Genomic DNA, 111,600 nt, shown 5'->3' with positions numbered 1-111,600 from the left:
CTTCAACTCGGCCGTCGGCCAGCAATCGACGCGCAGCCCGTTCTCGGCTTCGAAGGCGCCGATGCTGCGGCGTGTCTTGAAGCCGGGCAGGCCATCGGCACCGCCGACATCGCGCCCCATCGCCTGCAGCCGTTGCTGCATGCGCGCCACGTCGCCGCGCGATACGCCATCCACCTTCACCCAGCCGCCACGGAAGGCGCCGCCGCCCTGCATCCTGTCTGCGACATGCCCGATGAACAGCGCGTAGAGATCGGAGTTGTTGTACTGCTTGATGACGTAAAAGTTCGGCGTTGCGATGAAGGCCGGCCCCATGCGCCCGGCCGGCATCAACAGGTGGCCGGTGGCGGACGTTTCATGCGGGGGGAAGGGGCGGCCGGAAACGCGCGTCACGCCGGCCGAGATGAAATCGCGGATCGGGCGTCCCTGATCCGGCCCTTCCAGCGTGCAGGAAACGGCGTCGGGCACATTCGCCTCGAAACCCCAGTCGCGGCCCGCGACCCAGCCGGATTGCTGCAGGTAATGGGCGATCGAGGCGAGGGTGTCGGGCACCGAATTCCAGATATCGCGGCGCCCGTCGCCGTCGAAATCCACCGCCAGCGCGCGGAACTTGGTGGGCATGAACTGCGGCTGTCCAAGGGCGCCGGCCCAGGACGACTTCATGTCCCTGACCGAAAGGTCGCCATCCTGCACGATCTGCAGTGCGGCGATCAGCTCGGCGCGGAACATGTCCTTGCGCCGGGCCAGATAGGCCTTCGTTGCCAGCACCTCGAAGGCATCATGCGGGATGCTGGCGGAGCCGAAGCCGGATTCGCGCCCCCAGATGGCCACCACGATGGGCCCCGGTACGCCATAGCGCTGCTCGATACGCTTCAGCGTCGCGGCATGCTGCTGCAGCAGGCTGCGGCCGCGCGCGGCGACGGATGCGACGTTGCTTTCCTTGAAGTAGGCGGCCGGGCTTTGGAACTCGGCCTGGTGCTGCTTTTCGGCAACCTCGCCCGACTGGCCCGGAAGGACGAGGTCGGGCAGCTTCAGATTGGGCTTCACGCCGCCGAGCGCCGCGTCGAACGTGCCGCGCGATACGCCCTTGGCCCGTGCCTCCGGCCAGATCTGCTGCTCCAGAAAGGTGCGGAAGCCCGCCTCCGTCGTTTGTGCGGAAGCAGGCGATGTCAGGATGGCGAACAGCGTGACGATCAGGATGGCGATGCGGGAAATCATGGTCGTCCACCTTTCGGATCAGCTTCGCAGAAGCTCGTTGATGGATGTCTTGGAGCGGGTCTTCTCGTCCACGCGCTTGACGATCACCGCGCAGTACAGGCTCGGCCCCGGCTCGTTGCCGATGGGTTTGCCCGGCATGGTGCCGGCGACGACCACGGAATAGGGCGGCACCTCTCCGTAGAAGACCTCGCCCGTGGCGCGGTCGACGATCTTGGTGGACTGTCCGATATAGACGCCCATGCCGAGGACGGCGCCTTCGCGCACGATGCAGCCCTCGACCACCTCGGACCGCGCACCGATGAAGCAGTTGTCTTCGATGATGGTGGGCCCGGCCTGCAACGGCTCCAGCACGCCGCCGATGCCGACGCCGCCCGAAAGGTGGACATGGGCGCCGATCTGCGCGCACGAGCCGACGGTGGCCCAGGTATCCACCATGGTGCCTTCGCCGACATAGGCGCCGAGATTGACGAAGGACGGCATCAGCACAACGTTTTTCGCCACGTGGGCCGATCGGCGCACGATGGCTCCGGGCACGGCGCGGAAGCCGGCGCCGCGGAACTCTTCCGCACCCCAGCCATCGAACTTGGAGGGCACCTTGTCCCACCAGTTCGCCTGTCCCGGACCGCCGGGGATGACGGACATGTCATTGAGACGGAATGACAGGAGGACGGCCTTCTTCAACCACTGGTTGACCACCCATGTGCCGTCGGCGCCGCGCTCGGCCACGCGCCGCTCGCCGCAGTCCAGAAGGGCCAACGCGGCGTCGACCGCATCGCGCACCTGCCCCTGCGTCGTGGCGTCGATACCGTCGCGTGCCTCGAAAGCGGCATCGATGGTCTTTTCCAGTGCGGCGTGATCCGTCATCGCTTTGCGGCATCCCCTGTTTGAAAGCTCATCGACCTCCTAGTAGAAGGCCCTCCTATGGTCAATCGAGTGCATGGATGTGAGGAAGGCTCAGGTATGACGGAACGGCGCAAAGAGGATGGCAAGACCTGGGACCCGTTTCCGGCCTCGGCAGCGGACGACAGCGAGGCCGTCGAGCGGACGCCCGATACGCCGCAGACCCGGTCGCCCACCTACCGGCTCGCCTATGCCGACGACGATTTCCTCACCTCCGAGCCGTTGCGCAGCGTGCGTTTGCAGCTCGAAATGCTGAAGCCGGAAATGGCGCTGCTGGAGGCCGGCATCCTCTCGACGGTGGTCCTGTTCGGCGGGGCGCGCATACCGGAGCCGGGAACGCCGGCATGGGCGGCGCGCACTCCGGCGCAGAAGGAGCGGCTGGAGGCCAATTCCCGCTATTACGAAGTCGCGCGCCGTTTCGCCGCGCTGGCGTCGACGCATTCGGCCAATTCGTCGGGCGGCAAGGAATTCGTCATCGTCACCGGCGGCGGTCCCGGCGTGATGGAAGCCGGCAACCGGGGGGCGGCCGATGTCGGCGCGGTATCGATCGCGCTCAACATCACGCTTCCGCACGAGCAGGCGCCGAACCTGTTCGTGACGCCGGAGCTGTGCTTCAACTTTCACTATTTCGCGATCCGCAAGATGCACTTCCTGTTGCGTGCGCGGGCAATGGCGATCTTTCCCGGCGGCTTCGGAACGCTCGACGAGCTGATGGAAGCGCTGACGCTGATCCAGACAGGGCGCATGGAGCGGATGCCCGTCATCCTGTTCGGAAAGGCGTTCTGGGACGGGCTGATCGATTTCGGCTTCCTGGCGCAGGAAGGCACGATCGCTCCGGAAGACGTCGACCTGATCTCCTATGCGGAGACCGCGGAAGAGGGGTGGGAGATCATCCGCGCCTTCTACGACCTGCCGTAAAGCGGGAACCTCGGGCTACAGCCCTCCGTTACACCGACAGGCGGCATGATCCATGCCGCCGCGACACACACACACGGAACAGTCACGGCTTGTCGCCGTGCGGAGCTGGAGCGATGGGCGAGTTCGATACCGACAACGACATGATGGCCGAGCAACAGGCACGCGACACGGACGGCCATTCGCGGCAACCGGGCGACGCCGCGCGGGACATCGATGCGCGTAGCGAACAGGACCGCCGGGCCGCCCATACGGCCGCCATGCGGGAGGGCCGCCCCGACGATGCCGTGCTGGAGGACAATCGTGCGCATCTTGGCTCGTCCGAGCCGGTGACGAAGCGGCGGTCCAAGATCATCCCGCCGCTGGCAGGACGCGGGCGCTCACTTCTCGGAGATTGATGCGGCGTCGATACGCTGCAGAAACAGCTTCAGGTCGTCGGTGACGAAGTCTATATGAGCGCCGTCGCGGCCCTCATGCTCCCAGATGTCGCCGAGTGTCGCCTCGAAATTGCGCGGCACCACCAATACGGTCTTCATGCCGAGCGCCTTGGGCACTTCCAGGTTGCGCGACAGATCCTCGAACATCACCGCATTGGCCGTGTCGATGCGATGCAGCCCCATGAACTTGTCGTAGGTCTCGGCAGCCGGCTTGGGTATCAGGCCGGCGGCGACGATGTCGAAGATATCCTCGAAGGCGTCGAGTATGCCGAGCTGGTGCGCAGTGCGCTCCGCATGGCCCCTGTCGCCATTGGTGAAGATGAACTTGCGCCCGGGAAGGGCGCGAATGAACGCGCCCAGCTCCGGATCGGGGTCCAGCCACGAATAGTCGATATCGTGGACGTAGTTCAGAAACGCATCCGCTTCTATTCCGTGCTCGACCATCAGCCCGCGAAGAGTTGTGCCGTGGCTGCGGTAGAAATCCTTCTGCAATACACGCGCTTCGTCGCGCGGCAGTTGCAGCAGGTCGGAGACGAAGGACGTCATCCGCTGGTCGATCTGTGAAAACAGGTCGACATGCCGGGGGTAGAGCGTGTTGTCGAGATCGAAGACCCAGTCGCGCACGCCCCTGAAATCGTCCGGGCAGGCGTCCCGCGTGCGGGAGACAGTATCGTTTCCGGACATGATCGGGCCTCGCGCCGTAAGCATTGAAGCCGCACCCTCGGTGGAGGGCGCGGCAGTCCTTTTGTCTCAGCCCGATGCGATCATGGCCTTGGGCTTGGCCGGGATGGCGAACAGCGCCAGCGCCGTCAGGAAACCGGCGATGGACAGATAGTAGCCCACCGACGCAATACCGTAGGACGTTGCCAGAGACGTTGCGATATAGGGTGCCAGCGACGCCCCGACGATGCCGCCGAGATTGAAGGTCATCGACGAGCCGGTGTAGCGCACCGCCGTGGGGAACAACTCGGCAAGCGCCGTGCCGAGCGGACCGTAGGTCATGCCCATCAACGCAAAGCCGATCACCGAGAAGGCGATGACGCCCGCCAGCGAACCGCCGCCGAACAGCGCCGGCATGAAGAAGCCGAAGACGCAGATGGCAAGCGCCGTACCCAGCAGCACGTTGCGCCGCCCGAAACGATCGGCCAGGACGGCGGAGACCGGGATGAGCAGGCCGAAGAAGACGACGCCCAGCATCTGGATGGGCAGGAATTCCCCGCGCGTATAGCCAAGGCCGATCTGCGAGGTGCCCCACGACAGCGAGAACACCGTCATGATGTAGAACAGCGTAAAGGTGGCGAGCGCCGCGATGGTGCCCAGCACCAGTTCGGTCTTGTAGCTGGAGAAGATCGACACCAGCGGAACGGACACGCGCTCCTGCTTGTCGAGCGTCTTCTGGAAGGCCGGCGTCTCGTGGATCTTCAGGCGCACCCAGAGACCGATGAACACCAGCAGCGCGCTGGCCAGGAAGGGCACGCGCCAGCCCCAGGAAAAGAACTGCTCTTCCGTCAGGAAATCGCTGAGCAGCAGGAAGCTGCCCGTTGCGCAGATGAAGCCGATGGGCGCGCCGAGCTGCGGGAACATTCCGTACCAGGCTTCCTTGCCCTTGGGCGCGTTCTCCGTTGCCAGCAGCACCGCGCCGCCCCACTCGCCGCCGAGGCCGAGGCCCTGTCCGAGGCGGCAGAGCGCCAGCAGCAGCGGCGCCACCACACCGACCTGCGCATAGGTGGGCAGGGCTCCGATGATGACGGTGGACAGGCCCATGGTCATCAGCGCCGCAACCAGGGTCGCCTTGCGTCCGATGCGGTCGCCGTAATGGCCGAAGATCGCCGCGCCGATCGGCCGCGCGAAGAAGGCGATGGCAAAGGTGGCCAGCGACTGCAGCGTGGCCGACGTCGGGTCCGCGGACGGGAAGAAAAGGTGCGGAAATACGATGACCGCGGCGGTCGCGTAGATGTAGAAATCGAAAAATTCGATGGTTGTGCCGATAAGGCTGGCGAACAGGACCCGGCCTTTGGAGTTGACCGGCTTCGCTTCGGTGGTTGCGGCTTGCACGACTTGCGCTTTCGATGATGCTGAATTTTGTGCATCGCAGTAACGCAAGTTACGCCAGGCCGCAACCCTGCCGCCGGCTATCAGCCCGGCACGATGAGCGTGCCGGCCCCGTGCTCGGTCAGAAGCTCCAGCAGCACGGCGTGCAGCACCTTGCCGTTCAGAATGACCACGCCTTCGACGCCCCTGTCGATGGCCTCGATGCAGGTTTCCACCTTCGGGATCATGCCGCCACTGATGGTGCCATCGGCAATCAACTCCCGCGCCTGCGACACGGACAGCTCCTTGATGAGGGTCTTGTCCTTGTCGAGCACGCCCGGCACATCCGTCAGGAACAACAGGCGAGAGGCGCGCACGGCGCCGGCGATCGCACCGGCGAAGGTGTCGGCATTGATGTTGTAGGTGTGGCCGTCGCGGCCTGGCGCGACCGGCGCGATGACCGGTATCATCTCCGACCGGGCCAGCAGGTCCAAGAGCGTGCGGTCCACCTCGACCGGCTCGCCGACGAAACCCAGGTCCAGCACGCGTTCGATGTTGGAATCGGGGTCACGCATGGTCTTACGCGCTTTTTCGGCGAAGACCATGTTGCCGTCCTTGCCGCACAGGCCGATCGCCCATTCGCCCTCGGCGTTGATGAGGGCGACGATCTCCTTGTTGATCGAGCCGGCCAGAACCATCTCGACAATCTCGACCGTGCGCTGGTCGGTGACGCGCAAGCCGCCCTCGAACCGGCTTTCGATGCCCATCTTGTCGAGCATCCGGCCGATCTGCGGCCCGCCGCCATGCACGACGATGGGGTTGATGCCGGACTGCTTCAGAAGCGCGATGTCGCGGGCGAAGGCGCGTCCAAGATCGGCATTGCCCATGGCGTGGCCACCATATTTCACCACGACCGTCTTGTTTTCGTAGGCCTGCATGAAGGGCAGGGCTTCCGCCAGCAGGCTGGCTTGCTTCTCGCGGTCGTCGGTCATCTGGCTCACGCGCTGTCTCCTCGAAGTCGCGCGGGGTTGTAGAGCGTTTCAATGACGGTTTGAAGCGGCAATTCCGTCATCCGTCGACGAGGATCGCGCGCAGGTCGTTGACGTTGGTCAGCGTCGGGCCCGTGACGACGAGGTCGCCGATGGCAGCGAACAGGCTGTAGCTGTCGTGGCCTGCAAGGATGGATGCGGGCTCGAAACCGGCAGCCGCCGCACGCGCCAGCGTGTCGGGCGCGATCATGGCTCCCGCCGCGTCCTCGGTGCCGTCGATACCATCGGTATCGCCCGAAACCGCGAAGATGCCGGCCTCGCCCTTCAGCGCCAGCGCCATCGCCAGGAGGCATTCCGTATTGCGGCCGCCACGTCCCGGCGCGGTGGAGCCGATCGTCACCGTCGTCTCGCCCCCCGAAAGAAGGACGGCCGGCCCTTTCACCGGGTGGCCGTGGTGGCGTGCGGACAAGGCGATCCCTGCCAGGACGCGTCCAAGCTCGCGGGATTCTCCTTCCAGTGCGTCGCCGAGGATCAAAGGCACGAAGCCCAGTGCGCGGGCCTTGTCTGCTGCCGCCTCCAGCGCCATGGCCGGCGTTGCGATCAGACGGAAATCCGGCGCGCCTTCGGGCACGGCGGGCCGCTCCGCCTTCAGCAGGCGGACGACGCGCTCGGGCAGCTTGTCTTCGAGCCGCGACACCAGGGCCGCAAGCGCCGCGTCATCGCCCACATCCGGTACGGTCGGGCCGGAGGCGATGGCGCGCGGGTCGTCGCCCGGCACGTCCGAAATGGCCAGCGTCACCAGCCGTGCCGGATGGGCGGCAGCCGCAAGCCGGCCGCCCTTGACCGCCGACAACCGCCGCCGAACCATGTTCATTTCATTGATGCCGGCGCCGCTATCCAGAAGCAGCCGGTTGACGGCCTTCTTGTCGTCGAGCGTCAGTCCCGGTGCCGGCACCGTCATCAGCGCCGAGCCGCCACCGGAAATGAGCGCAAGCACGAGGTCGTCCGCGGTCAGGCCGGAAACCGCCTGCAAAATCCTGCGGCCGGCCGCTTCGCTGGCCTCGTCGGGCACCGGATGGGACGCCTCCAGAACCTCGATCCTGTCGGTCGGCACGGCATGGCCGTAGCGGGTCACGACGACGCCGGTCAACGGCACGTCGGGCCAGGCAATCTCCACCGCCCGGGCCATCGTGGCGGCCGACTTGCCGGCGCCGACGACGACGACACGCCCGTTTGCCGGTGGGCTCGGCAGATGCGCAGCCAGAACCGTCAGCGGATCGGCGCTGGCAACGCCCGCCATGAAGATTTCCTGCAGCGCCGCGCGCGCCTGCTCCCCTCGCATGGACATCGCCTGAACCCCTCCCGGCCGAATCGATCATCCCGCATAGTCATAACCGTGGATATCCGGCGGCGCACTTTCACAAATTTTCACACAAACATGTGGCGATTTGTTAATCGGCTCTGGACGGATCGGGTCCGGGCGGCTTAACTGTTCAGCGGTAGGGGAGGACTATCCATCATGAGCGAACACAAGCCGGCCGTCTGCGTGATCGGCCTGGGCTCCATGGGCATGGGCGCCGCGCGCTCATGCATAGCGGCGGGCCTGCCGACCTTCGGAGTCGACATCAGCGACACGGCCTGCGCGGCGCTGCGCGATGCCGGCGCGGTGGATGCCGGGCCCGACGGACGGGTCTTCGCCAGCCGGCTGGACGCCGTGCTGGTGCTGGTGGTGAACGCCGCGCAGGTGGAGGCGGTTCTGTTCGGCGAAGCGGGGATAGCTTCCGCGCTCAGGCCCGGCACGGCTGTCATGATATCGGCCACCATTGCGCCGCAGGATGCCCGCCGCTTCGGCACCATGCTGGCCGAGCGCGGGCTTGTGATGCTGGATGCCCCCGTATCCGGCGGCGCGGCCAAGGCGGCGGTCGGTGCGATGACGGTGATGGCGGCGGGTTCTGCCGAGGCTTTCGCCGCCTTGCGCCCCGTCTTGTCCGCCGTTGCCGAGAAGGTCTACGAGGTCGGCCCCGAGATCGGGCAGGGGGCAACCGTCAAGGTGGTGCACCAGCTTCTGGCCGGGGTGCACATCGCCGCCGGGGCGGAGGCCATGGCCCTGGCCGCCCGCGCGGGCATACCGCTTGACCTGATGTACGATGTCGTCACCCATGCCGCCGGCAATAGCTGGATGTTCGAGGACAGGATGAAGGCCGTGGTGTCGGGTGATTACACGCCGACATCGGCTGTCGACATCTTCGTCAAGGATATGGGCATCGTCACCGAAACAGGCCGCGCGCTGAAGTTTCCGCTGCCGCTCGCCTCTACTGCTTTCGCCATGTACCAGAACGCCAGCAATGCCGGCTTCGGGGCTGAGGCGGACAGCGCCGTTATCAAGACTTTTGCAGGCATAGACCTGCCCGGAAAGGCAGGCTCCTGATGCGCCTCGGAATTATTGCTGACGATTTCACCGGCGCGACCGATATCGCCGGCTTCCTCGTCGCCAACGGCCTCGGCACGATCCAGCTCAACGGCGTGCCGGATGCGGCCGAGACGGTGACGGCCGATGCCGTCGTCATCAGCTTGAAGTCGCGTTCCGCGCCCGTCGAGCAGGCGGTGGCGGAAAGCCTGGCCGCCCTGGAATGGCTGATGGCGCGCGATTGCGAACAGGTCTTCTTCAAATATTGCTCGACGTTCGACTCGACCCCGCAGGGCAATATCGGCCCGGTTACCGACGCGCTCATGGCGGCGATGGGCGAGACGCTCACCGTGATCTGCCCGGCGCTACCGGTCAACGGACGCACGATCTATCAGGGCTACCTTTTCGTCGGCGACGTGCCGATGAACGAATCGGGCATGCGGCACCACCCGGTGAACCCGATGACCGACGCCAACCTGATGCGCCTGATGGAGGCGCAGTCGGAGGGGCGGGCCGGCAACGTGCCCTATGCCGTCGTGGAGCGCGGGCCCGATGCCGTGCGCGCGGCGCTGCAGGAGTTGAAGGCTGCCGGCGTGCGCTACGCGGTGCTGGACGCATTGAACGCCGAGCATTTGAAAACGCTTGGGGCTGCCGTATCCGGCATGCGTCTGGTGACGGGCGGAGCGGGCCTTGCCGACGGCATCTGCATGGCCGACACGGACGGTCTCGGCGATCCGTCAGATGCGGAGGCGGCCGGCCGCCCCGGCGCGGGGCGCACGATCCTCCTGTCCGGCTCGTGCTCGCAGATGACGAACCGGCAGGTGGCGGCCTATGCCGCAGCGGCGCCGGTTGTGCGCGTATCCGTGGACGAGGCCATCGCCGACACGGATGCTTACGCAACCCGGCTGCTGGACGAGGTGAAGGCAGTGGAGGGCGGTGCCTATGCGCCTCTGGTCAGCGCCACGGTCGGGCCGGAGGCGCTGGCCGAGATCCAGTCGCGGCTGGGCGCCCAGGCAGCCAGCGCGGCGGTGGAAGATTTGTTCCATGCACTCACCCGGAAGCTGGAATCCGAAGGCTTCCAGACATTCATCGTGGCCGGCGGCGAGACGTCGGGCACCGTCAGCCAGGCGCTGGAGATCGGCGGCTTCCATATCGGGCCGCGTATCGCACCGGGCGTGCCCTTCGTGCGCGCCGTCGACAAGCCGATATCGCTGGCGCTGAAAAGCGGCAATTTCGGCCAGGAGCGCTTCTTCTTCGAGGCGCAGGACCTTGCGCGCGCCGCGCCAGCCCGGGAGGGGCAGTAACCATGCCGCGTCTTGCAGCCAATCTGACCATGATGTTCACCGAAGTGCCCTTTCTCGACAGGTTCGAGGCGGCGGCGGACAACGGCTTCACAGCCGTCGAATTTCTGTTTCCCTACGAGCACAGGCCGGAGGAGATCGCCGAGCGCATCCAACGCCATGGGCTGGAAATAGCGCTCTTCAACATGCCGCCGGGAAACTGGGCCGCCGGCGAGCGGGGCATGGCCGCCATACCGGGCCGGGAGGCCGAATTTGCCCGTAATGCGGGCATCGCGCTGGCCTATGCCCGCACCCTCGGCGTCAGCCGGGTGCATGCCATGTCCGGCATCACCAGGGGCCTCGACCCAGTCGAGTGCCGCAACACCTTCATCGCCAATATGCGGGTGGCCTGCGACATGTTCGCCGCTGACGGCATCACCATTCTGGTCGAGGCGCTGAACACGCGGGACGTGCCCGGCTATTTCGTGGCCCACCAGGAGGAGGCGGCCGAGCTGTGCGCGGCCGTGGAGCGACCCAACATCGCGGTGCAGTTCGACCTGTATCACGCCCAGATCATGGATGGTGACCTGACCCGGCTTGCCGAGCAGCTGAACGGGCGTTTTGCCCATGTGCAGATCGCTTCCGTGCCCGAGCGGCACGAGCCCGACACGGGCGAGGTGGATTTCGGGCATATGCTGAAGGTTCTGGACCAGCTCGGATATCAGGGCTTCGTGGGCTGCGAATACAATCCGCGCAACGGAACCGTCGCCGGCCTCGGCTGGACGCGGCCCTGGCTTGGTGGCTGAGATGGCCCTTATTCCGGCAGAGCGGCAAAGCCGGATCGTGGACCTCGTCAGCCAGCGGCCCGCGGTCGGCATCGCCGAACTGACGCGGCTTCTGAAAGTGTCCCACATGACGGTGCGGCGCGATATCCGCAGCCTTGAAGAGGCGGGACGCGTGATCGCCATCGCCGGAGGGGTGCGCCTGGCCGACCCGACCGTCTCGCGTGAGGCGCCGCACGCGGCGAAGGCGGCGTTGAACCGTACGGCAAAGGCGGCGATCGGCGCGGCGGCGGCACGCCTTGTTCCGCCGGGGGCGTCCATCTATCTCGACGCGGGCACGACCATCCTTGCCCTTGCGGCACGGTTGGCGCGGCGCGACGACCTGACCATCGTCACCAATGATTTTGCCGTCATGGAGCTTCTGTCCAGCCAGGGCGGCTCCGTGCTGCATCACACGGGCGGGCTGGTCGACCGGGAGAACCGGTCGGCCATCGGCGACAATGCGGCGCGCGCCATACGGGCCTTCCAGTTCGACATTGCCTTCATCTCTACCTCGTCCTTCTCGAACGCCGGCCTTTCGGTGACCGATCCCGGCAAGGGCGTGGTGAAGGAGGCGGCGGTGGCCAGCGCCGCATCGTCCGTGCTTCTGGCCGACAGCTCGAAGTTCGGCCGGCGCGCGCCCTACGCATCGCTGCCGATGCAGGCTTTCGACACGCTGGTGACGGACGCCGACTTTGCGCCGGAATGCGTCGAGGCGTTGGAAGATCTGGGGCTCAGCGTCATACGCGGCGGAGGAGAAACGGCATGAACGAGGCGAAGGCACGCGACTGCCTGTGCCGCATGGGCGAGCGTCTGTACCATCGTGGCCTTGTCCACGGCACGGCCGGCAATCTCAGCATGCGCATCGACGATGGCTGGCTCATGACGCCCACCAACACCTGCCTTGGCGATCTCGACCCGGAGCGTCTGTCGAAGCTGGATGCGCAGGGCCGCCTTGTGAGTGGCGACAAGCCATCGAAGGAAGCGTTCCTGCACACCTCGGTCTATGCGGTGCGCAACGAGGCGGAAGCCATCATCCACACCCATTCCACCCATTCGGTGGCGGTATCCTGCCTGGACCATCCGGAGGGCTGCCCGGTGCTGCCGCCGCTGACCGCCTATTACGTCATGCGGGTGGGCGAGCTTGCCCTTGTGCCGTACTATCGGCCGGGAGACACAAGCCTTGCCGATGCGGTGCGCGACGCAGCCGTCAAGCACGCCTGCGTTCTTTTGGCCAATCATGGCCCCGTCATTGCCGGCAAGGGTTTGAACGAAGCCCTCTATGCGCTCGAGGAGCTGGAAGAGACGGCCAAGCTGCATCTTCTGCTGCAGGGCATGAAGACCAAACCCTTGAGCGAGGACGAGGTGCGGGAGCTGATGGGCTGAGCGGCACCGCCGCGCAATGGAGGCACCCGGCGGACCCTTTGGAACCTCAGCTTGTCAGCAGCTTGTCGTCGTCCAGCTCGCCGCCGCCGCGCACCTTGCGGAACATCTCGATCAAATCTTCCACCGTCAGGCCGTGGCGGCTGTCGCCGGCAACGTCCAGCACCACGCGGCCGCCATGCAGCATCACCGTTCGGGTGCCGAAATCCAGCGCCTGCCGCATCGAATGGGTGACCATCAGTGTCGTCAACCGGTGCTCGGAAACCAGCCTTTGGGTGAGCTCCATCACAAACTCGGCCATGCCGGGGTCCAACGCGGCGGTATGCTCGTCCAGAAGCAGGACCTCGCTGCCTGCCAGCGTCGCCATGACCAGCGACAGCGCCTGACGCTGGCCGCCGGACAGAAGATCCATGCGATCGCCCATCCGGTCTTCCAGGCCAAGGCGCAGGGCCGAGACCCGCTCGCGGAACATGTCGCGGCGGCGGGACGACAAAGCGGAGCCAAGACCGCGCCGCTTGCCGCGTGCGGCGGCCAGCGCGAGGTTTTCCTCGATCGTCAATGCGCCGCAACTTCCGGTCAGCGGGTCCTGGAACACGCGTGCGACAAGCCGTGCCCTGTCGGCCGTATCGCGCCGGGTGACGTCCTTGCCGCCGATGGTCACGCGCCCCTCGGTGGGCAGCACGTCGCCGGCCAGAACGCCGAGCATGGTGGACTTGCCCGCCCCGTTTGAGCCGATGACCGTAACGAAGGCCCCGTTGTCGATGGTGAGGTCGAGGCCGGCAAGCGCCTTCTTTTCCAGCGGCGTACCCCGCCCGAAGGTAACGCCGATCTGGCTGAGTTCGATCATGTGGATGCTCCTCCGCGGCGCAGGCGCGGCAGGATGAGGGCGATGGCCACGAGAGCGGCGGTAACGAGGTTCAGGTCCGATGCCTTGAGCCCGAGCGCGTCGGTGGACAGGGCCGTCTGGATGGCGATGCGATACAGGATGGACCCGGCCACGCAGCCGATCAGCGCGATGGCCAGAAGGCGAGACCGGAACAGGGTTTCGCCAACGATCACCGCGGCAAGGCCGACGACGATGGTTCCGACGCCCGAGGTGACGTCGGCAAAGCCGTTGGTCTGCGCAAACAGCGAGCCGCCCAATGCGACGAGCGCGTTGGAGATGGCCATGCCCAGATAGATAAGCCGGTTTGTCTTGACGCCCTGCGCCCGCGCCATGCGCGGGTTGGCGCCGGTGGCGCGCATGGCAAGGCCGATATCGCTTTCCAGGAAGCGCCAGAGTGCGATGAGTACGATGACCACGAGCACGAAGACGAACAGCGGACGAACGTAGTAATCGGGAAGGCCGTGCCCATAGAAGGGCGTCAGCATCGTATCCTGGTTGATCAGCGCGATGTTGGGGCGGCCCATGATGCGCAGATTGATGGAGAACAGCGCGATCATCGTCAGGATCGACGCCAGAAGGTTCAAAATGCGGAACTGGACGTTCAGCGCGGCGGTCACCAGGCCGGCGCAGGCGCCGGCCAGCATGGCGACGCCCGTTGCGGCCCAGGGGTTCCATCCGGCAAGGATCAGCACGGCCGCAACCGCCGCACCGAGCGGAAACGAGCCGTCGACCGTCAGGTCGGGAAAGTCGAGGATACGAAAGGCAAGGTATACGCCCATCGCCACGAAGGCGAAGACGAGGCCGAGTTCGACCGCCCCGAAGAAAGCGAATTGGCTCATTCGACGACCTGGTTGGCGCGCTCGAGAATGGCCGCCGGAAGGGTCACGCCCATCTTCTCTGCGGCGGCCTTGTTGACGACGAGGTTGGAGCCGGACGCTACCGCGACGGGAATATCGCCGGCCGTCTCGCCGTTCAGGATGCGCACCACCACGGCGCCGGTTTCCTTGCCGACCTCGTGATAGTTGAATCCGAGCGCGGCGAGGGCGCCACGGCTGACCGAGTCGGTATCGGCGGTCACCAGCGGCACATCGCTTTCCTCGGCAACGCCGACGGTGGATTCCAGGGCCGAGACGATGGTGTTGTCGGTCGGCACGTACATCACGTCGGCCCGGCCGACCAGCGCGCGCGCCGCGTTCTGGACCTCGGACGACCGGGAGGCCGTGGATTCGACCACCGAGAGCCCGGCCGCTTCAGCGGCCGTCTTCAGCGCGGCGAGCGATGAGACCGAGTTGGTTTCGCCCGGATTGTAGAGAAAGCCGATCGTCTTGGCCTGCGGCAGGATTTCCTGGATCAGGGCGACATGCTCGGCCACGGGCGACATGTCGGAAATACCCGTGACGTTGCCGCCGGGCGCCTCCATCGACTGGACGAGCTGCGCGCCGACCGGGTCGGTGACGGCGGTGAAGACCACCGGAATGTCACGCGTGGCCGATACCACGGCCTGCGCCGAGGGCGTCGAGATAGCGACGATGACGTCCGGCCCCTCACCGATGAACTGACGGGCGATCTGCGCCGCCGTACCGGGATTGCCCTGCGCGGACTCGTAGCTGAATGTCAGGTTTTCGCCGTCCTTGAAGCCGGCTTCCTCGAGCGCTTCCTTGACGCCGTCGCGCACGGCGTCGAGCGCGGGATGCTCCACGATGGCCGTCACCGCCACGCTGGCGTCGGCGGCGAAGGCCGCCGTAGCAAAGGCCGACGTGGACAGAGAAAGGGCGGTGACGAGGGCGAGGGCCGTCTTGCGCATGTCTGGAATCCGTCGAATGAGCTTCATCTTCGACGGCAAAAGCCAGCCGCGCGCCCGAATGTCAACGGCCAAAGCGCAGGCGTCCCGCCGCCGGCCCATCCGTCATGCACGCGTGGATTCGGCCGGTTCCAGCTCCAGTACCTCTGCCGGGGATTCCGACTCCCGCGTCAGCACGGTCGTGGTGATGGTGCTGGGCGCGTAGGAGACTCCGGCCTCGTCCATCCGCTTTTTCAACCTGCGGTTGAACTCGCGACCGACGCCCCACTGCATCAGCGGCTTGGTGCGGATCGCGCCCTTGATGATGATGCCGTCCGGCGCGAACTGGTCGACGCCCCACAACTCGAACGGAATGATGATGTTGCGCTGGAACTGCGGATCCACCGCGATCTCGGCGCCCACCTCGCGCATGATGGCGATGACCTGGTCGAGGTCGGAATGATAGGCGACCTTGAACTCGACGATGTAGACGCCGTAACCGCGCGACGAATTCTTGATCGCCTTGACGCTGGAGAAGGGGATCGAGTGCAGCGCGCCCTGTCCGTCGCGCAGGCGGAGCGTGCGGATGGTCAGTTGCTCCACCGTGCCGGCGCGGTCGCCGGTATCCACCCAGTCGCCGATGGAGATCGTATCCTCGAACAGGATGAACATGCCGGTGATGACGTCCTGCACAAGCTGCTGCGAGCCGAAACCGACGGCGAGGCCAATGACGCCGGCACCGGCCAGCAGGGGGGCCACGTTGACGCCGATATTGGCCAGCACCGCGATGACCGTGATGATCGACAGCGCGATGAACAGGAAGTTGCGCACCAGCGGCAGAAGGGTCTTGGTGCGGCTGGACTGGTGCTTGGCACGCCCCTTCTTGTCGGTCGGCGCAAGCGCGCCGGCAATCCACCCGTCGAGCGTTATCCAGAGCAACCAGCTGAACAGCAGCGCGAAGGCGATGGACAGGATGGGCCGCGCGATGGTCCATCCCGCGTCCGTCAGAAGCCAGCCCTTGAGATCGAGATGCCAGACATCGAGACAGGCGAAGGCTACCGCCGCCAGGATGACGACCTGGATGACGATGCGCAGAAGCTCGATGTAGCGGCTCACGATGACGTCGCGCGAGCCCGACCGGCCCGCGCGGCTGGCGGCCATCCGCGCCAGCGCATTGTCGAGCCAGGTTGCCAGCAGCAGGCCGCCCGCCACGATGAGAAGCGCGATCGAGGCGTCCATCAGGAAGCTGCCACCGCCGCCCGCCAGCCGCGCCACCACGTTGATGACGATGAAGACGATGGCGAGCAGGTGCCAGAACCGGCCGAAGGCGTTGATCGCGCCGTCCATGATGTTCGTGGCGCGGCTGTCGTCATGGGCGACGCGGCCCTTGAGGATCAGCCGTTGCACGGTGATGCGATGGCGGATGACGAAGACGAGCGCGGTGGCTGCCAGAAGGATATCGACGACAAGGCGCGCGACATCCGTCGCGTCCCAGCCGGCGACGATGCGAAGCGGCGGGTCGGCCAGGAGGGTGGAGATGCTGCCCAGCGCGGCGACGGCAGCCAGCCATTTGAGAATCCGTCGCTGGCTGTAGCTGACGAGATGCCAGCCGCGCGACAGGCCGAGCAGCATGAGCAGGCAATAGCCGATCTGCCAGACGGCGACGGCAACGAAGACGGGTATCGTCAGGCCGGCCAGGATCTGGCGCTGCCGGGCGGGCATGTCGATGAAGTTGGAGTAGAGCACCAGGACGCAGAAGCCCGCGATCAGCGGCAGCAGGCCGAGCACGAGCCGCTTGCCGGCCATCATCAGCAACTGTCGGCGCTGCGTCGGCCGGTGATCGAGCCGCCGGGCGCGGCGCAGCGGCGGCAGATAGAACAGCGCCAGGATGGTGGCGGCAACGAGCCCCCAGCCGATCAGGGCCCGCGTGCCGAAGGCGATGAGGCTGCCATCGCCAAAACCGGCAACGAGACGATCCCGGACCTGCGTACCGGCATTGGTGAGCTTTTCGTCCAGCGGACCGCCGAGGGCGGCGGTGGGCAGGTTCTGGCCGATTTCGGCCAGGCTGCCGGTCACGGCGGACAGGAGCCCGTCTTCCGAAAGGATCGGCGCGGTTGCCGGGTCCTGGGGGGCTTCCGCCTCGGCCGGCGCGGCTGTCGGCTCGGCGGGTGCACCTTCTGCCGGCGTGGTTGCGTCGGCCGCCGGTTGCGCGGGTTCACCCTCGGCCACCGTGGCGCGCAAGGCCGTCAGGTTCTGCAGCAGGGCATCGCGGCTGGCCGGGTCGTTCAGGAGGCCGATGACACGGTCCAGCGCCTGAAGGTCGGACTGTACGCCGGCTGCCGGCTGCGCGCTTGCCGCGGCGGGGGGCGCCTCTGTCTGCGCGGTGGCCGGGGCGGCGGTGGCGATGGTGATGGCTGCCAGGATACTTAAGAAAAACTTCACGATCTGGACCGGTCTCGTCGCTGAAGGTCGGGCATGGTTCGGGTGGGCGTTGAAGCCACGCAAATACGGAGATTGGAAGGCAATGCGCCAGACGGGGTCCGTGTGCAAGCCTTGGCAAGCGGCCTTTAGCGCATATCGCCCTATTGCCGATTGGACCGCCCTGTCTTCGTTTTGCCTTTTCTTGTCGTCAGAAGTCCGACGCCGCATCCCGAGCGGCGATTCAGGGGCAGGCGGACGAGCGCCAAGTATGGACGAAAGTCGTTCGCGGCATATCTGTTCACTACCGGTGCGAAAACGTTTGCCGACAACAACGCCCGGTATCATAGTCGAATTCGCCACCTCCCATCCGAAATATAGTCCGGAGCAATCTCCCGATGCATAAAGTCCGCAAGGCAGTCTTCCCCGTCGCCGGCCTTGGAACGCGTTTCCTGCCGGCCACGAAAGCGATCCCGAAGGAAATGCTCACCGTGGTGGATCGTCCCGTCATCCAGTATGTCGTGGATGAAGCGCGGCAGGCCGGCATCGAGCACCTGATCTTCGTCACCGGTCGCAACAAGGGCGTCATCGAAGATTATTTCGACATCCAGGTCGAGCTGGTGAACACCTTGACCGAGCGCGGCAAGAAGCCGGAGCTTTCGCTGCTCGACGAGCTTCAGCCCAAGCCCGGCACCGCCAGCTTCACCCGCCAGCAGGCGCCGCTTGGCCTTGGCCACGCCGTCTGGTGCGCGCGCGATCTCGTGGGGCCGGAGCCCTTTGCGCTTCTGCTGCCCGACATGATCATGCAGTCCGAGCGCGGTTGCCTGGCCAGCATGGTGGAACTGTACGAGAAGACCGGCGGCAACATCCTGTCGGTCGAGCAGTGCGACCCGCAGGAAACCAACAAATACGGCATCGTCGGGCATGGCGAGGCCATCGGCTCGGGCTTCCGCATCGACGGCATGGTCGAGAAGCCGAAGCCCGAAGAGGCGCCGTCCAACTACTTCATCACCGGACGCTACATCCTGCAGCCGGAGATTTTCGATATCCTGGCCACGCAGGAAAAGGGCGCAGGCAATGAAATCCAGCTTACGGACGGCATGCTGAAGCTGGCCGAGAAGCAGGATTTCTACGCCTATCCGTTCGCCGGCCGCACCTTCGACTGCGGCTCGAAGGAAGGGTTCATCCGCGCCAATGTGGCCTTTGCGCTGTGGCGCAACGATATTCGCCACAAGGTCTATGACGAGATCCAGGAGCTGATGGAAAAGGTGGAGCCGTCCGGCGGCCGCAAGGCGGCCGAGTAGGCACGTATCAGGCAGCGCGCTCCGCTTCGACGCGGAGCAGCGCACCATCCGCAGACAGGATAATGACGGGGGCTCCGGCAGGCATGTCGGGGCCCTCGACGCTCCACCAGCCATCGTCGAGCTGGACGCGCCCGCGCCCGTTTACGATCGCCTCGGAAAGCACGGCGCGGCGGCCGATCAGCCGGTCGGTACGGGTATTGAGTGGGGTGATATCGCTGCTGGGCCGGCTTCCGTACCAGCGGTAGCCGATCAGCATGGCGGCAGCCGAAACGACGGCAAAGCCGATCAGTTGGCTGACAACGGACAGGCCGGGAATGAACAGAAGGTTCACGCCGATGGCGACGGCCCCGATCCCCAGAAACAAGAGGTACACGCCCGGCAGGAACATCTCCGCCGCCAGAAGGGCGAAACCGGTGACGAGCCATCCCGTGGCGCCGAACAGAGCGGGCACGATCAGCCGCCCGGCCGGATGGACGCCGGCTTAGGCTTGTCGAACACTTCGCGGGCGATTTCCGATATGCCGCCGAGGGTGCCGATCAGCGACGCGCTTTCCAGCGGCATGAGGATAACGCGCTGATTGTCTGCCGACGCCAGCTTGCCGATCGCCTCGGTGTATTTCTGCGCGACGAAGTAGTTGATCGCCCGCACGTCGCCGCCGGCGATGGCCTGCGATACAAGCTCCGTCGCCTTCGCCTCGGCCTCGGCAAGGCGCTCACGGGCTTCCGCCTCGCGGAAGGCGGCTTCGCGCTTGCCTTCGGCTTCCAGGATCAACGCCTGCTTTTCGCCCTCGGCCCGCAGGATCTTGGCGTTCCTTTGCCCTTCCGCTTCCAGGATTTCAGCGCGTTTCTCGCGCTCGGCCATCATCTGACGGCCCATGGATTCGACCAGATTGGCGGGCGGCGCGATGTCCTTGAGCTCGATCCGGGTAATCTTGACGCCCCAATTATGGGCGGCCTGGTCGACGACGCGCAGGATGCGCTCGGAGATCGCATCGCGATTGGACAACAGATCGTCGAGATCCATCGACCCCATGACCGAGCGCAGATTCGTCATGACGAGGTTCAGGACCGCGTTGCGTAGCCCGGCAACCTCGTAGGCGGCCGCGGCGGCATCCAGGATCTGGAAGAAGGCGACGCCGTCGGCCGCGACCGACGCATTGTCGCGGGTGATGACTTCCTGGGTCGGAACATCGAGAACCTGCTCCATCATGTTCATCTTGTGCCCGACGCGCTCGACGAAGGGCAGGATGATGTTAAGGCCGGGCTTCAACGTCCGCGTATAGCGACCGAAGCTTTCCACCGTGTAGTGATAGCCCTGCGGCACGATCTTGATGGTCGCGAACAGCAGCAGCACGACCAGTACGACGCCGACGGCGACGATCACCAACGGTTCCATTTACATCCTCCCTGATGCGGTTGCGTCAGGCCTGCCGGGTCAGGTCGAAGCGGGTGCCCGAAGAGTTGACGCAGGACAACTGACTTGCCGATACCTGATCGCAATTGACGGCGATGCGATCGCCATTCGACAGCCGCGTATATTCGATGGCGATGCGGGTCGGCGACAGGTTGCGGTAGGTGCCGCGCGCCAGGACCGAACCGGTGTCGTTGGCGGTCGAGGTGAATGTACCGCCCTGCAGGCTGGATACGGCAACGCCCGACGTGTCGCCCCAGCGCCCGTCGAAGCCCTGGCGGGCGGGGCCCGAAGACGGGCCGCCACCGGGGCCCGTCATGCAGCCGGACAAAGCGAGGCTCAACGTGGCAAGACCGGCAAACAAAGCTTTTCGGCGCATCGCGGCGACTCCCGTGAACAAGATTACAGTCAGCCTATTATGGGATTCCGCATGCGGCAGGAAAGGGTGGGCCGGCCCTTTTGGGGCGCGACCCACATCAACCCTGGGTTTGATCGACCTTAATGGACGAGGATGTTGCGGAACTGCCAGGGGTCCTTCTCGTCGAGATCTTCGGGGAACAGGCCGGGCCTGTCCTTCAGCGGCGTCCAGTCGGTGTAGTAGCCCTTCACCGGGCCGAGATACTGGCGCTGAACGTCGAGGCAGCGCTTGTAATCCATCTCGTCGGCTTCCACGATGCCGGCTTGCGGGTTTTCCAGCGCCCAGACCATCCCCGCCAGGACCGCCGACGTGACCTGCAGGCCGGTGGCATTCTGGTAGGGGGCGATGCGGCGGGTTTCTTCCAGCGAAAGCTGGGATCCATACCAATAGGCGTTCTTTTCGTGGCCGAACAGCAGAACGCCCAGCTCGTCGATGCCGTCGACGAGTTCGTCCTCGTCCAGCACGTGGTGCACCGGCTGGATGTGGCCCGCTGCGCCGAACAGCTCATGCATCGACAGGACGGCGTCGTTGCAGGGGTGGTAGGCGTAGTGGACGGTCGGCCGGTAGCTGACCTCATCATGCTTGTCGACGACGGTGAAGTAGTCGGCGATGGAGATCGACTCGTTATGCGTGACGAGGAAGCCGTACTGCGCGCCCGGCGTCGGGCACCAGGTGCGAACGCGGGTATTGCCGCCCGGCTGCTCCAGGTAGATGGCGCATTTCGGGCCTTTCTTATGGTCCTTGGCGTTCTTCGGGCGCCACTTCTCGTGGGTGCCCCAGCCAAGTTCCGAAGGCTGCATGCCCTCGGAGATGAAGCCCTCCACCGACCACGTGTTCCAGAAGACGTTCATGGGCTTCGGATCGCGGGTGCGCTGCGTATCGCGCTCGGCGATGTGGATGCCCTTGACGCCCACCTTCTTCATGAGCTTGGCCCAGCCCTCGCGGTCGTCGGCGGCGGGCTCCTCGTATTTCAGGCCGGTATCGTTGGCGATATCCACCAGGGCCTGCTTCACGAACCAGGAGACCATGCCCGGATTGGCCCCGCAGCAGGACACTGCCGTGGTGCCGCCGGGGTTCTTGCGCTTTTCCTTGCGCACCGTCTCGCGCAGCGCATAATTGGTGCGGTCCGCATTGGTAAGGCTGTCGTCGAAGTAGAAGCCGAGCCACGGCTCCACCACCGTGTCGATATACAGGACGCCCAGCTCGCGGCACATGCGGATGAGGTCCAGCGAACCCGTGTCGACCGACAGGTTGACGCAGAATCCACGGCCTTCGCCCTCGGTGAGAAGCGGGGTCAGCAGGCTTTCGTAGTTCTTGCGCGTCACGGCTTCCTGGATGAAGCGGAAGCCGCGTTCTTCCACGATGGCGCGGTTGCCGTCGTTGGGGTCGATCACCACCACGCGCGACTTGTCGAAGTTGAAGTGCCGCTCGATCAGGGGAAGCGTTCCGCGGCCGATCGACCCGAAGCCGATCATCACGATGGGGCCGGTAATCTCACCATAAACCTGATACTGGTCGTTCGCCATTCTGGCAGGTCCTTTCGCACTGTCGCATCGCAGGATATGTCGCCTTCGGCTAACCGAGATTGCTGTCAAATAAAAGAGGGCGCACGCGACCTTCGATGGCAACCGCGAAATCAGGGAAGACGAAATGGAACTCCCCGCGTCCCTCCGTGCGGCTCTGGACACCGTGCTCGACGGCCATGCGGTCGCCGGTATCGCGGCGGCAGGCAGCCGGCTTTCGGCACGCTACCGCGCCGAAGTGCTGGACGGGCGGCTGCATCTCGATACGGACGAGGCAGCCCGCGCCTATGTCGCGACACGGTTGCCGGCAACCTACGCCGCGATCCGGCGCGCCATGGATATGCTCCAGGAAACCATGGATCCGCTGACACCCGCCCCCGAAACGCTCCTCGATGTCGGGGCCGGGCCGGGAACGGCGCTTTGGGCGGCCGCCGATACCTGGCCGGAGCTTGGCGCCGCGACCATGGTGGAGGCCAGCGATCCGATCCGCCGTGTGGGCCAGCTTCTGGCGGAAGCGAGCGGCGTCCCGCACAGGCGCTGGCTGGACGGCCGGGCAGGGGATCTCGTGGATAAGGCCGAGCTGGCCGACCTCGTTACGCTGGCTTACGTTCTTGACGAACTGCGCGAGGGCGAACGCGACCAATTGGTGGATGCCCTGTGGCGCAAGGCGCGCCACCTACTGCTGATCGTGGAGCCCGGCACGCCGGCCGGCTGGCGGCGGATTCTTGCCGCCCGGCGGCGCCTGCTTGCACAGGGGGCAAACATCGTCGCGCCGTGTCCGCATTCGCAAACCTGTCCGCTTGTGGGTCAGGATTGGTGCCATTTCGCGGTCCGCCTCCCGCGCAGCCGAATCCATCGGCTGGCCAAGGGCGCGGACGCCCCTTTCGAGGATGAAAAGTTCATCTTCCTGGCCGCGGCGCGCGCGCCCGCGCCAACCGCGGCAGCGCGGATACTGGCGCCGCCGCAGCAGGGAAGCGGCAAGGTGCGGCTAAAGCTGTGCCGGCCCGACGGGCGGGCCGACGACGTTCTTATGACCCGGCGCGACGGCGACGCCTTCAAGGCCGCGCGCCGAGCCTTCTGGGGCGACGCCCTGCAAACCTGATCAGGCTTCGAGGGCTTCCAGCTCGTCGATGAGGCCGGATATGACAGACAGCCCCCGGTGCCAGAAGCCCGGGTCCGTCGCATCGAGGCCGAAGGGCGCCAGAAGCTCCGTATGGTGCTTGGTGCCGCCCGCCTCGAGCATGGTGAGATAGCGTTCGGCAAAGCCTTCGTCGGACTGCAGATAGACGGCGTAGAGCGAATTGACCAGGCAGTCGCCGAAGGCATAGGCGTACACATAGAAGGGCGAATGGATGAAGTGCGGAATATAGGCCCAGAACGTCTCGTATCCCGGCTGCAACCGTACGGAGGGCCCGAGGCTCTCCCCTTGCGTCTCCACCCAGATCTGCCCGATGCGTTCGGAGGTCAGCTCGCCTTCGCGGCGCTCGGTGTGGAGCGCCCGTTCGAAATTATAGAAGGCGATCTGCCGGATCACCGTGTTGATCATGTCCTCGACCTTGGACGCGATCAGGAACCGGCGCTGCTGCGGATCGGGCGTCTTTTCGAGAAGCGATCGGAAGGTCAGCATTTCGCCGAAGACGGATGCGGTCTCTGCAAGCGTCAGCGGCGTCGGCGCCATCAGCGGGCCCTGCCGCGCCGCAAGCACCTGGTGGACGCCGTGCCCAAGCTCATGCGCCAGGGTCATGACGTCGCGCGGCTTGCCGAGATAATTGAGCAGCACATAGGGGTGGGCCGAGGGGACAGTCGGATGCGCGAAGGCGCCGGGCGACTTGCCCGGGCGCACCCCGGCATCGATCCAGTTGCGGTCGAAGAAATGCCCGGCGATCTCAGCCATGCGTGGAGAGAAACCGGCATAGGCCGTCATGACCGTCTCGCGGGCCTCGTCCCAGCCGATGGGCCGGCGTTCCATGCCGGGCAGGGGCGCGTTCCTGTCCCAATGGTCGAGGGCTTCCTGGCCGAGCCAGCCTGCCTTCAGCCGGTAATATCTGTGCGAGATGGAGGGATAGGCCTCGCGGACGGCTGCCGCCAGCGCGTCGACGACTTCCCGCTCCACGCGGTTGGCCAGATGCCGGCTGTCGGCAATATCGGTGAAACCCCGCCAGCGGTCGGAGATTTCCTTGTCCTTCGCCAGCGTATTGGTGATCAGGCTGAACAAGCGCAAATTGGCCGAGAAGACAGAGGCAAGCGCCTCCGCCGCCTCCTGCCGCAGGGCTTTGTCATCCTCCTGCAGGAGGTTCAGCGTTTCCTCGATGGACAGGTCATCGCCACGCACTTTGAAGCGAAGCCCGGTCATGGTCTCGTCGAACAGGCGGTTCCAGCTCGCCGGCCCGGTGACGGCCTTTTCAAGGAAAAGCTCCTCGATCCGGTCTTCAAGCTGGAACGGGCGTTCCAGCCGCAGGTCCGCAATCCACGGGCGGTAGTGGGCAAGCTGCGGATTGGCGGCCAGGGCCGCTTCCATGACGGCGTCCTCGATCCGGTTCAGTTCCAGACCGAAAAACAGGACGCGCGCCGAAATGTCGGTGACGCGCGCCTGGATGTCTCCATAGAATTTGGCATTCGCCGGGCTCGACGTATCGCCCGCGTAGACGAGGCCGGCATAGGAGATCAGCCGGCCGAGCCTGTCCTCGAGCGCCTCATAGGCCTTGATCGCTTCGATGAGGCCGCCCCCGCCGGGCAGCGCCGCTTCTTCCGCGAGCCGGCCACGCCAGCGCGTCTGGAAGGTGGTCGCTTCTGCGTCGGCTGCCTCCAGGTCGCGCTTCAGGATTGGACTGTCCAGGGCGGGGTAAAGGTCGCCGAGGTTCCATGTGGGAAGCAGGCCAAGATTAGGCTTGGCGGATGCATCGACTGCTACGGCGGACTGGTTAGTCATGGAGGGGTGTCGTTCCTTCGCGAATCTCGTTCATTGCGCCTTAACCATTTTCTTTTGTAATAAGGAAAGAAATAGGCGCATGTCATTTTCATGCCGCAGTTCGGTCAGACGTTTTTGGCACGACTGTGACTTGAGGAAGTTCGGGGTTGGTGCCGGGGACATGGTGGCACCGCCCTCGCCAGCGAGGGGAAGAGACCGAATGCCCGCAACTAACGCTAGCGCCGCGCGCCGCATGGCACGTGCCGCCACGATCATTGCGACGGGCCTTCTGCTGCTGGCCGGCACGGGACTCGCGGCCAAAGCCGAGACCCGGACGCTCAAGCTGTATCATGTCCATCTTCGCGAAAAGACCGAGGTCACCTACAAGCGAAATGGCCGCTTTCTGCCCGAGGGCCTCAAGAAAGCCAACTGGGCCCTGCGCGACTGGCGCGAGAACAAGCCCACCAACATGGACCCGGCGCTTCTGGACATCCTGTGGGAGGCGCAGCGCCAATCCGGCACGAACGGCTATATCCAGGTGCTGGGCGGCTTCCGCTCACCCAAGACCAACAATATGCTGCGCTCCAGGTCTTCGGGCGTCGCCGGCGGCAGCCTGCATATGTCGGGCAAGGCGATCGACTTCTACATGGAAGACGTACCCTTGCGCAAAGTGCGCGAGATCGGGTTGCGCATGCAGGTTGGCGGCGTCGGCTATTATCCGCGGTCCGGCTCGCCCTTCGTCCATTTCGACAGCGGCAAGGGCCGTTACTGGCCGCGCATGAGCCGCTCCGAGCTGGCGCGCATCTTCCCGCGTGGCAATACGATCTACCTGCCGGCCGACGGCAAGCCGCTGCCGGGATACGAACAGGCGGTCGCCTCCTACAATCAGCGCAAGGGTGCGTCCGGCAACATCCAGATGGCCAGCGCATCGGAATCGCGCAAAGGCGGCAAATCGCTGATCGCACGGTTGTTCGGCGGTGGCGCCGACGAGGCCGAGGACAACGCCGAGATGGAGGCCGCTCCGGCGCCGGCTCGCCGCGCGCCGCAAGCGCCGCGCCGGGCACCGGCACCGGTGGCACCGGCCGCACCGGCCGCACCGGCAGAAGAGACGCTTATCGCCTCGGTCCAGCCGACACCGGCGCCGCGCCGCGCCGCGCCTGCCGCGCCCGTGCTTTCGGCCGGGGTGGCCATGCCCGACAGGCCGCAATTCGACACCAGTTCCAACGCACCGCGGCCGGCAGCCGGCGTGCCGGGTTCGGCCCCGGCCAGCGCGCCTGCCCCGGCAAGTGCGTCTGCTCCGGTTGAGACACCAAGCCGCGCCGATCCGCCCAGCATCGCCGTTGCCAGCATTCCGATGCCGCAGGCCGCGCCGGCACGCGCCACCGCCGCTGCTGGTACAGCACCGGCCACAGCGCCGACCATTGTTGCGGCGGCCGCACGCGAGCCGGCGCCCGCCGCCGGAGAACTCGCCTACGCCGTTCCCACGCCGAGCCGCAGACCCTTCGAGGCGGTGTTGCAGGCAGCAGCCGCAACGGATGCCCAGGCGCGGGTCGCTTCGGCCGAGGCGCCGGCACGTTCGGACGCCATCGCCGACACCATCCTTAACTCCACGTCGCAAGAGGCTTCCGACAGCAATGAGCCTCTGGCCGTAGCCGTTGCCTTCCCGACGCATCGGCCGGATGCCGGGCCGGTGCTCGAGCCCGCCGCCGATGCAATCGTTGCCGAGGCGGGTGACGAGGCAACCGACTTTGCCGGAATGGACATGGCCGATGCCGAGGCCCCGGTGGGCGATGCCATCGCCGACATCCTGAACGGTGACGATCCGGAACCGTCCACCGTGATGGCTTCTCTGGAAACCGGCGTCACGCCCTCCCGCAGCTTCGAAGACATCATGGCACGGCCGGAGCCTCTGCAGGCAGAGGTCGAGACCGGCGGCAAGGGCGGTCGTGTCGGCTCCGGCGCGATGCCGACAGTCGCCGACCAGAGCGTCATCGCAGCCCGCATCGCCGACGCCGCCGAAGTGACACGGCCGCTTCAGCTTGCCGAGGCCGATGCCGACGCAGCCGCCCGGACGGAGCGTCTTTCCAACGCGTCGCTTGTCGTCAACGTGCCCCTGCATGCTGCCCCGGAACGCTTCGGCAACTGACCAGTCCCGGCAGGCGCGGCGCGCCGCTTCTACTTTAAATCACTTCCAGAAGGCCGCCCCCGGGGCGGCCTTTTCAGTTTCGGGCGCGGTCAAGGAAGCTCGATGCCTTATTTGCGTCACGCCGGCTTATGAATACGTCCGACGAAGGCGGGCCAATGCTGTGCGAATTGCAGTTTCCATGTAAAAAAATTTGTGGAAGACATGCGCCACATTGCCAAAACTTAATTCTCTGCGATGTGACTTGACAATGAATAGCTTACAATAAATACACGACCACTAATCGGGGTCGCCGCCACCGGTCATGGTTGAAATGGCCGGGTGTTCGCAGCATTGCCGACATTGTTCAATTTTCCAAGCACGCGGACGGCGTGGGTATTGAGGTATAAGATGGAACGGAGCGAAAGCGTCGAAAATAACGAGATGCTGATGGAGCTGACGGCCGAAGTGGTCGCTGCTTACGTCAGCAACAATTCTCTGCCGGTTTCCGATCTCCCTGCTTTGATTTCCGACGTTTATGGTGCGCTCGGCCGTACGACGGCCGCTCCGGCCGCGGTGCCGGCTGAAAAGCCGAAGCCGGCTGTGCCCGTAAAGAAGTCGGTGACGGACGATTACATCATCTGTCTGGAAGACGGCAAGAAGTTCAAGTCGCTGAAGCGCCATCTGATGACGCATTACAACCTGACGCCCGAAGAGTACCGCGAAAAGTGGGATCTGCCGACCGACTATCCGATGGTTGCCCCCAACTATGCCGCGGCCCGCTCGCGGCTGGCCAAGCAGATGGGCCTGGGCCACAAGCGCCGCCGCGGGCGGTGATCCAGTTGCAGGGCGCTCCAGCCTTTTCATGATGTTGAAACGCCGGCTCTCGAGTCGGCGTTTTCTTTAGGCGCATTGCCATGCAACCGCCGCAATGCACGCGCCATGCGGCACCGATCACGGCTTTGTCATTCTGGTGCGTCCGATGTCTTCTGTCTTCAAGCGGCCTGCCATTCGCAACTCGATTGCGCTCATCGTTGGCCTCGGCATCACGGCGCTCGCCTTCTTTACGCTGTCGCGCCTTCTGTCAGAGACGCCGCTCGATCAGGTCGCATCCGCCATCAAGGCGATGCCGTGGTCTACGCTGGGCGCCGCCCTGGCCTTTACCGCCCTCAGCTTCATGGCCATGGCCGCCTATGACGTCATCGCCGTTGAGAACACCGCACCGGGCCGCATTTCGCCGGCCATTTCCGCTCTGGTCGGGGCTGGCGGCTACGCGATCTCCAACGCGCTCGGCTTTCCGTTCCTGACCGGGGGCGCGATCCGCTATCGCGTCTACCGCCGCTTCGGGTTCGAGCCGGTCGACGTCGCCCGCATCGTCGGTATCTCGTGGTTTGCCCTCTGGTTCGCCCTGGCGCTGATGGTCGGCGTGGCGCTGGTGGCCGATCCCGGCGACGTCCCGCTGCTGGATACGTTGCCACGGGCCGTGGATATTGCGCTGGGTGCCATCCTCATCGCCTGTGTCGCCATTCTCGTGACGTGGCTGGCCACCGGGCGCCGGCAGGTGAGAATTCGATCCTGGACGCTTCTCCTCCCCAATGGATGGGCTGCCCTGGCGCAGGTGGCCGCCGGCGTGGTGGACGTGGCGGCTGCCGCGGCGGTTCTTTACGTGCTCATGCCGGAGGATGCGGTGGGTAGCTTCACGCTGTTCGCCATCGTCTTTGCCATGGCCACGGTTGCGGGTGTCGTCTCCAATGCCCCGGCCGGGCTGGGTGCTTTCGAGGCGACGATCATCGGCACGCTCGGCCTTGGCTCCAACCCCGATGCGCTGGCTGCTGTGGTGGTCTACCGGATCATCTATACGGTTCTGCCGCTGATCGTGACGATGTTCGGCCTCGCGCTTTCGGAGATCGCCCTGCAGCGCCACGTCGTACGCGGCCAACTGGCGACGGCCGCGAAGCTGGTAGAGCCGATGGCCCCGCCGCTGACCGCCAGCCTGTCGTTTCTGGGCGGGGTGGTGCTGCTGGTATCGGGCGCGACGCCCGGGCTGGAAGGGCGCATCGGCATATTGGCGGATATCCTGCCGCTGCCCTTCATAGAGCTGTCGCATCTTGCCGCCAGCCTTGTCGGGGTCGGTCTGTTGATCATCGCGCGCGGCCTGGCGCGCCGGCTTTGGCGCGCCTACGTGCTGGCGCTGGTGTTGATGCTGGCGGGTGCGGTCCTGTCGATCGCCAAGGGACTGGACTGGGAAGAGGCGACGGCGCTTCTGTCGTTCGCCATCTTCCTGGTGGTATTCCGCCGCGCCTTCTATCGCCGCGCCGACGATGCGCCGCTGGCCTTGAACTGGCGTTGGCTGGCCACCGTGGCGGCGGCGCTGATCGGCTGCGGATGGCTCGGCATGTTCGCCTATTCGCATGTCGAGTATGCCAATGCCATGTGGTGGGATTTTGCGCTGGACGGCGATGCGCCGCGGTTTCTGCGCGCCGGTCTCGTCGTCTTCCTCGTCATGGCGGCGGCCGGGCTGGAACTGTGGATCCACCAGCGCCACAGGCCGTCCAGCGGCCAACCGATCCCGGACGCCGTGCGCACCGTCGTTGCGACATCCTCTTCCACCACGGCCAATCTGGCCTTGCTGGGCGACAAGCAATTCCTGATGGCCGACGACGGCTCCGGCTTCGTCATGTACGGGCAATCGGGCGGCAGCCTCATTGCCCTTGGAGAGCCCGTAGCCCCTGCAGCAAAGGTGGATGAGCTGGCCTGGGCGTTCCGCGACCTGGCCGATCGAAAGGCGTTGCGGCCGGTTTTCTACGAAGTCAGCGCCGACCGCCTGCCGCTCTTCCTCGATATGGGGCTTACGGCCCTGAAACTGGGAGAGGTCGCCCGCGTCGACCTGACCAGCTTTACCCTGAGCGGGCCCAAGCGCCAGGATATGCGCACGGCGATGCGCAAGGCGGAGCGCGAAGGGCTGGAATTCTCGATCCTGCCGGCAGCCGAGGTGCCCGCCGCGATAGAGGAACTGCGGTTGGTGTCCGATGCCTGGCTGGAGATGAAGTCCGGTGCGGAGAAGAGCTTTTCGCTCGGCTATTTCGACGCCGACTATCTGGCCAATTTCGATCATGCCGTCATGCGCAAGGAAGGCCATATCGTGGCCTTTGCCAATCTATGGCGCAGCGGCGACAAAAGCGAAATCTCGATCGATCTGATGCGGCATCTGCCCGATGTTTCCCGCGGCGTCATGGACGCGCTGTTCGGCCATGTGCTGATGGCAGGCAAGGACGAAGGATATCTCTGGTTCGATCTCGGTGCGGCGCCCCTGTCGGGCCTCAGCGACAGGCGCGGCGCCTCGCGCTGGAACCGCTTCGGCTCCATGGTCTATCGCCGGGGAGGGGATCTTTACAGTTTCGATGGCCTGCGCGCCTTCAAACAGAAGTTCCAGCCGATCTGGACCCCGCACTACCTGATCTGCCCGCGCGGTCTCGACACCGCCAAGGCTTTGATAGACGTCACGGCGCTGATTTCCCGCCGACCGGCCGAAAGGAATAACGCATGAAACGCTGGATTGCAGGTGTGGCCGCCGTCGGTCTGGTGGGCGCAGCCGGCGCATGGTGGACGGGTTGGCTCCCGCTTCCCGGCCTTGGGCAGGCGACGACGGTGTCCTACGAAAATATCGCCAATGTCCACATGCGTGTTCCGGATGGCGATCCTTCGGGCGTGGCCATCCTGATTTCCGATATCGGCAAGGCTCCGGATGCGTCGCTGGCCGACGCTCTTGTCCAGCGTGGATTGGTGGTGTTGCCGGTTCGCCTGGACGATTGGCTGAAGCGCCTGCAGGTCGACGCGGAAGATTGCCTTTACGCCGGATCGGATATCGAGGGCATCGCCAAGGAAGCGCAACGAACGCTGAGCCTGCAGGATTACTTCCACCCCGTCGTCATCGGCGAGGGGGCCGGGGGCCTGCTCGCCTATGCGGCCGTGGCGGATTCTCCAAGCGCCACCATGGCAGGCGGCGTCGCGATCTCGCCCGCCCCGACCCTGGCCACCACATTGCCGATTTGCGATGGCGCGAAATCGACGAAGGCGGGCGATGGCTATTCCTATGACCTCGCCGCCGAGTTGCCGGAGCCCTTCCGTGTCATTGCCGCCGACAGGCCGGCGGGCATGAGCGACGAGCATCACCGTGCGCATTTCATCCAGGCGGCCGACCAGCCGGCGCAGCTTGCGGCAGCGGCCGATGCAGGCGTCGAACTTGCCGGCAGGGACGCCACGGCGATGCCGGTGGTGGTTGCCAAGGCACAAGGTACGCCGAAGGCCGTCGCGGTCTTCTTTTCGGGCGACGGCGGTTGGCGCGATCTCGACAAATCCATCGGCGACTGGCTGGCGCAGAATGGCGTGGAGGTGCTTGGCGTCGATTCGTTGCGGTATTTCTGGTCGGAAAAGACGCCGCAACAGATGGGCGACGATATCGGCGCCATACTCGACAATGCCATGGTGCCGGACGGAATCCCCGTCGCCATGATGGGCTATTCCTTCGGGGCGGACACGCTTCCCTTCGCCTGGAACAGCATTCCGGCAAGCTGGCGCGACAGGACAAGCATCATCGCTCTGCTGGCGCCGAGCCTGGAGACGGGGTTCGAGATTTCCATAGGGGGCTGGTTCGGCATGTCGACGGGCGAAAAGGCGGTCGTACCGCAAATCGCCACGCTGCCGGCGGACAAGGTCTTGTGTGTCTTCGGAGAGGAAGAGGGGCCGGATTCGGCCTGTACCCAGCCCGAGCTTGCCAAGCTTCGCAAGATCCAGACGACGGGCGGCCATCATTTCGATGGCGATTACGATGCGCTGGCGGCGCGCCTTTTGGCAGCGATGACCGGCACAGGCACCTGACAGCAGACAAAAAAGAGAGGGGCGGGCAGAACCCGCCCCCCTCTCAATGCTGATTAGAAGCGGAAATTCACGCCGGCTTTGAAGGTGTGGAAGGCCAGGTCTTGATCCACGGACAGGGCCGTTGTGCCGGAAGCCGCCGTATAGTTCCCGGTGTAGATGTTTTCCTTGCCGAGATCGACATAGCCGTACTCCGCGTCGACGGAGACATTCTGCGTCAGGGCATATTCGGCACCGACACCGGCAGTCCAGCCCGTGTGATCGGCCTTGTCCAGCTTGGATGCGTCAATGCCGGCACTGGACGTCTTCTGCTCCGTCTGCCCAAAGGCGAAGCCGCCATGGACGTAAGGCAGCAGCTTCTCGAAGGCCACGCCCGCGCGGACGCCGGCCGTGCCCAGATAGGTCAACTTGGACGTCGTGACGGCATCGCCGTTGTCGACGTTGGTCAGGGCGACAGATGCGCGCGCGCCCAGTACGGCATTTCCGAACTGGTGATCGTAACCAAGCTGAACGCCGCCGAGGAGGCCATCAATATCCGTCTTGCTGCTGTCGAATGCGGATGCCCCAGCAGCCGACAGGGTGCCGGAAAACTCGGCTTCACCCGTCGCGCCGCCGGTGAACACGCCGACCGAGAAGCCGGTCCAGTCGTTGGCGATCGGTGCAATGGCAGCGACCGGAGCCGCCGGCTCTTCGAAGACGACGTCCGCTGCCAGCGCCGGAGCGGTCAGGGCGAAGGTGAGGGCGGCCGAAGCCAGGATACGATGGTTGAGGCGCATGGCACTCTCCTGTTGAAAGTAATGCCCTGCATTTGCACCGCAGCCGTTAAGATACAATATATATCATGTACATGATAGGTTGAAAACGACGGGGTTTGCCCGTGCTGGTAGTTATGCCCGCGCGGATAGCCAGACGCGTTGCGGCAATGCAACACGCGACCGCGGGTGGCGGTATGCAGACTTGAAGGAAAGGTATGGTGGAATGGTACGCCCAGGGGGAATCGAACCCCCGTTTGCGCCGTGAGAGGGCGCCGTCCTGACCGCTAGACGATGGGCGCCCTTCGGTGTGGGGCTGGATATAGTTGGATCGTTTGAGAATGGCAAGCCGTTTTCGGTGCCTTCCTTGTCGTCCTGCGCTTGAAAATATCGTCATCGCCGTGCAATCAGCGCGCATGAGGGTAGAGCCTATCGATGATGCGGACGATCCACGGATCGCCGCCTTCCGCGACATCCGCGAGCGCGACCTTGTGCGCTCGGGCGATTTCATTGCCGAAGGTGCGGTCGTGCTGGATCATCTGTTGACGGCGAGCCTCTTCGAGCCCCTGTCCATCCTGGTTTCCGAACATCGGATCGGTGGGCTCCTGCCTCGGCTGCAGGCGCTCGACGCAGAGCAGGTGCCCATCCTCGTGTGCCCGCAAGCCGTCATGGACCGGCTTGCCGGTTTTTCGGTGCATCGCGGTATTCTGGCCCATGGCCGGCGCCAGGCGGGAAGGGCGCCCGACGAATGGCTGGCCGAAACGGCAGGGCCTGTGCTGGCGGCGTTCGGCATATCCAATCATGACAATATGGGGTCTCTGTTCCGCAATGCCGCGGCCTTCGGCTGCGCCGGCATCGTGCTGGATGAGACGAGCTGCAACCCGCTCTATCGCAAGGCTATCCGGGTGTCAGTCGGAACCGTCCTGAAAGTGCCCTTTGCAAGGTTCGCCAGTGCCGGGGCGGCCCTGGATCGCCTGGAATCCGCGGGCTATTGTTGCGTCGCGCTGACGCCCTCGGCCACGGTCGACCTTGCCGAGTGGACCCCGCCCGACAGGGTCGCATTGATCGTGGGTGCCGAGGGAAACGGATTGCCGCCGGAGGTTATCGCGCGTTGCCGGGGGCTGCGGATCGAGATGGCGCCGGGGCTCGACAGCCTCAATGTAGCGACTTCGGCTGCCATCGCGTTGCATGCGGCCTTTACGCGGCGGATGATCCGCTGACGAGGCGGCGGGCGAGGGTGCCGGTGGTGGCGCCCGGGTCGGAGCGGGCATCATCCGCCAACCGGGACAAGTTGGAACCTTCCTCCGCGGCGGCCAGGCTGATGGTCGCGACGGTCGCCGCGATCTCGTCCAGTTTTTCGCGGATCGCCGCGCGGCGGCGCGCCGGGTCTGCCTCTTCGGCACGTGCAAGGATGTCGGCGCGAAGACCACCGCCGATGCCGTCCCGCCGCAGGAGCTCGGCATTCGAAGCCTTGTCACCGACCGGTTCTGCCCTTGGCGGGCCTTTCCGCCGCGCGGCAAGAAGATCCATCTCCAATTGCTCGATGCGCATCAGGGCCGCGGCAAGAACCATGCGGCTTTCGCCGGAGTCCTCGTCCATCTCCTGCAGGCGGGCGTTCAACGCCTCCAGCTCGCCCGGCGAAGCGGGGGGCGTCTGACGCAACGCTTCCAGCGTATCTTCCGGGCTGCGCGGAACCTGCGGTTCGGCGGCATCGGCAGCGCCGGAAAGGGCGCTCCGTGCCGTCAGCCGGCCTGCCTCGGCGCGTGCCTTGGCCGCCTCTTCCCGCGCGGCTGCCGTCTGCAGTTCGGCTTTGCGTATGGCCATGGCTGCTTCGGCGCGCACCTTGTCGGTTTCTGCCCGGATCTCGGGAAGGCTCATCGGCATCGTGGCCTCCGCCTCACGCCACGCAAGCGATTGCGCCTTGCGCCAGACCAGAGGGACCAGCAGCAAGGCGCCAAGCACGGCAACGAGAGCACCGAGCAGGAAGAATAATGCGGCAGCAAGCATGGACCTGTTTCCGTCTAGCGTATCAGAACGGGTTCCAGGTCGGTGTCGGCGTGATCTTCAGGTAGCCGACATTGACGCCGAGACGGGCGCCGACGCCGGTTTTCACCGGAACGATCACGACCTGCTCGCGCTGCAGCACCGTCATGCCAAGGCCGCCGACCAGATAGGCGCTGCCAGTCACGCCGCCGAACCGGCCGTAGATATTCTGGACCGAAGGCAGGTTGTAGACCAGCATCATCATCCGGGCGCCGTCGCCGCCGGCGTCGAAGCCGATGGATGGGCCCTGCCAGTACAAATGGTGCTCGCCGGCGTTCTTGGTGAAGAGGGTGCCCTCTCCGTAGCGTACGCCGCCAATGAAGGCGCCACCGGCCTCTTCCCCGAGGATGTAGCCGTTGGGTACGCCATATTGCTGGAAGGCGTGTTCGATGACGGAGGCGAGGCCGCCTGCCGTCGTGCCGAAGAAGTTGTGACCTTGCGAGATCACTTCCTCGAATGAATAACCGCTGCTCTGCTGCGCGGACGCGGGCGCCGCGAACGCCAACATGACAGTCGTGACAAGCATCGCGCCGAACAGGCGGACCTGCCTCGAAAACGAGACCATCGGGCGCATCCTTTCCCATCGTTCAAGCTGGGGAAATTGGAACATGATAGAGTTTTCAATTTGCTAACGGCGGATCATCCATTTGAGGTATTCAGCATGGCCGCCGCCGCTTCCGGTCCCTCGCCGCACGCTGTAGGCTCCCGTCAGGGCGATTCGCCCACCCAGGCAAACCGCATGAACACAGCCAAGGGCCTCTCCCGCCAATGACAGAACTTCCCTCCATCTCCGCCCCGGATCTCGCAGCCCTGCTCGCCAGCCGCCTGTGCCACGACGTCATTTCCCCCGTGGGCGCCATCCAGAGCGGGTTGGAACTGCTCGACGAGATGCCCGACGACGCGGAATCGATGGAACTGGTCCGCAAATCCACCCGCAGCGCGGTGGCCAAGCTGCAGTTCGCCCGGATCGCCTATGGCGCGTCGGGGTCGACCGCCGCCGAAATCGACCTGGGCGACGCCGAATCCGTGGCGAAGGGGCTTATGGAATTCGAGCGCGCCAACCTGACGTGGAACGGCGCACGGGCCTATGTGCCGAAGAACCTTGCCAAGCTGGTGCTGAACGTTCTGGTTGTCGCCAACGCGTCTGTCCCGCGCGGCCATACCGTGACGGTAGATCTCAACAGCGTTGCCCCGGACGTCGATATCGTCATCCGGGCAGAGGGGACGCCGTTGCGGGTGCCCGCGCGCTTCGTTGCGCTGATCAACGGCCAGAACGAAGAACCGATCGACGCCCATGGCGTCCAACCCTATTACGCACTGCTTCTGGCCCAGGAAACCGGCCTCGACCTGACGATGACCCAGGAGGCGGACGCCGTCACCTTTACCATCGCCGGCACGCTGCGGCCGATTTCCGCCGCCTAAGGGCGGCGGCGCGGGCCACATGGCAAAAAGAAGCGGCGGCATCGGGCTAATCCCGATGCCGCCGCTTCTGATTCCAATACCCTCGGAAAAGCCTCAGGTGCCTCAGGCGGCCTGCGTCTGGCCCTCTTCGTCGCGCAGCACGTAGCCACGGCCCCATACCGTCTCGATATAGTTCTTGCCCTCGGTGGCCGTCGCCAGCTTCTTGCGCAGCTTGCAGATGAAGACGTCGATGATCTTCAACTCAGGCTCGTCCATGCCGCCATAAAGGTGGTTGAGGAACATTTCCTTCGTCAGCGTGGTGCCCTTGCGGAGCGACAGCAGCTCCAGCATGGCATATTCCTTGCCGGTCAGATGGACGCGCTGCCCGTTGACCTCGACCGTCTTGGCATCGAGATTCACCGTCAGCTCACCCGTCACGATGACCGACTGGGCATGGCCCTTGGAGCGGCGCACGATGGCGTGGATACGGGCCACCAGCTCGTCCTTGTGGAACGGCTTGGTCATGTAGTCGTCGGCGCCGAAGCCGAGGCCGCGAACCTTGTCCTCGATGCCGGCCATGCCGGACAGGATCAGGATGGGCGTCTTCACCTTGGCCAGACGCAACGTGCGCAGCACCTCGTAGCCGGACATGTCCGGGAGGTTCAGGTCCAGAAGGATGATGTCGTAATCGTAGAGCTTGCCGAGATCGACACCCTCTTCGCCGAGATCGGTGGTGTACACGTTGAAACTCTCGGACTTCAACATCAGTTCGATGCTCTGCGCTATGGCGCTGTCATCCTCGATCAAAAGAACGCGCATCCAGTTCCCCTCTCCGTCAACTCGGCGGGAGGCCCCTGCCGAATTAATGTCTGATTCACCCACTTTTCCAAACCGTGACACCGATTGGTTAACAATCGGCTTAAATTCGCAGTCGGGACGGCGAACATGCGGTTTACCCGGCCTTAAAGACTTCAGGCCATGATTAACGGTGCGCGTAAACAGACCGTCAGAGTGTCTCATTCCTACGGGCCGAGGCTTGTCCGAGGCAGGTGGCGCAAACGGAAAATGTCATGCGGCGTCGCATTGCGCCGCCTCGGAACCGGGACGATTCGAATGGCCAAGCGTGAAAATCTTGTGCGGCTCGCACGCTTCAAGGTCGGGGAGAAGCGGCGTCAGGTCGAGCAACTCGACATGATGATGGCCGAGTTCGAGCGGATGGCCGCCGAGCTAGATGCCCAGATCGCCAGCGAAGAGCGCCGTTCCGGGCTGACCGATACCAACCATTTCGCCTACCCGACCTTTGCCAAGGCGGCGCGGGTACGACGCGACAATCTGATGAATTCCGTGCGTGACCTGAAGTCCCAGCTGGCTGCGGCGCGGCTGGCACTGGAAGAGGCCGAGGCCGAATACGTCAACGCAGAGAAGCTTGAGCTGCGCGATCACGGCCAGGAAGAGCGCCGCGCGACTGCCTGACAGGGGCTCGAACGCCTATTCGCGCGGCGGCGAGGCCATTCGCTCCGCCAGCACGGCGATCATCCGCAGGGCAGGAGAAGCCCGCGGCCAAAGCAGCCCGATTTCTCGCGGGCGGGCCGGGGACGGCAAGGGTAGCCGGGTGACGGAGATACCCTCCGGCCACGGACGGGCCCAATCCGGCACGATGGATATGCCGAGCTCGCTGCTGACCAGTACGGAAATCGCTTCGAGAGAATCGAGCTCCACCCATTCGCGTGGCTGGATGGACGTGGCCAGCAGATACTCCTCCGACAAGCGACCGCCCCAGTTGTTCCGGTCATAGCGGATGAAGGGACGCGACGAAAGAAGCGATTCCACACTCTGTTCCTGCCAGGCCGACGGCGTCAGCAGCACCAACGGTTCCGAACGCACCATATGCCATTCCAGCGTCTTCGGCAGTTCGAACGGCGGTCGAACGATCAGCGCAACGTCGATCTGATCGTCATCGAGCTTCTGGTAAAGCTCGCTGGATGTCCCCGGTAGCACGAAGAACTCGATCTCCGGCATCGCCGTTCGCAGCGCCCGCAAGGGACGCGGCAGCAGGCCGGTAAGAGCGGTGGATATCGCGCCGACGCGAAGTTCACCCGCAGCCCGGTCGCCCGTGGCGAGATTACGAAGCTGGCGAACGTCGCCGAGAATCCGTCGGCTTTGCGACAGGATTGCAAGCCCTGCAGGTGTCGGCCGCACTGTCCGCCCTACGCGCATCAGCAATGGTTGCCCGATCTCTGCTTCCAGCGCCTGGATACGCTGAGCGGCGGCGGCCGGCGTGATATTGAGCCGGCGTGAAGCCTCGGCCATCGAGCCATGGCAGGCCACGAACAGGAATGTCTCGAGAAAGCGAGTATCCATAGATTTTATGGTGTCTGAATTCAGCAAAAGCGACTTTTTGTAACGTCATTGATCGCTACTCTCTTTGCGAATGCAAGGGAGGACGTATGGATTTCGGCATTGGGGAGAAAACGGCGTTGGTGTTCGGCGCCGGAGGTGGGCTCGGAGGCGCCATAGCCGCGCGCCTTGCAGCGGAAGGCGCGCGCGTCGTCGCGGCGGATATCGATGAGGCAGCAGCACAACGGACAGTCGGATCGATCAGGGCTGCCGGCGGCCACGCCATTGCCTTGCATTGGGACATCTCGGACCTCGATGTCATCACCCCTGGACTGGCGGAGGTGGAAAAGGCTTTCGGGCCGGTTGACATCCTCGTCAACAATACCGGCGGCCCTCCGCCAACACCGGTGGCCGGCCAAGCGCCGGATCAGTGGACGCGGCATTTCGATGGAATGGTCCGCTCCGTGATTGCTGTGACGGATGCCGTTCTTCCAACAATGCGAGAGCGGGGTTGGGGCCGAATCGTGACGTCGACGTCGTCGGGCGTGGTGACGCCGATTCCCAACCTTGGTCTGTCCAACGCGCTGCGGCTCGCCCTCGTCGGTTGGTCCAAGACCCTGGCGCGGGAAGTCGGACCGGACGGAATCACGGCCAATATCGTCTTGCCCGGCCGGATCGCCACCGGACGCATCACCTTTCTGGACGAACAGAAGGCGAAGCGTGAAGGCCGCAGCACGGAGGCGGTGGCTGCCGAAAGCGTCGCTGCCATTCCGGTGGGGCGCTATGGTGACCCGGACGAATACGGCGCTGTCGTCGCCTTCCTGGCCAGCCGACAAGCATCCTACGTTACCGGTTCGATCATCCGGATCGATGGCGGCCTGATTCCCAGCATCTGAAGGAGAAGCAGACATGACACTTGACGCCACTGTGATCGAGACGCTGAAGGACGTATCCACCGCGACATTAACGACGGTCCTTCTAAAGAAGGGGCTGCGCAACGTCTGGATGCGTGGCACCAAGCCGTTGAAATCTGGGCAGCCGCGCGTTGTCGGGCCGGCCTTTACGCTGCGATTCGTTCCCGCGCGGGAAGATCTGGCAACGCCGGCAAGCTGGGCCTCCCCGATCTCCACCCGGGCCGCGATCGAGGCCATGCCGGAGGGCGTCGTGGCCGTTGCAGACGCCATGGGCGTGCTGGATGCCGGCATTTTTGGGGATATCCTCTGCTCCCGCATGAAGAAGCGCGGCGTCGCCGCGCTGGTGACGGATGGCGTCATGCGAGACGCCGAGGGCGTACTGCAATCGGGGCTCGATGTCTGGTGCGATGGCATCGCCGCGCCACCCTCCGTTGCCGGGCTGACCTTCGTCGGCTGGCAAGAGCCTATCGCCTGCGGCGGCGTTGCCGTCTTTCCGGACGATATCGTCGTGGTGGATCAGGATGGCGCGGTGCTGATACCCGCCGCCTATCTGGATCAGGTGATCGCCGAAGCGCCGGAACAGGAGCGTATGGAAGCCTGGATCATGAGCGAGGTGGACCGTGGCGTGCCACTGCCGGGCCTGTACCCGATGAACGAGGAGACCCGCCAGCGCTACGATGGCTGGAAGGCATCGAAGGGCTGACGCTCAGGCGGCGAGCCTGTCGACGATCATGCGGCCGATCGGCATGGCCGAGGTTGCGGCAGGCGAGGGTGCGTTGCAGACATGCAGCATCCGCGCGCTCTGCAAAAACAGAAAATCCTGCACCAGCGTTCCGTCGGCCAATATGGCCTGGGCGCGGATCCCGGCGCCGGGTGCGCCGAGGTCTTCCAGCGTCAGAGACGGGCAGTATTTGCGGCACTGCTCGAGATAGCGGGCGCGGGACAGCGAATTGAGAAACTCCGTGGAGCCTGAGCGCCAGTTCCGGCGCGCCATCGACCAGAATCCCCTGAAGCCGACCATCGAGGCGATGTCGGAAGGTTGGATACTGCCCTTGGCATACCCCTCCCGCGCGAATCCGAGGACGGCGTTCGGGCCGACGGTGACGCGGCCGTCGATCATCCGGGTCAGGTGAATGCCGAGAAACGGCAGGTCGGGATCCGGGATCGGGTAGATCAGGTGCGAGACGATGTCGGATTTCGATTGCGGCAGCGTGTAGTACTCGCCCCGGAACGGCACGATCCTATGGCTCGCATCCATCCCGGCCAGCCGCGCGATCCTGTCGGATTGCAGGCCGGCACAGGCGATCAGCCGGTCTGCCCGCAGCCGTGTGCCGTCATCGGTGCCGACGACGACGCCGGTGTCTTCTTCCGCGATAAACGTCGCCCTGGTCGACAGACGCAGCTCGACCCCGCTTTCGGCAAGGTCGGCGGCCATCGCAAGGCAGATACGGCGATAGTCGACGATGCCCGTCGCCTTGATCTTCAGGGCGCCGAGCCCCGCGATGCTGGGCTCGATCTCGCGCAGCCTTGCGCCGGATACCGGCTCGTAGTCGATGTCGTTGTCGTGCGCGCGCTGTTCCAGCGCCGCCATCCGCTCCATCTCGACATCGTTTGTCGCGACGAGCAGCTTGCCGCAGGTCTCGAAGGGAATCGACTTGCGGGCGCAGAAATCCTTGGTTGCTTCCGCGCCTTCGCGGCATAGACGCGCCTTCAGCGAGCCCGGCTTGTAATAGATGCCCGCATGGATGACGCCGCTGTTATGGCCGGTCTGATGCAGGCCGAATTGCGCTTCCTTTTCCAGGAGTACGATCCGCGCCGTGCCATCGCGTTGCCGGAGCGACAACGCCGTGGCAAGGCCGACGATGCCGCCTCCAATGACGCAGTAATCGTAAAGTGCTTCGGGCATCATGTCTCTTTCGTTCAGACGTCGTCGTCGTCGCTTGCGATCTTCCGACGGTTCGACAGCTTCAGGTACAGGGGTAACAGCAGCACCGCGATTGTCATCAGGAAAAGAACAAGCGAGATTGGCCGTTCGACGAATACGGTCAGGTCGCCCTGCGACTGGATCATCGTTCGACGGATATTGCGCTCCAGCATCGGTCCCAGGATCAGTCCAAGGACAAGCGGTACAGGCGGATATTCCAGCTTCAGGAGAATTAGCCCAATGATGCCCGCTGCAAGCGCCACGACAAGGCCGGTGGTCGAATAGTCGATGGCAAAGACGCCGAAGACGATGATGGTGAAGACGATCGGATAGAGGATCGCAGTAGAGATGAACAGCACTGCGGCCAGTGCCGGGGTCAGCAGGAGCGTCAGGAAGACGAGCATAAGGTTGCCGATCCAGAAGCTGCCGAAGACGGCCCAGATGAAGTCGCCATTGTTGACGAAAAGCAGAGGGCCCGGTTGCAGGCCGAGCATAAGAAGGCCACCCATCATGACGGCCGTCGTTGCCGAACCGGGGATACCGAGGGTGAACAACGGGATCATGGACGCATAGGAAGCACTGTTATTGGCGGCCTCCGGCGCCGCGACACCCTGTACTATGCCGGTTCCGAACCGTTCCGGCGTACGCGAAAACCGCTTCGCGAGCGCATAGGACATCATGGTGGCCGCGGTGGCGCCAATGCCCGGCAGTATGCCGACGAGGAAACCGGTCGTTGAGCCCTGTAGAAGTTCCCAGCGCGATTTCACAGCATCGGAAAAGCGCGGGAGAAGACTCGAAAAGCGAAATGACTGAAGTTCCTTGTCCACATTGACGTCGAGGCTGAGGAACATGGCGGTGAGGCCGAAGAGGCCGACCGCGACGACCGAAAATTCAAGTCCGTCGAACAAGTCCATGGACCCGAAGGTAAAGCGTACTGGTCCGGCGATGGGGTCGAGGCCGATCGTGCCGAGCCAGAACCCAAGTGCCAGCGCGACAAAGCCCTTGATGGCGTTGCGACCGCCTAGCACGCTGACCAGAGACAGGGAGAAGACCATGATGGCCGTCATCTCCGTCGGGCCGATGGCTAGCGCCATGCTGGCGATGGGGATCGACAGATAGACGAGGGCGATAAGGCCCATAAGGCCGCCGAAGAATGACGCGAACACGCTCATGCCAAGCGCCTGTCCGGCTTGCCCCTTCTTCGCCATCGGGTAACCGTCCATGATGGTCATGACTGATGGCGGATCGCCGGGAATTCCGAGAAGAATGGAGGTGATCGCGCCCCCGAACATCGATCCATAATAGACCCCGGCAAGACAGGCCAAGGCCGGTACGCCGCCAAGCCCGACCGCCACCGGCAGCATTATGGCTACGCCGGCCGATGGGCCAAGCCCCGGCAATGCACCGATAAGAAGTCCGATCACGACGCCGAACAGCGTTGCCAGCAGTGTCATCGGCGCGGCGGCGGCGGCGATGCCGTCTGCCATGAGCCAGAATGTTTCCATGGGTCCAGTCCTCCTGCGGTCAGATCAGAGGCCGAACGGGCCGGTTGGCAATGGGATGTTGAGCCAGTTGCCGAAGGCAACCCGGCAGAACAGCGGGACGGCAATGCTGCATGTTGCCACGCGCAGTGCATAACGTGGCTCGAGAGAGGGTTTGATGATCGCCGCGATAGCAACCATCAGGCCCATCGAGGCAAGCGTGATCCCGATATGCGGTATCGCGATGATGACGGCCGCCAATGCCGCAGCGACGCCGGCGATCTTGATGAGGTCCCGCGGTGAGATGCCCTTCGCAAGCCGTTCCGCGCCGGCCAGACTGCGTACGAGATTGACGATGCTGAGCATGGCGATAACGATGCCGAGGATCACGGGAAAGAACCCTGCTCCTGGGGCTGTTCCGTTCATGTACCCGTAGCCGAAGCCGGCCCAGGCTATGTAGGCGCCAAGCAAGATCAGGAAGATCGCAAAAAGCTGATCCGCGCGATTGGTTGTCATGGCTGTGTACTCCGTGAGGGTCGACCGATGCGCGGCACCCCGGGGTAAGTCGGGGTGCTGCCAAATCAGAGCAGGCCGAGGTCCCGCATGATCGATTCGTAGCGTGCGTTGGTCTCTTCGATCAGCGCCCCGAACTTGTCGGCCGGCAGGAATGCCGCCTCGTCATGGAATCGCTCGACGTATTGCGTCCGCCATTCGTCGCTTTCGGCAACCTTACGCAGGACGTCGTTCCAGTAGGTAACGACGGCCGGTTCGACATCGCCGGGCATCACCAGCCCCCGCAATTGCACATGCTCTATATCGTGTCCGAGCTCTTTGAAGGACGGTACCTCTGGCAAGGCGGCGATGCGGGCAGCCGATGACACGGCAACCGGTCGCATGGCGCCGGCGTCTACCTGAGCCATCACCTCGCTAGGATTCATGAAGACGAAATCCACGTGGCCGCCCAGGACAGCTGCCAGTGCCTCTCCCTCTCCGTCAAAGGGCACTGCATCGATCTGCACGTCCAGCTCGTTGGACATCATCTTGGCCAGGAGGGCGGCATCCGACACGACGCCGACGGTGCTTGTCGTCAGCCGCTCGGCAGCTGCCATGTCCTCTAGGCTCCGGTAGGGTGAATCCGCCCGAACCGCCAGCACGTAGGGCGAATAGGCGATGGCGGCCAACGGGGTGAAATCCTTGTAGGTGACGGGAGATGCGCCAAGGAGCGGCGTCGTGAAGAAGCTCACGCTGACCGTGGCGATCACGTAAGGGTTCCCCTTCTGCTGCGCTACAGTGCCATAGCCGACGGCCCCGCTACCGCCTGGACGATTCTCCGGCAAAACGGAAACGGGCAGTAGGTCGAGCTCCAACATCACGTTGGCGATAGTACGGGCCAACGTATCGCTGCCGCCGCCGACCCCGAACGGAATGATCATTTGAATATCGCGTGCGGGATATTCTTGTGCAACGGCTGGCGTTGCCGCTGCAATGCCTAGCCATGCAAATGCTCCAAGGCCGGCAAGGCGGCCCATGCGCACGATCATGCTCATCTGTTTTCCTCCCGATTGTTTTTTATAGTTAATTCAGCGCCCCGGCCTCCCAGACGGGGCGCCGAGCCGTCACGCAACGACCTGGCGCTTGCCCTCGATCGTCTCGCGCAACAGGTAGCCGTGCGCGTCGCGCCCCTCGAAACGCGACTTTGACGGATCGGTGATGCGCGCGTCTTTCAGCGCTTCGTAATTCGGCGTGAAACCGAGGCCCGGCGCGTCCGGGATTGTCATCTTGCCGTTCACCGGGTCCGGCGTGCCGTCGAAGAAGTGCTTGCCTGTCATCCACATTCCGTAGTGGAACTCGACCGGGCCGCCATTCATCACGCCGGCTAGAATGTGCATGTTGAAGATCGGCCAGCCGCCGCCATTCGCCATCGGCAGGTTGAAAGCCTGGGCCAGGTGAGCAGCCTTCAGGGCCTCCGTATAACCTCCATTGTAGAGAACGTTCGGCTGCAGGACGTCTACCGCATGGTGCATCACCAGTTCGCGGAAGCGCCAGCGATTGCCTTCCATCTGGCCAGCGGCGATGGGTACCTGAACCCGTGATCGCAAATCCGCCAAGGCACGGGCATCGTTCTGCTGAATCGGCTCCTCGAACCACTTCAGGTTCAGGTCCTCGACATTCTTTGCCAGCATGAAAGCGTCGTGCGGATTGAACCAGCAATTGGCATCGATCATCAGGTCCACGTCGGGCCCGATCGCTTCGCGTGCAGCGCGAACGCGGCGCACGTCATCCTTCCACGTACGCGTCGGCTCGCCGCCGACGACCATTTTCAGCATCGTGTGTCCGTCGGCCAGAAACTTGCGCGCATACTCGGCGATCTGTTCTTCGTCGAAGAAGGGGTAGCCAAACGTGGCGTATGTATAGGCTTCGCGGCTGTAGCCGCCTAACAGCTCGGAAATCGATCGGTTTTCGGCCTTGCCCCGAATGTCCCATAGCGCAATATCGATGGCCGACAATGCGTTGGAGATGACACCGGTATAGGCCCTGTTGTTGAGTTGCTTCCAGACTTTGGCGTGGATGGCCTCGGTGTGCACCGGATCCATGCCGCGGATCAGCGGGAAAATATGGTTCTCGATACAGGGGATGGTCGACCAGGGCAGAAACTGCCCCGTGCATCCCATACCCTTCTGGCCGTCATCGGTTTCGACTTCAACGAAGACGAACATCCGCGACTCTATGGACTCTCCAATGCCCGGAAGGTCGATCTCATGGCGATGCAGCGTCGCCTTTATGTTTGCAATCTTCACGTTTCCCACTCCCGCTGTTGTTAATCGTAGGCCGGCCGGGCGTCCGCCATGGACGCCAACCAGCGCTTTTTGCCGTTTAGGACATGCCCCTCTCCAAGGGCCTTTGCCGTATCAGAATCTCGCCGCCCGATCGCGTCGACGATGACCGCATGCTCGCTGTTGGTCAGGCCAGGGTCCGATAGGGATCGACGCAATGCGTGGGTGGCTCGGATCAGGTCATCGTATATCCGCCGAGCACTGCCATGATCGGCAATCTCACCGATGCGACGGTGGAAGGTTAGGTTGATCTCGTAGTAGAGAGGGATATCCCCGCCATCGACCGCCTGATCCATCTGAGCGACAAGCGAGGTCAGTTCGATAACTTCCGTCTCGGATCGACGGTGGGCGGCACGCTCGCACATCAGGCCGGTCAACAGGGCGCGGATGTCGTAGTTTTCCGCGATTTCCCGGTCCGACATCTCCCGTACGAAAACGCCACGCCCCGGAATGTTCGATAACAGGCCCATCTGTACCAGCGCACGCGTCGCCTCACGAACGGGAGCCCTGCTGACGGCAAGTGTTTCCGCAAGCGCATACTCGTTGAGACGTTCGCCCGGTAGGAGCTCACCCGCCAGCACCAGGCGTTCGATTTCTCGCTGAACCTGTGCCGAAAGACCTTCGGAGCGTGTGATGGGGCGAGGAGCGCCGCGCGCATCCTCCCCAAAGGGACGCCAGTCGTCTGGCGGCAGGATATTGTCGACAGTATTTTTCATAGCGTCTCGTAGCATGAGTTTGGTGTCACCTTCTACCTTAGCTTGCGTTGACGCTTGCCGATTGCGTTGCGGGAGAGAGATGCCAGGCTGCGCCGCAGCCATCGGCTATAGTCCGCAATCGCGCAAGAAGGCCCGGTCCCATCGGAATGCCGTCGGCCTCCCGAGCCGCGCGTTTGCTTCGTTCCGGGTCCCCGGCAACCAAAACAGGGGCTGATGGATCGACCGGCGGAGTCGCGCGCAGATCGTTGCAAAGGCGCGCGACGTCGGCTCGGAAATCGGCCGCCTCGCGGAACAAGCCCGGATCGAACGCCATGAAGAAATGACCTACATCCAGTCCTTTCGGCTGGCGCGAATGCATGGGATCGGTGATCAAGGTCGAGCCTGAAAGGCACGATGCCAGGATGTTCACCATAACCGCCAAGCCGTAGCCCTTGTGTCCACCGCTTTCCGCCGTCCCGCCGAGCGGAGACAGGAAACCGCCGTTCATCACAGTGGAGGGGTCGGTGGTTGGCCGTCCGGAAGAATCGAAACCCCAGCCTTCGGGCAGAGGCTGGCCTTCGACGAGCTTATTGCGAACCTTGCCGGAAGCGACAGTCGTCGTCGCCATGTCAAGTACGAATGGTTCGCCTGCCGCTCCTGGAGCGGCAAAGGACCAGGGATCGGTTCCAAAACGTGCTTTGGCTCCGCCCGTCGGCGGAACCCGGATGCCGAAGACGCTGGTGGCGGCTATTCCGATCAAGCCGGCGTCTGCTGCCATAGATGTGAAGTAACCGAGCGCGCCGAAATGGCCGGAATTACGAACGGAGACGAGGCCGACACCGGCAGCTTGCGCCTTGTGCACAGCAAGTTCCATCGCCTTGGTTGCGGTGTAGTGGCCGAGCCCGCCGTCACCGTCCATCAGGGCGCTGACCGGCGTTTCGCGGACGATGTACGGGTCGCTCTGGAAGTTGATCGGGCGGTTCGATCGGCGTTCGTTATATTCGACGATCATCGCTATGCCGTGGCTTTCGATGCCGTGAAGATCGGCCCATGTCAGGACACGCGACGTTTGATCCGCTTTTTCCGGCGGCATGCCCCAGGCCTGGAAGATGGCTGAGGCTTGCCGTCGATGCTCTTCCTGGTCATGGCGTAGCGCCATAGCTCATTCTCCTCCCCAGAGCGTCGCCGGATACCCATTGGCTATGTGACCCAAAGGTCACCATGCATCGGGGGATGAGAAAAGTTATTTTTCGTCGCTTCAGACGTCGGAAAAAGCGACGTCAGGGCGCTGTTGCGTGGAGCAGGGGTAACTGGGGCTAAGCTCAGCTCATGCCCAACGCCTGGAGATACAGGTCCAGGATGGCTTCCTGCTCCTGCCGCTCGTTGGCGTCCTGCTTGCGCAGCGAAACGATCTTGCGCAACACCTTGACGTCGTAGCCCCGGCCCTTGGCCTCGCCGTAAACATCCTTGATGTCGTCGGAGATCGTCTTCTTTTCCTCTTCGAGCCGCTCGATGCGCTCGACGAAAGAGCGCAGCTCCTCGCCGGCGACATTGGTATCTGCGGGAGAATCCATCATGAAGTCCTCATTCAGCCGTGTCGGGTTGGCGCGATCGGGCCGCGCCGAATTTCGTAAGGCCGGCGATAGCAGAAAAGCCGCGCCGGGAGAACGCCGTCGATGACGGCGAATGGTTACGAATTTCCTTAAGCCCGGACGTCAGACTTTTTTGTGCGAGGCGGCAAAGCTGTCGGCGGCCTCCGGCGTCGCCTCGGTCTGATGCCGTTTGCGCCACTCGTCATAGGCCATTCCGTAAAACTCTTCGCGAGCATCCTCTTTCGTCATCGGAACGCCCGATTCTTCCGCTGCCTGCCGATACCAGTCGGACAGGCAGTTCCGGCAGAATCCGGCAAGGTTCATGAGATCGATGTTCTGTACGTCGCTGCGCTCTCGCAAATGGTCCCGCAGCCTGCGGAAGGCGGCGGCCTCCCATTCGATCCGCGATTTCGTGCTTTCGTCCATGTCGCTCTTTCCTTTCCCGGCTCGTGCCGATATCTGCATTTTCCGACGCCGGTTCAACACGCGGCGGGGGGCTTTCGGCTCCTGTCCGTCCGGTACCGATACCGTGGGGGTTTATCCATGTCTTTCCGGGTGACAGAAGCATGGCGGCGCATGATGCGCACCGGCATGCCGCTTATCGGGGTCGCATTCCTGTCAACGATGGCTTTGCCCGGCGAGGCCAGGGCCGATTTCCGCGTCTGCAACGGTACGCAGGCGCTTCTGGGGGTGGCGATCGGCTATCGCGATGCCGATGGCTGGGTCAGCGAGGGTTGGTGGCGCATTCCGGCCACCACGTGCCGGTCCGTCGTCGAGGGCTATCTCAAATCACGCTTCTATTACCTCTACGCAGAGGACGAGCAGGGACGCAGCCGCTGGGCCGGCGACATTCAGATGTGCATCGCCGAAAACGAATTCCGGGTGGTGGGCGTGAAAGATTGTTTCGCCCGCGGGTTTCAGGAAATGGGGTTCCGGGAGTATGACACCGGGCAACAGGGCAGCTGGATGGTTCAGCTGACCGAAACCCCGAGCGGGAGCAACGAAGAGCAATGAAGCGCAACCGCCGTGTAAAGATTCTGGCGACACTGGGACCGGCCTCTTCCGAGGAGACCGTGATCCGCAAGCTTTTCGAAGCCGGGGCGGACGTCTTCCGCATCAATATGAGCCACACCAGCCACGACATGATGCGCGAGCTGGTGGTCCGGCTGCGCAACGTCGAGAAGGCGGTGGGCCGACCCATCGGCATCCTTGCGGACCTGCAGGGCCCCAAGCTGCGCGTCGGCACCTTCGTCGGCGACAAGGCAGAACTGGTCGTCGGCCAGACCTTTACCCTCGACGACGATCCGACACCTGGCGACACCAGCCGTGTCTACCTTCCGCACCCGGAAATCCTGGAAGCGGTGCAGGTGGGCCACCGGCTGCTGATCGATGACGGGCGCCTTCAGTTGCGTGCCGTCAAGACCGATGGCCGGCATATCGAATGCGTGGTCGTTGCCGGCAACCGGATCTCCAACCGCAAGGGCGTCAGCCTGCCGGACACCATCCTGGCCACCGGCGCCTTGACCGACAAGGACAGGGCCGATCTCGATGCCGTGCTGGCCGAGGGCGTGGACTGGGTAGCGCTGTCCTTCATTCAGCGCCCCGAGGACCTGGCGGAGGCACGCAAGGTGGCGCGGGGCCGCGCAAGCCTGATGTCCAAGATCGAGAAGCCGCAGGCCGTCGAGCGCCTCGACGAGATCATCGAGCTTTCCGACGCCATCATGGTGGCGCGCGGCGATCTGGGCGTCGAACTGCCGCTCGAAGCCGTGCCCGGCATCCAGAAGCGCATCACCCGCGCGGCGCGCAAGGCCGGCAAGCCGGTGGTCGTGGCGACGCAGATGCTGGAATCGATGATTTCCGCCCCGGTGCCCACCCGCGCCGAAGTGTCGGACGTGTCCATCGCCGTCTATGAGGGCGCAGACGCGGTGATGCTGTCGGCCGAATCCGCCGCCGGCGACTATCCGGTCGAGGCGGTCGAGACCATGGACCGCATCGCCGTGCAGGTGGAGCGGGACCCGCTCTATGCCAGCATCATATCGGCCCAGCGCTCGACGCCGGAGGCGACGGGCGCCGACGCTGTTTCGCTGGCGGCGCGCCAGATGGCCGAGACGCTCAGCGTCGCGGCGATCGTCACCTATACGTCGACCGGCAATACCGGCCTGCGCACCGCGCGCGAGCGTCCGCTGCTTCCGATCATCGCCCTGTCGCCCAAGGTGGCCACGGCACGCCGACTCAGCATCGCCTGGGGCCTGCATTGCGTGGTGACCGAAGATGCGACGGATCTGGAAGGCATGGTCGACAAGGCCTGCCGCGTGGCGGTGGAGCAGGAGCAGGCCCGCCCCGGCGAGCGGGTCATCGTGACGGCCGGTGTGCCTTTGGGCACGCCCGGCGCCACCAACATGCTGCGCATCGCCTATATCGGCTCGGACGGCCTCTCGGCCGTCTGACGTGCGTCAGGCGCGCTGGCCGGCCATCTGGTCGGCCAGCCGCGCTACGGCGTCCTGGGCATCCTTGAGCGTCGGATAGACGTCGAGCGCGCGCTGATAGGCCTCCATCGCCTGTTCGTTGCGCCCCGTCTCCTCCAGCATCGCACCCAGCCCCATCAGCGCCGGATAGTGCCTCGGCTCCCGCGCCAGAACCTGCGTCACATCGACGATGGCCCGCCCGAAATCGCCGCTGCGATAATTCAGCATCGCACGCCGGTTCCAGATCTCGGGGTTGTCGGGTTGCAGCTCCGCGCCCTGTTCGACGAGGTCGAAGGCGACGGGCAGCTTGTTGTCCGAGATGGCCTTCTCGGACCATGTCAGAAGCAGATCCACCGTGGCGCTGCCGCTATCGTTCCAGACGGTTTGAATCTGCCGGGCGATGCGTTCGGCGCGGGCGCGGTTGCCCTCCCGCCGCAGATCGTGGAAAAGCGCGTTCAGCCTTTCGTCGCGGCTGAGGGTCCGCTCGTCCGTCCGGCTGACGCCCGGCACGGAATCGGGTGGCGGCAGCAACGCATCCGGCGCGATCGCCTCGATCTCGGGTGAGGGGGCGATCGTCTGGGCCATGGCCGGGAAGGCCAGAAGCACGGTCGGCAGAAGGGCAAAGAAAAAGCGCATCGGCAGAGTTTAGACTGCCAATGCGCTTCGTCAATTCAAATGCTTGCCGTTTATGGCAATCCGGCGTGACCGGGCGCCAGGGGCGCCCGTGCCGGCAAGCCTTAGCCCTGGCGCGCCTTGTAGCGCGGAGCCTGCTTGTTGATGATGTAGATGCGCCCCTTGCGGCGAACCATGCGGTTGGCCCGGTGGCGGCCCTTGAGCGACTTCAAGGAATTCTTGATCTTCATGACACTCGACCGTCGGTATGTTGGACAGGCGACGATCCAAAATCATGCCGTCGCGTTAAAATGGCGCCCTATTGCTAGAGCGCCCTTCGATGGGCACGGCATAGACGCCGCGGTGATCGATGTCAATCACACGACGCGGTTAACGCGCGTAAAATGACCCATTTTCCGGCCGGGCCGGGCTTCCGCCTTGCCGTAGAGTGTCAGCAGCAGCGACGGCTCGGTCAGCAGGGCAGGCGCCTTGTCGACATCGTCGCCGATCAGGTTTTCCATGACGCAGTCCGCGTGCCGCGCCGGGTCACCGAGAGGCATGCCGCAGACGGCGCGTATGTGCTGCTCGAACTGCGAGATCAGGCAGGCGGCTTCCGTCCAGTGGCCGGAATTATGCACACGCGGCGCGATCTCGTTGACCAGCAGCGCCCCGTCGGCCGCAACGAAGAACTCCACGCCGATGACTCCGACATAGGAGAGGCGGTCCAGAATCAGCCCTGCGATGCGCATCGCCTCGTCGGCCTGCTGCGGCGAAACGCGGGCCGGCAGGGTGCTCGTCCGCAGAATGCCCGTCCTGTGGACGTTCTCGGCCGGGTCGTAGGCACGCACGGCGCCGTCGGCCCCTCGCGCCGCGATCACCGAGATTTCGCGCTCGAAAGCGACTTTCTTCTCAAGGATGGCGGGGACGCCGCCAAGATCGGCAAAGGCGTCGCCGGGGGCCGCGTCCTGCGTCAGCACGGCCTGGCCCTTGCCGTCATAGCCGAATCGCCGTGTCTTCAGGATGCAGTCGCCGCCCAGCTCGACCAGTGCATGCTCCAGCTCTTCGGCGTCGTCCACCGCCCGCCACGGCGCGGTTGCGATGGCGATGCCGTTGAGGAAGGCTTTTTCGGTGACGCGGTCCTGCGACACTTCCAGCGCCTCGACGGGCGGATACACCGGGCGGATGGCCGCCAGCCGCCGCAGCGGCGCCACGGGCACGTTCTCGAATTCATAGGTGATGACGTCGCTGACGCGGGCCAGTTCCGCCAGTGCGGCAGGGTCGTCGTAGGCGCCCCGCACCATGACGTTCGTTACCTGCGCGGCCGGGCAATCCGGGTCCGGATCCACCACCGCCGTGCGCAGCCCCAGCCGCGCGGCGGCAGAGGCGAGCATGCGGCCGAGCTGGCCGCCGCCGATGATGCCGACGGTGGAACCAGGGGGCAGGGGGCGCGGTGTGGCGGTCAACTTGCGGGCTCTCCGTCGCAGGGGTGGGTGGCCACGGCCTCCGTCTGCCGCGCCCGCCAGGCGTCCAGCCTGTCGGCGAGCGCCGCATCGGACAGGGCCAGGACGGCCGCCGCCATCAGCGCCGCGTTCACGGCGCCGGCGCGGCCGATGGCGAGCGTGCCCACCGGAATGCCGGCCGGCATCTGCACGATGGACAGAAGGCTGTCCTGCCCGGACAGGGCCTTGCTTTCGACAGGGACGCCGAACACCGGAAGGGGCGTCATGGCAGCGGCCATGCCAGGCAGGTGCGCGGCGCCGCCGGCGCCCGCGATGACCACCTTGAAGCCCTTGTCGCGGGCGCCCGAGGCAAATTCGTAAAGGCGCGCCGGCGTGCGATGCGCCGAAACGATGAGTGATTCGTGGGCGATCCCCAGGGCATCCAGCGTCACGCTGGCGTGGCGCATGGTAGCCCAGTCGGACTGGCTACCCATGATGATGGCGACGGGAACGCTCATGCGATGATGTCCGGAAGGATCTGGTCTTCAAGATCCTGGAGGCGGTCCTTGATGGACAGTTTCTTTTTCTTCATGCGCTGGATGCGCAGCCGGTCGCAGCCGGTTGCTTCCATCGCCTCGATCGCCGCGTCGAAATCGGCGTGGTCTTGCCTGAGCCTTGCGGCCTGCAGCCGCAACGCCGCTTGTTCCTGATCCGACATCTGCCCCCCGGGGTCTGACGAATGCGTACCGCATACCCGTCGGGTACGCGTTCTTCCGGCTGCAAATACCAGCCGTCACAAAATTCTCAAAGAATGATCTTGCACCCCTTCCGTAACGACCCAAGCTTATGGGAAGCTTCCCGGCAGCGCCTACGGCTTTCGTCGGAGGCGGGGCCGGAAGCTCGAGGAAACAAACAGAGGAGTCTGGAATGTCCCTTGATACGCATCTCGAGACGCTGGAACAGCGTCATAGCGCCCTGGACAGCGAGATCGCATCGCTTCGCGCCAAGCCGGCCACACCGGACGGCGAGATCGCGGAGCTGAAGCGCAAGAAGCTTCTGCTGAAGGACGAGATCGAGAGATTGAGGACGAACCGGCCGAATTGATAACGTTCCGACAAGATGTAAAAATGCGGCGCCGAAAGGCGCCGTATCCATTTCCAGATGACAGATGTGAACCCGATGACAGCTGATTTCGTGCGCCCCCGCCTGATGCTGGCGACAACCCTACTGGCCGATGGCGATGCGGGCCGCGAGGCGTTGTCGCGGGCCCTTGCCGGCGGCGATGTCGCAAGCGTGATCCTGGACCCGGCCGGGCGCAGCGACACCGCCTACCAGGCTTTTGCCGAAGTGCTGGTGCCGCTGATCCAGGAAGCCGGCGCAGCCGCCATCGTCGTCGACGACACACGCTGCGCGGGCCGCGTGCGTGCCGATGGAATTCATGTCACCGGGGGAAGTCTCGAGGTGCTGGGAGAGGCCATCGCGCGCTTTTCGCCCAAGGCCATCGTCGGGGCCTCCGGTTTCCATACACGTCACGAGGCGCTGGAAGCGGGCGAGCGCATGCCCGACTATCTCCTGTTCGGTCCGATCGGCGGCGAGGACGATGCGGCAAGCCCTGCCGATGTCGATCTGGCATCGTGGTGGGCCGCCATCGTAGAGGTGCCCGCCATCCTGTCCGGCGGCGGTGCGCTGGAGGATCTTCCGGCGGCGGCCGCCAGCGGGGCCGAGTTCATCCTTTTGTCCCGCGCGGTGTTCGGCGGCGAGGGCCGCGAAGGCGAGGCCGTGGCCGAGGCTAACGCCCTCTTCGACGCGCTCGAGCAGAGTGCCGCCGCATGAAACGCCTTGCGCTCCTGGCGTTGGCGGCGCTTCTGGCCACCGGCTCCGCCAAGGCCCAGGAAAGGCTGTTGCCCGATCCAACCACCGGTGAGGCGCCGGCGGGCGGCGACATGGCCGCCGCGTTCAGCGCCTATCAGCGCGGCTTCTATCTGACGGCGTTCCGGATCGCCGAGCCGTTGGCCCACATGGGCGACGCCGCCGCCCAATCGCTCGTGGCCGAGCTGCTTTTGCGGGGGCAGGGTGTCCAGCTCGACGTGCCGGGCGCGGTGCGCTGGTATCGCCTCAGCGCCGAGGCCGGGCGGCCGGAAGCGGAATTCCGCTATGCGCTCATGCTGCTGGAAGGCGAGGACGTGGAGCGCGACCCGGCCCGTGCTCGTGAGTTGATGCGCGCGGCGGCCGATGCCGGGCAGCCGCTGGCCGCCTTCAACTATGGCCAGATGCTGATCCAGTCTTCGCCGACCGGAGGGTTCGAGCAGGCGTTGCGCTATTTCGAGGTTGCCGGCAATGCCGGGGTATCGGATGCGCAATATGCGATGGCCCAGCTCTACGCCAACGGGCGCGGCGTTGCGGCCCGCGACGACGTGACCGCCCGCTGGTGGCTGCGGCAGGCGGCGCTTCAGGGGCACGACACGGCCCAGATCGAACTGGGGATATGGCTTATCAACGGCCGCGGCGGGCCGGCCGAGGCGCCTGAGGGCTTCCGCTGGCTGAAAGGCGCCGCAGAGCGCGGCAACCCCATTGCCGTCAACCGCGTGGCGCATCTGTACAAGGATGGCATCGGCATTGCCCGCGACACGGCAGAGGCCGCCAAATGGACGGTTCTGGCGCGCCGTGTGCGCAACGCCGATCCTGCGCTGGACAGCTTCTTCCGCGGCCTCTCGCCGGAGGAGCAGAAGGCCGCCCTGGACGCCGCCAATCGGTTCCGCGCAAGCTGAACGTCTTGTAACAGACCGGATTTTGTGGTCTTGAGCGGGAAAAAGGGGCGCATCTGCGCCGCCTTCGTTCTTTCAAATGTCGAGCGACCTTCATGAAGATCAATGGAAACGAAATCCGTCCAGGCAATGTGATCGAGCACGATGGCGGCCTGTGGGCCGCGGTCAAGACGGCCCATGTGAAGCCCGGCAAGGGCGGTGCCTTCAACCAGGTCGAACTCAAGAACCTCATCGACGGCACCAAGCTGAACGAGCGTTTCCGCGCTTCCGAAACGGTCGAGCGCGTCCGGCTGGAGCAGAAGGACTATCAGTTCCTCTACGCCGAAGGCGAGATGCTGGTTTTCATGGATAACGAGACCTACGAGCAGCTCGAGCTGCAGAAGGATTTCGTCGGCGACCGCGCCGCCTTCCTGCAGGACGGCATGACCGTGACCGTCGAAAGCCACGAAGAGCGCCCCATCGGAATTTCGCTTCCCGACCAGGTCGTGCTGACCATCGTGGAAGCCGATCCGGTGGTGAAGGGCCAGACGGCTGCGTCGTCCTACAAGCCCGCCAAGATGGAAAACGGCATTCGCGTCATGGTGCCCCCCTTCATCGAGAGCGGCGAAAGGATCCTCGTCGACACCAACGAGATCACCTACATCCGCCGCGCCGACTGACGCTGTCGCCGCCCCGGACACGAAATCGCGCCGCCGGACCCGCCAGACGGGTTCCGGCGGCCTCATCATTCAAGGACTGCTAAGACATGGCCCGTTCAGCCCTGCTCAACGTGATGACCCAGGCCGCGATGAAGGCGGGGCGCTCGCTCATCCGCGATTTCGGCGAGGTGCAGAACCTGCAGGTATCCATGAAGGGGCCGGCAGATTTCGTCTCCACCGCCGATCGCAAGGCGGAGGAGATCGTGTTCCAGGAACTCTCGCGTTCCCGGCCCGACTGGGGCTTCCTGATGGAGGAGCGCGGCGAGCTGGAGGGCAAGGACAGCCAGCATCGCTGGATCGTCGACCCGCTCGACGGCACCACCAACTTCCTGCACGGCATTCCCATCTTCGCCGTATCGATTGCCCTGGAGCGCGATGGGCAGATCGTCGCGGGTGTGGTTTTCAACCCCATCCAGGACGAGCTGTATACCGCAGAGCGGGGCGGCGGCGCCTTCCTCAACGACAGGCGCATCCGCGTTGCCAACCGCCAGCGCATGCCCGAGGCGCTGTTTGCGACCGGCATTCCCTTCCTGGGCAAGGCCGGCCACGGCCGCTTCCTTTACGAAATGCGCCAGATCATGGGTGAAAGCTCGGGCGTACGCCGTCTGGGCGCCGCGTCGCTGGACCTGTGCTACGTCGCCGCAGGGCGCTTCGACGGCTTCTGGGAGCGCGGCGTTCTGCCCTGGGATATCGCGGCAGGCTCGATCGTCGTCCGCGAGGCCGGCGGCTTCGTCAGCAGTGTCGATGGCGACAAGTTCGATCATCTGCAGGGCGAAATCGCCTGCGGCAACGAGCTGATCCTGCGGGCAATGACGGCCGAGCTGAAAAAGGCGAACGACTCGTACCGCGCGGCCAGCCAGCGTTCGGCCTGATCCGCGCCTGGAACCGAAATGCGTGGATAGCGCTTCGTGACGGGGGTTGGAGCTTGCCGCCAAGGCCGGTTACAAGGAAGATAAGATAAGCCACGCGACGTGGCGCAACACCGGATGACGTGCCGATGCAGGTGATGAGTACGCCGCGTGAGGACAAGCGACCGGCCCATGTCATGCCGGAACGCCTCTCCAGCCCTATGGTCTATTTCTGGACCATGGCGGTCTTTCTGGCGCTTGCCGGTTTCGTCGCCCTGATACTGGGGCGGCAGATCGTTGCCGCTTTCCAGTCCAACCCCGGTCTCAACGGGATGATCGGCGCGGTCCTTGCCGTGGGCATCATCCTGGCGCTGGCGCAGATCCTGCGGCTGACCAGCGAGGTTCGTTGGATCAACCTTTATCGTGACGGCTCGGACGAGGCGGACGACGTGCGCGCCCCGGTGCTGCTGGCGCCCATGCAATCCCTGCTGGCCGGAAGGCGCATTGGCCAGCCGCTGCCAACGCAACTCGTACGATCCATTCTCGACTCTCTGGCTTCGCGGCTCGACGAAACGCGCGATATCTCCCGCTACCTTGTCGGCCTTCTCGTCTTCCTCGGTCTTCTCGGCACGTTCTGGGGCCTGTTGACGACGATCGGCTCGATCTCGTCCACCATCCAGTCGCTCGATCCGACGGCAACCGATGCAGCCACCGTGCTGAACTCCGTGCAGCAGGGCCTTTCCGCGCCGCTGGCCGGCATGGGGACGGCTTTCTCGTCCTCGCTCTTCGGCTTGTCCGGCTCTCTCATCCTCGGCTTTCTCGACCTGCAGATCGGCCGCGCGCAGAACCGCTTCTACACCGAGGTCGAGAACTGGCTTGCAACGGTCACCGACGCGGGCGGCGAGGCCATCGCGGTCACGGGGCCCATGCCGTTGGCCCCGGCTGCGGCTTCGTCCGGCGCGGACCTCGAGGTTCTGGCAGACAGGATTACCCGCCTCATGCAAAACCAGGGCGCCGCACCGCGTTCCGGCGCGGCGATGGCCAGCCTTGCCGAAAGCATCCAGGGGCTGGTGCAGCACATGCGGTCCGAGCAGCAGATGATGCGCGACTTCGTTGAAACGCAGGCACGCGAACAGCAGGAGTTGCGGCGCACGCTCGACCGTCTTGCCGGACATCTCGGCCCCCGCCAGGACAGGTACTGAGGCGATGGGGCTGTCGCGCAGAAGCGGATCGCGCCGGCCGGTGGATTACTGGCCCGGCTTCGTCGACGCGCTGTCGACGCTGCTTCTTGCCATCATGTTCCTTTTGTCGGTGTTCGTGATCGCGCAGTTCCTGCTCAGCCGGGAATTGTCCGGACAGGATACCGTGCTTCAACAGCTCAATTCGCAGATCGCGGAGTTGAACCAGCTTCTGGCGCTGGAGCGCTCCAGCAGCTCGGACTTCCAGGACGAGATCGCCGCCTTGCAGGCTTCCCTCCAATCGGCCGAGAACGAGCGGTCGCGCCTGCAGTCGGCTCTTGACTCCGGCGCTGGCGGCGCCGCCGCTGCCGATGCCCGCATCGGCGATCTTCAGGGACAGGTGGAAAGCGAACAACAGATATCGGAAGCGGCGCGGAACCAGGTTGCCCTTCTGAACCAGCAACTCTCCGCACTGCGCCAGCAGATCGCGGCGCTGGAGCAGGCGCTCGACGCCTCGGAGGCGCGTGATCAGGAAAGCCAGACGCAGATCGCCGATCTCGGCCGTCGTCTCAACGTTGCGCTGGCGCAAAGGGTGCAGGAGCTGAACCGCTACCGATCCGACTTCTTCGGTCGTCTGCGTGAAATCCTGTCCGACCGCGACAATATCCGCATCGTGGGCGATCGCTTCGTCTTCCAGTCGGAGGTGCTGTTTCCGTCCGGGTCGGATGTCCTTCAGTCGATCGGCGAGGAAGAGCTTGCAAAGCTGGCTCAGGCCATCGTGGAGTTGAACGGGGAAATTCCCTCGGACATCGACTGGATCATCCGCGTCGACGGTCATACCGACAATGTGCCGATTTCCGGCGGGCGGTTCAGCGACAATTGGCAGCTTTCCACAGAGCGCGCCGGGGCGGTGGTAAAGTATCTCATCACGCAGGGCGTGCCGGCCAACCGGCTGGCCGCGACGGGCTTCGGCGAGTATCAGCCCCTGGAAGAAGGTAACAGCCCGGAAGCGCGCGCCCGCAACCGGCGTATCGAATTCAAGCTCACCGAACGCTGAAGCGAACGCCGAAAGCAACGCTAACCGGCAACGGTATGTACCGTCCACAGAGCCTCCGCGCCGGTCTTACGCGTTCACTCCACAGGTCGCCGTCCAGCTTCCGGATAGAGCTACCGTGAAGTCAGTTCCGGGCCGTGGTGCCGTCTATGGCCCGTGAAAAAGCCCGCCTTGTGGGGCGGGCTGGTTCAAGCTCAAATCGAGTGCCTCAGGCGATCAGCGGATGCGCCGACGCTCCGACGCAGGCTGGAAGGCGATACGCGCATGATACTGGCAGTAAGGGCTGCCCTCGCCGGAGTGATTGCCGCAGAAGCGGAAATCCGGCGACAGCGGATCGCCGATCGGCCACTTGCACGTGCGCTCCGACAACTGCACCAAAGTCAGATTGCGCGAGATGGGCACCACCTCGGCGCTGACGCGCTGCTGCGGCATCGGCTCCAGTTCCGGCTCCATCTTCAGTGCCGTCGCGCCCATCGTGCGGGCCATGGGCTGCTGCGCGGAGGCGATGGAGGCGGTGGGCTGCAGCACGCGCGGTGCCGAAGCCGCCGCCGCCTCGCGCTGCGGAGCGGCCGCCACCGCAGCCGGTGCGCTGCGGATGGACGTCGGCGCGGGCTGGCTGGCCTGGGCGACGACCGCGGGCGCTGCCGGCACGGCAGTCGGTGCAGCAGGGGCAGGGGCAGGCGTTGCCGGCGCGGAAGGCGCCTTGATGCGGCTTTCAAGCTTAAGGCGGTGAACCTTGCCTATGACGGCATTTCGGCTGACGCCACCGAGCTCACCTGCGATCTGGCTGGCGCTGTGCCCTTCCGTCCAAAGCCGCTTGAGAGTTTCGATCCGTTCATCCGTCCAGCTCATCGCGGGTCCTTTCAATTCTGTCGGCGGCGGAATCCATAGGTGACCGGCGGCGGTACAAGCCGGGTCATACCACATCTATTGAGTTGATGGGCTGGCCGCACGAAATCTGGTGTTGTCGAGGAAACTAGCAAAACGGCCAACGCCCTGACAAGACACACAGGGTTGTGGGCGAATCGAAAGTTGAGATATCCCCAGTCTTTGCGTGCATGCACGCATGCGCGCGGAATTTCCTTGCGCGCACCTCATGTCGTTCATTCGTTGACAATGCGCAACCCCCGCATGGTATAGCGACACCGTTCTTTGCAGCGGAAAGATCAAAAAACGTCGCCAAACGGCAGCGGGCCGTTGTCTTTCAGCTCCAACCCCACCTTTTCCGGAACCTTGTCGCCATGACACCCGATACCGACACGCACTCCCCGTTGTACGCCACTTATGCGCGCGCGGACATTCGCGTGGAGCGAGGCGAGGGCGTGTGGCTTCATACGGAAGACGGGCGCAGCTTCCTGGACTTTTCCGGCGGCATCGCCGTCAACGTGCTGGGGCATGCCCATCCGCATCTGGTTTCGGCTTTGACGGAGCAGGCTCACAAGCTGTGGCATGTATCCAACCTGTTCCAGATCCCGGGCCAGGAAAAGCTTGCCCGGCGGCTGACGGAAGCCAGCTTTGCCGACCGCGCCTTCTTCACCAATTCCGGCGCCGAGGCCCTGGAGTGCGCCATCAAGACGGCCCGGCGCTATCATTATGTGAACGGGCGGCCGGAGCGGTTCCGCATCGTGACCTTCGAGGGCGCGTTCCACGGCCGCACACTGGCCACCATCGCCGCCGGTGGCCAGAAAAAGTACCTGGAGGGCTTCGGCCCCAAGGTGGAGGGGTTCGATCAGGTTCCCTTCGACGACATCGCGGCGCTGAAGGCGGCGATCACGGATGAAACTGCCGCGCTCTTGATCGAGCCGATCCAGGGCGAGGGCGGTATTCGCCGCGCCTCCGGCGAATTCCTGAGGGCCCTTCGGCAACTGGCCGATGCGCACGGCCTTCTGCTGATCTACGACGAGGTCCAGACGGGCGTCGGCCGTACCGGCGCCTTCTACGCCTACGAGCATAGCGGTGTTGCGCCCGATATCCTGGCATCCGCCAAGGGCATCGGCGGCGGGTTCCCCCTTGGCGTCTGCCTGGCCACCGAGGCGGCCTCCGCCGGCATGACGGCCGGTACCCATGGCACCACCTATGGCGGCAACCCGCTGGCCATGGCTGTCGGCAACGCCGTGCTGGACGTCGTGCTGGAAGACGGCTTCCTGACGCAGGTGCGCGACAGGGCCCTGCAGTTCAAGCAGGGGCTCGCCAGCGTCACGGACCGGTTCCCGGATCTGTTCGAGGAGGTGCGTGGGGAAGGGCTTCTGCTCGGCCTGAAGATGCGCGTGCCCAATCTGGATTTCATCGCGGCGCTGCGCGACCGGCTGATGCTGGCCGTTCCGGCCGGCGACAATGTCGTCCGCATCTTGCCGCCCCTGAACGTGACCTCGGACGAGGTCCGCGAGGGGCTGGAGCGTATCGAGGCTGCGGCGCAGGCGCTGGCCGCAACCCGTAAGGAGAGTGCAGCATGACACGCGGAACCGCCGGACGGCACTTCCTGGATATTTCGGCGATGCAGGCGAACGAGCTTCGCTCCATCCTGGACGACGCCGCACGCCGCAAGGCGGAGGGGCGTGCCTCTCCGCGCCCGCTCGAGGGGCGCATGCTGGCCATGATCTTCGAGAAGCCGTCCACCCGTACGCGCGTTTCCTTCGATGTCGCCATGCGGCAGCTTGGCGGCGAGACGCTGTTCCTGTCGGGTACGGAAATGCAGCTCGGCCGGGCCGAGACGATCGCCGACACGGCCCGCGTGTTGTCGCGCTACGTCGACGCCATCATGATCCGTACCACGGGGCACGAGCGCCTTCTCGAAATGGCGGAAGCGGCAACCGTGCCCGTCATCAACGCGCTGACCGACGATACGCATCCCTGCCAGATCATGGCCGACCTTCTGACCTTCGAGGAGAAGCGAGGCCCCGTCCGGGGCCGCACCTTCGCCTGGAGCGGCGATGGCAACAACGTGCTGAACTCCTTCATCGAGGCATCGGCCCGCTTCGGCTTTTCGTTGCGGATCGCGACGCCCGAGGGATCGGAGGCCGATGCCGGCTTCCTTCAGCGCGCACGGGCCGAAGGCGCCGATATCCTGACCACGCTCGATCCGGTCGAGGCGGTGTCGGGCGCCGACTGCGTCGTGACGGACACCTGGGTGTCGATGGGCCGCGAAGACGTGGCCCGCGGACATAACGTCTTCCTGCCCTATCAGGTCGACGAGGCCTTGATGGCCCATGCCAAGCCCGACGCGCTCTTCATGCACTGCCTGCCGGCCCATCGCGGCGAGGAAGTCAGCGACGGTGTCATCGATGGCCCGCAATCCGTTGTCTTCGACGAAGCGGAAAACCGCCTGCATGCGCAGAAGTCTGTGCTTGCGTGGTGCTTCGGGGAAGTCGACGTTCGTGGTTGAGGATCTTCGCCAGCCCGGCGAGTTCGGCTTTGCCGGCGACGATGCGGTCGTACCGTTCGAGGTTGCGGCGCTGGATGCGCGCGGCCGCGCGGTGCAGCTTGGCGACATGATCGACAGCCTGCTCGGGCGCCACGATTATCCGGAGCCCGTCTCGCGCCTGCTGGCGGAGATGATCGTGCTGACGGTCCTTCTCGGCACTTCGCTCAAGTTCGACGGCAAGTTTACGGCGCAGACGCAGACGGACGGCCCGGTGGACCTTCTGGTCGTGGACTTTTCCACCCCATCCAGCGTCCGCGCCTATGCGCGTTTTGATGCCGAACGCCTGAGCGAGGCCGCAGCCGCCGGCAAGACCAGCCCGGAAGACCTGCTTGGACGCGGCATCATGGCTCTGACGGTCGATCAGGGACCGCAGATGCAGCGCTATCAGGGCATCGTCGAGCTAGCCGGGGCCTCCCTGGAAGACGTAGCGGAAGGCTATTTCCGGCAGTCGGAGCAGATCCCCACCACGGTGCGCCTGGCCGTCGCGAAGATAGCGCGTCGGCAGGAGGGCGGCGGCTTCAAGGAAAGCTGGCGCGCCGGCGGCCTTGTGGCCCAGTTCCTTCCGAATGCGCCGGAGCGCATGCGCATGCCTGACCTGCCGGGCGGCGATGCGCCCGAGGGTGCGGAAGAGGTCGAGTTTGAGGCGGATGACGCCTGGACGGAAGTGCGGGCGCTTGTCGATACCATCGACGATGCCGAGCTTGCCGATCCCGAAGTCGGCGTCGAGCGGCTGCTGTTCCGCCTGTTCCACGAGCGCGGCGTCCGCGCGTTTCCGCCGACGGCGGTGCGGGACGATTGCTCCTGCTCGCGTGAGCGTATCCGCGAGGTTCTTGCCAACTTCACGCCCGAGGAGCTGGCGGAAAGCGTCGAGGATGACGGCAAGATCCGCGTGACCTGCGAATTCTGCGGCGAGGCCTACGAGTTCAAGGCAGAGGAAGTAACCGGGCAATAGGCCCGGTCCTTCACGACAGGTCAGTTCAACGTGCGCAGTCCGTCCGGCGCGTCGAGCGAGAAGGGTGGAATGCCTACCTGGAGCATCGAGCCGTCCACCCTTTCGAAGATATAGTGGCCGCGCATGAACCCCGACGGTGTCGGCAGCGGGCACCCGGATGTGTAGGTGAAGCTGTCGCCGGGCGATAGCAGTGGCTCTTCCCCGACGACGCCCGGTCCGCGCACTTCCTGAACGCGGCCCATGGCATCCGTTATGTGCCAGTAGCGGGAGCGCAGCCGCATGGCCTCGCCCGAACCGTTCAGGATCTCGACCCGATAGGCGAATGCCCAGCGGCCGGACTCCGGGTCCGACTGGCCTTCGATGTAGCTCGGCGTCACCGTAACGGTGATGTCATGTGTGGTGCAGGTGAACATGGCTTGCGTGCGCTTCCATCAGGCGGCGTCGAGCGCCGCCTGGAAATCCTCGATCAGGTCGTCGACATCCTCGATGCCGGCCGAAAAGCGCAGCAGGCCGGGGCCGATGCCGGCCGCTACCTGCGCTTCGGGCGACAGGCTCTTGTGCGTGGTTGTGGCCGGATGGGTGATGAGGCTCTTGGAATCGCCGAGGTTGTTGGAAATGCTCACGATGTGCAGGGCATTGCACAGCCTGAATGCCGCCTCCTTGCCGCCCTTCATGTCGAAGCCGACGAGCGTCGATCCGCCCTTCATCTGACGCTTGATGATCTCGGCGTCGGGGTGGTCGGCCCGGCCCGGATAGATCACCCGTGCGACCTTATCGCTGCCTGCCAGGAAGTCGGCGATCCGGGCGGCGTTGTCCATCTGCTGGCGAACCCGCAATGGCAGCGTTTCCAGCCCCTTCAGAAGAACCCAGGCGTTGAATGGCGAGAGTGACGGGCCGGTGTGCCGGAAGTAGTCGTGCAGGTTCTCCTTGATCCACTCCGCCGAGGACAGGATCACGCCGCCGAGGCATCGTCCCTGTCCGTCGATGTGCTTGGTGGCGGAATAGATGACGACATCGGCCCCGAGTTCCAGCGGCTTCTGCAGCAGCGGCGTCGCGAAGACGTTGTCGACCACCAGGATGGCGCCCGCCGCGTGGGCGATGTCGGCGACGGCGGCGATATCGATGACTTCCAGCGTCGGGTTGGTGGGGCTTTCCAGGAAGAAGAGCTTCGTTTCCGGCCGGACGGCAGCCTGCCATTCTTCCAAATTGCGGCCATCGACGAAGGTGGATTCGACACCCGCGCGTCCAAGCACCGTCTGGATTATATAGGTACACGAGCCGAACAGCGCGCGGGCGGCAACCACATGGTCGCCGGCCTTCAGCGAGCATTGCAGCGCGGCGGCCACGGCAGCCATGCCGGAAGCGGTCGCGCGGGCGTCGCCGGCGCCTTCCAGCTCCATCATCCGCTCTTCGAACATGCGGGTGGTGGGGTTGGCATAGCGCGAGTAGATGAAACCGGGGTCCTCGCCGTTGAAGCGCGCTTCCGCCGCTTCGGCGGACGGATAGACGAAGCCCTGCGTCAGGAAGATCGCCTCGGACGTTTCGCCGAAGCCGGAGCGGACCGTTCCGGCGTGGATCATGGCGGTTGCGGGACGGAACGGCTTTTTCGCGCTGGCGGACATCGAAACCTCGGGGCGGCCGACTTCGGGCGACGCGTCCATGACCGGTCCTTGCGAGGAGATCGGCCCTTTAGCGACTTGTTTAACGTGGCTGCAAGCCGGCCGGCAAAATCACCACGGAACGTTCCTTAAGCCCGCGCGCGGTGTGGCGTCAACTGGCCAAACGGCGCGCCTTCGTTTATGCGCGATACGCAACGTATCGCACAGGGTTGACGCAATGACTGAAGGCATCCTGCCGGACCGGGAAATCCAGGCCCTCCACGAGGCGGGGCGGATCGTTTCCAGCCGTCCGCTGGATGACGACCAGGTGCAGCCCGCCAGCCTCGACCTGCGGCTCGGGGCACGGGCGCACCGGGTGCGCGCCAGTTTCCTGCCCGGCCGCCAGCGCAGCGTGGAAGAGGCATTGAACCGCTTTTCGCTGCATGTCGTCGACCTGTCGGAGGGCGCGGTGCTGGAGACGGGCTGCGTCTACATCGTGCCGTTGATGGAGCGGCTGTCGCTGCCCCCGGAGGTGCGTGCCGCCGCCAACCCGAAATCCTCCACCGGGCGGCTCGACATCTTCACCCGCGTCATCACCGATCGCGCACAGGAATTCGACAAGGTGCCGGCCGGCTATGAGGGCCAGCTCTATTTGGAGATTTCGCCGCGCACTTTCCCGGTGCTCGTGCGGCAGGGATCGCGGCTCAGCCAGATCCGCTTCCGGCGCGGCCGCGCCACGCTGACCAGCGACGAAATCTCGACCCTGCACGAAGGGGAGGGGCTAACCAGCGCGCTGGATGCCAATATCTCCGGCGGCGGCATTGCCCTGTCGGTGGACCTGACGGGCGATGCGGACGGCATGATTGGCTATCGCGGCAAGCGGCATACCGGCGTGGTGGATGTCGACAAGCGGGACGCCCATCGCATACTCGACTTCTGGGAGCCGCTGCACCGCGGCGAGGGCGGCGTTCTGGTGCTGGACCCGAACGAGTTCTACATCCTCGTCTCGGAAGAGGCGGTGCACGTTCCGCCGGATTTCGCCGCCGAGATGACCCCCTTCGACCCCCTGGTCGGAGAGTTCCGGGTGCATTATGCCGGCTTCTTCGACCCGGGCTTCGGCCATTCGGGGGCGGGGGGCACCGGCAGCCGGGCCGTGCTGGAGGTGCGCAGCCACGAAGTGCCGTTCATTCTGGAGCATGGGCAGATCGTCGGCCGTCTCATCTACGAGCGCATGGCCGCCCGCCCGGGGCGGCTCTACGGCGCCGATCTGAAATCGAACTACCAGGCACAGCGGCTCAAGCTGTCCAAGCACTTCTCCTGACGGCGGATGGCGGCAAGTTCCCCTTGCGCGCCACCCGCCATTCCTATAGTGCATTCACCCACGGATGCGGGTGTAGTTCAGTGGTAGAACGCAAGCTTCCCAAGCTTGATGTCGTGGGTTCAATCCCCATCGCCCGCTCCAAATTCCTTCCGGTTCCTGTCAGGCGTTGAGGCCACCGGCTTCGGCACGCCGACGCCAGAAGACGATCCGCCGCTCGACGAACGAGACCAGCCAGAACAGCGTCAGGCCGACAAGGCTGAGAAACAGGATGAGCGAGAAGATGCGCGGCGTGTTCAGTTGCGCCGCCGCCACGCGGATCAACTCGCCGAAGCCCTTGCCGCCGCCCAGGAACTCGCCCGTAATGGCGCCGGCCATGACGCCCACCGAGGCGATCTTGAGCCCGGTGAAGATGTGCGGCAGCCCGAGCGGCAGTTTCATGCGCCACAATGTCTGCCAGCGGGTGGCGCCCATGGTCTTGAACAGCATGCGCGCATTCTCGTCGGACGCATGAAGCCCGGCGGCCGTCGCCACGACGATGGGAAAGGTGGCGATGAAGGCAGCCAGCGCCACCTTGGACGAGATGCCGAAGCCGAACCACGCCAGAAACAACGGCGCGAAGGCAACCTTGGGCATCGTGTCGATGGCGACCAGATAGGGCAGGACCACCCGCTCGCCAAAACTGCTTTCGCCCACGATGACGCCGAGCGTGAAACCGACCGCGATGGCGATGACGAATCCAAGCGCGACTTCCTGAAGCGTGATCCACAGCGCCGCCAGCATGTAGCCGCCCGTGGCGAGATTGGTTCCGACCAGCAGGATATCGCGGAACACCGCGGCCGGCGGCGGCAGGATGATCGGCGAGAACAGACCGATTGCATGGACGCCCTGCCACAAGGCGATGAAGGCGACGGCCAGCAGCACCATGCCGACCGGGCGCGGTATGCGGTCGATCAGCGGCACCTCTTCCTGCCACAGCGTTTCGGGGGGCGCTTCGCTTCTTTCCAGTTGAACGTGGGTCAATGCTGGCCTCCCTCGTCCAGAAGCGCGCGGATATGGCGGACATAATCGCCGAGTTCGGGCGAGGTGAGCATGTCCAGGGTGCGGGGACGATCGAGCTCTATGTGGATCGTCTCGACGAAGCGGCCCGGCCGCTTCGACATGACGTAGACGATGTCCGACAGGATGACGGCTTCGGGAATGGAATGGGTGATCAGGAAGGCCGTCGCCTGCTTTTCGAGGCAGATGCGCTGGAGTTCCATGTTCATGAAATCGCGCGACAACTCGTCCAGCGCACTGAACGGCTCGTCCAGCAGAAGGACGGACGGCTCGGTCACCAGCATCCGGCAGATCGCCGCACGCTGCGCCATGCCGCCCGAAAGCTTGTCGGGATAGACTTCCGCAAATCCATTCAGGCCAACGAGGTCCAGCAGCGCGCGCGCCGCCGGTTCCTTGGCCTTTGCGGCCGCATTCCCGTCGCGGATCGCGATGGGCAGCAGGATGTTTTCTATGGTCGTGCGCCACGGAAACAATGTCGCCTGCTGGAACATCATGCCGATATCGCGGCGCGGCCCGGTGACCGGCCGCCCCTGCAGCATGACGCTGCCCGACGAGGGCGGCGTCAGCCCTGCCATGATCTTCAAGAGCGTGGACTTGCCGCAGCCGGAGGGTCCGATGATGGAGCTGAAGGTGCCCCGCTCCAGCGTCAGGTCTATATGGTCGAGTGCACGGATGGCGCCCCGGCCGAAGGCCTTTGAGACGTTGCGCAGCGCGTAGACGGCATCACCGTCCTTGGGCCGTGCGGCCGGATGCGTGGACACCGCCTGTCGAAGCGCCATCATTGCGCATTCCAGCGTTCGACGAAGTCGTTGGTGTAGGCGGCGGACAGGTCCGGCAGCGGCGCCGAAAGCGCCTGTGTCGCCACCTGGGCATCCTGCCACAGCTTCCAGTGCTCCGGCGGCTGATAGCCGAAAGCGTTGGCGGTATCGATCGGGGTGACGCGGTCCCGCATCGTTTCCAGCATGGCGGCGGCAAGGCCCGCATCCTCGCCTTCCTGCGGGTTGGCTGCGGCGGTATGCGCCAGTACGGCTTCTGTGTTGGCAGGGTCCAGCCCGAAGCGCGTGCCCTTGACCATGGCGCGGCCGAACCCTTCGATCACGTCCGGATTGGCGTCGATATAGCTGCGGGTCGCTGCCCAGCCATTGCCGAAATAGGCCAGGAACTCGTCGGGCGTGATCTCGGTCAACGGAATGCCGCGCGCCTCGATGATGGCGGCGTCGGCCACGGCGGCGGCATAGGCGTCGATCTCGTCGCTCATGAAGGCGGCGACCGCGGTGCCGCCGTCGCCGACGGTCAGGAACTCGTAATCACGCCCTTCCTCGAGCCCATCCTTGGACAGGATCGCCCGTGTGAAGCCCACTTCCGCGCCGTCGGCCGTGCCGACACCGATGGTCTTGCCCTTCAGGTCGGACGGCGCGGCAACCTCCGAGCCCTCCTTGACGACAAGCCCGAACACCGATTTCGGCCAGTAATTGTACAGGAAGACGATGTCTTCTCCGCGTTCGCGGGCGGCTAGAAGCGGGCCGGGGCCTGGCTGCCCGATCTGCGCCTGGCCTGCCGCCAGCGTCTGCAGCACCGTGGCCGATCCGTTCACCACCTCCACCGTCACGTCCAGCCCTTCGGCCGCGAAATAGCCCTCCGCATCGGCGACGTGCAGCGGAAAGATGTTGAGCGCCGACGGGTTCGGAACGACAACCGTCAGTGGTTTGAGATCCTGAGCCTGCGCGGCGCCCGGCAGGGCCACGGCCGCAAGAAGGCATGCACCGGCCAACGGCCGGATGCCGATAAAGAACGATTTCATGATCTTGACCTCCCTGGCCCGTTGTTCCGGGCTCTGGGGAAAACGTACCACAGATAATATGCATGAAAAGCCGCATTCTCGGCCGGATCGCACATTTTTCTTGCGTGCCGGGCTGGCTGGTCTCTTACTGTGGGCGCGCAAGGGGAGGACGTCATGAAAGTTGCGATCGTATCGGGTGCATCGGCGGGGCTTGGGCTTGCTTTGGCACGGAAGCTGGCAGAGGCCGGCTACGATGTCCTGGGCATTGCCCGCTCGCCCAAGCCGGAGGGTTTGCAGGCCGGGTGGCACCAGGCCGATCTGCGCGATGTGCACGCTGCCTCGGGCTCGCTCGATTGGCTGGACGCTGTCGATGGCGCAAACGTGACCGAGGTGCTGCTGGTGCTGAACGCCGGAACGGAAGAGCCGATCGGGCCGGTGGGCAAGCTTGCGGCCGAAGACATCGCCGCGCATGTGGCTCTCAATCTGACCGCGCCGATGGCGATGACCGCGACATTCCTTTCAAAGACGGAAGGGTGGGCGGCCGAGCGGCGTATCCTTGCCGTTTCGTCCGGCGCATCGCGCCGCGCCACCGCTTACTGGAGCGCGTATACCGCCAGCAAAAGCGGCCTCGATGGCTTCGTGCGCGCGGTCAATGCCGAGTACTCCGAGGCGGCCGGCGGGCCGCGCACCGCCGCCGTGGCGTTGGCGCCGGGGGTTATCGACACCGCCATGCAGCAACGGGTTCGCGAGACCGATTTCCCGACGGTGGCTCGCTACAAGGGGCTCAAGGACAAGGGAGAGCTTGCAAGTGCCGATGAGGCGGCGACACGGGTAATGGCCTATCTGGCGCGGCCCGGTTTCGGCTCGGTGGAACTGGACGACGTGCGCAACTACGATTGAGCCCGCAACGCAGATTCACGCGGCAGACAGGGCGGGCGCCCTTCCGTTCGCCATAAAAATCGTTAGAAAGCCGGAAACGCCGCAATTCTGCGATGGTCGCCGTGCGGCCTCGCACCGCTATGGACGACGCGCCCCATGAGCAACGACACTTTCATTCGCGAAGTGAACGAGGAAATCCGCCAGGAGCGGGCCCGCGCGATCTGGAAGCGTTACGGCATCATCATCATCGCGCTCATCTCGCTGATCATCCTCGGTACGATCGGCTATGTCGTCTGGGAGCGTATCGCCGCCGGCCGCTCCGCCGTCGACGGCGACCGGCTGATCGCCGCCCAGGAGCTGGTTGCGAACGGAGATTTCGCCGGGGCCGAAACGGCGCTTGCCGCGCTGGCCGATGACGGAACCTCCCAGTATCCCGTCATCGCACGCATGCACCTTGCCGGCGCGCAGTTGCAGGCGGGCAATCCGACGGCCGCCGTCGCAACCTACGACGCCGTGGCCGCCAATGGCTCGGCGCCGCGCGCCCTGCGCGACATCGCCTCGATACGCGCGGCCTACATCCTGGTCGACCACGGAACCGCCGAAGATGTGCGCCAGCGCGCCGAAGCCCTGACCGGCGAGGGAGAGCCGCTTCGCCATCCGGCGCTGGAGGCCATCGGCCTGGCTCTCTGGAAGGCCGGCGACTATGCCGGCGCCGCGCCCTTCTTCGGCCAGTTGGTGGACGATTTCTCGACCCCGGCCGGCATGGCCGAACGGGCCCGCATGATGCAGGAGCTGATCGCAGCCCAAACCGGGTCCGCCCCCGCCGAGGAGGCGCCCGCGGCGCCCGACGCGGCCGGCGAGCCCGATCCGTCCTGACCGGCGGAAGGGGTACGCTCATGGTTTCCATCGCCATTATCGGACGGCCCAATGTCGGCAAGTCCACCTTGTTCAACCGCCTCGTCGGCAAGCGTCTGGCGCTTGTCGACGACAGGCCGGGCGTAACGCGCGACCGGCGCGAGGGTGACGCGCACCTCTTCGACATCGAGTTTCAGGTTCTGGATACCGCCGGTCTGGAAGAGGCCGGCGGCGAGACCCTGGAAGGCCGTATGCGCGCCCAGACGGAGGCGGCCATCGCAATGGCCGACCTGTCGCTCTTCGTGGTGGACGCCAAGACGGGCATGACCCCGCAGGACTCCCATTTCGGAGAGCTGCTGCGCCGCTCTGGCCGACCGGTCGTGCTGGTGGCCAACAAGGCCGAGGCGCGCGGCTCGGATGTGGGCTTCTACGATGCGTTCTCGCTTGGCCTCGGCGAGCCGGTCGCCATTTCGGCCGAGCATGGCGAGGGCATGGGCGACCTTCGCGATGCGATCGTGGCGGCGTTGGGGGAGGAGGCTTTCCTCCTCGATACGCCGGAGGCCGAGGCCGACGTGCCTGTCGAGCTCGACGAGAATGGCGAGCCGGTCGACACCTACGACGCCACCAAGCCGCTCAACATCGCCATCGTGGGGCGGCCGAACGCTGGCAAGTCCACGCTGGTGAACCGGTTTCTGGGCGAAGATCGTCTTCTGACGGGCCCGGAGGCGGGCATCACGCGCGATTCCATATCCGTGTCGTGGTCCTGGCGCGGCCGCCAGATCAAGATGTTCGACACGGCCGGCCTGCGTCGCAAGGCTAAGGTGCAGGAGAAGCTGGAAAAACTGTCCGTCGCCGACGCCATCCGCGCCATCAAGTTTGCCGAGGTGGTCGTCGTCGTGCTGGACGCCACCGTGCCCTTCGAAAGGCAGGACCTGCAGATCGCCGACCTGATCGAGCGCGAGGGCCGGGCCCCGGTCATCGCCTTCAACAAATGGGACATGATCGAGGACCGGCAGGAGGCCCTGGAAGACCTTCTGGAAAAGACCGAGAGGCTTCTGCCGCAGATGCGGGGCGTGAAGGCTATCCCGATTTCGGGCGAGACGGGCGAGGGCATGGACCGCCTCATGCGGGCGATCGTCGAAACGCACGAGACATGGAACCGGCGGATCTCCACCTCCAAGCTCAACCAGTGGCTGGAGCGCGTGGTCACGCATCATCCGCCGCCGGCCGTGGCCGGCCGCCGCATCAACGTGAAATACATGACGCAGATCAAGACGCGTCCGCCGACCTTCATCGTGTCGACCTCGCGGCCGGAGTCGCTTGGGGCGTCCTACACGCGCTACCTCGTCAACGGGCTGCGCGAGACGTTCGGCCTGCGCGGCGTGCCGATACGGCTGCATCTGCGCAAGCCCGACAACCCCTATGCGTCCCGCCGCAAGAAGTATTAGTAGCGCCGCGTTAACCAAGCGCTAAGGTTAATGAAACATGATCGACATCCATCGAAATGATTTGGATGCCGATTATGAGCGTCACCAGAAGAGCTGCTCGACAGCCCGTTCCTAGACGCTCCGGCGGTCTTGCCCGGCGTACCGGCAGCCTTGTCGCATCGCTGATCCTGGCAACGGGCGCCGTGCTTTATCAGCACTCCCCGACCGCCATCTCGGAGCGCCCCGAGCTTGAGCTGGAAATCGCCGCCGGCCTGATGCAGGGCGCGCTCGCGCTGGAGCGGGAAGAGCTCGCTTCGCTGCGGCCCGTTTCCGAACTGGCGGACCGAGGCGGCCGGGTCGTCAGCCAGTACACCCTGCTCAAGCGTTTCTCCACCGGGCGAATCGCCCGCAAGGGCCCACGTCTTGCCGCCGAGATCGCCGGCGGCGACGCCATCATGCTGACCGCCCTTTCGGGACTGCCGGCCAGCTTCGAGGCCAGCACCGAACGCCTGGCGCGCTTCGAGCGTGCAAACCCCTTCAAGGATACGGTCGAGGACACCATGGCCATCGCCGATGCGGGCGCGTCGGACAAGCCGCTGCTGCGCGAGGCGAAGGCCGATGCCGGCACGATGGAGCTCGGTTATGCCCCCGCCACGGGCCCGGCCGCATCCAGCCGGTTCGACTCGGTACTGGGCGGCGAGGGGCCATCCTTCGTGCCGCCGATCGGCGAGAAGGACCATGCCTGGGCGGCGACGCCCCTTCCGGCGGAAGCATTCGGCGAGGCCGAGCAGACATGCCTGGCGACGGGCATCTATTTCGAGGCGCGCGGGGAATCGGAGCGCGGCCAGGCGGCTGTCGCGCAGGTGATCCTGAACAGGGTGCGCAACCCGACCTACCCGGACACGATCTGCGGGGTGGTGTACCAGAACCGGACCTGGCGCAATCGCTGCCAGTTTTCCTTTGCCTGCGACGGGCGCGCCGACCGCATCACCAACAAGCGCGCCTACGAGCGGGCCCAACGCATCGCCATGGATGTGACGACCGGCCGCGAGTGGCTGGCGGATGTGGGGTCGGCCACGCATTATCATGCCACCTATGTTCGTCCGCGCTGGGCGCGCACGATGGAAAAGGTGGACAAGATCGGGCTCCATGTCTTCTATCGCACCTATAATGGCGGATGGAACTGACGGAAGGCCGAGGGCATGGCTGTGCACGATGAGGAGCCGGATGGCCCCTCGCAGGATCCCGAATTCTTGGCACGGCGCGCCCGCCTGAACGAGCGGCTCGACGCGGCGCGTGCCCGCCAGGCGCCGCCGCCCTCGGCACTGCAGCCGAAAGGCGGCCTGTCCGGAATGGCTGCCGGGCTGAAGATCGCCTCGGAGTTCATCGCGGGCATCGTCGTCGGCGCGTTGATCGGCTACGGAATCGATGTCGCTTTCGATACACGGCCTTTCGGATTGATCGTGTTTCTGCTGTTCGGCTTCGCCGCCGGCGTGACGAATGTCGTCAGATCGGTCTCGAAGGATAAAAAGTCGCCCGATTCCAGCCAACAAGACCCTCTTGATCGCCCTTAGGGAGTTGCGAAGCGGTCCTTGTGACGCTATGGCAGTGTCGCCCGCACGGAGCTTCAGGCGAATGACGACGCAGACTTCCTGTCTTCGTATCGCCTGATCCGTGTTCATATCGAAGGACTGGGGTCGACCGGCAGCAATTGCCGGCAACCCATGCGACAGAGGACCAGACGCTTGGCGAACGATCCGCTTCATCAATTCGTGATCTCTCGGCTTGTGCCGATCGAGATCGGCGGCCTGGACCTTTCCTTCACCAATTCGTCGTTGTTCATGGCGGTCACGGTCGTTGCCGCTTCCGGCTTCCTGTGGGTGGCCACCAGCGGCCGGGGCCAGATCCCGACGCGTACCCAGTCCGTTGCCGAGATGGCCTACGAGTTCATCGCAAACATGTTGCGGGATTCGGCCGGCGCCAAGGGCATGGTCTTCTTCCCGCTGGTGTTCTCGCTCTTCATGTTCGTGCTGGTGGCCAACCTGCTCGGCATGTTCCCCTACTTCTTCACGGTCACCAGCCATCTCATCGTCACCTTCGGGCTGGCGATGCTGGTCATCGGCACGGTGGTTGCCTACGGCATAGCCAAGCACGGCCTGTCCTGGTTCAAGGTCTTCGTTCCGTCGGGCGTGCCCGCGGCGGTCGTGCCCTTCGTGGTGGTGATCGAGGTCATCTCCTTCCTGTCCCGGCCGATCTCGCTGTCGATTCGTCTTTTCGCGAACCTGCTGTCGGGGCACATCGCGCTCAAGGTCTTCGCCGGCTTCGTCGTCTCTCTCGGCTCGCTCGGCGCCATCGGCATTGCCGGCGCCATCCTGCCGCTGCTGATGACGATGGGCCTGACGGCCTTCGAATTCCTGGTCGCCTTCCTGCAGGCCTATGTGTTCGCGGTGCTGACCTGCATGTATCTCAACGATGCGGTGCATCCGCATCACTGAGGTTGATCGTCTTCACATGATCGCGATGATCAGGTTGAGGAAACTTTGAGAATAAGGATCATCCGGCTGTTCACCTAGAGCCTCGGATGGTCTAGAACGCCTTCGACTTTCGCGGCCTTGGTCGCGGATTCTTCCCGCACGATCCAAAACAGGAGTTTCACATGGACGCGGAAGCCGCTCGCTACATCGGTGCTGGTCTCGCTTGCTTCGGCATGGCCGGAACGGCCCTTGCACTCGGCAACATCTTCTCGAGCTTCCTTTCGGGCGCTCTTCGCAACCCGTCGGCAGCCGACGGCCAGTTCGGCCGCCTCGTGTTCGGCTTCGCCGTGACGGAAGCGCTGGGCATCTTCTCGCTCCTCGTCGCTCTTCTCCTCCTCTTCGTCTAAGTTCAGTCTGAACGAGGATTGTGCTTCCGGCCGCCTTGGACAATCGAGGCGGCCGGCCTTGTATAGACCGGGGTGAGAGATGTTCATCAGCCAAGCCCACGCGCAGGTCCAGGACCATTCGACCGGCAGCGCTCCGCTAGTGCCCGGAGTTGTTCCGCCTACGCCGGAAGCCGAATTCCTGGAAGGCCACGAGGTGCATGAAAGCGCCGGCTTCCCACCGCTCGAGACGGAGTTCTTCGCCTCGCAGATCCTGTGGCTGGCGATCTCCTTCGGCATTCTTTATCTCATTCTGTCGCGCACCATCGTGCCGCGCCTTGCCGGCATCATCGAGGGCCGCCGCGACCGGATCGCAGCCGACCTCGAGGCCGCGGAGCGCATGCGCACCGACGCCGATGAGGCGCAGGCCGCCTACGAGCAGGAATTGGCGGAAGCGCGCGAGCGTGCCCACGCCATCGGCCATACGGCCCGTGACGAAGCGCGCCAGAGCGCCGAAACCGAACGCCGCCGCAACGAGTCGGAACTGGAAGCGAAGCTGGACGCCGCACAGGCCCGGATCGCCGATATCAAGGCCAAGGCGCTTGCCGATGTCGGCGCCATCGCCGAGGACGCCGCCGAGGCTATCCTGACCGAACTGACGGGCAAGGATGTCTCGCGCGAGGATGTCGCGAACGCCGTGCGCGAATCGCGCTGAGGAGGGCTGACCAATGGCATTCGACGCAACTTTCTTCGCACTCGTCGCCCTCATCCTGTTCTTCGTGCTGCTGTGGTACCTGAACACGCATCGCACCATCGCCAAGTCGCTGGACGATCGCGCGGCACGTATCCAGGCCGAGATCGACGAAGCGCGCGAACTCAAGGAAGAGGCCAAGCAGCAGCTTGCCGAGTATCAGCGCCGCCGCCGCGAGGCGGAAGCCGAGGCCAAGGACATCGTCGCCGCCGCCAAGCGGGAAGCCGATGCCATCGTGGCCGAAGCACGCACCAAGACGGAAGACTATGTGACGCGCCGGACAGCGGCCGCCGAACAGAAGATTTCGCAGGCCGAGGCAGACGCCATAGCCGAGGTCCGTGCATCGGCCGTCAACATCGCCGTGGCAGCGGCAGAGCGCATCATCCGGGACAAGGATCTTGGTTCCGATACGCGCCTGACCGAAAGCTCGATCGAGGAAGTGCGCCGCCGCCTCAACTGAGGGCGACCGCATCCCGGCATCGGTGGATGGGCATCATCCACAGGCGCGGACTATCAAGGGCGGGGCTTCGGCTCCGCCCTTTTTCGTGCGTGCTACAACAGGACGGGGTCGTCCTGCCGTATCGGCCGAAAACTCATGCGGTGGTAGGGGCAGGGGCCATGGTCGCGTAGGGCGCCAAGATGAGTTGGCGTCGCATAGCCCATATGACGGCTGAAACCGTATACGGGGAATGTCGCGCAAAGACGCGTCATCATCCTGTCCCGCGTGACCTTGGCGATGATGGAGGCTGCCGCGATGGACAGGCAGCGCGCATCGCCGCCCACGACAGCCGTTCCGCGCAACGCGAAACTGGGGGGCACATCGCGTCCGTCGACCAGCACATGGCATGCCGGCCGGGACAGGCCGTCAAAAGCGCGGCGCATGGCAAGCAAAGTCGCCTGGCGGATATTGATACGGTCGATCTCGGCTGCGCTGGACGATGCGACGCAGACGGTGGCAAAGCGCATGATCTCGGCAAAGAGGCGCTCGCGCTCTTCCATGTCGAGCTGCTTTGAATCGTTCAGGCCGTCAGGGATGTTGGCCGCATCCAGGATAACGGCAGCGGCAACGACCGGGCCCGCCAGGGGGCCACGGCCGGCCTCGTCCACGCCGGCAACGCAGCGCGCTCCGCGCGCCATGCGCTCTTCCTCGAGCGTGAAGTCCGGTCGTGCGGCGACGACCGTGGATGGGAGCGGAGAATCGGTCTTGCGATAGGCCATCGGGGTAGCAATCCCGCAAAAGCCGATCCTCCGCAAGCCTCCCTCGGGGGTGGGGGAGGCAGCCGTGATCAGAGAAGTGACAGTTGCACTCCGTTGCCGCGCGGCGGCACGAACAGGTCGGTGCGCAGCACGGTGCGGCTTTCGTTCAGCCCGAGGCGGCGTGCGGCAAGCTCGAAGCGGCGGCGGATCTGCATGGCATAGGGACCGGTGCCCCGCATGCGTTTTCCCCATTCGGCATCGTAGTCCTTGCCGTCGCGCATGGAGCGCATCAGCGACAGGACATGGCGATAGCGATCCGGATAATGGCGCAGCAGCCAATCCTTGAAGAGGGGCGATACCTCCAGCGGCAGCCGCAGCAATACGTAGCCGGCCTCGCGCGCGCCAGCCGCGTGCGCCGCGTCCAGCAGCCGCTCGATTTCGGAATCGGTCAGGCCCGGCACGATGGGCGCCGTCATGACCATCGTCGGAATGCCGGCCTCGCTGAGTTGCCGAACGGCTTCCAGCCGCCGTGCCGGGGTGGCGGCGCGAGGCTCCATCGTACGGGCCAGGGTCTTGTCCAGCGTGGTGACCGACAGAGCCACCTTGGCGAGGCCCTTGGCCGCCATGCGCGACAGGATATCGATATCGCGCGTCACCAGAGCCGACTTGGTGACGATGCCGACCGGATGGTTGGCCGCCTCCAGCACTTCGAGGATTTCGCGCATGATGCCCATCTTCTTCTCGATGGGCTGGTACGGGTCGGTGTTCGTGCCGATGGCGATGGAGCGCACCTCGTAGCCCGGCTTCGACAACTCGACCTCCAGCAGGGCGGCCGCGTTGGGTTTGGCGAACAGGCGTGACTCGAAATCGAGGCCGGGCGACAAGCCCATATAGGCGTGCGAGGGCCGCGCGAAGCAATAGATGCAGCCATGCTCGCAACCACGATAGGGGTTGATGGAGCGGTCGAACGAAATGTCGGGAGACGAATTGCGGGTGATGATCGTCTTCGGCTTCTCGACCTGGACTTCCGTCTTGAAGGGGGGAAGCTCTTCCAGCGAGTTCCAGCCATCGTCGAAGCTTGCCCGGGAGAAGGGCTCGAAACGACCCGAAGGATTGACCCCTGCACCCCGTCCGCGCCGACGCTCGAACCCGACCCGTAGGCCGGACTGCTGGACGAGATGCTCCGCCATGTCCACGCCGCCGGGGCCGAAAGCTGCCTTGTCTGCCGTCGAGATCTGCTGCATGGCGGTTCTCCATTGCCGTGTTCCAGAGATAGGCGGACATTGAGAACAAATCAAGAACATGAGCGATGCGATACGGCGGGCATGTAGCCGCACCCCCGGGAATTCCCTTCACCGCCGGAATGTTCTATCGGTGTGACATGTTGTCCGTGCTGATAGCGGCTCGTGAAGAGCCCGTCCTGATTGCCTCTACGCTGGCCTCTCTCGTTCCCGGTGCGGTCGAGGGGCTGGTCGGTGACGTGGTGCTGGTGGACGAGGGGATGGGCAAGGAAGCGCACCGTGTGGCCGACCATGCCGGTTGCCGTGTCCGCCAGGAGCCGCTTGCGACCTGCATCGCCGCTGCCAAGGGCGACTGGATCATGTTCCTGGAAGCCGGAGCGCGTCCGACGCCCGGTTGGGTGGATGAGGTGGCGGGTTTTCTGGGCGACGTTACCGAAGGTCGGGCCCGCGCCAAGGCGGCGCGTTTCCGCGTGGCGCGGCAGGACAGACCGCTTCTGTGGGCAGGGCTGACGTTCAGACGGTCCCTGATGGCAGGGGGTCTCATTGCCCGCAAATCCGATGCGATGGCCGCCATGACGCCGGATCGTGGAATGGTCGGGCTGGTCCGGTCTCTGCGCCCGATGGTGCTGTCCGCCGATATGCGGCCGAGGCCGCCGGATGGCGAGCCGCAACGCCGCCGGTAGTGTGTCAGGCCGAACGGCCACCCCGTCGCAGATGCTCGTCCAGCCGGGGCATGATCTCAACGAAATTGCACGGCCTGTGCCGGTAATCGAGCTGCGCCGCCAGGATACCGTCCCATGCGTCGCGGCAGGCGCCGGGAGAGCCGGGAAGCGCGAATATGAAGGTGGTTCCGGCCAGCCCCGCGACGGCGCGCGACTGGATGGTGGATACGCCGATCTTTTGCATCGAGATCTGGTGGAAGACGGTCGAGAACCCGTCCATCCGCTTGTCGAACAGCGGTTCGACTGCCTCGGGCGTGACATCGCGCCCGGTAAACCCTGTGCCACCCGTGGTGATCACCACATCGACGCCGGGATCGCCGACCGCCTCCAGGACGCGGGCGCGGATGGCCTCGATGTCGTCGGTAACGACGCCGCGCACGGCGAGGCGATGGCCGGCGGCTTCCAGCCGCTCCTGCAGCGTATCGCCCGAACGGTCGTCGGCAAGCGTCCGCGTGTCCGAGATCGTCAGCACGGCAATCGACAATGGAATGAACGGGCGATGCTGCGCTGTCATGCGGCGCTCCTGTCATGTGTGGGGCGGGCAACGGTGGCGCGCACCCACCAGCCGGGGTTGGCGGCGGCGATGGCGCCGGCGGCGCATTGCGCCTGCGATGCATCCTCGAACACGCCGTAGCACGTGGCGCCGGAGCCGGACATGGCAGACCGTGCCGCACCGGCCGCCTGCAACGCCTTGAGACAGGCGCCGATGACCGGCTCCACACTTATCGCCGGCGCTGCGAGATCGTTGCGACACAGGCGCAGATAAGAGACGACGCTGCCCACGGTGTCGAAGCCCTGCACCGGCCCCTCGGGCAGGGGGCCGTTGCAGGCCGTCGGCAACGCCTTGAAGATGGCGGGGGTAGAAATGGCCACGCCGGGATTGGCCAGCACCATCGGCAAAGCGGGAAACTGCGGCAGGGGCGACAGCATTTCGCCGATGCCGCGCGCCACAAGTGCGCGCCCATCGAGGCACATGGGCACATCGGCGCCAAGGCCGAGCGCCGCTGCCACAAGGTCATCCTGGGCGGCACGCGGCAGGCCCGGCATAAGCGCCCGCAGAACCGCCGCCGCATCGGCGGAACCGCCACCGATGCCGGAGGCGACCGGCAGGTTCTTTTCCAGCTCGATGGAGAGTGGGCCGATCGTGTGGCCACGCGCCGCTGCAACCCGGCGCGCCAGCGCCAGCGCGCGCGCGACGATATTGTCGTGCCCTTCCAGCCCGGGCCCGAAAGGCCCCGACAGATGCAGGGCATCGGCGTCGGCGGGTGTCAGGGTGAGGCGGTCGCCGACATCGGCAAAGGCGACGAGGCTGTCCAGCAGATGATAGCCGTCGGCACGTTTGCCGACGACATGAAGCGCAAGGTTTATCTTGGCATGGGCGCTCGCCCCTGTGGCCGCATCCGCCGCCATGGCTTTAGTTCGGCTTGGCGTCTTCGCTGGATGCCGGTGCCCCGGGTGCGTCGGCGGAAGCGCGGTCGCCGGGGGCGGACTTCGGCGTGTGGTTCAGTTCCGGATCGTCCGCGACGCTGGGCAGGCCATCATCGAGCTTCTTTTCGATCTTGGCCACGAGGTCCTCTTCCGGGGCCGGATTGCCGTCCAGCGCACGCTGCCACTGGAAGCGGGCCTCGCGCTCGCGGCCGACGCGCCAGTAGGCATCGCCGAGATGGTCGTTGATGGTCGGATCGGCGGGCGTGATGAGCACCGCGCGCTCCAACTGCTCGACCGCGTCGTCGAACCGCTCCAGCCGATAATAGGCCCAGCCGAGCGAATCGATGATGTAGCCATCGTTCGGTCGCAGCTCGACGGCCTTGCGGATGAGATCCAGCCCTTCGTCGAGGTTGCGGTTCATGTCGACCCAGGAGTAGCCCAGATAGTTCAGCACCTGCGGCTGGTCGGGCGAAAGCTCCAGCGCCTTGCGGAAGTTCGGCTCTGCCTTGTCCCACTCCTTGAGGCGCTCATAGGCGATGCCGCGCTGGTAGTAGATGTTCCAGTTCTGCGGCCCCTCGTCCGGAGCCAGTTCGACCGCCTTTTCCAGAACCTCGGCGGCACGGCTGTAGTTCTTGCCGGCGGTCAGCACGTCGGCAAAAGCCAGGTGCGCCTGCAGGTCGTCGGGATAGGTCCGTATTGCGGTTTCCAGAACGGTGGTTGCCTCGTCCTTGCGGTCGGCGAACCACAGGTCCAGCCCCTTCTGCAACGTGGCGGTGCGCCGATAGGGCGAATCGTCCGGGATGCGGTCGTAATAGGCGATGGCCTGGTCCACGCGCTCGCCCTGCTCGGCAACGCCGGCCAGCGCCGTGACGAGCTTGTCGGAGGTGGTTTCGCTGACGGCATCCGCAAGCTGGAAATACAGAAGCGCGACATCGCGCCCGTCACCCCGGTTGATCGCCTGTCCAAGCGTGTAAAGCACTTCGGACGCGCCCTGCTGGGGCGTCTGCACCGCAGGGGCCGCCGCTTCCCCCGCGTCGAGCTGGCGCTCCAGAAACAGGATCGGATCGTAGGTCGGGGCAACCTGAAGCCCGTAGGCCAGGGCCTCCTCGGCGGCATCCTTGTTGCCGGCCTGCATTTCCAGCCGCGCCAGCGCTTCGACTGCGGCCAGATAGGCATCGGGCGAGGTCTGCACCGAGGCCCTGTCGTCCAGCAGCACTTTCAGCACGCGGCGCGCCTCGTCGGGCTGGCCGGCCTGCATGAAGATCAGGCCCTTCTGGTACAGGTTGAAGATGGCGAACCATGGCGGCCCGGAAATCTCGTCCAGCCGCTCGATGGCGGCGCCGGCATCGCCCTTGCCTGCATCCGCCCAGGCCGAAAGCTGGCCGAGCAGCAGCGTGTCGAGCTCGCTTGAATCGGGGAGGTTCAGATTGTCTATCGCCGCGTCGAAATCGCCGGTGCGCAACGCTTCCATGCCCAGCGCGATCCGCGCCACCTTTCCGGCATCGTCATCGTCGCGTAGCTTCGCGGCCAGCTCGACGCCGCGATCGAAGCGACCGTCGGCAAGGAAGGTGAACATCGCTTCGCGCTGCAGGGGCAGCGACGATGGATCGATGGTCAGCGCCTTTTCGTAGTAGTCGCTGGCGACACCGAGCGCCCCGGCGGCCTGTGCGGACTTGGCCGCAAGATAGGCGCCCGAAAGAGACTGGACGTTGACTTCGGGCAGGCTGCGGACCAACCGCATGTCGTCCTGCGTGGAGGCGGCGAAGGCCGGCGGGAGAAACAGGGTGAAGCTCGCAAGTGCCGTGGCGAGTGCGAATTTGCGGCTACCGTATTTCTGCACGTGTCACGCCCCCTGGAGCATCGATCCGAAAGAAAGAGAATTGATCCGGCGCAATGTCCGGAACCAGCATGACGTTTTTGGGGCCGAGATCAATTGATCCTGTCGATGCAGAAATCGACCACGTCGGCCAGGGCGGCGCGCACCGGCGATGCCGGCAGGCCGGACAGGGCGTCCAGCGCCTCCGCGCCATAGCGCCGGGCCCGCTCTTTTGTTTCCTCGAGGGCGCCGTGCTTCTGCATCAATTCCATGGCCTGCGCCAACGCCGCGTCGTCGTTGCGGCCGTCTTCCATGGCGGCGCGCCAGAAGACGCGCTCGGCCTCGTCGGCGCGGGCATGGGCGAAGATGACCGGCAGGGTTATCTTGCCCTCGCGGAAATCGTCGCCGACATTCTTGCCAAGCGCATCGGCCGACCCGCCATAATCGAGCACGTCGTCGACGAGCTGGAAGGCGAGGCCGAGCGCCATGCCGTAGCGGCGCATGGCGGCGATGTCGGCCTCGGACGCTTGCGCGATGACCGGGCCAACCTCGGCCGCCGCAGCAAACAGCGCCGCCGTCTTGGCCTCGATCACGGCAAGGTAGTCGGACTCGCCGGTGGACATCTTCTTGGCGGCGGACAATTGCCAGACCTCGCCCTCGGCGATCACGGCGGAGGCGTTCGACAGGATGGCGAGGGCGCGCATCGAGCCCACCTCGACCATCATCTTGAAAGCCTGCCCAAGCAGGAAATCACCCACCAGCACGCTGGCCTGGTTGCCCCAGATCGTCCGCGCGGTGCGACGACCGCGCCGCATGTCGCTTTCATCCACGACGTCATCGTGCAGCAGCGTCGCGGTGTGAAGAAACTCGACACTGGCCGCCAGCTTGACATGCGCGTCGCCGCGATAGCCGAACGCCTGTGCCGACGCCAGCGTCAGCATCGGGCGCAGGCGCTTGCCGCCCGACGAGATCAGATGGTCGGCGATCTCGGGGATCAGCTCGACGTTGGAACCCGCCATGGAAAGGATCAGCGCGTTCACGCGGTCCATATCGGACCGGGTCAGATCCAGTATCGCCTCGATGGACGGCCGCGGCGAAAGCGCGCTGACGGAATTTGCAAGGCTCACGATGTCACTCCGTTCGACACGCCGGGAATAAACTTCGGCGCGGCCAGCGGCAAGGTGTTAGATGGCCCTCGCACGGCCAAATGAAAGCGATTTGCCCGATTGCGATGCTCCCGCCTTGCGACAGGCGCCTGATTCGTGCCGAGATGACATCATGCTGGAACTCATCCGATCCAACGACGCCGTCCTCATATCCTTCGTGGAATCCCTCCTCAAGGAGGCCGGCATCGGCCATTTCATCGCGGATTCGCACATGAGCATCCTCGACGGCTCCATCGGCGCGCTTCCGCGCCGCCTGATGGTGGATGCCGACGAGGTGGACTCCGCCCGCGCGCTGATGCGGGAGGCCGGGCTCGGCCATGAGCTGTCCTGAGCCATCCCTGTCGCAGGACGCCTTCTGGCGCGGCGCCTTTCATCTGGTGCAGCCGCGAAAGGGCGCATACCGCTCGGGCATGGATGCGCTGCTGGTGGCGTCCGGCGTAGCCGCCGACGCCTCGGGTCATGCGCTGGACATGGGGGCAGGGGCGGGCGCCATCGGCTTCGCCGTGGCTGCGCGGGCGCCGGCCCTGCGCGTCGTGCTGGCTGAAAAGACGGCCGAGATGACATCCTGTGCACGGGCCGGGCTGGCGCTCGGCGAAAATCGCGGGCTGGCCGGGCGCATCTCCATCATCGAGGCAGATCTTCTGGCGCCGCGTGCCGCGCGCGAGGCCGCGGGGTTGAGCGACGGCAGCTTCGACCATGTGCTGAGCAACCCGCCCTTCTATCCGCATGGGCATCGCGCTTCGCCGGCGCCGCTGCGCCGCGAGGCGCTGTCCATGCCGGACGATGCGTTTCTGGCGCGGTGGCTGCATGTGGCATCGGCATTGTCACGCCATGGCGCCAGCTTCCTTTGCATCGTCGCGCCCGCCTGCCTGCCGTCGCTGATGTCGGCGATGGACGGGCGTTTCGGCGCCGTCGGGCTGCTGCCGGTCCATGCGCGGGCAGGCAGGCCGGCGACGCGGCTGCTGGTTGCGGCACGCCGCGGCTCGCGCGCGCCGTTGCGGATGCTGCCGGCGCTGACCCTTGCCGATGCCGACGGCGCGGCCACGGCACAGGCGGACATGTTGTCGGACGGAACGCTTCACCTTGATTTGTAGACCCTTGGCGGATCGGGTGTCCGGTGCCTATCTGTGTGCGCGATACGAGTCAGACGAGAAGAGTGATTCCGGGTGGCCAAGGCCTTGCAGCGTTTTCTTCCCAAGCGTTTCCGCAAACAGCGCACCGTCGTGCCGGTGGTCCGGCTGACGGGCATGATCGCCGCCGAAAGCGGCGGCATCGGGCGCAAGGCCCTGTCGATGGCCACCGTCGAGCCGCTGCTGGACAAGGCATTCGAGATCAAGGATGCGCCGGTCGTAGCCATCGAGGTCAATTCGCCCGGCGGTTCGCCCGTGCAGTCGCGGCTGATCTTCCGCCGCATCCGCGAACTGGCCGAGAAGCACGATCGCAAGGTTCTGGTGTTCTGCGAGGATGTGGCCGCCTCCGGCGGTTACATGATCGCCTGCGCCGGCGACGAGATCATTGCCGATCCGTCCAGTATCGTGGGCTCGATCGGCGTCGTGTCGGGCGGCTTCGGCTTCGTCGACCTGATCCGGCGCATCGGCGTGGAGCGGCGCCTGTATACGGCCGGGCGCAACAAGGCGACGCTGGACCCGTTTTCGCCGGAAAAGCCGGAAGACGTGGAGCATCTGAAGTCGCTGCAGCTCGACGTGCACGAGACGTTCATCGAACTCGTCCGGGAGCGGCGCGCCGGCCGCCTCAAGGAAGACGAGCCGGACCTGTTCTCCGGCCAGTTCTGGTCGGCCCGGCGGGGGATGGAGCTTGGCCTTGTCGACAGGCTCGGCACCCTGCACGAGGTTCTGGCGGAACGCTTCGGCCCCGAAGTCGAGCTGGAGCGTATCCGGCCCAGGCGCGGCCTTCTGGGCGGGCGTATCGGCTTTGGTGCGGACGCTGCCGGCGCGGCGGCCGAGCGGCTTGCCGGCGTGGCAGAGGAGCGCGCCTTGTGGGCGCGTTATGGCCTTTAAAGGGTAATTCGCTGCGTTGCCTTGCTTTCGCTCCGGTTGCGCGCAAGATACCTCGCGAAAGGGCCCTTCACGGATATGGAAAGCCTTATGCCGCCGCTCATACTACTCGGTCTTCTCGGCGCAGCCGCCTATCTGGGCGTGCAGCAGATGAAGAAAGAGGCGACGCGCGTCAGCGCGCGCAATCGCCGCGCCGAGATGGAGGCGCGCAACAAGGCCCAGGGCACGCTGGTGCGCGGCGACGACGGCGTCTACCGCCTGGAGCGGGATTGACCGGGCACGCTTGCCCATGGCAACTGACGCTGCCGTGGCGGGGCCTGCCCGCCGGTCGTGTCCGAGAGCCTGTAGCACCATGTCCGAACTTGCCCCGCATATGCGCCCCGAGCGGTCCTTTCAGGGCCTGATCCTTGCGCTTCATCGCTATTGGGCCGATTACGGCTGCGTCGTGCTGCAGCCCTATGACATGGAAGTCGGCGCCGGCACCTTCCACCCGGCAACGACCCTGCGGGCGCTGGGGCCGAAAAGCTGGAACGCCGCCTATGTCCAGCCGTCGCGCCGCCCCAAGGACGGGCGCTACGGCGAAAACCCCAATCGCCTCCAGCATTATTACCAGTATCAGGTGCTGCTGAAGCCGAACCCGTCCAACCTGCAGGAGCTGTATCTCGGGTCGCTCAGGGCAATCGGCCTCGACCCGCTGACGCACGATATCCGCTTCGTGGAGGACGACTGGGAAAGCCCGACGCTGGGCGCCTGGGGCCTTGGCTGGGAATGCTGGTGCGACGGCATGGAAGTATCGCAGTTCACCTATTTCCAGCAGGTCTGCGGCATCGAATGCGCGCCGGTAGCCGGCGAGCTTACCTATGGTCTGGAGCGCCTGGCGATGTATGTGCAGAACGTGGACAATGTCTACGACCTGAACTTCAACGGCCGCGAGGGCGCGGAAAAGGTAACCTATGGCGACGTCTTCCTGCAGGCCGAGCAGGAATACTCCCGCTACAATTTCGAGTTTGCCAACACCGCGATGCTGTTGAAGCATTTCGAGGATGCCGAGGCCGAATGCGCCGCGCTGCTGGCGGCCGGCGCCCCCGATGCGCCCGGCATGCTGCACCGCTGCGTGCTGCCGGCCTACGACCAGGCGATCAAGGCCAGCCATGTCTTCAACCTTCTGGATGCGCGCGGCGTCATTTCGGTCACCGAACGGCAGAGCTACATCCTGCGCGTCCGCACGCTGGCCAAGGCTTGCGGCGAAGCCTTCCTTCTGACCGATGCCGGCGGTGCGGTCAGGGCCGCCTGACAAGCCGAATAAACAACTGGTGATTATTCGGTGATCTGCCCTATCCTTCCGTGCATGTAGCAGTGGAGGGTTCCCATGCAGTGGAAGGGTCGCAGGCAAAGCACCAATGTGTCGGACCAGCGCGGGTCGGGCGGCGGCTTCGGCGGCGGCGGCATGCGCATTCCGGTACGTGCCGGCGGCGGTGGCGGAATTGGCCTCCTTATCATCATGGCTATCCTGTGGTTGGGCTTCGGCATCAACCCGCTTGCGCTGCTGGGCATGGACCAGGGCGGCGGAGGCGGCCAGAGCCAGGTGGCGCGCGGCCCCGGACCGCAGGGCACCGCAGACGAGACGGATGATTTCGTCGCCACGGTGCTGGCCGATACGGAAGACGTCTGGAACCGTCGCTTCTCCGATGCGGGTGAAACCTATCCGGAACCGACGCTTGTCATGTTTTCCGGCAGCGTATCCTCGGCCTGCGGCCAGGCCGGGGCGGCGACGGGGCCCTTCTACTGCCCGGCCGACCAGAAGGTGTACATCGACCTGTCCTTCTTCCGGCAGCTTGCCGGGCAGCTCAACTCTCCGGGCGATTTTGCGCAGGCCTACGTGATCGCACACGAAGTCGGCCATCACGTGCAGAACGTGACCGGCATCCTGCCGCGCACCACGCAGATGCGCCGGCAGATGTCGCAAGCCGACGCCAATGCGGTTTCGGTGCTGGTTGAGCTGCAGGCCGATTGCTACGCCGGCATCTGGGCGCACGATACCTATCAGGCGGGCTTCCTGGAGCCGGGAGACATCGACGAGGCGCTCAACGCCGCCTCGCAGATCGGCGACGATACGCTGCAGCGCCGCAGCCAGGGCACTGTCGTGCCGGACAGCTTCACCCACGGCACGTCGGCACAGCGGCAGCAATGGTTCAAGCGTGGCTACGAAAGTGGCGACATGGCCGCGTGCGATACCTTCGAGGGACGGCTGTAGCGGCCTTGACAGGCCGGGCATGGTGTCGGAAGGAGCCGGGGGAAGTCCCAACGCCGGAACGTGACCATGCCAGACCTGCTTCTAGAACTCCGTTCGGAGGAGATCCCCGCCCGCATGCAGCGCAAGGCGGCGGGCGATTTGAAGAAGCTCGTCACGGATGCACTCGTGGCCGCCGGGCTGACCTATGAGGGCGCGCGCGAATACTGGACCCCGCGCCGCCTGACGCTGGACATCAGGGGGGTCGACGCCCGCTCGCGCGATGTGCGCGAAGAGCGCAAGGGGCCGCGCACCGACGCGCCGGAAAAGGCGATCGAGGGCTTCCTGCGCGGGGCGGGCCTGTCGTCCATCGACGAGGCCGAGGTGCGCTCCGATGGCCGCAAGGGCGAATTCTACGTCGCCGTGATCCAGAAGCCGGGCCGCCCCGCCGAGGACATCGTGGCCGAAATGATGCCCGGCATCATCCGCGATTTTCCCTGGCCGAAATCCATGCGCTGGGGCCCGGCCTCGCGGGAGGCAGGCAGCCTGCGCTGGGTGCGGCCGCTGCAATCCATCATCTGCCTGTTCGGACCCGAGCAGGGCGAGACGGTGGTGGTGCCCTTCGAGGTATCGGGCATCCGCTCCGGCAACCAGACGGTGGGCCATCGCTTCCATGCGCCGGAGCCCTTCACCGTGCGTCGTTTTGAAGATTATGCCCACAAGCTCGAGAAGGCGCATGTGGTGCTGGATGCCGAACGGCGGAAGGACATCATCCGGACCGACGCCGAGACACTCGCCTTCGCGCAAGGGCTCGAGGTCGTGGCGGACGACGGGCTGCTGGAAGAAGTCAGCGGCCTGGTGGAATGGCCCGTCGTGCTGATGGGCGAATTCGAGGAAGCCTTCCTCGCCATTCCGGCCGAGATGATCCAGCTCACCATCCGGACCAACCAGAAATGCTTCGTCACCCGCCGCCGCGGGCAGGATGGGCTGGCGAACCGCTTTCTGCTGGTGGCCAATATAGAGGCCGCCGACGGTGGGCGCGAGATCATGCGCGGCAACGGCAAGGTGGTGCGCGCGCGTCTGTCCGACGCCCTCTACTTCTGGCGGACCGACCAGGGCGACCTGCCCGACGTTGCGGCCTATGGCGATATCGCCGCCGCTTTCGGGCTGGATATAACCCGTCCGCTGGACCAGCGCATGGCCAAGCTGGAGGCGCTCGGCGTTACCTTTCATGCAAAGCTCGGCACCCAGGGCCAGCGCGTACGCCGCATTGCCGATCTGGCACAAGTGCTGGCGCCGATCGTCGGCGCCGACCCGGCAGAGGCGCGCCGCGCCGCCATCCTGGCCAAGGCCGACCTGACGACGGAAGCCGTCGGCGAGTTTCCCGAATTGCAGGGCCTGATGGGCCGCAAATATGCCGGCCTGCAGGGCGAGAGCGCCGCGGTACAGGCCGCGCTGGAAGATCATTACAAGCCGCTTGGCCCGACCGACCGGGTTCCGGTGGATGCGGTGGCCATAGCCGTCGCGCTGGCCGACAAGCTGGATACGCTGGCCGGCTTCTGGTCCATCGACGAAAAGCCGACCGGATCGAAAGACCCGTATGCGCTGCGCCGGGCGGCGCTGGGCGTGATCCGCATCCTGATTGACAATGCGATCCGCTTGCCGCTTGGCCAGTTCGTGCCGGCGGGCGACCTGATCTCCTTTTTCCACGACAGGCTCAAGGTGCAGTTGCGCGACAGCGGAGCGCGGCACGACCTCGTCGACGCCGTGCTGTCGGGCGGGGGCGAAGGCGCGCGCACCGACGATGTCGTGGATATCGCCGCGCGTGTCGCGGCGCTTGGACAGCTTCTGGAGACGGAAGACGGCCGCAACCTTTTGGCGGCCTATCGCCGCGCCGCCAATATCCTCGCGGCTGAGGAAAAGAAGGGAACTGCGGTTGCCGATGCGGTCGACCCCGCCCGTTTCGAGCAGGCAGAGGAACAGGCGCTGCTGACGGCCATCGTCGATGCGGAGCGGGCGTTCTCCGACGCGCTCGGCGCCGAGGATTATGGCGCGGCGGCGGCGGCATTGGCCACGCTTCGTGCCCCGGCCGACGCCTTCTTCGAAACGGTGCTGGTGAATGCCGATGACGCCGCCATACGCGCCAATCGCCTGGCGCTTCTGGCACGCATTCGGCAGGCCACTACCCGCGTTGCCGACTTTTCGCGCATTGCCGGATGACGCATCCGTTACAATGCAGCCGTCCTTCGCAATGATTCATTAAGGAAAAAAATACGTTTGTGCCCGTATCCTGCCGCCAACTTGCCTGATTGCACTGGCACAAGGGCTTGAAATAGCGGCAGAAAGCGCCGCGAAAAGCAAAGTGCGGATATCGATGCGGTCGCCTGGCTGCGCGCCATCGCGACGATTGAGGGGGCATACCGAATGCGAAAGCCGGCTGCGGCGCTCAAGGCCGCAATGCACTGGACTGCCGCCATTGCGGCGAGCCTTGTGGTCATTGCCACGACGCCGGCTTCCGCCGCATGGAACCAGCCCTGGAAGAACGAGGATCGCGCCCTCGTCATCGACGCCTATGAATTCAATCCTATCGACTGGGTCGAGCTGACCTCCGACGAGCGCATCGCCGGTTTCATCAACAAGGCGTCGGACGGGCTGCCTCCGTCATGGTCGTGCCGGGGCCTGTCGGGCGACGACGAAAAGCTGTGCAAGAACCGCTGGTGGAAGTACTCCGTCACGCGTGAGCTGTACCAGACCCGCCGTGCCATGGCCAAGCAACTGGGCCTGAAATGGGGCGCCTACCATCTGGCCCGGCCGGGCAATCCGCGTGAGCAGGCCGACCATTTCCTCGATTTCGCCGAGCCGACAGAGGACGATCTGATCGCCCTCGATATCGAGGATATCTCGCCTGAATGGATGTCGCTGGCCGACGCGGAAATCTTCGCCGACCAGATCAAGCTGCGCACCGGCCGCTACCCCGTCCTGTATACGAACGGCAATACCGCGGCCTATATCGACAAGAACCAGAAAGCCTATCCGCTGCTGTCGCGGCTGCCGCTCTGGTATGCGCGCTACCGCGACGACATCACCGGCCTGTTCCCCGAAAATACCTGGCCGGATTATGCGCTGTGGCAGTTTTCCTCCATGCATAACTGCTCCGAACGCTCCTGCCCCTACCGCGTGCAGGGCGCGCAGACGGATATCGACGTCAACGTTTCGCCGCTGTCGGTTGCCGAACTCAAGAAGGCCTGGCCTTTCCCCGAACTCGTCCGCGATCTGCCGGCCGACGAGGGAACGTTGATGGCGCAGGCGGCAAGCCCGTCGCCGGTGGTCAACGCCTTCGGCCCGTCGGACGACATCGCGCGGCCCGATCCGCTGGCACTGCTGACGGCGGTTGCCCGCCGCGAACATGCCGGGCAGGAGCGCCAGCCGATCCTGTCATCGCTGACCGGTTCGCCCCGGACCGACCCGGATATGCCGGGCGACAGGCATGGCGGCCCGGTCGACGCGATGGCCGAGACGTTCCAGAAGCTCGGCACCAAGATGCAACGGGTGTGGGCCGTGCTGGCCGACGACGATACGGCTGACGTGCCGATGCGCGGGCAGTACCGCCATCCCGTCGCGTCGTCTGCCGGGGACGCTGCTCCGCGCATTCCCGCCGAGGCCCGCTCCTTCATCATCGAGCAGATGCGCAAGGTGCAGGATGCGCCCGAAAAGAAGGCCGGCATCGCCGACGACGCCTCCGCCGTCGCGGCACTCGTCGACAGCGATACGGAGCGCGGCGGCCGGCTGACCGGCGCCGCGGTGGCGGTTCAGGCCCTTGCCGCAAGCGGCGGCCGGGTGGCGCAAGCCTTCGACCTGACGCGCTGAACACGCGCTGCATCTTTCCTTTGCCTGCCGCTTCGCGATAGATGCACGCGGTAAAACGGGCAGGGGCATATGGCAGGCCGCATCCTCGACACTTCGGAAGACAGCATGGCGCAGGCGGTTGCCTGCCTTGCGGATGGCGGGCTCGTGGGCCTTCCCACCGAAACCGTCTATGGCCTTGCAGCCGACGCGACCTCGGGCCGCGCCGTTGCCCGCATCTACGAGGCCAAGGGCCGCCCGTCCTTCAACCCGCTGATCGCGCATGTGTCGAGCATGGACATGGCGCAGCGCCTGGCGCGTTTCGAGCCGCTTGCGCTTGCGCTTGCCGAACGCTTCTGGCCTGGCCCGCTGACTCTCGTGCTGCCGCTGGCCGACGGATCGCCCGTGCATCCGCTGGTGACCGCCGGGCTGCCGACGCTGGCCTTGCGCATGCCGCGCGGCCCCATGGCCGAGATCGTGGACAGGCTGGGACGCCCGCTTGCGGCGCCCAGCGCCAACCGCTCGGGCAAGGTTTCGCCCACCAGCGCGGCGCATGTCGCGCGCAGCCTCGGCAACCGCGTCGACCTGATCCTCGATGCCGGTCCGGCCAAGGTGGGGCTGGAATCGACGATCCTCAAACCCGAAGGCGGCACGCTGTATCTGCTTCGGCCGGGCGGTTTGACGGTCGAGGCGGTCAGTGAGGCCATCGGCCTGCCGGTCGTATCGGGGCAGGGCACGAGCATCGAGGCGCCGGGCCAGATGCAATCGCATTATGCGCCCGAAGGTTCGGTGCGCCTCAACGCCACGCATGTCGAGCCCGGAGAGCATCTGATCGCCTTCGGCAGCGCCCGCATGGCCGGGGCGGCGGAGGCCGCAAGCGTGTTCGATCTCAGCCCGACCGGCGATCTTGCCGAGGCCGCGGGCAATCTTTTTGCCGCGCTGACGGCGCTCGACCGTGCGGACATCACGCGGATCGCCGTGGCTCCGATACCGGAGCGCGGACTTGGCATCGCCATCAACGACAGGCTTCGCCGCGCGGCCGCCCCGCGATAAGGAGGAACAGACATGGATACGCCCATCACCGCCAAGGCTCTGCCGGATGCGCTGATCGAACGCTTCTCCGCCATCGTCGGCGCGGCCAATGCGCTGACGGAAGCCGACCGGATCGCACCCTATATCCGGGAAGAGCGCGATCTCTTTGCCGGCAGCACGCGGCTGGTGCTGCGCCCCGGCACGGTGGATGAGGTTTCCGCCATCATGGCGCTGGCGCAGGAAACCGGAACGCCCATCGTGCCCCAGGGCGGCAATACCGGTCTGGTCGGTGCGCAATCGCCGCGTTCCGAGGCGGAGGTTGTCTTGTCGCTCTCGCGGCTGGACCGCATCCGCGACGTGGACCCGGCCGGGCGCACCATGGTGGTGGAAGCCGGCGTGGTGCTGCAGAGGGCGCAGGAAGCGGCAGCCGAGGCGGGGCTGCTCTTTCCGCTGTCGCTGGGGTCGGAGGGCTCTTGCGAGATCGGCGGCAATCTCGCCTCGAATGCCGGCGGCACCAATGTGCTCGCCTATGGCAATGCGCGGGAATTGTGCCTCGGGATCGAGGCGGTGCTGCCGGGCGGCGAGATCTTCCACGGTTTGCGCCGCCTGAAAAAGGATAATCGGGGCTACGACCTGAAGGATCTTCTGATCGGCTCGGAGGGTACGCTTGCCATCATCACCGCGGCGGTGCTGAAGTTGTTCCCCCGGCCGGCGGGACGTGAGGTGGCCTATGTCGGCCTGCCGTCGCCCGAAGCGGCGCTGGGCCTTCTGAAGCTGGCGGAAGGCCGCGCAGGCGGGCAGTTGACCGCGTTCGAGCTGATGCCGCGCATCGGCATGGAATTCACCATCCGCCATACGCAAGGGGCGCGCGATCCGCTGGCCGGGCCGCACGCCTGGTACGTGCTGATGGAGATATCGTCTGGCCGTTCCGCCGAGGATGCCCGCGAGACGATGGAGCACATCCTGGAAGCGGCTTTCGAGGACGGCACCGTGGAAGACGCGGCCATCGCGCAATCCCTGTCGGATGCCGCCGACTTCTGGCGCATGCGCGAGGAGATGAGCTGGGCGCAGAAGCCGGAAGGCGGCTCCATCAAGCACGACGTTTCCGTGCCGGTGGCCCTGGTGCCGCAGTTTCTGGCCGAGGCGGGGGCGGCGGTCGAGGCGGCGATGCCGGGTGCGCGGATCGTCTCGTTCGGCCATATGGGCGACGGCAATATCCACTACAACATCTCGCAGCCCGTCGGCGCGGACCGGGAGGCCTTCCTGGCCCGCTGGGGCGAGATGAACACCATCGTCCATGGCATCGTCGCAGACCTCGGCGGCAGCTTCTCGGCCGAGCATGGTATCGGCCAGCTCAAGCGCGCCGAACTCGCCCGCACCAAAGCGGGGCTGGAGATGGGCCTGATGCACGGGATCAAACAGGTGTTCGACCCCAAGGGCATCATGAACCCCGGAAAGCTGCTTTAGATTTCAGGTCGCAGGCGTCACCTGCCTGTCACCGCGCTTCGATAACAGGGCCCACAATCGAGAATCAGCCAAGGGCAGGCAGCAATGGTAACGAGGCGCGACCTGATGGTGGGCGGCGGCACGCTTCTGGCAGCGGGGCCGGCGCTGGCCGTATCGGACGGCTCTACCAGACGGCATCTGTCCGGGGCAGAGCCCCTGCGTTTCGGTATCGTCGCCGATCCGCAATATGCGCCGATCGAGCCGAATCTGCGGTCCGGCCGCTACTATGCCAACTCGCTGCGCAAGCTTCGACAGGCGGTCGAGTCGTTCAACACGCAGGACCTGTCGTTCGTGGCGACGCTCGGCGATGTCATCGACCGGCACTGGGACAGCTTCGGCGCCATCATGCCGCTCTATGACGCGCTGCGGCATGAGACGCGCTTCGTCCTTGGCAATCACGATTTCGCTGTTGCGGAAGACGATCTCGGCTCTGTCGTCCCGGCGGCGCGCATGGACGCCCCCTGGTACGATTTTGCGAAGGGCAGTACGCGCTTCATCGTGTTGGACGGCAACGACATCAGCCTGTTCTCGACACCGGCTGGCAGCGAACGCCGGGCACTGGCGTCAGAAAGGCTGGCGCGGTTGCGGCAAAGCGGCGCACCGAACGCGCAAGCCTGGAACGGCTCGGTGGGGGAGGAGCAGACACGCTGGCTGGACGAGCGTCTGGGCGCGGCCGATGCCGCAGGCGAGCGCGCCATCGTCCTTTGCCATTACCCCGTCTATCCGCCAAACGACCATAATCTCTGGAACGCCGAAGAGCTCGTCGACCTCGCCTTGTCGCATCGCAGCTTTGCCGTCTGGATGAACGGCCATAACCATGCCGGCAATTACGGCGAACTGGACGGACGGCACTTCGTTACGTTTCGCGGCATGGTGGATACGCCGGACACGAGCGCCTACGCCATCGTCACGCTGCACGCCGACCGGATGGAGATTGCCGGTTTCGGCCGCGAGGAAAAGCGGACATTGCGGCTGACCGCTGTTACATGACTGTCATTGATCTGTGGTTGTTGCCAGCCACGCGAAACCGCACTGGAAGTTCGACATGACCCGCATTCTCGCCGCCTTGGCGCTCTGCCTCCTGAGTGGGGCGGCCTCCGCCGCCGACCTCGTTCTCTATACGAGCCAGCCCAATGAAGACGCGCAGGCGACCGCCGATGGTTTCAAGGAAGCCACCGGGCTGGAGGTCGAGTGGGTGCGCGACGGCACGCCGAAGCTGATGGCGCGCCTGATGGCCGAGATCGAAGCCGGAAACCCGGCGCCGGACGTGCTGCTGATCGCCGACAGCGTGACGCTGGAGCGGATGAAGCAAGCGGGCCAGCTTCTTGCCTATCCTTCGCCGCAGGCCGAGGGCTACGCGGAAGGCCTGCACGACCCGGATGGCGCCTACCACTCCACCAAGCTGATCACGACCGGCATCGTCTACAACACGGCCGCCGGAATGACGCCGCAAAGCTGGGCTGATCTGGCCAAGCCGGAGGCCAAGGGGCTGGTGGCGATGCCGAGCCCGGCCACGTCCGGCGCGGCGCTGATCCACGCGCAGACGCTGACCGGCGTTCCAGAGCTGGGCTGGGATTATTATCGCAGCCTGAAGGACAACGGCGCGGTGGCGGCCGGCGGCAACGGCGCGGTGCTGAAATCCGTTGCCTCCGGTGAGAAGGCCTACGGAATGGTGGTCGACTATCTGCCGATCCGCGAAGCCGCCAAGGGGGCGCCCGTCGCTTTCGTCTTCCCGCAGGAGGGCGTCTCCGCCGTGACCGAGCCGGTTGCGATCCTGTCCACCGCGCGCAATGTGGACGCGGCCAAGAAGTTCGTCGATTATCTCCTCTCGGAGGAGGGGCAGGCGCTGCAGGCCAAACTGGGATACATCCCGGCGCGCGACGGCATTGCGTTGCCGGAGGGTTTCCCGGCGCGTGAGGAGATCAAGCTCCTGCCGTTCGATCCGGCGGCCGCACTGGCTGCATCCGACCAGGATCTGAAGGAATTCAACGCCATATTCGGCGCAACCCAGTAAGGCGCTCATGCCCGCATTGCCTGCCAACCGGCTGGAGCCGCGTTGGCTGACAGGCTTCGTCACCGGGGCCATCCTGTTCCTGTGCGCCCTGCCGCTGCTGCGGCTGGGCGTAACTGGCATGCGCTCTGCCGGTAGTGGCGGCCTGGCGTCGCTGGCGGCGGACCCGGCGCTTTGGCCCGCCTTCCGCAATACGCTGACGACATCCGCCGGCGGAATGGCGATCTCGGTGCTTCTGGGCGGGCTCTTTGCCCTGGCGCTGACATTGTGCGACCTGCGCTTCAAGCGCACCCTCGGCATTCTCTTCATGCTGCCGATGATGATTCCGCCGCAAGTGACGGCCCTGGCCTGGATCGGCATGAGCGGACCATCCAGCGCGCTGCTGAAGGCCATCGGCATGGCGCCGCCGCTGGGCAGCCCGCAGCCGCTCTACTCGGTCGGCGGGATCGCGCTGCTATACGGGGTGCAGCATGCGCCCCTGGTCTATCTTACCTTGCGTGCCAGCCTGCTGGCCTTGCCGCGCGATGCCATCGAGGCGGCGCGTCTGTCCGGGGCCTCGAAAGGCCGCGTCCTGCGGGATATCGTCCTGCCGCTGGCAACGCCCGGCCTGGTGGCCGGTGCGGCCATCGCCTTCGTTTCGGGCATCGGCAATTTCGGCATCCCGGCCATTCTGGGGCTGCCCGCCGGGATCGCGACCTTGCCGACCCTTATCTACAGCCGGCTGACGGCTTTCGGCGCCGGCACCTTCGGCGATATCGCCATGATCGCCGCCCTGATCGCGGTGATCGCCTTTGCCGGGCTGTGGGTGCAGGAACGGGCGCTTGCGGGACGCGACTACCGCACCATCGGGCATTCCGGCGCCAGCGCCGTATTCAGGCTCGGCCGCTGGGGATTTGCGCTGCAGATACTCCTGTGGCTTCTGGTAGCCCTGATGCTGTTTGCGCCCTTCGCCTCGCTCGTGGCCGGATCGCTGGCGCCGGCCTACGGGGTCAGGCTGACGCCGGACACGGCGACGCTCGATGCCTATCGCGAAGTGCTCTTTCGCCAGTCGGCAACCCGGCGGGCCTTTGCCAACTCGTTCCTTCTGGCGGCGGGCGCGGCGGTGGCGCTCGGCGTCGTCGCGCTGTTGACCGCCTATCTTCTGACACGCCGGCGCGGACCGCTGGCGCGCATTCTGGCCATGCTGACCGAGGTTCCCTATGCGTTGCCCGGCATCGTCATATCCGTCGCCTTCGTGCTGCTGTTCGCGGCGCCCGTGCCATTTCTGGGCGTGTCTCTCTACGGCACCTTGTGGATCATACTCCTCGCCTATCTGTCGTCATTCCTGGCCGTGGCGCTGAAACCCGTGGACAGCGCCTTCCGCCAGATGGACCCGGTCTTGGAGGAAGCCGCCCGCATTTCGGGCGCCGGCTTCGGCCGCCGGATGCGCGATATCCTCCTGCCGCTCGTCGCGCCTTCGGCGGCGGCGGGCGCGGTGCTGGTGTTCCTGTTCGCCTGCAACGAGCTGACCGTTTCGGCCCTGCTCTGGTCGGCGGGCACGCAGACCATCGGCGTCGTCATCTACAATCTCGACGACAGCGGCAGTTTCAACCTCGCCGCGGCGCTGTCTGTCCTCGTCGTCCTCGTCGTGACCGCGCTGATGCTGCTGCTCGACCTTTGCGGCCGCTGGCTGCCACGCGGAACCGTTCCATGGCAAAACTGATCCTCAACGGCGTCACCAAGCGGTTTTCACCGGAAGCGCCCCCGGCCGTCGATTGCGTGTCGCTGGAGCTCAAGCCCGGCGCGTTCCTGGCGCTGCTGGGGCCATCCGGATGCGGCAAGACGACCGTGTTGCGCATGATCGCCGGCTTCGAGCAGCCGACCGGCGGGGAGATCCTCCTGGGAGAGCGCCGGCTAGCCGATGCGGGCGGCATGGTGCCGCCGGAGCGGCGCGGCATGGCGATGGTGTTCCAGTCCTATGCGCTGTGGCCGCATATGAGTGTCGCCGACAATGCCGGATACCCGCTGAAGGTGCGCGGCATCGGGCGCGCCGAATACGACCGGAAGGTGGGCGAGGCGCTGGCGGCGGTGCGGCTGGACAAGTTGGCGGACCGGCGCCCGGCAGACCTTTCGGGCGGCCAGCGCCAGCGTGTCGCACTGGCACGCTGCCTGGTAACCGAACCGGCGGTGGTGCTGCTGGACGAGCCGCTGGCCAATCTGGACAGGCATCTGCGCCACGAGATGGAAGAAAATTTCCGCGTTTTCCACGAGCGGTCCGGAGCCGCCATGATCTATGTGACGCATGATCAGGCGGAAGCGATGGCGCTGGCCACCGACGTGGCCGTGATGTCGGAGGGGCGGCTTCTGCAGGTGGCGGCTCCCGACGCGCTCTATGCGCGGCCCGAAGGGCGCATCGTCGGCAATCTGGTGGGCCGGGGGGCCATACTGGATCTGTCGGCACCGGCGGGCGGGGTGCGCCAGCCGGGCTGGCCGCAACTGGCCGCGATGCTGTCGAGCGCAGACACGGGGCCGAAGGCGGCCTTCCTGGTGCGGCCGGAACATGTCCATGAAGACGCAAACGGCATCGCCGCCCGCGTCGAAACGGCGGTGTTCCAGGGTGAGCGCTATTGCGTGACGCTGCGTCTGCCGGACGGACAGGAACTGCTGGTCTACAGCGCAACGCGCCGCGAGGCCGGCCAGGCAATGGCCGTGTCCATTTCCAGCGCCTGGCGTCTGTAGACGAGACGATCTCCGGCGTCGTGCCGGGCGTCTGGGCCGGCCCGCCGATAACCGAAACCTGACCGCCGAACCGCTAAAATGCAGGGCTTTGGCCACCATTCGATAACCCTGATTTCGGCTACCAACGCTTAACCCCGTTTCTTCAGAGGCTCGCAACGAGGCGCCCCTAAAAGTTGACGCAACAAGGGGCCGGATCGAAGCCGGCCTGAGTGACGACTGAAGAAGGTGACATCAGGATGAGCATCGTTTCCGGCAAGGTTCCCGTGCATCCCGCCTGGACGCGGACGCCGATCCGCCTCGATCCCGCCGTGGCCGACCGCCGGGTCAGCTTCGACGTGAAGGATGGCGAAGAGACCGTCTCCTACCGCGTCGATCGCCGGGGCGCCGTCGTACGCCGCTGCTACGAGGGCAGCATGGTGCCCGTTTCCATTCCGCTGGCACCCGCCGCCTTCCGGGGCGTCGCAGCCCGGGCCATGGAAGAGCAGGGCGGTCGCGTTACCGTGACGCTGGAGCTGATGCACGACGATCCGCGCCTCAGCGTGCCGCTGCTGGTGGCTTCCGACCTGTTCGATGTGGCGGCGGACTGGCGTAGCTGGTCCAACATGTTCGGCATCCCCATGCTGATGGTCGAGGCGGATGGCACCGTCACCGCGCTGGAAGAAACGCTGGGCAAGCTCAAGGCAGCCTCGCCGGCCGACCGTCGCCGCAACTACCACAAGGGCCGCCGCCCGCGCTTTCTGGTGCGCCGCAAGCCCGGCGGCATCGGGATGCGGATGGTCATTTCCGGCAGCGAGATCATCGCGCGCCGATAAGTAGGCTTGCCCATCCCACGGCAGCGACCCATGATTGCGGACGTCGAATCCGGTTGGGAGCGTGGACCATGGCAGGCAGGATGAAGGCGGCGATCTTTGTCGAAAACGGACGGATCGTCCTGGACGAAAAGCCGATACCGGATGTCGGGCCGCTGGATGCGCTGATGCGCATAACCACCACCACAATCTGCGGCACGGACGTCCATATTTTGAAGGGCGAGTATCCAGTCGCCAAGGGCCTGACCGTCGGGCACGAACCCGTCGGCATCATCGAAAAGCTCGGCAGCGAGGTGAAGGGCTATCGGGAAGGCCAGCGGGTCATTGCCGGCGCCATCACGCCCTCGGGCCATTCCTATGCGTGCCTTTGCGGCTGCGGTTCGCAGGACGGCCCGGCAGAGCGGCACGGCTTCAAGGTGGCCGGCGGCTGGAAGTTCGGCAATACGATCGACGGCTGCCAGGCCGAATATGTGCTGGTGAAGGACGCGCTCGCCAATCTGAGCCCGATTCCCGACCATCTCTCCGACGACGAAGTGCTGATGTGCCCCGATATCATGTCGACGGGCTTCTCCGGCGCGGAGCGCGGCAATGTCCGCATCGGCGACACGGTGGCCGTGTTTGCGCTGGGCCCCATCGGCCTGTGCGCCGTGGCCGGTGCCAAGCTGATGGGCGCCACCACGATCATCGGCGTGGACACGGTGCCGGCGCGTATGGATGTCGCACGCCGTCTGGGCGCCGACCATGTGGTGGATTTCAAGGCCGGCGACCCGGCGGAGCAGATCTTGGCGCTGACCGACGGGCGCGGCGTCGATGTCGCCATCGAGGCGCTGGGCACACAATCCACCTTCGGGTCGGCGCTGAAGGTTCTGCGCCCCGGTGGCACGCTGTCCAGCCTCGGCGTCTATTCGGGCGACCTGTCCATTCCGCTGTCGGCCTTCGGCGCCGGCCTTGGCGATTACTCCATCGTATCCACCCTTTGCCCCGGCGGAAAAGAGCGGATGCGCCGCCTGATGGAGGTGTGCGGGTCTGGCCGCATCGACCTGAAGCCCCTGGTGACGCACCGTTACAAGCTGGACGATATCGAGGCGGCCTACGACCTGTTCGCCAACCAGCGGGACGGCGTGCTGAAGGTGGCGATCACGCCGTGACCGTCAGTCGCCGAATGGGAAGGACAACGTCCAGAGCGCGGACGCCAGAAGGCCGAGGAAAAGGATCCAGCCGAAGACGTTGTTGGAGCGGAAAAGCCGCAGGCATTCGTCTGCATCGTCGATGTCGAGCCGCAGGATCTGCCACAGCATCTGCGCCGCGCCGATGGCCAAAGCCGCATAGGCCGGCCAGCTAGGCCCGGTGGTGGCGGTGCCCGTCATGGTGAAGGCGGCAAGAAACAGCGCCATCGCGCCGCCATACAGGACGATCAGCGCGGGGCGCGTTCTGGTGCCGAAAAGCCGCGCGGTGGACCGTACGCCAACCAGCGCGTCATCTTCCCTGTCCTGGTGCGCGTAGATCGTGTCGTAGCCGATCGTCCACAGCACCGAGCCGGCATAAAGCAGCACGGGCGCCAGCGTGAGCGAGCCCCAATAGCCGGCCCAGCCCATCAGCGCGCCCCATGAGAAGGCCAGGCCGAGGCCAAGCTGCGGCCAATCCGTGACACGCTTCAGGAAGGGGTAGATCGCCACGATTGCAAGCGAGGCGATGCCGAGAAGGATGGAGAAGCTGTTGAACTGGATGAGCACCAGGAAGCCGGCCAGAAGCTGCGCCGCCAGAAACAGCTTGGCCTGACGGCGGGACACCCGCCCCGACGGCAGCGGACGCGAGCGCGTGCGCGCCACCTGATTGTCGATCTCGTGGTCGACGAGGTCGTTGTAGGTGCAGCCCGCACCCCGCATCGCGACGGCGCCGACCAGAAACAGCAGCAGATGAAGGAAGCTCGGCAGGCCGGTATGCACCGCCGACGGCGCCGCCCATTGCGGGGCCAGCGTCGCGCTCCACAGGCAGGGCCACAGCAGAAGCTGCCACCCGATGGGGCGGTCCCAGCGGGCAAGCTGTGCATAGGGCCAAAGCGCGGCCGGCAGCATCCGGTAGACGAAGTTCTCCGACGGGGCGTCGGCGACGCGGCCCTGAACCATCCCCGTATCTTTCCTGTCGTTCTGCATCGGCCGGAGGAAGGCCCCGAATACGTGCCGCGTCAAGCGCTTTTGGGTTAATATGAACCGTTTCGGCCTTGACCCTTTCCATCCGGCCACCCTAGACGATGGCGCATCGCCCGGATTCTTGCGGAAGACCTGTCCCCAATGAGCATCGACATTCTCCTGATCGGTTCCGGTGGCCGCGAACATGCGCTGGCCGCCAAGATCGCGACATCGCCGCGTGTCGGGCGGCTTTACGCCGCGCCCGGCAACCCAGGCATCGCCACGGTGGCCCAATGCGTGGATCTGGACCCGGCCGACCATGCGGCCATTGTCGCCTTCGTGCAGGAAAAGGCCATCGGGCTTGTCGTCGTCGGGCCCGAGGTGCCGTTGGTCGACGGTATCGCCGACGCGCTTGAGGCACATGGGATCGCCGTTTTCGGCCCCAGCCGCGCCGCCGCGCAGCTTGAAGGGTCGAAGGGTTTCACCAAGGAACTGTGCGCGCGGATGGACATCCCGACGGCGCGCTTCCGGCGGTTCGATGCCGCCGGGCCGGCACGCGCCTATATCGAGGCTTCGGGCGCGCCGATCGTCGTCAAGGCCGACGGGCTGGCGGCCGGCAAGGGCGTGACGGTTGCCGCAACCGTAGCCGAGGCGCTCGACGCCGTGGATGCCTGTTTTTCGACGCCGGGCGCAAGCGTGGTCATAGAGGAATGCATGACCGGGCCCGAGGCCAGTTTTTTCTGCCTGTGCGACGGCACAAAAGCGGTGCCCTTCGGAACCGCGGAAGACCACAAGCGCGCCTACGACGGAGACAAGGGTCCGAATACGGGCGGCATGGGCGCCTATTCGCCGTCGCTTCTGATGACGCCGGAGCTCCTCGGCCGCACCATGCGCGACATTGTGGAGCCGACCTTGAAGGGGATGGCCGATGCCGGAATGCCGTTCAAGGGCGTGCTCTATGCCGGGTTGATGCTGACGGACGAGGGGCCGAAGCTGATCGAGTACAATGTCCGCTTCGGCGACCCCGAGGCGCAGGTGCTGATGATGCGGCTGGAAAGCGATATCGTTCCGCTGCTGGAAGCGGCCGCGCATGGCGACCTTTCCGCCGCCGAGCCGCAATGGAGCGCCGACGCCGCCGTGACCGTCGTCATGGCCAGCAATGGTTACCCCGGCGCCTACGACAAGGGAACGCCGATCCTTCATCTGCCGCAGACGGAGCGGGGAGAGGCGATCTTCCATGCCGGTACGGCAGAGCAGGATGGCGAGCTGACGGCCACGGGCGGACGGGTGCTGAACGTAACGGCAACCGGCGCGGATGTCGGCGAAGCGGCCGACCGGGCTTATCGTCTGGTGGCCGAAATCGATTGGCCCAACGGCTTCTACCGCACCGATATCGCCCACCGGGCGCGCGGCTGACGGGGAATTTACAGAAAATATCGTTCTTGCCGGGTGGCAGGACTTCTGCCGCATCTTACGTTAGCGTAAAAGCATTCCTTGCTTGAGCTCTGCTAACGGGAGGCTGCGACATGGCAAAAGGTTCATTTCGGCGCGAGAAGCTGACACGCCCGATCTTCCGCTGGGCACAGAAGGCGATGCCCTCGATCTCCGAAACGGAAGCCAAGGCCATCGACGCCGGCACCGTCTGGTGGGACGGCGAACTGTTCGGCGGCTCTCCCGACTGGGAAAAGCTCGTCGCCATGCCGCCGGCAGAGCTGTCCGCCGAGGAGCGGGCGTTCATGGACGGGCCGGTCGAGCAGCTTTGCGCCATGGTCGACGATTGGAAGATCACCTCCGTCGATCACGACCTGCCGCCCGAGGTATGGGACTTCCTGCGCCGCGAAAAGTTTTTCGGGATGATCATTCCGAAGCAATATGGCGGCCTCGGTTTCTCCAACACCGCCCATTCCGAGGTGGTGCGCAAGGTATCGTCGGTCAGCGTCGTCGCCGGTGTGACGGTGATGGTGCCCAATTCGCTCGGGCCCGGCGAACTGATGCTGCATTTCGGCACCGAGGAGCAGAAGAACCATTGGCTGCCGCGCCTTGCCGACGGGCGCGAAATTCCGTGCTTCGGCCTGACCTCGCCGGATGCGGGCTCCGACGCCGCCTCCATGCGCGATACGGGCATCGTGGAATATGGCGAGCACGAGGGGCGCGAGGTACTCGGCATCCGGCTGAACTTCGACAAGCGCTATATAACGCTGGGGCCGGTGGCCACCGTCATGGGCCTTGCCTTCAAGATGCAGGACCCGCAGAACCATCTTGGGCGCGGTGAGAACCTCGGCATCACGGTGGCGCTGCTGCCGACCGCAACCAAGGGCGTCACCTATGGCGAGCGGCATGTGCCGCTGGCCACGCATTTCCAGAACGGCCCGCTGCACGGCCGCGACGTCTTCATTCCCATGGACTGGATTCTCGGCGGGCAGGCGCAGATCGGCGAAGGCTGGACCATGCTGATGACGGCGCTGGCCGCCGGGCGCAGCATCTCTTTGCCATCGCAGTCCGCCGCCGCCTGCGCCATGTCGGCGCGTGCGTCCGGCGCATACGCGCGGGTGCGGCACCAGTTCGGCCTGCCCATCGGCAAGTTCGAGGGCATCCAGGAGCCGTTGGCCGAAATCGCCGCCAATGCCTATCAGGTGGATGCGGCGCGCCGGCTGACGCTGGCCGCGCTGGACCAGGGCCATCGCCCTTCGGTGATCTCGGCCATCATGAAGGCCAATGCGACCGAAAGGATGCGCCAGTCCGTCAACCTTGCCATGGATATCCATGGCGGCAAGGGCATCGTGGAGGGCCCGCGCAACTACATGGCCCCGCAATACCGGTCGATCCCCATCGGCATCACGGTGGAGGGCGCCAACATCCTGACGCGCAGCCTGATGATCTTCGGGCAGGGCGCGATCCGCGCACACCCCTACATGCTGAAAGAGATGAAGGCCCTGTCCGATCCGGACAAGGAAGCCGGGCTGGATGCCTTCGACAAGCATTTCTGGGGGCATGTTGGCCACGCCTTCCGCAATGCCGGGCGCGCCTTCCTGCGCGGCTGGACGGGCGGCATCGCCGCGCCCGCGCCCGATAACGCGGAGTTGACCGGCCATTGGCGGCAATTGTCCCGCCTGTCCGCCGCGTTCGCGCTGACGGCGGACATGGCGCTTCTCAGCCTCGGCGGCGCGCTGAAGCGCAAGGAGATGCTGTCGGGCCGGCTGGGCGACATTCTGAGCGAGTTGTACCTGTTGGCCGCGTGCCTGAAGCGCTTCGAGACGGAGGGCCGGCCCGAGGCCGACAAACCCCTTATCGAGTATGTCATGCGCCGTGGCATCAACCGCATCGGCGAAGCCTTCGACGGTATCATCGCCAATCTTCCGTCACGTTCGGCGGCCTTTGTGATCCGCGCCATCGCCTTTCCGGCGGGGGCGCCCCGCGTGGCTGTGCGCGACGATCTGGTAAGCGAGGTGGCCGAATTGCTGATGCGCCCCACATCCCAGCGGGACAGGCTGACGGCCGACCTCTACCTTGGCGCCGGGCGGGAATCCTACGCCATCGCCGAGCTGGAGGAAGCGCTCGACCTCGTCACCAGGGCCGAGCCGGCCCTGCGCAAGATGAAGGAGGCAAGGGTGAAGGATGCCGACAAGGCGCTGGAGCAGGCGCTGATCACCACCGACGAGCATGCGCTGCTGATGCAGGCGCGCGCGGCAACCGAACGGGTCGTCGCCGTGGATGCCTTTCCGGCCGAAGACGTATCGCACCTGGCCCGGCGGAGCGCCGATGCAGCCCGTGCCGAGGCGGCAGAATGAGCCGTCCCGTCTATCTGGTGGATGGGGCGCGCACGCCCTTCCTGAAGGCACGCGGCAGGCCCGGCCCGTTCACGCCCGTCGATCTTGCCGTTCAGTGCGGGCGGCCGCTGCTGCTGCGGCAGGATTTCGACAAGGCGCTGATCGACCTTGTCATCCTTGGCTGCGTCAACGTCATCGCCGACGAGATGAACCCCGCGCGTGTCGCTGGGCTGCGGCTTGGCCTGCCGGAATCCACACCCGCCTTTACCGTGCAGATCAATTGCGGTTCCGGGATGCAATCCATGGATACCGCCTTCCGCACCATCGAGGGCGGCCATGCCGATATCGTGCTGGCCGGCGGGGCGGAATCGCTCAGCCATTCGCCCCTGGTGCTGCGGCGCGAGGCGGTGGACTGGTTCGCCCGGCTCAACGGCGCGCGCGGCACCGCCGACAGGCTCAAGGTGCTGGCCGGCCTGAAGCCCGGGTTCCTCAAGCCTGAGATCGGCCTGGAGCGCGGCCTGACCGACCCCATCACCGACCTCGGCATGGGGCAGACGGCGGAAAAGATCGGCCACATATTCGGCGTCACGCGCCGCGACGCCGATGCCTATGCCGCCGAAAGCCACCGCAGGCTGGCCGCGGCGCAGGCCGAGGGGCGGTTTGCCGGCGAATTGCTGCCCGCAATCTCCCGCGAGGGGCAGGTATTCGACCATGATGATGGCGTGCGGCCCGACAGCTCGGTGAAAAGCCTGTCGACGCTGAAGCCGGTTTTCGAGAAGCCCTATGGCAATGTCACGGCCGGCAACTCGTCGCAGATCACGGATGGGGCAGCCTGGACGATCCTGGCCAGCGAAGATGCCGTGCAAAAGCACGGGTTGAAGCCGCTGGCGCGGATCGTCGACTCTCACTGGGGGGCGCTCGATCCGTCCATCATGGGGCTCGGGCCCGTCATGGCGACCGCGCCCATCCTGCGGCGGCGCAATCTTTCGATCGGCGATATCGACCTTTGGGAATTGAACGAGGCCTTTGCCGCCCAGGTGCTGGCGTGCCTTGCGGCGTTCGAGGACGCGCAGGTCTGCCGTGATGTGCTGGGCTTCGACGGCGCGGCCGGCACGATCGACCGCGAGCGGCTGAACGTCGATGGCGGGGCGATCTCGCTTGGACACCCGGTAGGCACCAGCGGCACGCGCATCGCACTGCACCTGGCCAATGCCATGCGCCAGCGTGGCCTGAAGCAGGGCATCGCAACGGAATGCATCGGCGGCGGACAGGGCGGCGCCATGCTGCTGGAAGCGGCATGACGGGAGGTAAGACGGCTTACATGGACAAGATGCTCGAAACGTTGGCGCCCCGGATCATCGAGCTGGGTGCGGCGCGCGATGCCCAGCCGCACGGCAACTGGCGTTATGCGATGGACGCGGACCGTGTCTTCTGGCTGCTGCTGGACAGGCCGGGCAAGTCGGTCAACGTCGTGGATCGCGAGGTGCTGGAAGAGCTCAACTCCGTCATCGACCGGATCGAGCAGGAGCGGCCGACCGCCGTCGTCCTGCGTTCGGCCAAGCCGGCCGGCTTTGCGGCGGGCGCGGATATCAACCAGTTCGTCGGCGCATCCACGCAGGACATCCGCTCCATGCTGGGGCAGGGCCACATCGTGCTGGACCGCCTGGCCGCCCTTTCAATGCCCACCATCGCCGTCATCCATGGCCATTGCCTGGGCGCGGGGCTCGAGATCGCGCTTGCCTGCCGCTACCGCCTTGCGGTCCACGGAGCGTCGCTCGGCTTCCCGGAGGTCATGCTTGGGCTGCATCCCGGGCTTGGGGGCACCTTCCGCTCTCTGGAGGTGGCCGACCCGGTCGAGGCGATGACGATGATGCTGACCGGCAAGCCGGTCGACGCCCGCCGCGCCCGCAGCATCGGGCTTGCCGATGCCGCACTTGAGGAGCGCCATGTCGCCAATGCGGTGGCGGCCATCCGCTCGGGCGAGATGCGCAAAGGCGATGCCGGTTTGCGGCGCCGGGCATTTTCCTTGCGTCCGGCGCGAAGCCTGCTTGCCAAGCAGATGCGCCGGAAGGCGGCGGAAACCGCGCCGAAGGCGCATTACCCGGCGCCCTATAAGCTCATCGACATATGGGAAGCCAATGGCGGCAGCGCCGATGCCATGCGCAAGGCGGAGCTGGACAGCTTCGCCGAACTGATCGAGACGCCGACGGCGCAGAACCTTGTCCGCGTCTTCTTCCTGCGAGAGAAGATGCGCGGCCTGAGGTCCGGCAAGTCGGCCATCGCACATGTGCATGTGATCGGCGCCGGCGCGATGGGCGGCGACATCGCCGCATGGGCGGCGCGGCAGGGCTTTACCGTAACCCTGCAGGACATCGACCTGAAGCCCATCGGACGCGCCATCAAGGCCGGCGCCGGCATGATGGCCGCGACACTGAAGAACGATCTGAAGACCCGCGATGCGTTGGACAGGCTGATCCCCGATCCGGACGGCATCGGCGTTGCCCATGCCGACCTCGTCATCGAGGCGGCGCCCGAACGCATCGAGGTCAAGCGCGCCATCTACCAGACCGTGGAGCCGCGTTTGAAGGACGGGGCCCTTCTGGCTACCAACACCTCGGCCCTGCCGCTGGAGCAGCTTTCCGACGGCCTTGCCGACCCGAGCCGGTTCGTCGGCCTGCATTTCTTCAACCCGGTTTCCCGGATGCAGCTCGTGGAGATCGTCTCGCATCCGGACGCCGGAGACGAGACGCTGCGCCGTGCCACCGCCTTTGCGGTGGAACTGTCGCGCCTTCCGGCGCCTGTGCGCTCCGCGCCGGGCTTCCTCGTCAACCGCGCATTGACGCCATACATGGCCGAGGCGCTGTTGATGGTAGGCGAGGGCGTGCCCAAGGAACGCATAGACGCACGTGCCGAAGCGTTCGGCATGCCGATGGGGCCGGTGGAACTGGCGGACCGGGTCGGGCTGGATATCGCACTCGAGGTTTCGGCCTCGCTTCGCGAGGGGCTCGATGGCGACTTCCCGGAAACGCCGGCCTGGCTGGTGCAGATGGTCCGGGAAGGGCGTCTCGGCGCCAAGACGAATGGCGGCCTTTACGAATACGAGGGCGGCAAGCCGAAGAAGATCCATGTCGACGCGATACCGGATGGCGCGAAAGACGATGCGGACCTGGAGGATCGCTTGATCCTGCCGATGCTCAATGCCGTGGTTGCGGCCCTGCGCGAGGGCGTGGTGTCCGACCCGGACCTGGCGGATGGGGCCATGGTGTTCGGCACCGGTTTTGCGCCTTTCCGGGGCGGCCCGATGCACTATGCGCGGGACCGCGGCGTCGATGCGATCGTGCGTCGCATGGAAGAGCTTGCCGAAAAGCATGGGCCCCGGTTTCGGCCGGATGCGGGGTGGCAGGCGCTGACGTGACGATGCAGCGATTCTGCAACTAACAATTTATAGTTGCGAGTGATAATTTTAGGTTGCCAAATTCTTTTCATCCGTGTTCTCAGTCATAGCAATTGGCACAGAGAAACGCGGATGAAACAGGTTACGAGTATCCTTTTTGCCAGCACCTGCCTGCTGCCCTTTGCCACACCCCACGCGCAGGCCGCGTGTGTCGCCACAGGAAGCGTCATCGACTGCACGGGTGATACCAGCGCACGGATCGGAAGCGGTCCGGGTGATTCCAATCTCACTGTCAACCTGCCGAGCGGCGTCTTCGACGTTCCGGGAACGGCACTCAGCTTTGGCGACAACATCGCAATTGCGATAGGCGGCGCTTTCAGTGCCGGTGGGCCGACCGCGACGGTCTCCACCGTGAATGGCAATCGTGGTCCGGGGCCCGGCAGTCTGTTCGGCACCGGCCCCAATGTCATCGAGCTCAACGGCGGCTCGACGATCACGATCGGTTCGGACGCTTTGTTGCAGTCCTTCGGCTCAATATCGAGCGGGGAGGCGATCAACGTCCATGGCTACGGCAACGTCATCACGAATTACGGCATTGTGCGCTCCTACAATGGCGCCGCGGCGATCTGGTTTCAGGATCAAGGAGCTTTCACCGGAACCCGAAACATCGTCAACAATTTCGGCCTCATCGAGCGTGTCGGGGGCGGCAACGTGATGGGCACGCAAGGCGCGGTCGGCGGCGGCATCGACTTCATCAACCAAACCGGCGGTGTCGTGAACGGCGATCTGGTCTTCGCCGGCGGCGATGACAGTCTTACGTTTTTCCCGGGCTCCGTCGTCAGCGGCTCGATCAATGGCGGGGGCGGCGTCAACGATCTGACCCTCAATGGGGTCACCGGGTCCTACGATACGCTGCCGGGGGCCCTGACGAATTTCAGCACCCTCTTGAAGGATGGGCTCGGCAGGTGGGATGTCACCGGTTCGCTCACCGGCTTCACGACCGTTACCGTTCGCGACGGAACGTTGGGCCTGACAGGCGACAACGCCAATTACACCGGCTCCGTCATCGTCGAACCGGCAGGAACAGTCGAAGCACGGGCGCAGAGCCTACCCACCCGTGCCCCGGGTTCAAATACGGGCAATGTCAGCAATGACGGCCTGGTGCGCTTTTCCCAACCGGATACCGGAACCTATATCGGGCAGATCGTCGGGACCGGCGCGGTCGAAAAGGTCGGCGTCGGAACAACGGTGCTCGATCCCGAAAACGACAACAGCTATTCGGGCGGAACGACGATCCGTCAGGGGACACTGGCCATTACGCGCGACGCTGCCATCGGCGCGGCCGGCGGGGAAATCACCTTCGACAATACAGGTTTCGGCGGCATACCGACCTTGCGCCTCGACAATGCCATCACGCTAGATGGGACGCGGCCGATCACGATCAACGGTACAGCCGGCGGCATCGATACCAACGGATTTTCGTCCATTGTATCGCAGGGCATCACCGGGCCTGGCGGGTTGGCCAAGCTGGGCGCCGGCACGCTTTCCCTGACCGGCGCGAATAGCTATGCAGGCAACACGCTGGTCGACAGCGGGGTCCTGTCGCTCGGGGCGGGCGGTGCGTCCGGCTCCATCGTCGGCGATGTACAGGTGAACCAGGATGCCACCCTGGCATTCAACCGCAGCGACGTCGTCGTCTTCGACGGTCTTGTTTCCGGCGCGGGCGGCGTCAACCAGACTGGCAGCGGCACGACCATCCTGGTCCGCGACAATGTCTATACGGGCCTGACCGATGTTTCGGCCGGCACGCTGCAGATCGGCAATGGCGGCACGGAAGGCTCCATCGCGGGCGACGCTTTCATCTCCGGCGGTGCAACCCTGGCCTTCAACCATTCCGACGACATGCTCTGGGGTGGTGCCATCTCCGGCACCGGCAACCTCGTGCAGATCGGGCCGGGACGGCTGGACCTTGCCGGGGGCGCGGGCAATGGCTTTACCGGCGATCTCTATGTGCAGGGCGGCATCTTCGGCATGGTCGCGGGCGCAACGCTTGCTCCTGCCAACACCTATGTCGGCCAGGCGCCTTCCGGCGCTGCTGGCGCAGGCACGCTGCTTCTGGCCACCGGCGCGGTGCTGACGACGCCCGGCGACTTCATCGTCGGCCCGGTGGCCGGCTCCACCGGCACGGTGGTGATCGGCGGGCTGGAAGGTACGGCCCCGGTTGCGCCGGGCGCCATCAATACGCCGACGCTCCAGTTCGGCCCTGGCGACGGGCGGCTGGTGTTCAACCATTCCAGCAGCGGCTACCAGTTCGACCTGCAGGCCCCGCAGACGGGCGTCGGCACCATTGCGGGCGATGGCGAGATCGACGTGCTGGCCGGGCGCACTATCCTCAACGCCGCCCATGCCGGCTTTGGCGGCATCAGCACGATATCGGGCGGCGCCCTGCAGGTGAACGGTATCCTCGGCGGCACAGTCGACGTCCTGGCCGGCGGCCGGCTGGAGGGCAACGGCTTCGTCGGCCCGACCACCAATGCCGGCACCGTCGCGCCGGGCACCTCCATCGGAACACTCACCATCCTCGGCGACTATGTCGGCGCCGGCGGCATCCTGGAGACGGAGGTC

The 111,600-nt window shown here is 65.3% G+C and carries 109 protein-coding genes, 2 tRNA genes and 1 riboswitch (1 of these 112 only partly in view); of the genes, 63 read left to right on the top strand and 48 right to left on the bottom strand.

What is annotated here, in order from left to right:
• Both AUL31_RS06615 and dapD read right to left on the bottom strand, forming a co-directional pair.
• Positions 1–1,215, bottom strand: partial view of a lytic murein transglycosylase gene (locus AUL31_RS06615; protein WP_060603256.1) — the 5' portion only. 15 nt of this gene lie to the left of the window's left edge; only the first 1,215 of its 1,230 coding nucleotides appear in the window; the start codon lies at positions 1,213–1,215; its stop codon lies off the left edge, out of view.
• Positions 1,216–1,233: 18 nt separating this feature from the next.
• Complete coding sequence (gene dapD / locus AUL31_RS06610; protein WP_060603254.1) at positions 1,234–2,079, bottom strand: 2,3,4,5-tetrahydropyridine-2,6-dicarboxylate N-succinyltransferase; 846 nt, start codon at positions 2,077–2,079, stop codon at positions 1,234–1,236.
• 96 nt (positions 2,080–2,175) lie between these two features.
• Between dapD and AUL31_RS06605 the strand changes: the two genes are divergently transcribed.
• Entirely contained in the window at positions 2,176–3,033 is an 858-nt protein-coding gene (locus AUL31_RS06605) for an LOG family protein (RefSeq protein WP_060603250.1), read from the top strand.
• 113 nt (positions 3,034–3,146) lie between these two features.
• A complete protein-coding gene (locus AUL31_RS06600; protein ID WP_060603246.1) occupies positions 3,147–3,428 on the top strand; it encodes a hypothetical protein in 282 nt (93 codons plus the stop codon).
• Here AUL31_RS06600 and AUL31_RS06595 read toward each other — a convergent pair.
• From AUL31_RS06595 to AUL31_RS06580, 4 genes are all read right to left on the bottom strand, one after another.
• The gene (locus AUL31_RS06595) at positions 3,411–4,151 is read right to left on the bottom strand and encodes a pyrimidine 5'-nucleotidase (protein ID WP_060603894.1); all 741 of its coding nucleotides are present in this window, start codon (positions 4,149–4,151) and stop codon (positions 3,411–3,413) included. The genes AUL31_RS06600 and AUL31_RS06595 overlap by 18 nt on opposite strands.
• Positions 4,152–4,217: 66 nt before the next feature.
• On the bottom strand, positions 4,218–5,522 hold the full coding sequence (locus AUL31_RS06590) for an MFS transporter (RefSeq protein ID WP_060603243.1): 1,305 nt from the start codon (positions 5,520–5,522) through the stop codon (positions 4,218–4,220).
• An 80-nt stretch (positions 5,523–5,602) separates the two neighbouring features.
• The gene (gene argB / locus AUL31_RS06585) at positions 5,603–6,490 is read right to left on the bottom strand and encodes an acetylglutamate kinase (RefSeq protein WP_039189004.1); all 888 of its coding nucleotides are present in this window, start codon (positions 6,488–6,490) and stop codon (positions 5,603–5,605) included.
• A 76-nt stretch (positions 6,491–6,566) separates the two neighbouring features.
• Positions 6,567–7,835 (bottom strand): glycerate kinase type-2 family protein, encoded by a 1,269-nt coding sequence (locus AUL31_RS06580; protein WP_060603239.1) that lies wholly within the window; start codon positions 7,833–7,835, stop codon positions 6,567–6,569.
• 171 nt (positions 7,836–8,006) lie between these two features.
• Between AUL31_RS06580 and ltnD the strand changes: the two genes are divergently transcribed.
• The 5 genes from ltnD to otnC are packed head-to-tail and all read left to right on the top strand — an operon-like array spanning position 8,007 to position 12,381.
• A complete protein-coding gene (gene ltnD, locus AUL31_RS06575) occupies positions 8,007–8,915 on the top strand; it encodes an L-threonate dehydrogenase (protein WP_060603236.1) in 909 nt (302 codons plus the stop codon).
• Complete coding sequence (gene otnK, locus AUL31_RS06570; RefSeq protein WP_060603233.1) at positions 8,915–10,198, top strand: 3-oxo-tetronate kinase; 1,284 nt, start codon at positions 8,915–8,917, stop codon at positions 10,196–10,198. The genes ltnD and otnK overlap by 1 nt, the downstream gene beginning before the upstream one ends.
• A 2-nt stretch (positions 10,199–10,200) precedes the next feature.
• Positions 10,201–10,980, top strand: a complete 780-nt coding sequence (otnI, locus tag AUL31_RS06565; protein ID WP_060603230.1) for a 2-oxo-tetronate isomerase — start codon at positions 10,201–10,203, stop codon at positions 10,978–10,980.
• A 1-nt stretch (position 10,981) separates the two neighbouring features.
• Positions 10,982–11,764: a DeoR/GlpR family DNA-binding transcription regulator gene (locus AUL31_RS06560; protein WP_060603227.1), complete on the top strand. Its 783-nt coding sequence runs from the start codon at positions 10,982–10,984 to the stop codon at positions 11,762–11,764.
• Positions 11,761–12,381 (top strand): 3-oxo-tetronate 4-phosphate decarboxylase, encoded by a 621-nt coding sequence (gene otnC, locus AUL31_RS06555; RefSeq protein WP_060603224.1) that lies wholly within the window; start codon positions 11,761–11,763, stop codon positions 12,379–12,381. Before AUL31_RS06560 ends, otnC begins: the two co-directional genes overlap by 4 nt.
• A 46-nt stretch (positions 12,382–12,427) precedes the next feature.
• Here otnC and AUL31_RS06550 read toward each other — a convergent pair whose 3' ends face one another.
• The 4 genes from AUL31_RS06550 to AUL31_RS06535 form a co-directional block, all read right to left on the bottom strand.
• Positions 12,428–13,225, bottom strand: coding sequence for an ABC transporter ATP-binding protein (locus AUL31_RS06550; RefSeq protein ID WP_060603221.1), 798 nt, complete (start codon positions 13,223–13,225; stop codon positions 12,428–12,430).
• Positions 13,222–14,103 (bottom strand): ABC transporter permease, encoded by an 882-nt coding sequence (locus AUL31_RS06545; RefSeq protein WP_060603218.1) that lies wholly within the window; start codon positions 14,101–14,103, stop codon positions 13,222–13,224. The genes AUL31_RS06550 and AUL31_RS06545 overlap by 4 nt, the downstream gene beginning before the upstream one ends.
• The gene (locus AUL31_RS06540; protein ID WP_060603891.1) at positions 14,100–15,068 is read right to left on the bottom strand and encodes an ABC transporter substrate-binding protein; all 969 of its coding nucleotides are present in this window, start codon (positions 15,066–15,068) and stop codon (positions 14,100–14,102) included. Before AUL31_RS06540 ends, AUL31_RS06545 begins: the two co-directional genes overlap by 4 nt.
• 102 nt (positions 15,069–15,170) lie before the next feature.
• Positions 15,171–17,486 carry a mechanosensitive ion channel family protein gene (locus tag AUL31_RS06535; protein ID WP_060603215.1) on the bottom strand — a complete coding sequence of 772 codons (2,316 nt, stop codon included), beginning with the start codon at positions 17,484–17,486 and terminating at the stop codon, positions 15,171–15,173.
• Positions 17,487–17,860: 374 nt separating this feature from the next.
• Between AUL31_RS06535 and galU the strand changes: the two genes are divergently transcribed.
• Complete coding sequence (gene galU, locus AUL31_RS06530) at positions 17,861–18,766, top strand: UTP--glucose-1-phosphate uridylyltransferase GalU (protein WP_060603212.1); 906 nt, start codon at positions 17,861–17,863, stop codon at positions 18,764–18,766.
• A gap of 7 nt (positions 18,767–18,773) precedes the next feature.
• Here galU and AUL31_RS06525 read toward each other — a convergent pair whose 3' ends face one another.
• The 4 genes from AUL31_RS06525 to AUL31_RS06510 form a co-directional block, all read right to left on the bottom strand.
• Positions 18,774–19,217 carry an NfeD family protein gene (locus tag AUL31_RS06525; protein ID WP_060603210.1) on the bottom strand — a complete coding sequence of 148 codons (444 nt, stop codon included), beginning with the start codon at positions 19,215–19,217 and terminating at the stop codon, positions 18,774–18,776.
• Between the two features lie 2 nt (positions 19,218–19,219).
• Positions 19,220–20,161, bottom strand: a complete 942-nt coding sequence (locus AUL31_RS06520) for an SPFH domain-containing protein (protein WP_060603207.1) — start codon at positions 20,159–20,161, stop codon at positions 19,220–19,222.
• Between the two features lie 25 nt (positions 20,162–20,186).
• On the bottom strand, positions 20,187–20,555 hold the full coding sequence (locus tag AUL31_RS06515; RefSeq protein WP_073469248.1) for a hypothetical protein: 369 nt from the start codon (positions 20,553–20,555) through the stop codon (positions 20,187–20,189).
• A 119-nt stretch (positions 20,556–20,674) separates the two neighbouring features.
• Positions 20,675–22,120: a homospermidine synthase gene (locus tag AUL31_RS06510; RefSeq protein ID WP_060603201.1), complete on the bottom strand. Its 1,446-nt coding sequence runs from the start codon at positions 22,118–22,120 to the stop codon at positions 20,675–20,677.
• A 124-nt stretch (positions 22,121–22,244) separates the two neighbouring features.
• On the opposite strand from AUL31_RS06510, the gene AUL31_RS06505 reads away from it, so the two are divergent.
• Positions 22,245–23,219, top strand: coding sequence for a small ribosomal subunit Rsm22 family protein (locus tag AUL31_RS06505; RefSeq protein ID WP_060603197.1), 975 nt, complete (start codon positions 22,245–22,247; stop codon positions 23,217–23,219).
• Here AUL31_RS06505 and AUL31_RS06500 read toward each other — a convergent pair whose 3' ends face one another.
• Entirely contained in the window at positions 23,220–25,046 is a 1,827-nt protein-coding gene (locus AUL31_RS06500) for a M3 family oligoendopeptidase (RefSeq protein ID WP_060603193.1), read from the bottom strand.
• Between the two features lie 199 nt (positions 25,047–25,245).
• Here AUL31_RS06500 and AUL31_RS06495 point away from each other — a divergent pair, with 199 nt between their 5' ends.
• The 4 genes from AUL31_RS06495 (at position 25,246) to AUL31_RS06480 (ending at position 32,025) form a co-directional block, all read left to right on the top strand.
• Entirely contained in the window at positions 25,246–27,171 is a 1,926-nt protein-coding gene (locus AUL31_RS06495) for a DUF882 domain-containing protein (protein ID WP_159439802.1), read from the top strand.
• A gap of 387 nt (positions 27,172–27,558) precedes the next feature.
• Positions 27,559–27,984 (top strand): Ros/MucR family transcriptional regulator, encoded by a 426-nt coding sequence (locus AUL31_RS06490; protein ID WP_060603187.1) that lies wholly within the window; start codon positions 27,559–27,561, stop codon positions 27,982–27,984.
• Between the two features lie 145 nt (positions 27,985–28,129).
• A complete protein-coding gene (mprF, locus tag AUL31_RS06485) occupies positions 28,130–30,694 on the top strand; it encodes a bifunctional lysylphosphatidylglycerol flippase/synthetase MprF (protein ID WP_073469250.1) in 2,565 nt (854 codons plus the stop codon).
• On the top strand, positions 30,691–32,025 hold the full coding sequence (locus tag AUL31_RS06480; protein ID WP_060603182.1) for an AcvB/VirJ family lysyl-phosphatidylglycerol hydrolase: 1,335 nt from the start codon (positions 30,691–30,693) through the stop codon (positions 32,023–32,025). The genes mprF and AUL31_RS06480 overlap by 4 nt, the downstream gene beginning before the upstream one ends.
• 53 nt (positions 32,026–32,078) lie before the next feature.
• Here the strand turns inward: AUL31_RS06480 and AUL31_RS06475 are convergent, their stop codons facing one another.
• The gene (locus tag AUL31_RS06475; protein WP_060603179.1) at positions 32,079–32,798 is read right to left on the bottom strand and encodes an outer membrane protein; all 720 of its coding nucleotides are present in this window, start codon (positions 32,796–32,798) and stop codon (positions 32,079–32,081) included.
• 203 nt (positions 32,799–33,001) lie between these two features.
• Positions 33,002–33,076, bottom strand: a tRNA-Glu gene (locus AUL31_RS06470).
• Between the two features lie 114 nt (positions 33,077–33,190).
• Between AUL31_RS06470 and AUL31_RS06465 the strand changes: the two genes are divergently transcribed.
• On the top strand, positions 33,191–33,994 hold the full coding sequence (locus AUL31_RS06465) for a TrmH family RNA methyltransferase (RefSeq protein ID WP_060603175.1): 804 nt from the start codon (positions 33,191–33,193) through the stop codon (positions 33,992–33,994).
• Here AUL31_RS06465 and AUL31_RS06460 read toward each other — a convergent pair.
• Positions 33,972–34,781, bottom strand: a complete 810-nt coding sequence (locus AUL31_RS06460) for a hypothetical protein (protein WP_060603171.1) — start codon at positions 34,779–34,781, stop codon at positions 33,972–33,974. The two genes, AUL31_RS06465 and AUL31_RS06460, sit on opposite strands and share 23 nt — an antisense overlap.
• Positions 34,782–34,803: 22 nt before the next feature.
• On the bottom strand, positions 34,804–35,382 hold the full coding sequence (locus tag AUL31_RS06455; RefSeq protein WP_244489334.1) for a DUF1134 domain-containing protein: 579 nt from the start codon (positions 35,380–35,382) through the stop codon (positions 34,804–34,806).
• A 203-nt stretch (positions 35,383–35,585) separates the two neighbouring features.
• On the opposite strand from AUL31_RS06455, the gene chpT reads away from it, so the two are divergent.
• A complete protein-coding gene (gene chpT / locus AUL31_RS06450) occupies positions 35,586–36,239 on the top strand; it encodes a histidine phosphotransferase ChpT (protein WP_060603166.1) in 654 nt (217 codons plus the stop codon).
• Between the two features lie 102 nt (positions 36,240–36,341).
• On the opposite strand, the gene ctrA is transcribed toward chpT, so the two are convergent.
• Positions 36,342–37,037, bottom strand: coding sequence for a response regulator transcription factor CtrA (gene ctrA / locus AUL31_RS06445; RefSeq protein ID WP_060603163.1), 696 nt, complete (start codon positions 37,035–37,037; stop codon positions 36,342–36,344).
• 294 nt (positions 37,038–37,331) lie between these two features.
• On the opposite strand from ctrA, the gene AUL31_RS06440 reads away from it, so the two are divergent.
• A complete protein-coding gene (locus AUL31_RS06440) occupies positions 37,332–37,691 on the top strand; it encodes a flagellar export protein FliJ (RefSeq protein WP_060603159.1) in 360 nt (119 codons plus the stop codon).
• A 15-nt stretch (positions 37,692–37,706) separates the two neighbouring features.
• On the opposite strand, the gene AUL31_RS06435 is transcribed toward AUL31_RS06440, so the two are convergent.
• The gene (locus AUL31_RS06435; protein WP_060603156.1) at positions 37,707–38,579 is read right to left on the bottom strand and encodes a LysR substrate-binding domain-containing protein; all 873 of its coding nucleotides are present in this window, start codon (positions 38,577–38,579) and stop codon (positions 37,707–37,709) included.
• Between the two features lie 86 nt (positions 38,580–38,665).
• On the opposite strand from AUL31_RS06435, the gene AUL31_RS06430 reads away from it, so the two are divergent.
• Positions 38,666–39,451 carry an SDR family oxidoreductase gene (locus AUL31_RS06430; protein ID WP_060603153.1) on the top strand — a complete coding sequence of 262 codons (786 nt, stop codon included), beginning with the start codon at positions 38,666–38,668 and terminating at the stop codon, positions 39,449–39,451.
• A gap of 13 nt (positions 39,452–39,464) precedes the next feature.
• On the top strand, positions 39,465–40,172 hold the full coding sequence (locus AUL31_RS06425) for a ribonuclease activity regulator RraA (RefSeq protein ID WP_060603149.1): 708 nt from the start codon (positions 39,465–39,467) through the stop codon (positions 40,170–40,172).
• A gap of 3 nt (positions 40,173–40,175) precedes the next feature.
• On the opposite strand, the gene lhgO is transcribed toward AUL31_RS06425, so the two are convergent.
• The 9 genes from lhgO to AUL31_RS06380 form a co-directional block, all read right to left on the bottom strand.
• Positions 40,176–41,375, bottom strand: a complete 1,200-nt coding sequence (gene lhgO / locus AUL31_RS06420; protein WP_060603887.1) for an L-2-hydroxyglutarate oxidase — start codon at positions 41,373–41,375, stop codon at positions 40,176–40,178.
• 14 nt (positions 41,376–41,389) lie between these two features.
• Entirely contained in the window at positions 41,390–42,898 is a 1,509-nt protein-coding gene (locus AUL31_RS06415) for a tripartite tricarboxylate transporter permease (protein ID WP_060603145.1), read from the bottom strand.
• A gap of 24 nt (positions 42,899–42,922) precedes the next feature.
• The gene (locus AUL31_RS06410) at positions 42,923–43,390 is read right to left on the bottom strand and encodes a tripartite tricarboxylate transporter TctB family protein (protein ID WP_060603142.1); all 468 of its coding nucleotides are present in this window, start codon (positions 43,388–43,390) and stop codon (positions 42,923–42,925) included.
• Positions 43,391–43,455: 65 nt separating this feature from the next.
• Complete coding sequence (locus tag AUL31_RS06405) at positions 43,456–44,421, bottom strand: tripartite tricarboxylate transporter substrate binding protein (protein ID WP_060603139.1); 966 nt, start codon at positions 44,419–44,421, stop codon at positions 43,456–43,458.
• Positions 44,422–44,490: 69 nt separating this feature from the next.
• A complete protein-coding gene (locus AUL31_RS06400; protein ID WP_060603879.1) occupies positions 44,491–45,672 on the bottom strand; it encodes a mandelate racemase/muconate lactonizing enzyme family protein in 1,182 nt (393 codons plus the stop codon).
• A 20-nt stretch (positions 45,673–45,692) separates the two neighbouring features.
• Positions 45,693–46,526 carry a GntR family transcriptional regulator gene (locus AUL31_RS06395; protein WP_244489333.1) on the bottom strand — a complete coding sequence of 278 codons (834 nt, stop codon included), beginning with the start codon at positions 46,524–46,526 and terminating at the stop codon, positions 45,693–45,695.
• A complete protein-coding gene (locus tag AUL31_RS06390; RefSeq protein WP_060603136.1) occupies positions 46,462–47,562 on the bottom strand; it encodes an Ldh family oxidoreductase in 1,101 nt (366 codons plus the stop codon). The genes AUL31_RS06395 and AUL31_RS06390 overlap by 65 nt, the downstream gene beginning before the upstream one ends.
• Positions 47,563–47,725: 163 nt before the next feature.
• Positions 47,726–47,977 carry a DUF2312 domain-containing protein gene (locus tag AUL31_RS06385; protein ID WP_143190195.1) on the bottom strand — a complete coding sequence of 84 codons (252 nt, stop codon included), beginning with the start codon at positions 47,975–47,977 and terminating at the stop codon, positions 47,726–47,728.
• A 141-nt stretch (positions 47,978–48,118) separates the two neighbouring features.
• Positions 48,119–48,421: a DUF1244 domain-containing protein gene (locus AUL31_RS06380; RefSeq protein WP_060603133.1), complete on the bottom strand. Its 303-nt coding sequence runs from the start codon at positions 48,419–48,421 to the stop codon at positions 48,119–48,121.
• Positions 48,422–48,574: 153 nt separating this feature from the next.
• On the opposite strand from AUL31_RS06380, the gene AUL31_RS06375 reads away from it, so the two are divergent.
• Positions 48,575–49,009 (top strand): DUF1036 domain-containing protein, encoded by a 435-nt coding sequence (locus AUL31_RS06375; RefSeq protein ID WP_409359951.1) that lies wholly within the window; start codon positions 48,575–48,577, stop codon positions 49,007–49,009.
• A complete protein-coding gene (gene pyk / locus AUL31_RS06370; protein WP_060603130.1) occupies positions 49,006–50,442 on the top strand; it encodes a pyruvate kinase in 1,437 nt (478 codons plus the stop codon). Before AUL31_RS06375 ends, pyk begins: the two co-directional genes overlap by 4 nt.
• A 6-nt stretch (positions 50,443–50,448) precedes the next feature.
• Here pyk and AUL31_RS06365 read toward each other — a convergent pair whose 3' ends face one another.
• The 5 genes from AUL31_RS06365 to AUL31_RS06345 form a co-directional block, all read right to left on the bottom strand.
• Positions 50,449–51,096: a tetratricopeptide repeat protein gene (locus AUL31_RS06365; protein ID WP_060603126.1), complete on the bottom strand. Its 648-nt coding sequence runs from the start codon at positions 51,094–51,096 to the stop codon at positions 50,449–50,451.
• A gap of 101 nt (positions 51,097–51,197) precedes the next feature.
• Positions 51,198–51,323 (bottom strand): type B 50S ribosomal protein L36, encoded by a 126-nt coding sequence (gene ykgO, locus AUL31_RS06360; protein ID WP_060603123.1) that lies wholly within the window; start codon positions 51,321–51,323, stop codon positions 51,198–51,200.
• A gap of 126 nt (positions 51,324–51,449) precedes the next feature.
• Entirely contained in the window at positions 51,450–52,535 is a 1,086-nt protein-coding gene (locus AUL31_RS06355) for a 5-(carboxyamino)imidazole ribonucleotide synthase (RefSeq protein ID WP_082646818.1), read from the bottom strand.
• Positions 52,532–53,029, bottom strand: coding sequence for a 5-(carboxyamino)imidazole ribonucleotide mutase (purE, locus tag AUL31_RS06350; protein ID WP_060603120.1), 498 nt, complete (start codon positions 53,027–53,029; stop codon positions 52,532–52,534). Before purE ends, AUL31_RS06355 begins: the two co-directional genes overlap by 4 nt.
• On the bottom strand, positions 53,026–53,229 hold the full coding sequence (locus AUL31_RS06345) for a YdcH family protein (RefSeq protein ID WP_060603114.1): 204 nt from the start codon (positions 53,227–53,229) through the stop codon (positions 53,026–53,028). Before AUL31_RS06345 ends, purE begins: the two co-directional genes overlap by 4 nt.
• Before the next feature lie 209 nt (positions 53,230–53,438).
• On the opposite strand from AUL31_RS06345, the gene AUL31_RS19940 reads away from it, so the two are divergent.
• The 7 genes from AUL31_RS19940 to AUL31_RS06315 all read left to right on the top strand — a co-directional run bounded on the left by AUL31_RS19940 (position 53,439) and on the right by AUL31_RS06315 (position 59,057).
• Positions 53,439–53,615 (top strand): YdcH family protein, encoded by a 177-nt coding sequence (locus AUL31_RS19940; protein ID WP_073469190.1) that lies wholly within the window; start codon positions 53,439–53,441, stop codon positions 53,613–53,615.
• A 75-nt stretch (positions 53,616–53,690) separates the two neighbouring features.
• Complete coding sequence (locus AUL31_RS06340) at positions 53,691–54,344, top strand: thiamine phosphate synthase (protein WP_060603865.1); 654 nt, start codon at positions 53,691–53,693, stop codon at positions 54,342–54,344.
• Positions 54,341–55,279: a tetratricopeptide repeat protein gene (locus AUL31_RS06335; RefSeq protein WP_060603111.1), complete on the top strand. Its 939-nt coding sequence runs from the start codon at positions 54,341–54,343 to the stop codon at positions 55,277–55,279. Before AUL31_RS06340 ends, AUL31_RS06335 begins: the two co-directional genes overlap by 4 nt.
• 92 nt (positions 55,280–55,371) lie before the next feature.
• The gene (efp, locus tag AUL31_RS06330) at positions 55,372–55,935 is read left to right on the top strand and encodes an elongation factor P (RefSeq protein ID WP_039189112.1); all 564 of its coding nucleotides are present in this window, start codon (positions 55,372–55,374) and stop codon (positions 55,933–55,935) included.
• 86 nt (positions 55,936–56,021) lie between these two features.
• The gene (locus tag AUL31_RS06325; protein WP_060603108.1) at positions 56,022–56,846 is read left to right on the top strand and encodes an inositol monophosphatase family protein; all 825 of its coding nucleotides are present in this window, start codon (positions 56,022–56,024) and stop codon (positions 56,844–56,846) included.
• A 125-nt stretch (positions 56,847–56,971) separates the two neighbouring features.
• Positions 56,972–58,024, top strand: a complete 1,053-nt coding sequence (locus AUL31_RS06320) for a flagellar motor protein MotA (RefSeq protein WP_060603105.1) — start codon at positions 56,972–56,974, stop codon at positions 58,022–58,024.
• A 4-nt stretch (positions 58,025–58,028) separates the two neighbouring features.
• On the top strand, positions 58,029–59,057 hold the full coding sequence (locus AUL31_RS06315) for a peptidoglycan -binding protein (RefSeq protein ID WP_060603101.1): 1,029 nt from the start codon (positions 58,029–58,031) through the stop codon (positions 59,055–59,057).
• A 213-nt stretch (positions 59,058–59,270) separates the two neighbouring features.
• Here AUL31_RS06315 and AUL31_RS06310 read toward each other — a convergent pair whose 3' ends face one another.
• Complete coding sequence (locus AUL31_RS06310; RefSeq protein WP_060603097.1) at positions 59,271–59,906, bottom strand: GcrA family cell cycle regulator; 636 nt, start codon at positions 59,904–59,906, stop codon at positions 59,271–59,273.
• A 389-nt stretch (positions 59,907–60,295) separates the two neighbouring features.
• On the opposite strand from AUL31_RS06310, the gene AUL31_RS06305 reads away from it, so the two are divergent.
• From AUL31_RS06305 to AUL31_RS06295, 3 genes are read left to right on the top strand one after another with little or no spacing between them, the layout of a single operon-like run.
• Positions 60,296–61,507: an aspartate aminotransferase family protein gene (locus AUL31_RS06305; protein ID WP_060603094.1), complete on the top strand. Its 1,212-nt coding sequence runs from the start codon at positions 60,296–60,298 to the stop codon at positions 61,505–61,507.
• Complete coding sequence (argF, locus tag AUL31_RS06300; RefSeq protein WP_060603089.1) at positions 61,504–62,436, top strand: ornithine carbamoyltransferase; 933 nt, start codon at positions 61,504–61,506, stop codon at positions 62,434–62,436. The genes AUL31_RS06305 and argF overlap by 4 nt, the downstream gene beginning before the upstream one ends.
• Positions 62,429–63,427 (top strand): Hsp33 family molecular chaperone, encoded by a 999-nt coding sequence (locus AUL31_RS06295; protein WP_244489331.1) that lies wholly within the window; start codon positions 62,429–62,431, stop codon positions 63,425–63,427. The genes argF and AUL31_RS06295 overlap by 8 nt, the downstream gene beginning before the upstream one ends.
• 20 nt (positions 63,428–63,447) lie before the next feature.
• On the opposite strand, the gene apaG is transcribed toward AUL31_RS06295, so the two are convergent.
• Together apaG and AUL31_RS06285 are read right to left on the bottom strand one after the other, a co-directional pair.
• On the bottom strand, positions 63,448–63,840 hold the full coding sequence (apaG, locus tag AUL31_RS06290; RefSeq protein ID WP_060603083.1) for a Co2+/Mg2+ efflux protein ApaG: 393 nt from the start codon (positions 63,838–63,840) through the stop codon (positions 63,448–63,450).
• Between the two features lie 18 nt (positions 63,841–63,858).
• Positions 63,859–65,049, bottom strand: a complete 1,191-nt coding sequence (locus AUL31_RS06285; RefSeq protein ID WP_060603862.1) for an O-succinylhomoserine sulfhydrylase — start codon at positions 65,047–65,049, stop codon at positions 63,859–63,861.
• 47 nt (positions 65,050–65,096) lie between these two features.
• Positions 65,097–65,174: riboswitch (SAM riboswitch) on the bottom strand.
• Positions 65,175–65,263: 89 nt separating this feature from the next.
• On the opposite strand from AUL31_RS06285, the gene AUL31_RS06280 reads away from it, so the two are divergent.
• Both AUL31_RS06280 and AUL31_RS06275 read left to right on the top strand, forming a co-directional pair.
• Entirely contained in the window at positions 65,264–66,346 is a 1,083-nt protein-coding gene (locus AUL31_RS06280) for a 2'-deoxycytidine 5'-triphosphate deaminase (RefSeq protein ID WP_060603080.1), read from the top strand.
• A 66-nt stretch (positions 66,347–66,412) separates the two neighbouring features.
• Positions 66,413–66,487: transfer RNA gene (locus AUL31_RS06275), tRNA-Gly, on the top strand.
• A gap of 18 nt (positions 66,488–66,505) precedes the next feature.
• Here AUL31_RS06275 and AUL31_RS06270 read toward each other — a convergent pair.
• The 3 genes from AUL31_RS06270 to AUL31_RS06260 are packed head-to-tail and all read right to left on the bottom strand — an operon-like array spanning position 66,506 to position 69,203.
• Positions 66,506–67,366 carry an ABC transporter permease gene (locus tag AUL31_RS06270; protein WP_060603075.1) on the bottom strand — a complete coding sequence of 287 codons (861 nt, stop codon included), beginning with the start codon at positions 67,364–67,366 and terminating at the stop codon, positions 66,506–66,508.
• Entirely contained in the window at positions 67,363–68,184 is an 822-nt protein-coding gene (locus AUL31_RS06265) for an ABC transporter ATP-binding protein (RefSeq protein ID WP_082646817.1), read from the bottom strand. Before AUL31_RS06265 ends, AUL31_RS06270 begins: the two co-directional genes overlap by 4 nt.
• Entirely contained in the window at positions 68,181–69,203 is a 1,023-nt protein-coding gene (locus AUL31_RS06260; protein ID WP_060603072.1) for an ABC transporter substrate-binding protein, read from the bottom strand. Before AUL31_RS06260 ends, AUL31_RS06265 begins: the two co-directional genes overlap by 4 nt.
• A 153-nt stretch (positions 69,204–69,356) precedes the next feature.
• Between AUL31_RS06260 and AUL31_RS06255 the strand changes: the two genes are divergently transcribed.
• The 9 genes from AUL31_RS06255 (at position 69,357) to AUL31_RS06215 (ending at position 76,411) form a co-directional block, all read left to right on the top strand.
• Entirely contained in the window at positions 69,357–70,082 is a 726-nt protein-coding gene (locus AUL31_RS06255; RefSeq protein ID WP_060603068.1) for an SDR family NAD(P)-dependent oxidoreductase, read from the top strand.
• Positions 70,083–70,217: 135 nt separating this feature from the next.
• Complete coding sequence (locus AUL31_RS06250) at positions 70,218–70,937, top strand: tetratricopeptide repeat protein (RefSeq protein ID WP_060603065.1); 720 nt, start codon at positions 70,218–70,220, stop codon at positions 70,935–70,937.
• Positions 70,938–70,957: 20 nt separating this feature from the next.
• Entirely contained in the window at positions 70,958–72,364 is a 1,407-nt protein-coding gene (gene der / locus AUL31_RS06245; protein WP_060603063.1) for a ribosome biogenesis GTPase Der, read from the top strand.
• 74 nt (positions 72,365–72,438) lie between these two features.
• Entirely contained in the window at positions 72,439–73,530 is a 1,092-nt protein-coding gene (locus tag AUL31_RS06240; protein ID WP_244489330.1) for a cell wall hydrolase, read from the top strand.
• A gap of 15 nt (positions 73,531–73,545) precedes the next feature.
• Entirely contained in the window at positions 73,546–73,917 is a 372-nt protein-coding gene (locus AUL31_RS06235; RefSeq protein WP_060603057.1) for an AtpZ/AtpI family protein, read from the top strand.
• Between the two features lie 171 nt (positions 73,918–74,088).
• Entirely contained in the window at positions 74,089–74,838 is a 750-nt protein-coding gene (locus tag AUL31_RS06230; RefSeq protein ID WP_060603054.1) for a F0F1 ATP synthase subunit A, read from the top strand.
• 161 nt (positions 74,839–74,999) lie between these two features.
• Entirely contained in the window at positions 75,000–75,224 is a 225-nt protein-coding gene (locus AUL31_RS06225) for a F0F1 ATP synthase subunit C (RefSeq protein WP_039189151.1), read from the top strand.
• 79 nt (positions 75,225–75,303) lie between these two features.
• A complete protein-coding gene (locus AUL31_RS06220; protein WP_060603050.1) occupies positions 75,304–75,915 on the top strand; it encodes a F0F1 ATP synthase subunit B in 612 nt (203 codons plus the stop codon).
• A gap of 13 nt (positions 75,916–75,928) precedes the next feature.
• Positions 75,929–76,411: a F0F1 ATP synthase subunit B family protein gene (locus AUL31_RS06215; RefSeq protein ID WP_060603047.1), complete on the top strand. Its 483-nt coding sequence runs from the start codon at positions 75,929–75,931 to the stop codon at positions 76,409–76,411.
• Between the two features lie 92 nt (positions 76,412–76,503).
• Here the strand turns inward: AUL31_RS06215 and AUL31_RS06210 are convergent, their stop codons facing one another.
• Positions 76,504–77,169 (bottom strand): ribonuclease HII, encoded by a 666-nt coding sequence (locus AUL31_RS06210; RefSeq protein ID WP_060603043.1) that lies wholly within the window; start codon positions 77,167–77,169, stop codon positions 76,504–76,506.
• Between the two features lie 68 nt (positions 77,170–77,237).
• Positions 77,238–78,392 carry a PA0069 family radical SAM protein gene (locus AUL31_RS06205; protein ID WP_060603040.1) on the bottom strand — a complete coding sequence of 385 codons (1,155 nt, stop codon included), beginning with the start codon at positions 78,390–78,392 and terminating at the stop codon, positions 77,238–77,240.
• 137 nt (positions 78,393–78,529) lie between these two features.
• Between AUL31_RS06205 and AUL31_RS06200 the strand changes: the two genes are divergently transcribed.
• A complete protein-coding gene (locus AUL31_RS06200; RefSeq protein WP_060603035.1) occupies positions 78,530–79,072 on the top strand; it encodes a glycosyltransferase family 2 protein in 543 nt (180 codons plus the stop codon).
• A 4-nt stretch (positions 79,073–79,076) separates the two neighbouring features.
• Here AUL31_RS06200 and moaB read toward each other — a convergent pair whose 3' ends face one another.
• From moaB to AUL31_RS06180, 4 genes are all read right to left on the bottom strand, one after another.
• The gene (gene moaB / locus AUL31_RS06195; protein WP_060603032.1) at positions 79,077–79,625 is read right to left on the bottom strand and encodes a molybdenum cofactor biosynthesis protein B; all 549 of its coding nucleotides are present in this window, start codon (positions 79,623–79,625) and stop codon (positions 79,077–79,079) included.
• Positions 79,622–80,521: a 4-(cytidine 5'-diphospho)-2-C-methyl-D-erythritol kinase gene (locus AUL31_RS06190; RefSeq protein ID WP_060603029.1), complete on the bottom strand. Its 900-nt coding sequence runs from the start codon at positions 80,519–80,521 to the stop codon at positions 79,622–79,624. Before AUL31_RS06190 ends, moaB begins: the two co-directional genes overlap by 4 nt.
• Before the next feature lie 4 nt (positions 80,522–80,525).
• Positions 80,526–82,379, bottom strand: a complete 1,854-nt coding sequence (locus AUL31_RS06185; RefSeq protein ID WP_060603026.1) for a tetratricopeptide repeat protein — start codon at positions 82,377–82,379, stop codon at positions 80,526–80,528.
• Positions 82,380–82,468: 89 nt separating this feature from the next.
• The gene (locus tag AUL31_RS06180) at positions 82,469–83,482 is read right to left on the bottom strand and encodes a polyprenyl synthetase family protein (protein WP_060603023.1); all 1,014 of its coding nucleotides are present in this window, start codon (positions 83,480–83,482) and stop codon (positions 82,469–82,471) included.
• 151 nt (positions 83,483–83,633) lie between these two features.
• Between AUL31_RS06180 and AUL31_RS06175 the strand changes: the two genes are divergently transcribed.
• The 16 genes from AUL31_RS06175 to AUL31_RS06100 all read left to right on the top strand — a co-directional run bounded on the left by AUL31_RS06175 (position 83,634) and on the right by AUL31_RS06100 (position 100,833).
• The gene (locus AUL31_RS06175) at positions 83,634–83,852 is read left to right on the top strand and encodes a putative signal transducing protein (RefSeq protein ID WP_060603019.1); all 219 of its coding nucleotides are present in this window, start codon (positions 83,634–83,636) and stop codon (positions 83,850–83,852) included.
• Complete coding sequence (locus AUL31_RS06170) at positions 83,839–84,615, top strand: tRNA1(Val) (adenine(37)-N6)-methyltransferase (protein ID WP_060603016.1); 777 nt, start codon at positions 83,839–83,841, stop codon at positions 84,613–84,615. Before AUL31_RS06175 ends, AUL31_RS06170 begins: the two co-directional genes overlap by 14 nt.
• 72 nt (positions 84,616–84,687) lie before the next feature.
• Positions 84,688–85,539 (top strand): S49 family peptidase, encoded by an 852-nt coding sequence (locus AUL31_RS06165; protein WP_060603013.1) that lies wholly within the window; start codon positions 84,688–84,690, stop codon positions 85,537–85,539.
• An 87-nt stretch (positions 85,540–85,626) separates the two neighbouring features.
• Positions 85,627–85,809, top strand: coding sequence for a hypothetical protein (locus AUL31_RS06160; protein WP_039190855.1), 183 nt, complete (start codon positions 85,627–85,629; stop codon positions 85,807–85,809).
• A 79-nt stretch (positions 85,810–85,888) separates the two neighbouring features.
• Positions 85,889–86,830, top strand: coding sequence for a glycine--tRNA ligase subunit alpha (locus tag AUL31_RS06155; protein WP_060603010.1), 942 nt, complete (start codon positions 85,889–85,891; stop codon positions 86,828–86,830).
• Between the two features lie 75 nt (positions 86,831–86,905).
• A complete protein-coding gene (gene ypfJ / locus AUL31_RS06150; RefSeq protein WP_060603006.1) occupies positions 86,906–87,790 on the top strand; it encodes a KPN_02809 family neutral zinc metallopeptidase in 885 nt (294 codons plus the stop codon).
• 66 nt (positions 87,791–87,856) lie between these two features.
• On the top strand, positions 87,857–89,986 hold the full coding sequence (gene glyS, locus AUL31_RS06145) for a glycine--tRNA ligase subunit beta (protein ID WP_060603003.1): 2,130 nt from the start codon (positions 87,857–87,859) through the stop codon (positions 89,984–89,986).
• Between the two features lie 204 nt (positions 89,987–90,190).
• Positions 90,191–91,633 carry a glycoside hydrolase family 25 protein gene (locus AUL31_RS20830; RefSeq protein ID WP_073469194.1) on the top strand — a complete coding sequence of 481 codons (1,443 nt, stop codon included), beginning with the start codon at positions 90,191–90,193 and terminating at the stop codon, positions 91,631–91,633.
• 69 nt (positions 91,634–91,702) lie between these two features.
• The gene (locus AUL31_RS06135) at positions 91,703–92,662 is read left to right on the top strand and encodes an L-threonylcarbamoyladenylate synthase (RefSeq protein WP_060603000.1); all 960 of its coding nucleotides are present in this window, start codon (positions 91,703–91,705) and stop codon (positions 92,660–92,662) included.
• A gap of 39 nt (positions 92,663–92,701) precedes the next feature.
• On the top strand, positions 92,702–94,108 hold the full coding sequence (locus tag AUL31_RS06130) for an FAD-binding oxidoreductase (RefSeq protein WP_192842515.1): 1,407 nt from the start codon (positions 92,702–92,704) through the stop codon (positions 94,106–94,108).
• Between the two features lie 84 nt (positions 94,109–94,192).
• Positions 94,193–95,137 (top strand): metallophosphoesterase, encoded by a 945-nt coding sequence (locus tag AUL31_RS06125; RefSeq protein WP_060602994.1) that lies wholly within the window; start codon positions 94,193–94,195, stop codon positions 95,135–95,137.
• A 55-nt stretch (positions 95,138–95,192) separates the two neighbouring features.
• Complete coding sequence (locus tag AUL31_RS06120; RefSeq protein ID WP_060602990.1) at positions 95,193–96,161, top strand: ABC transporter substrate-binding protein; 969 nt, start codon at positions 95,193–95,195, stop codon at positions 96,159–96,161.
• A 7-nt stretch (positions 96,162–96,168) separates the two neighbouring features.
• Positions 96,169–97,860, top strand: coding sequence for an ABC transporter permease (locus AUL31_RS06115; protein WP_060602987.1), 1,692 nt, complete (start codon positions 96,169–96,171; stop codon positions 97,858–97,860).
• Positions 97,848–98,876: an ABC transporter ATP-binding protein gene (locus AUL31_RS06110; RefSeq protein ID WP_060602985.1), complete on the top strand. Its 1,029-nt coding sequence runs from the start codon at positions 97,848–97,850 to the stop codon at positions 98,874–98,876. The genes AUL31_RS06115 and AUL31_RS06110 overlap by 13 nt, the downstream gene beginning before the upstream one ends.
• 236 nt (positions 98,877–99,112) lie before the next feature.
• Complete coding sequence (locus AUL31_RS06105) at positions 99,113–99,688, top strand: DUF6101 family protein (protein ID WP_060602982.1); 576 nt, start codon at positions 99,113–99,115, stop codon at positions 99,686–99,688.
• Positions 99,689–99,756: 68 nt separating this feature from the next.
• Positions 99,757–100,833: an NAD(P)-dependent alcohol dehydrogenase gene (locus AUL31_RS06100; protein ID WP_060602979.1), complete on the top strand. Its 1,077-nt coding sequence runs from the start codon at positions 99,757–99,759 to the stop codon at positions 100,831–100,833.
• A gap of 3 nt (positions 100,834–100,836) precedes the next feature.
• Here the strand turns inward: AUL31_RS06100 and ubiA are convergent, their stop codons facing one another.
• The gene (gene ubiA, locus AUL31_RS06095) at positions 100,837–101,838 is read right to left on the bottom strand and encodes a 4-hydroxybenzoate octaprenyltransferase (protein WP_060603855.1); all 1,002 of its coding nucleotides are present in this window, start codon (positions 101,836–101,838) and stop codon (positions 100,837–100,839) included.
• A 144-nt stretch (positions 101,839–101,982) separates the two neighbouring features.
• On the opposite strand from ubiA, the gene purD reads away from it, so the two are divergent.
• From purD to AUL31_RS06070, 5 genes are all read left to right on the top strand, one after another.
• On the top strand, positions 101,983–103,230 hold the full coding sequence (gene purD / locus AUL31_RS06090; protein WP_060603852.1) for a phosphoribosylamine--glycine ligase: 1,248 nt from the start codon (positions 101,983–101,985) through the stop codon (positions 103,228–103,230).
• Positions 103,231–103,340: 110 nt separating this feature from the next.
• Positions 103,341–105,602, top strand: a complete 2,262-nt coding sequence (locus tag AUL31_RS06085) for an acyl-CoA dehydrogenase (RefSeq protein WP_060602976.1) — start codon at positions 103,341–103,343, stop codon at positions 105,600–105,602.
• Positions 105,599–106,882, top strand: a complete 1,284-nt coding sequence (locus AUL31_RS06080; protein ID WP_060602972.1) for an acetyl-CoA C-acetyltransferase — start codon at positions 105,599–105,601, stop codon at positions 106,880–106,882. The genes AUL31_RS06085 and AUL31_RS06080 overlap by 4 nt, the downstream gene beginning before the upstream one ends.
• Positions 106,879–108,996: a 3-hydroxyacyl-CoA dehydrogenase NAD-binding domain-containing protein gene (locus tag AUL31_RS06075; protein ID WP_409359945.1), complete on the top strand. Its 2,118-nt coding sequence runs from the start codon at positions 106,879–106,881 to the stop codon at positions 108,994–108,996. Before AUL31_RS06080 ends, AUL31_RS06075 begins: the two co-directional genes overlap by 4 nt.
• Positions 108,997–109,107: 111 nt before the next feature.
• Positions 109,108–111,600 (top strand): beta strand repeat-containing protein (locus tag AUL31_RS06070; protein WP_192842513.1); only part of this gene is annotated, 2,493 nt, incomplete at its 3' end.

Origin of the sequence: Aureimonas altamirensis (assembly GCF_001463885.1) — a bacterium.
Lineage (GTDB): Bacteria > Pseudomonadota > Alphaproteobacteria > Rhizobiales > Rhizobiaceae > Aureimonas > Aureimonas altamirensis.
Note: the sequence above shows the minus strand (reverse complement) of the source record. Positions and strands in the feature narration are given on the sequence as shown.

Bases quoted from the DNA above. Each gene is read 5' to 3' on its own strand.
- AUL31_RS06480 (WP_060603182.1), top strand. From the start codon at position 30,691: ATGAAACGCTGGATTGCAGGTGTGGCCGCCGTCGGTCTGGTGGGCGCA.
- ykgO (WP_060603123.1), bottom strand. From the start codon at position 51,323: ATGAAGATCAAGAATTCCTTGAAGTCGCTCAAGGGCCGCCACCGGGCC.
- AUL31_RS06335 (WP_060603111.1), top strand. From the start codon at position 54,341: ATGAAACGCCTTGCGCTCCTGGCGTTGGCGGCGCTTCTGGCCACCGGC.
- der (WP_060603063.1), top strand. From the start codon at position 70,958: ATGGTTTCCATCGCCATTATCGGACGGCCCAATGTCGGCAAGTCCACC.
- mprF (WP_073469250.1), top strand. From the start codon at position 28,130: ATGTCTTCTGTCTTCAAGCGGCCTGCCATTCGCAACTCGATTGCGCTC.
- AUL31_RS06550 (WP_060603221.1), bottom strand. From the start codon at position 13,225: ATGATCGAACTCAGCCAGATCGGCGTTACCTTCGGGCGGGGTACGCCG.
- AUL31_RS06385 (WP_143190195.1), bottom strand. From the start codon at position 47,977: ATGGATTCTCCCGCAGATACCAATGTCGCCGGCGAGGAGCTGCGCTCT.
- AUL31_RS06345 (WP_060603114.1), bottom strand. From the start codon at position 53,229: ATGTCGGATCAGGAACAAGCGGCGTTGCGGCTGCAGGCCGCAAGGCTC.
- AUL31_RS06475 (WP_060603179.1), bottom strand. From the start codon at position 32,798: ATGCGCCTCAACCATCGTATCCTGGCTTCGGCCGCCCTCACCTTCGCC.
- AUL31_RS06100 (WP_060602979.1), top strand. From the start codon at position 99,757: ATGGCAGGCAGGATGAAGGCGGCGATCTTTGTCGAAAACGGACGGATC.
- AUL31_RS20830 (WP_073469194.1), top strand. From the start codon at position 90,191: ATGCGAAAGCCGGCTGCGGCGCTCAAGGCCGCAATGCACTGGACTGCC.
- AUL31_RS06240 (WP_244489330.1), top strand. From the start codon at position 72,439: ATGAGCGTCACCAGAAGAGCTGCTCGACAGCCCGTTCCTAGACGCTCC.
- AUL31_RS06315 (WP_060603101.1), top strand. From the start codon at position 58,029: ATGGGGCTGTCGCGCAGAAGCGGATCGCGCCGGCCGGTGGATTACTGG.
- AUL31_RS06600 (WP_060603246.1), top strand. From the start codon at position 3,147: ATGGGCGAGTTCGATACCGACAACGACATGATGGCCGAGCAACAGGCA.
- AUL31_RS06255 (WP_060603068.1), top strand. From the start codon at position 69,357: ATGAAAGTTGCGATCGTATCGGGTGCATCGGCGGGGCTTGGGCTTGCT.
- AUL31_RS06595 (WP_060603894.1), bottom strand. From the start codon at position 4,151: ATGTCCGGAAACGATACTGTCTCCCGCACGCGGGACGCCTGCCCGGAC.
- ctrA (WP_060603163.1), bottom strand. From the start codon at position 37,037: ATGCGCGTTCTTTTGATCGAGGATGACAGCGCCATAGCGCAGAGCATC.
- otnI (WP_060603230.1), top strand. From the start codon at position 10,201: ATGCCGCGTCTTGCAGCCAATCTGACCATGATGTTCACCGAAGTGCCC.
- AUL31_RS06520 (WP_060603207.1), bottom strand. From the start codon at position 20,161: ATGGAACCGTTGGTGATCGTCGCCGTCGGCGTCGTACTGGTCGTGCTG.
- AUL31_RS06320 (WP_060603105.1), top strand. From the start codon at position 56,972: ATGCAGGTGATGAGTACGCCGCGTGAGGACAAGCGACCGGCCCATGTC.
- AUL31_RS06540 (WP_060603891.1), bottom strand. From the start codon at position 15,068: ATGCGCAAGACGGCCCTCGCCCTCGTCACCGCCCTTTCTCTGTCCACG.
- AUL31_RS06455 (WP_244489334.1), bottom strand. From the start codon at position 35,382: ATGGTCTCGTTTTCGAGGCAGGTCCGCCTGTTCGGCGCGATGCTTGTC.
- ltnD (WP_060603236.1), top strand. From the start codon at position 8,007: ATGAGCGAACACAAGCCGGCCGTCTGCGTGATCGGCCTGGGCTCCATG.
- AUL31_RS06120 (WP_060602990.1), top strand. From the start codon at position 95,193: ATGACCCGCATTCTCGCCGCCTTGGCGCTCTGCCTCCTGAGTGGGGCG.
- AUL31_RS06160 (WP_039190855.1), top strand. From the start codon at position 85,627: ATGCCGCCGCTCATACTACTCGGTCTTCTCGGCGCAGCCGCCTATCTG.
- AUL31_RS06210 (WP_060603043.1), bottom strand. From the start codon at position 77,169: ATGGCCTATCGCAAGACCGATTCTCCGCTCCCATCCACGGTCGTCGCC.
- AUL31_RS06105 (WP_060602982.1), top strand. From the start codon at position 99,113: ATGAGCATCGTTTCCGGCAAGGTTCCCGTGCATCCCGCCTGGACGCGG.
- AUL31_RS06080 (WP_060602972.1), top strand. From the start codon at position 105,599: ATGAGCCGTCCCGTCTATCTGGTGGATGGGGCGCGCACGCCCTTCCTG.
- AUL31_RS06155 (WP_060603010.1), top strand. From the start codon at position 85,889: ATGTCCGAACTTGCCCCGCATATGCGCCCCGAGCGGTCCTTTCAGGGC.
- AUL31_RS06250 (WP_060603065.1), top strand. From the start codon at position 70,218: ATGAGCAACGACACTTTCATTCGCGAAGTGAACGAGGAAATCCGCCAG.
- otnC (WP_060603224.1), top strand. From the start codon at position 11,761: ATGAACGAGGCGAAGGCACGCGACTGCCTGTGCCGCATGGGCGAGCGT.
- purE (WP_060603120.1), bottom strand. From the start codon at position 53,029: ATGAGCGTTCCCGTCGCCATCATCATGGGTAGCCAGTCCGACTGGGCT.
- AUL31_RS06125 (WP_060602994.1), top strand. From the start codon at position 94,193: ATGGTAACGAGGCGCGACCTGATGGTGGGCGGCGGCACGCTTCTGGCA.
- ypfJ (WP_060603006.1), top strand. From the start codon at position 86,906: ATGCAGTGGAAGGGTCGCAGGCAAAGCACCAATGTGTCGGACCAGCGC.
- AUL31_RS06110 (WP_060602985.1), top strand. From the start codon at position 97,848: ATGGCAAAACTGATCCTCAACGGCGTCACCAAGCGGTTTTCACCGGAA.
- AUL31_RS06265 (WP_082646817.1), bottom strand. From the start codon at position 68,184: ATGATGGCGCTTCGACAGGCGGTGTCCACGCATCCGGCCGCACGGCCC.
- AUL31_RS06325 (WP_060603108.1), top strand. From the start codon at position 56,022: ATGGCCCGTTCAGCCCTGCTCAACGTGATGACCCAGGCCGCGATGAAG.
- AUL31_RS06580 (WP_060603239.1), bottom strand. From the start codon at position 7,835: ATGTCCATGCGAGGGGAGCAGGCGCGCGCGGCGCTGCAGGAAATCTTC.
- AUL31_RS06190 (WP_060603029.1), bottom strand. From the start codon at position 80,521: ATGGCGGCGGATGCGGCCACAGGGGCGAGCGCCCATGCCAAGATAAAC.
- AUL31_RS06415 (WP_060603145.1), bottom strand. From the start codon at position 42,898: ATGGAAACATTCTGGCTCATGGCAGACGGCATCGCCGCCGCCGCCGCG.
- AUL31_RS06135 (WP_060603000.1), top strand. From the start codon at position 91,703: ATGGCAGGCCGCATCCTCGACACTTCGGAAGACAGCATGGCGCAGGCG.
- AUL31_RS06405 (WP_060603139.1), bottom strand. From the start codon at position 44,421: ATGAGCATGATCGTGCGCATGGGCCGCCTTGCCGGCCTTGGAGCATTT.
- AUL31_RS06495 (WP_159439802.1), top strand. From the start codon at position 25,246: ATGCCCGCAACTAACGCTAGCGCCGCGCGCCGCATGGCACGTGCCGCC.
- AUL31_RS06365 (WP_060603126.1), bottom strand. From the start codon at position 51,096: ATGCGCTTTTTCTTTGCCCTTCTGCCGACCGTGCTTCTGGCCTTCCCG.
- AUL31_RS06500 (WP_060603193.1), bottom strand. From the start codon at position 25,046: ATGACTAACCAGTCCGCCGTAGCAGTCGATGCATCCGCCAAGCCTAAT.
- AUL31_RS06085 (WP_060602976.1), top strand. From the start codon at position 103,341: ATGGCAAAAGGTTCATTTCGGCGCGAGAAGCTGACACGCCCGATCTTC.
- AUL31_RS06505 (WP_060603197.1), top strand. From the start codon at position 22,245: ATGGAACTCCCCGCGTCCCTCCGTGCGGCTCTGGACACCGTGCTCGAC.
- AUL31_RS06430 (WP_060603153.1), top strand. From the start codon at position 38,666: ATGGATTTCGGCATTGGGGAGAAAACGGCGTTGGTGTTCGGCGCCGGA.
- AUL31_RS06220 (WP_060603050.1), top strand. From the start codon at position 75,304: ATGTTCATCAGCCAAGCCCACGCGCAGGTCCAGGACCATTCGACCGGC.
- otnK (WP_060603233.1), top strand. From the start codon at position 8,915: ATGCGCCTCGGAATTATTGCTGACGATTTCACCGGCGCGACCGATATC.
- pyk (WP_060603130.1), top strand. From the start codon at position 49,006: ATGAAGCGCAACCGCCGTGTAAAGATTCTGGCGACACTGGGACCGGCC.
- AUL31_RS06200 (WP_060603035.1), top strand. From the start codon at position 78,530: ATGTTGTCCGTGCTGATAGCGGCTCGTGAAGAGCCCGTCCTGATTGCC.
- moaB (WP_060603032.1), bottom strand. From the start codon at position 79,625: ATGACAGCGCAGCATCGCCCGTTCATTCCATTGTCGATTGCCGTGCTG.
- AUL31_RS06410 (WP_060603142.1), bottom strand. From the start codon at position 43,390: ATGACAACCAATCGCGCGGATCAGCTTTTTGCGATCTTCCTGATCTTG.
- AUL31_RS06490 (WP_060603187.1), top strand. From the start codon at position 27,559: ATGGAACGGAGCGAAAGCGTCGAAAATAACGAGATGCTGATGGAGCTG.
- AUL31_RS06310 (WP_060603097.1), bottom strand. From the start codon at position 59,906: ATGAGCTGGACGGATGAACGGATCGAAACTCTCAAGCGGCTTTGGACG.
- AUL31_RS06285 (WP_060603862.1), bottom strand. From the start codon at position 65,049: ATGTCCGCCAGCGCGAAAAAGCCGTTCCGTCCCGCAACCGCCATGATC.
- AUL31_RS06380 (WP_060603133.1), bottom strand. From the start codon at position 48,421: ATGGACGAAAGCACGAAATCGCGGATCGAATGGGAGGCCGCCGCCTTC.
- glyS (WP_060603003.1), top strand. From the start codon at position 87,857: ATGCCAGACCTGCTTCTAGAACTCCGTTCGGAGGAGATCCCCGCCCGC.
- chpT (WP_060603166.1), top strand. From the start codon at position 35,586: ATGACAGAACTTCCCTCCATCTCCGCCCCGGATCTCGCAGCCCTGCTC.
- AUL31_RS06280 (WP_060603080.1), top strand. From the start codon at position 65,264: ATGACTGAAGGCATCCTGCCGGACCGGGAAATCCAGGCCCTCCACGAG.
- AUL31_RS06390 (WP_060603136.1), bottom strand. From the start codon at position 47,562: ATGGCGCTACGCCATGACCAGGAAGAGCATCGACGGCAAGCCTCAGCC.
- AUL31_RS06560 (WP_060603227.1), top strand. From the start codon at position 10,982: ATGGCCCTTATTCCGGCAGAGCGGCAAAGCCGGATCGTGGACCTCGTC.
- AUL31_RS06460 (WP_060603171.1), bottom strand. From the start codon at position 34,781: ATGCTTGCTGCCGCATTATTCTTCCTGCTCGGTGCTCTCGTTGCCGTG.
- AUL31_RS06115 (WP_060602987.1), top strand. From the start codon at position 96,169: ATGCCCGCATTGCCTGCCAACCGGCTGGAGCCGCGTTGGCTGACAGGC.
- AUL31_RS06605 (WP_060603250.1), top strand. From the start codon at position 2,176: ATGACGGAACGGCGCAAAGAGGATGGCAAGACCTGGGACCCGTTTCCG.
- AUL31_RS06435 (WP_060603156.1), bottom strand. From the start codon at position 38,579: ATGGATACTCGCTTTCTCGAGACATTCCTGTTCGTGGCCTGCCATGGC.
- AUL31_RS06235 (WP_060603057.1), top strand. From the start codon at position 73,546: ATGGCTGTGCACGATGAGGAGCCGGATGGCCCCTCGCAGGATCCCGAA.
- galU (WP_060603212.1), top strand. From the start codon at position 17,861: ATGCATAAAGTCCGCAAGGCAGTCTTCCCCGTCGCCGGCCTTGGAACG.
- argB (WP_039189004.1), bottom strand. From the start codon at position 6,490: ATGACCGACGACCGCGAGAAGCAAGCCAGCCTGCTGGCGGAAGCCCTG.
- AUL31_RS06510 (WP_060603201.1), bottom strand. From the start codon at position 22,120: ATGGCGAACGACCAGTATCAGGTTTATGGTGAGATTACCGGCCCCATC.
- AUL31_RS06340 (WP_060603865.1), top strand. From the start codon at position 53,691: ATGACAGCTGATTTCGTGCGCCCCCGCCTGATGCTGGCGACAACCCTA.
- AUL31_RS06425 (WP_060603149.1), top strand. From the start codon at position 39,465: ATGACACTTGACGCCACTGTGATCGAGACGCTGAAGGACGTATCCACC.
- AUL31_RS06545 (WP_060603218.1), bottom strand. From the start codon at position 14,103: ATGAGCCAATTCGCTTTCTTCGGGGCGGTCGAACTCGGCCTCGTCTTC.
- AUL31_RS06305 (WP_060603094.1), top strand. From the start codon at position 60,296: ATGACACCCGATACCGACACGCACTCCCCGTTGTACGCCACTTATGCG.
- AUL31_RS06075 (WP_409359945.1), top strand. From the start codon at position 106,879: ATGACGGGAGGTAAGACGGCTTACATGGACAAGATGCTCGAAACGTTG.
- AUL31_RS06170 (WP_060603016.1), top strand. From the start codon at position 83,839: ATGAGCTGTCCTGAGCCATCCCTGTCGCAGGACGCCTTCTGGCGCGGC.
- AUL31_RS06395 (WP_244489333.1), bottom strand. From the start codon at position 46,526: ATGGCTGCGGCGCAGCCTGGCATCTCTCTCCCGCAACGCAATCGGCAA.
- ubiA (WP_060603855.1), bottom strand. From the start codon at position 101,838: ATGCAGAACGACAGGAAAGATACGGGGATGGTTCAGGGCCGCGTCGCC.
- AUL31_RS06260 (WP_060603072.1), bottom strand. From the start codon at position 69,203: ATGAAATCGTTCTTTATCGGCATCCGGCCGTTGGCCGGTGCATGCCTT.
- AUL31_RS06215 (WP_060603047.1), top strand. From the start codon at position 75,929: ATGGCATTCGACGCAACTTTCTTCGCACTCGTCGCCCTCATCCTGTTC.
- efp (WP_039189112.1), top strand. From the start codon at position 55,372: ATGAAGATCAATGGAAACGAAATCCGTCCAGGCAATGTGATCGAGCAC.
- dapD (WP_060603254.1), bottom strand. From the start codon at position 2,079: ATGACGGATCACGCCGCACTGGAAAAGACCATCGATGCCGCTTTCGAG.
- AUL31_RS06375 (WP_409359951.1), top strand. From the start codon at position 48,575: ATGCGCACCGGCATGCCGCTTATCGGGGTCGCATTCCTGTCAACGATG.
- AUL31_RS06205 (WP_060603040.1), bottom strand. From the start codon at position 78,392: ATGCAGCAGATCTCGACGGCAGACAAGGCAGCTTTCGGCCCCGGCGGC.
- AUL31_RS06465 (WP_060603175.1), top strand. From the start codon at position 33,191: ATGAGGGTAGAGCCTATCGATGATGCGGACGATCCACGGATCGCCGCC.
- AUL31_RS06225 (WP_039189151.1), top strand. From the start codon at position 75,000: ATGGACGCGGAAGCCGCTCGCTACATCGGTGCTGGTCTCGCTTGCTTC.
- apaG (WP_060603083.1), bottom strand. From the start codon at position 63,840: ATGTTCACCTGCACCACACATGACATCACCGTTACGGTGACGCCGAGC.
- AUL31_RS06515 (WP_073469248.1), bottom strand. From the start codon at position 20,555: ATGCGCCGAAAAGCTTTGTTTGCCGGTCTTGCCACGTTGAGCCTCGCT.
- AUL31_RS19940 (WP_073469190.1), top strand. From the start codon at position 53,439: ATGTCCCTTGATACGCATCTCGAGACGCTGGAACAGCGTCATAGCGCC.
- argF (WP_060603089.1), top strand. From the start codon at position 61,504: ATGACACGCGGAACCGCCGGACGGCACTTCCTGGATATTTCGGCGATG.
- AUL31_RS06440 (WP_060603159.1), top strand. From the start codon at position 37,332: ATGGCCAAGCGTGAAAATCTTGTGCGGCTCGCACGCTTCAAGGTCGGG.
- lhgO (WP_060603887.1), bottom strand. From the start codon at position 41,375: ATGCCCGAAGCACTTTACGATTACTGCGTCATTGGAGGCGGCATCGTC.
- AUL31_RS06175 (WP_060603019.1), top strand. From the start codon at position 83,634: ATGCTGGAACTCATCCGATCCAACGACGCCGTCCTCATATCCTTCGTG.